The sequence below is a fragment of the Agrobacterium sp. Ap1 genome (genome assembly GCF_017313375.1).
Taxonomy (GTDB): Bacteria; Pseudomonadota; Alphaproteobacteria; order Rhizobiales; family Rhizobiaceae; genus Neorhizobium; species Neorhizobium cellulosilyticum.
Window position 1 is genome coordinate 111,451 of the sequence record NZ_JAFLMY010000006.1, and the last position, 113,472, is coordinate 224,922.

Annotated in this window: 112 protein-coding genes, 1 pseudogene, 2 riboswitches and 1 other annotated feature (1 of these 116 only partly in view); of the genes and pseudogenes, 65 read left to right on the forward strand and 48 right to left on the reverse strand. The window is 59.3% G+C overall.

Translation table 11 applies throughout. The annotated features are described in order from the left end of the window. From JZX87_RS14105 to JZX87_RS14140, 8 genes are all read left to right on the forward strand, one after another. Positions 1-1,755, forward strand: partial view of a DNA cytosine methyltransferase gene (locus JZX87_RS14105; RefSeq protein WP_206826314.1) — the 3' portion only. The gene continues 162 nt to the left of window position 1, outside the view; only the last 1,755 of its 1,917 coding nucleotides appear in the window; its start codon lies beyond the left edge, outside the window; the stop codon is at positions 1,753-1,755. Then, positions 1,752-2,066 carry a hypothetical protein gene (locus tag JZX87_RS14110; protein ID WP_206826316.1) on the forward strand — a complete coding sequence of 105 codons (315 nt, stop codon included), beginning with the start codon at positions 1,752-1,754 and terminating at the stop codon, positions 2,064-2,066. The genes JZX87_RS14105 and JZX87_RS14110 overlap by 4 nt, the downstream gene beginning before the upstream one ends. After that, on the forward strand, positions 2,059-2,289 hold the full coding sequence (locus JZX87_RS14115; RefSeq protein WP_206826318.1) for a hypothetical protein: 231 nt from the start codon (positions 2,059-2,061) through the stop codon (positions 2,287-2,289). Before JZX87_RS14110 ends, JZX87_RS14115 begins: the two co-directional genes overlap by 8 nt. Beyond that, positions 2,286-2,804, forward strand: a complete 519-nt coding sequence (locus JZX87_RS14120) for a hypothetical protein (protein ID WP_206826320.1) — start codon at positions 2,286-2,288, stop codon at positions 2,802-2,804. The genes JZX87_RS14115 and JZX87_RS14120 overlap by 4 nt, the downstream gene beginning before the upstream one ends. Next, the gene (locus tag JZX87_RS14125) at positions 2,801-3,013 is read left to right on the forward strand and encodes a hypothetical protein (RefSeq protein ID WP_206826322.1); all 213 of its coding nucleotides are present in this window, start codon (positions 2,801-2,803) and stop codon (positions 3,011-3,013) included. The genes JZX87_RS14120 and JZX87_RS14125 overlap by 4 nt, the downstream gene beginning before the upstream one ends. Positions 3,014-3,101: 88 nt before the next feature. Continuing rightward, positions 3,102-3,578, forward strand: coding sequence for an ASCH domain-containing protein (locus tag JZX87_RS14130; RefSeq protein ID WP_206826324.1), 477 nt, complete (start codon positions 3,102-3,104; stop codon positions 3,576-3,578). Next, positions 3,565-3,870 (forward strand): helix-turn-helix domain-containing protein, encoded by a 306-nt coding sequence (locus JZX87_RS31790; RefSeq protein ID WP_206826325.1) that lies wholly within the window; start codon positions 3,565-3,567, stop codon positions 3,868-3,870. The genes JZX87_RS14130 and JZX87_RS31790 overlap by 14 nt, the downstream gene beginning before the upstream one ends. Continuing rightward, positions 3,756-4,931 (forward strand): tyrosine-type recombinase/integrase, encoded by a 1,176-nt coding sequence (locus JZX87_RS14140; RefSeq protein WP_206826327.1) that lies wholly within the window; start codon positions 3,756-3,758, stop codon positions 4,929-4,931. Before JZX87_RS31790 ends, JZX87_RS14140 begins: the two co-directional genes overlap by 115 nt. Before the next feature lie 283 nt (positions 4,932-5,214). On the opposite strand, the gene JZX87_RS14145 is transcribed toward JZX87_RS14140, so the two are convergent. The 7 genes from JZX87_RS14145 to JZX87_RS14175 all read right to left on the reverse strand — a co-directional run bounded on the left by JZX87_RS14145 (position 5,215) and on the right by JZX87_RS14175 (position 10,448). Next, positions 5,215-5,697 (reverse strand): BA14K family protein, encoded by a 483-nt coding sequence (locus JZX87_RS14145; RefSeq protein WP_206826329.1) that lies wholly within the window; start codon positions 5,695-5,697, stop codon positions 5,215-5,217. Between the two features lie 116 nt (positions 5,698-5,813). Beyond that, on the reverse strand, positions 5,814-6,350 hold the full coding sequence (locus tag JZX87_RS14150) for a MerR family transcriptional regulator (protein WP_206826331.1): 537 nt from the start codon (positions 6,348-6,350) through the stop codon (positions 5,814-5,816). Between the two features lie 332 nt (positions 6,351-6,682). After that, positions 6,683-7,021, reverse strand: coding sequence for an integration host factor subunit alpha (locus tag JZX87_RS14155; RefSeq protein WP_139673127.1), 339 nt, complete (start codon positions 7,019-7,021; stop codon positions 6,683-6,685). 118 nt (positions 7,022-7,139) lie between these two features. Next, positions 7,140-8,111, reverse strand: a complete 972-nt coding sequence (locus JZX87_RS14160; RefSeq protein ID WP_148145325.1) for a beta-ketoacyl-ACP synthase III — start codon at positions 8,109-8,111, stop codon at positions 7,140-7,142. A 19-nt stretch (positions 8,112-8,130) separates the two neighbouring features. After that, entirely contained in the window at positions 8,131-9,177 is a 1,047-nt protein-coding gene (gene plsX / locus JZX87_RS14165; protein ID WP_206826334.1) for a phosphate acyltransferase PlsX, read from the reverse strand. A 145-nt stretch (positions 9,178-9,322) separates the two neighbouring features. After that, positions 9,323-9,889 (reverse strand): YceD family protein, encoded by a 567-nt coding sequence (locus JZX87_RS14170; protein ID WP_206826335.1) that lies wholly within the window; start codon positions 9,887-9,889, stop codon positions 9,323-9,325. A 19-nt stretch (positions 9,890-9,908) separates the two neighbouring features. After that, positions 9,909-10,448, reverse strand: a complete 540-nt coding sequence (locus JZX87_RS14175; protein ID WP_206826336.1) for a ubiquinol-cytochrome C chaperone family protein — start codon at positions 10,446-10,448, stop codon at positions 9,909-9,911. A gap of 219 nt (positions 10,449-10,667) precedes the next feature. Between JZX87_RS14175 and JZX87_RS14180 the strand changes: the two genes are divergently transcribed. Further along, positions 10,668-11,183, forward strand: coding sequence for an outer membrane protein assembly factor BamE domain-containing protein (locus tag JZX87_RS14180; protein WP_183685073.1), 516 nt, complete (start codon positions 10,668-10,670; stop codon positions 11,181-11,183). A gap of 72 nt (positions 11,184-11,255) precedes the next feature. Here JZX87_RS14180 and JZX87_RS14185 read toward each other — a convergent pair whose 3' ends face one another. From JZX87_RS14185 to ribH, 4 genes are all read right to left on the reverse strand, one after another. Further along, on the reverse strand, positions 11,256-13,397 hold the full coding sequence (locus JZX87_RS14185) for a sodium-translocating pyrophosphatase (protein WP_183827130.1): 2,142 nt from the start codon (positions 13,395-13,397) through the stop codon (positions 11,256-11,258). 188 nt (positions 13,398-13,585) lie between these two features. Further along, positions 13,586-14,809, reverse strand: a complete 1,224-nt coding sequence (locus JZX87_RS14190) for an MFS transporter (RefSeq protein WP_183827133.1) — start codon at positions 14,807-14,809, stop codon at positions 13,586-13,588. A gap of 13 nt (positions 14,810-14,822) precedes the next feature. Continuing rightward, positions 14,823-15,296, reverse strand: a complete 474-nt coding sequence (nusB, locus tag JZX87_RS14195; protein ID WP_206826337.1) for a transcription antitermination factor NusB — start codon at positions 15,294-15,296, stop codon at positions 14,823-14,825. Then, positions 15,296-15,757 (reverse strand): 6,7-dimethyl-8-ribityllumazine synthase, encoded by a 462-nt coding sequence (gene ribH, locus JZX87_RS14200; RefSeq protein ID WP_112457197.1) that lies wholly within the window; start codon positions 15,755-15,757, stop codon positions 15,296-15,298. The genes nusB and ribH overlap by 1 nt, the downstream gene beginning before the upstream one ends. 288 nt (positions 15,758-16,045) lie before the next feature. On the opposite strand from ribH, the gene JZX87_RS14205 reads away from it, so the two are divergent. Continuing rightward, a complete protein-coding gene (locus JZX87_RS14205; protein ID WP_206826338.1) occupies positions 16,046-17,200 on the forward strand; it encodes an HD domain-containing phosphohydrolase in 1,155 nt (384 codons plus the stop codon). Positions 17,201-17,212: 12 nt separating this feature from the next. Here the strand turns inward: JZX87_RS14205 and JZX87_RS14210 are convergent, their stop codons facing one another. The 5 genes from JZX87_RS14210 to JZX87_RS14230 form a co-directional block, all read right to left on the reverse strand. Further along, entirely contained in the window at positions 17,213-17,827 is a 615-nt protein-coding gene (locus JZX87_RS14210) for a riboflavin synthase (protein ID WP_206826339.1), read from the reverse strand. Continuing rightward, complete coding sequence (gene ribD, locus JZX87_RS14215) at positions 17,827-18,915, reverse strand: bifunctional diaminohydroxyphosphoribosylaminopyrimidine deaminase/5-amino-6-(5-phosphoribosylamino)uracil reductase RibD (protein WP_281388849.1); 1,089 nt, start codon at positions 18,913-18,915, stop codon at positions 17,827-17,829. Before ribD ends, JZX87_RS14210 begins: the two co-directional genes overlap by 1 nt. Then, on the reverse strand, positions 18,912-19,403 hold the full coding sequence (nrdR, locus tag JZX87_RS14220) for a transcriptional regulator NrdR (protein WP_148145335.1): 492 nt from the start codon (positions 19,401-19,403) through the stop codon (positions 18,912-18,914). The genes ribD and nrdR overlap by 4 nt, the downstream gene beginning before the upstream one ends. A 9-nt stretch (positions 19,404-19,412) precedes the next feature. Then, positions 19,413-20,702 carry a serine hydroxymethyltransferase gene (glyA, locus tag JZX87_RS14225; protein ID WP_206826340.1) on the reverse strand — a complete coding sequence of 430 codons (1,290 nt, stop codon included), beginning with the start codon at positions 20,700-20,702 and terminating at the stop codon, positions 19,413-19,415. 687 nt (positions 20,703-21,389) lie between these two features. Then, positions 21,390-22,718: a L,D-transpeptidase family protein gene (locus JZX87_RS14230; protein WP_148145337.1), complete on the reverse strand. Its 1,329-nt coding sequence runs from the start codon at positions 22,716-22,718 to the stop codon at positions 21,390-21,392. A gap of 518 nt (positions 22,719-23,236) precedes the next feature. Here JZX87_RS14230 and JZX87_RS14235 point away from each other — a divergent pair. Then, positions 23,237-23,437 carry a hypothetical protein gene (locus tag JZX87_RS14235; protein ID WP_206826342.1) on the forward strand — a complete coding sequence of 67 codons (201 nt, stop codon included), beginning with the start codon at positions 23,237-23,239 and terminating at the stop codon, positions 23,435-23,437. A 147-nt stretch (positions 23,438-23,584) separates the two neighbouring features. Here the strand turns inward: JZX87_RS14235 and ldtR are convergent, their stop codons facing one another. Both ldtR and JZX87_RS14245 read right to left on the reverse strand, forming a co-directional pair. After that, entirely contained in the window at positions 23,585-24,097 is a 513-nt protein-coding gene (gene ldtR, locus JZX87_RS14240) for a transcriptional regulator LdtR (RefSeq protein ID WP_148145573.1), read from the reverse strand. 233 nt (positions 24,098-24,330) lie between these two features. Beyond that, positions 24,331-24,768, reverse strand: a complete 438-nt coding sequence (locus JZX87_RS14245; RefSeq protein ID WP_206826343.1) for a DUF6163 family protein — start codon at positions 24,766-24,768, stop codon at positions 24,331-24,333. A 130-nt stretch (positions 24,769-24,898) separates the two neighbouring features. Here JZX87_RS14245 and hemB point away from each other — a divergent pair, with 130 nt between their 5' ends. The 7 genes from hemB (at position 24,899) to JZX87_RS14280 (ending at position 29,233) form a co-directional block, all read left to right on the forward strand. After that, positions 24,899-25,909 carry a porphobilinogen synthase gene (gene hemB, locus JZX87_RS14250; RefSeq protein WP_183991771.1) on the forward strand — a complete coding sequence of 337 codons (1,011 nt, stop codon included), beginning with the start codon at positions 24,899-24,901 and terminating at the stop codon, positions 25,907-25,909. Between the two features lie 80 nt (positions 25,910-25,989). After that, positions 25,990-26,448, forward strand: a complete 459-nt coding sequence (locus JZX87_RS14255; RefSeq protein WP_148145341.1) for an RDD family protein — start codon at positions 25,990-25,992, stop codon at positions 26,446-26,448. Positions 26,449-26,593: 145 nt separating this feature from the next. After that, entirely contained in the window at positions 26,594-27,364 is a 771-nt protein-coding gene (locus JZX87_RS14260; RefSeq protein WP_206826344.1) for an arginyltransferase, read from the forward strand. A gap of 9 nt (positions 27,365-27,373) precedes the next feature. Beyond that, positions 27,374-28,246 (forward strand): DMT family transporter, encoded by an 873-nt coding sequence (locus tag JZX87_RS14265; protein ID WP_206826345.1) that lies wholly within the window; start codon positions 27,374-27,376, stop codon positions 28,244-28,246. 58 nt (positions 28,247-28,304) lie between these two features. Then, positions 28,305-28,526: an AbrB/MazE/SpoVT family DNA-binding domain-containing protein gene (locus tag JZX87_RS14270; protein WP_206826346.1), complete on the forward strand. Its 222-nt coding sequence runs from the start codon at positions 28,305-28,307 to the stop codon at positions 28,524-28,526. Next, the gene (locus JZX87_RS14275) at positions 28,523-28,915 is read left to right on the forward strand and encodes a type II toxin-antitoxin system death-on-curing family toxin (RefSeq protein ID WP_206826347.1); all 393 of its coding nucleotides are present in this window, start codon (positions 28,523-28,525) and stop codon (positions 28,913-28,915) included. The genes JZX87_RS14270 and JZX87_RS14275 overlap by 4 nt, the downstream gene beginning before the upstream one ends. A gap of 75 nt (positions 28,916-28,990) precedes the next feature. Then, complete coding sequence (locus JZX87_RS14280) at positions 28,991-29,233, forward strand: AbrB/MazE/SpoVT family DNA-binding domain-containing protein (protein WP_206826348.1); 243 nt, start codon at positions 28,991-28,993, stop codon at positions 29,231-29,233. Between the two features lie 52 nt (positions 29,234-29,285). On the opposite strand, the gene parC is transcribed toward JZX87_RS14280, so the two are convergent. After that, complete coding sequence (parC, locus tag JZX87_RS14285) at positions 29,286-31,541, reverse strand: DNA topoisomerase IV subunit A (protein WP_206826350.1); 2,256 nt, start codon at positions 31,539-31,541, stop codon at positions 29,286-29,288. A gap of 193 nt (positions 31,542-31,734) precedes the next feature. On the opposite strand from parC, the gene JZX87_RS14290 reads away from it, so the two are divergent. Beyond that, complete coding sequence (locus JZX87_RS14290; protein WP_206826351.1) at positions 31,735-32,925, forward strand: aq_1923 C-terminal domain; 1,191 nt, start codon at positions 31,735-31,737, stop codon at positions 32,923-32,925. A gap of 54 nt (positions 32,926-32,979) precedes the next feature. On the opposite strand, the gene JZX87_RS14295 is transcribed toward JZX87_RS14290, so the two are convergent. From JZX87_RS14295 to aspS, 4 genes are all read right to left on the reverse strand, one after another. Beyond that, positions 32,980-34,461, reverse strand: a complete 1,482-nt coding sequence (locus JZX87_RS14295) for a SulP family inorganic anion transporter (protein ID WP_210349048.1) — start codon at positions 34,459-34,461, stop codon at positions 32,980-32,982. A 67-nt stretch (positions 34,462-34,528) separates the two neighbouring features. Continuing rightward, positions 34,529-34,586: a sequence feature (sul1 is cis-regulatory element that is thought to sense ions involved in sulfur or methionine metabolism; They are found in Alphaproteobacteria), on the reverse strand. 116 nt (positions 34,587-34,702) lie between these two features. Further along, positions 34,703-35,023: a DUF1236 domain-containing protein gene (locus JZX87_RS14300; RefSeq protein WP_148145350.1), complete on the reverse strand. Its 321-nt coding sequence runs from the start codon at positions 35,021-35,023 to the stop codon at positions 34,703-34,705. 173 nt (positions 35,024-35,196) lie between these two features. Beyond that, positions 35,197-37,302, reverse strand: a complete 2,106-nt coding sequence (locus JZX87_RS14305) for a methyl-accepting chemotaxis protein (protein WP_286194633.1) — start codon at positions 37,300-37,302, stop codon at positions 35,197-35,199. Positions 37,303-37,500: 198 nt separating this feature from the next. Continuing rightward, positions 37,501-39,291 (reverse strand): aspartate--tRNA ligase, encoded by a 1,791-nt coding sequence (gene aspS / locus JZX87_RS14310; protein ID WP_206826355.1) that lies wholly within the window; start codon positions 39,289-39,291, stop codon positions 37,501-37,503. 245 nt (positions 39,292-39,536) lie between these two features. Between aspS and JZX87_RS14315 the strand changes: the two genes are divergently transcribed. The 4 genes from JZX87_RS14315 (at position 39,537) to rnd (ending at position 43,086) form a co-directional block, all read left to right on the forward strand. Continuing rightward, positions 39,537-39,908, forward strand: a complete 372-nt coding sequence (locus JZX87_RS14315) for a hypothetical protein (RefSeq protein ID WP_206826357.1) — start codon at positions 39,537-39,539, stop codon at positions 39,906-39,908. A gap of 45 nt (positions 39,909-39,953) precedes the next feature. Next, the gene (locus JZX87_RS14320; RefSeq protein WP_394353678.1) at positions 39,954-40,409 is read left to right on the forward strand and encodes a DUF411 domain-containing protein; all 456 of its coding nucleotides are present in this window, start codon (positions 39,954-39,956) and stop codon (positions 40,407-40,409) included. A gap of 212 nt (positions 40,410-40,621) precedes the next feature. Then, on the forward strand, positions 40,622-41,860 hold the full coding sequence (locus JZX87_RS14325) for an MFS transporter (RefSeq protein ID WP_206826359.1): 1,239 nt from the start codon (positions 40,622-40,624) through the stop codon (positions 41,858-41,860). An 80-nt stretch (positions 41,861-41,940) separates the two neighbouring features. Beyond that, positions 41,941-43,086 (forward strand): ribonuclease D, encoded by a 1,146-nt coding sequence (gene rnd / locus JZX87_RS14330; protein WP_206826361.1) that lies wholly within the window; start codon positions 41,941-41,943, stop codon positions 43,084-43,086. A gap of 26 nt (positions 43,087-43,112) precedes the next feature. Here the strand turns inward: rnd and JZX87_RS14335 are convergent, their stop codons facing one another. Further along, a complete protein-coding gene (locus JZX87_RS14335; protein ID WP_206826363.1) occupies positions 43,113-43,520 on the reverse strand; it encodes a DUF2000 family protein in 408 nt (135 codons plus the stop codon). A gap of 100 nt (positions 43,521-43,620) precedes the next feature. Between JZX87_RS14335 and JZX87_RS14340 the strand changes: the two genes are divergently transcribed. The 4 genes from JZX87_RS14340 to JZX87_RS14355 all read left to right on the forward strand — a co-directional run bounded on the left by JZX87_RS14340 (position 43,621) and on the right by JZX87_RS14355 (position 47,664). Continuing rightward, positions 43,621-44,412 (forward strand): AraC family transcriptional regulator, encoded by a 792-nt coding sequence (locus JZX87_RS14340; protein ID WP_286194634.1) that lies wholly within the window; start codon positions 43,621-43,623, stop codon positions 44,410-44,412. 131 nt (positions 44,413-44,543) lie between these two features. After that, positions 44,544-45,902, forward strand: coding sequence for an esterase-like activity of phytase family protein (locus JZX87_RS14345; RefSeq protein WP_206826365.1), 1,359 nt, complete (start codon positions 44,544-44,546; stop codon positions 45,900-45,902). A 220-nt stretch (positions 45,903-46,122) separates the two neighbouring features. Beyond that, complete coding sequence (gene tehA, locus JZX87_RS14350; protein WP_206826366.1) at positions 46,123-47,127, forward strand: dicarboxylate transporter/tellurite-resistance protein TehA; 1,005 nt, start codon at positions 46,123-46,125, stop codon at positions 47,125-47,127. Between the two features lie 93 nt (positions 47,128-47,220). Further along, the gene (locus tag JZX87_RS14355; protein ID WP_206826367.1) at positions 47,221-47,664 is read left to right on the forward strand and encodes an SRPBCC family protein; all 444 of its coding nucleotides are present in this window, start codon (positions 47,221-47,223) and stop codon (positions 47,662-47,664) included. A gap of 51 nt (positions 47,665-47,715) precedes the next feature. On the opposite strand, the gene ppx is transcribed toward JZX87_RS14355, so the two are convergent. From ppx to JZX87_RS14375, 4 genes are all read right to left on the reverse strand, one after another. Continuing rightward, positions 47,716-49,236: an exopolyphosphatase gene (gene ppx / locus JZX87_RS14360; RefSeq protein WP_206826368.1), complete on the reverse strand. Its 1,521-nt coding sequence runs from the start codon at positions 49,234-49,236 to the stop codon at positions 47,716-47,718. A 5-nt stretch (positions 49,237-49,241) separates the two neighbouring features. Further along, a complete protein-coding gene (locus JZX87_RS14365) occupies positions 49,242-51,440 on the reverse strand; it encodes an RNA degradosome polyphosphate kinase (RefSeq protein ID WP_206826369.1) in 2,199 nt (732 codons plus the stop codon). A gap of 62 nt (positions 51,441-51,502) precedes the next feature. Next, a complete protein-coding gene (gene hdaA / locus JZX87_RS14370; RefSeq protein WP_206826370.1) occupies positions 51,503-52,210 on the reverse strand; it encodes a DnaA regulatory inactivator HdaA in 708 nt (235 codons plus the stop codon). 6 nt (positions 52,211-52,216) lie between these two features. Then, positions 52,217-53,383: an AI-2E family transporter gene (locus JZX87_RS14375; RefSeq protein WP_206826371.1), complete on the reverse strand. Its 1,167-nt coding sequence runs from the start codon at positions 53,381-53,383 to the stop codon at positions 52,217-52,219. Between the two features lie 197 nt (positions 53,384-53,580). On the opposite strand from JZX87_RS14375, the gene purM reads away from it, so the two are divergent. Then, positions 53,581-54,654: a phosphoribosylformylglycinamidine cyclo-ligase gene (purM, locus tag JZX87_RS14380; protein WP_206826372.1), complete on the forward strand. Its 1,074-nt coding sequence runs from the start codon at positions 53,581-53,583 to the stop codon at positions 54,652-54,654. 26 nt (positions 54,655-54,680) lie between these two features. Next, positions 54,681-55,346, forward strand: a complete 666-nt coding sequence (purN, locus tag JZX87_RS14385; protein WP_206826373.1) for a phosphoribosylglycinamide formyltransferase — start codon at positions 54,681-54,683, stop codon at positions 55,344-55,346. Positions 55,347-55,348: 2 nt separating this feature from the next. On the opposite strand, the gene JZX87_RS14390 is transcribed toward purN, so the two are convergent. The 3 genes from JZX87_RS14390 to JZX87_RS14400 form a co-directional block, all read right to left on the reverse strand. Next, positions 55,349-56,518: an alpha-D-ribose 1-methylphosphonate 5-triphosphate diphosphatase gene (locus JZX87_RS14390; protein ID WP_206826374.1), complete on the reverse strand. Its 1,170-nt coding sequence runs from the start codon at positions 56,516-56,518 to the stop codon at positions 55,349-55,351. 97 nt (positions 56,519-56,615) lie between these two features. After that, complete coding sequence (locus JZX87_RS14395) at positions 56,616-57,227, reverse strand: NUDIX domain-containing protein (protein ID WP_206826375.1); 612 nt, start codon at positions 57,225-57,227, stop codon at positions 56,616-56,618. Between the two features lie 40 nt (positions 57,228-57,267). Beyond that, the gene (locus JZX87_RS14400; protein ID WP_206826376.1) at positions 57,268-59,400 is read right to left on the reverse strand and encodes a molybdopterin-containing oxidoreductase family protein; all 2,133 of its coding nucleotides are present in this window, start codon (positions 59,398-59,400) and stop codon (positions 57,268-57,270) included. A gap of 83 nt (positions 59,401-59,483) precedes the next feature. Between JZX87_RS14400 and JZX87_RS14405 the strand changes: the two genes are divergently transcribed. Then, the gene (locus JZX87_RS14405; protein WP_183827249.1) at positions 59,484-60,353 is read left to right on the forward strand and encodes a 23S rRNA (adenine(2030)-N(6))-methyltransferase RlmJ; all 870 of its coding nucleotides are present in this window, start codon (positions 59,484-59,486) and stop codon (positions 60,351-60,353) included. A 15-nt stretch (positions 60,354-60,368) separates the two neighbouring features. Here the strand turns inward: JZX87_RS14405 and JZX87_RS14410 are convergent, their stop codons facing one another. Beyond that, positions 60,369-61,352, reverse strand: a complete 984-nt coding sequence (locus JZX87_RS14410) for a lysylphosphatidylglycerol synthase domain-containing protein (protein ID WP_148145370.1) — start codon at positions 61,350-61,352, stop codon at positions 60,369-60,371. 137 nt (positions 61,353-61,489) lie between these two features. Between JZX87_RS14410 and JZX87_RS14415 the strand changes: the two genes are divergently transcribed. The 4 genes from JZX87_RS14415 (at position 61,490) to JZX87_RS14425 (ending at position 64,345) form a co-directional block, all read left to right on the forward strand. Further along, a complete protein-coding gene (locus tag JZX87_RS14415; protein ID WP_206826566.1) occupies positions 61,490-62,185 on the forward strand; it encodes a ribonuclease T2 family protein in 696 nt (231 codons plus the stop codon). Between the two features lie 23 nt (positions 62,186-62,208). Next, positions 62,209-62,805, forward strand: coding sequence for a glutathione S-transferase family protein (locus JZX87_RS14420; RefSeq protein WP_148145371.1), 597 nt, complete (start codon positions 62,209-62,211; stop codon positions 62,803-62,805). 159 nt (positions 62,806-62,964) lie between these two features. Next, a complete protein-coding gene (locus JZX87_RS31320) occupies positions 62,965-63,093 on the forward strand; it encodes a hypothetical protein (protein ID WP_281388851.1) in 129 nt (42 codons plus the stop codon). 262 nt (positions 63,094-63,355) lie between these two features. Then, complete coding sequence (locus JZX87_RS14425; protein ID WP_206826378.1) at positions 63,356-64,345, forward strand: Bug family tripartite tricarboxylate transporter substrate binding protein; 990 nt, start codon at positions 63,356-63,358, stop codon at positions 64,343-64,345. Between the two features lie 74 nt (positions 64,346-64,419). Here the strand turns inward: JZX87_RS14425 and JZX87_RS14430 are convergent, their stop codons facing one another. Beyond that, positions 64,420-65,058, reverse strand: coding sequence for an outer membrane protein (locus JZX87_RS14430; protein WP_183827255.1), 639 nt, complete (start codon positions 65,056-65,058; stop codon positions 64,420-64,422). A 582-nt stretch (positions 65,059-65,640) separates the two neighbouring features. On the opposite strand from JZX87_RS14430, the gene uvrC reads away from it, so the two are divergent. The 4 genes from uvrC to JZX87_RS14450 all read left to right on the forward strand — a co-directional run bounded on the left by uvrC (position 65,641) and on the right by JZX87_RS14450 (position 69,174). After that, a complete protein-coding gene (uvrC, locus tag JZX87_RS14435; RefSeq protein WP_206826380.1) occupies positions 65,641-67,707 on the forward strand; it encodes an excinuclease ABC subunit UvrC in 2,067 nt (688 codons plus the stop codon). A gap of 142 nt (positions 67,708-67,849) precedes the next feature. Continuing rightward, positions 67,850-68,437, forward strand: a complete 588-nt coding sequence (pgsA, locus tag JZX87_RS14440; RefSeq protein ID WP_148145375.1) for a CDP-diacylglycerol--glycerol-3-phosphate 3-phosphatidyltransferase — start codon at positions 67,850-67,852, stop codon at positions 68,435-68,437. A gap of 10 nt (positions 68,438-68,447) precedes the next feature. After that, positions 68,448-68,705 carry a molybdopterin converting factor subunit 1 gene (gene moaD, locus JZX87_RS14445; RefSeq protein ID WP_206826382.1) on the forward strand — a complete coding sequence of 86 codons (258 nt, stop codon included), beginning with the start codon at positions 68,448-68,450 and terminating at the stop codon, positions 68,703-68,705. Positions 68,706-68,709: 4 nt separating this feature from the next. After that, positions 68,710-69,174, forward strand: a complete 465-nt coding sequence (locus JZX87_RS14450; RefSeq protein ID WP_206826383.1) for a molybdenum cofactor biosynthesis protein MoaE — start codon at positions 68,710-68,712, stop codon at positions 69,172-69,174. A 13-nt stretch (positions 69,175-69,187) separates the two neighbouring features. Here JZX87_RS14450 and JZX87_RS14455 read toward each other — a convergent pair whose 3' ends face one another. Continuing rightward, positions 69,188-70,084, reverse strand: a complete 897-nt coding sequence (locus tag JZX87_RS14455) for a branched-chain amino acid ABC transporter permease (RefSeq protein ID WP_206826384.1) — start codon at positions 70,082-70,084, stop codon at positions 69,188-69,190. Between the two features lie 65 nt (positions 70,085-70,149). On the opposite strand from JZX87_RS14455, the pseudogene JZX87_RS14460 reads away from it, so the two are divergent. Together JZX87_RS14460 and JZX87_RS14465 are read left to right on the forward strand one after the other, a co-directional pair. Further along, positions 70,150-70,696, forward strand: a pseudogene (locus tag JZX87_RS14460) (CGNR zinc finger domain-containing protein). Then, positions 70,693-71,196, forward strand: a complete 504-nt coding sequence (locus tag JZX87_RS14465) for a hypothetical protein (protein WP_206826385.1) — start codon at positions 70,693-70,695, stop codon at positions 71,194-71,196. Before JZX87_RS14460 ends, JZX87_RS14465 begins: the two are co-directional and overlap by 4 nt. A 55-nt stretch (positions 71,197-71,251) precedes the next feature. On the opposite strand, the gene ndk is transcribed toward JZX87_RS14465, so the two are convergent. Continuing rightward, the gene (gene ndk, locus JZX87_RS14470) at positions 71,252-71,674 is read right to left on the reverse strand and encodes a nucleoside-diphosphate kinase (protein WP_112457152.1); all 423 of its coding nucleotides are present in this window, start codon (positions 71,672-71,674) and stop codon (positions 71,252-71,254) included. A 128-nt stretch (positions 71,675-71,802) separates the two neighbouring features. Beyond that, positions 71,803-72,495, reverse strand: coding sequence for a glutathione S-transferase family protein (locus JZX87_RS14475; RefSeq protein ID WP_206826386.1), 693 nt, complete (start codon positions 72,493-72,495; stop codon positions 71,803-71,805). Between the two features lie 150 nt (positions 72,496-72,645). Between JZX87_RS14475 and JZX87_RS14480 the strand changes: the two genes are divergently transcribed. The 5 genes from JZX87_RS14480 to JZX87_RS14500 all read left to right on the forward strand — a co-directional run bounded on the left by JZX87_RS14480 (position 72,646) and on the right by JZX87_RS14500 (position 79,543). Then, positions 72,646-73,158, forward strand: coding sequence for a DinB family protein (locus tag JZX87_RS14480; RefSeq protein ID WP_206826387.1), 513 nt, complete (start codon positions 72,646-72,648; stop codon positions 73,156-73,158). A gap of 125 nt (positions 73,159-73,283) precedes the next feature. Next, positions 73,284-74,318 carry a GGDEF domain-containing protein gene (locus JZX87_RS14485; RefSeq protein ID WP_206826388.1) on the forward strand — a complete coding sequence of 345 codons (1,035 nt, stop codon included), beginning with the start codon at positions 73,284-73,286 and terminating at the stop codon, positions 74,316-74,318. A gap of 61 nt (positions 74,319-74,379) precedes the next feature. Next, positions 74,380-76,266: an ABC-F family ATP-binding cassette domain-containing protein gene (locus JZX87_RS14490; protein WP_206826389.1), complete on the forward strand. Its 1,887-nt coding sequence runs from the start codon at positions 74,380-74,382 to the stop codon at positions 76,264-76,266. Between the two features lie 184 nt (positions 76,267-76,450). Further along, positions 76,451-78,493, forward strand: coding sequence for a prolyl oligopeptidase family serine peptidase (locus tag JZX87_RS14495; protein ID WP_206826392.1), 2,043 nt, complete (start codon positions 76,451-76,453; stop codon positions 78,491-78,493). 177 nt (positions 78,494-78,670) lie between these two features. Next, complete coding sequence (locus JZX87_RS14500; RefSeq protein ID WP_206826394.1) at positions 78,671-79,543, forward strand: polysaccharide deacetylase family protein; 873 nt, start codon at positions 78,671-78,673, stop codon at positions 79,541-79,543. Positions 79,544-79,567: 24 nt separating this feature from the next. Here JZX87_RS14500 and JZX87_RS14505 read toward each other — a convergent pair whose 3' ends face one another. Continuing rightward, entirely contained in the window at positions 79,568-80,017 is a 450-nt protein-coding gene (locus JZX87_RS14505; RefSeq protein WP_206826395.1) for a DNA polymerase III subunit chi, read from the reverse strand. Further along, positions 80,017-81,501 carry a leucyl aminopeptidase gene (locus tag JZX87_RS14510; protein ID WP_206826396.1) on the reverse strand — a complete coding sequence of 495 codons (1,485 nt, stop codon included), beginning with the start codon at positions 81,499-81,501 and terminating at the stop codon, positions 80,017-80,019. The genes JZX87_RS14505 and JZX87_RS14510 overlap by 1 nt, the downstream gene beginning before the upstream one ends. 248 nt (positions 81,502-81,749) lie before the next feature. On the opposite strand from JZX87_RS14510, the gene lptF reads away from it, so the two are divergent. The 6 genes from lptF to rsmA all read left to right on the forward strand — a co-directional run bounded on the left by lptF (position 81,750) and on the right by rsmA (position 89,327). Beyond that, on the forward strand, positions 81,750-82,928 hold the full coding sequence (gene lptF / locus JZX87_RS14515) for an LPS export ABC transporter permease LptF (protein ID WP_206826397.1): 1,179 nt from the start codon (positions 81,750-81,752) through the stop codon (positions 82,926-82,928). After that, on the forward strand, positions 82,925-84,013 hold the full coding sequence (gene lptG, locus JZX87_RS14520; RefSeq protein WP_206826398.1) for an LPS export ABC transporter permease LptG: 1,089 nt from the start codon (positions 82,925-82,927) through the stop codon (positions 84,011-84,013). Before lptF ends, lptG begins: the two co-directional genes overlap by 4 nt. Next, the gene (locus JZX87_RS14525) at positions 84,013-86,346 is read left to right on the forward strand and encodes an LPS-assembly protein LptD (protein ID WP_206826399.1); all 2,334 of its coding nucleotides are present in this window, start codon (positions 84,013-84,015) and stop codon (positions 86,344-86,346) included. The genes lptG and JZX87_RS14525 overlap by 1 nt, the downstream gene beginning before the upstream one ends. A gap of 170 nt (positions 86,347-86,516) precedes the next feature. Next, positions 86,517-87,419 carry a SurA N-terminal domain-containing protein gene (locus JZX87_RS14530; protein ID WP_286194704.1) on the forward strand — a complete coding sequence of 301 codons (903 nt, stop codon included), beginning with the start codon at positions 86,517-86,519 and terminating at the stop codon, positions 87,417-87,419. Between the two features lie 22 nt (positions 87,420-87,441). Further along, entirely contained in the window at positions 87,442-88,482 is a 1,041-nt protein-coding gene (gene pdxA, locus JZX87_RS14535) for a 4-hydroxythreonine-4-phosphate dehydrogenase PdxA (RefSeq protein ID WP_206826401.1), read from the forward strand. Beyond that, positions 88,482-89,327 (forward strand): 16S rRNA (adenine(1518)-N(6)/adenine(1519)-N(6))-dimethyltransferase RsmA, encoded by an 846-nt coding sequence (rsmA, locus tag JZX87_RS14540; RefSeq protein ID WP_206826403.1) that lies wholly within the window; start codon positions 88,482-88,484, stop codon positions 89,325-89,327. Before pdxA ends, rsmA begins: the two co-directional genes overlap by 1 nt. A 35-nt stretch (positions 89,328-89,362) precedes the next feature. On the opposite strand, the gene JZX87_RS14545 is transcribed toward rsmA, so the two are convergent. Then, positions 89,363-90,568, reverse strand: a complete 1,206-nt coding sequence (locus tag JZX87_RS14545; protein ID WP_206826405.1) for a GTP-binding protein — start codon at positions 90,566-90,568, stop codon at positions 89,363-89,365. 127 nt (positions 90,569-90,695) lie between these two features. Then, a riboswitch (cobalamin riboswitch) is annotated at positions 90,696-90,891 on the forward strand. Positions 90,892-91,037: 146 nt separating this feature from the next. Between JZX87_RS14545 and JZX87_RS14550 the strand changes: the two genes are divergently transcribed. The 5 genes from JZX87_RS14550 to JZX87_RS14570 all read left to right on the forward strand — a co-directional run bounded on the left by JZX87_RS14550 (position 91,038) and on the right by JZX87_RS14570 (position 95,616). After that, entirely contained in the window at positions 91,038-92,057 is a 1,020-nt protein-coding gene (locus JZX87_RS14550; protein ID WP_206826407.1) for an ABC transporter substrate-binding protein, read from the forward strand. A gap of 78 nt (positions 92,058-92,135) precedes the next feature. Next, positions 92,136-93,149, forward strand: a complete 1,014-nt coding sequence (locus JZX87_RS14555; RefSeq protein ID WP_206826567.1) for an ABC transporter substrate-binding protein — start codon at positions 92,136-92,138, stop codon at positions 93,147-93,149. 74 nt (positions 93,150-93,223) lie between these two features. Beyond that, positions 93,224-94,177 (forward strand): FecCD family ABC transporter permease, encoded by a 954-nt coding sequence (locus JZX87_RS14560; protein ID WP_206826568.1) that lies wholly within the window; start codon positions 93,224-93,226, stop codon positions 94,175-94,177. A gap of 8 nt (positions 94,178-94,185) precedes the next feature. Continuing rightward, positions 94,186-94,947, forward strand: a complete 762-nt coding sequence (locus JZX87_RS14565; RefSeq protein WP_206826569.1) for an ABC transporter ATP-binding protein — start codon at positions 94,186-94,188, stop codon at positions 94,945-94,947. 9 nt (positions 94,948-94,956) lie between these two features. After that, on the forward strand, positions 94,957-95,616 hold the full coding sequence (locus tag JZX87_RS14570; RefSeq protein ID WP_353654197.1) for a class I SAM-dependent methyltransferase: 660 nt from the start codon (positions 94,957-94,959) through the stop codon (positions 95,614-95,616). A 119-nt stretch (positions 95,617-95,735) separates the two neighbouring features. On the opposite strand, the gene gmk is transcribed toward JZX87_RS14570, so the two are convergent. From gmk to fabD, 7 genes are all read right to left on the reverse strand, one after another. Next, positions 95,736-96,410, reverse strand: coding sequence for a guanylate kinase (gene gmk, locus JZX87_RS14575; protein ID WP_183827318.1), 675 nt, complete (start codon positions 96,408-96,410; stop codon positions 95,736-95,738). Between the two features lie 3 nt (positions 96,411-96,413). After that, a complete protein-coding gene (locus tag JZX87_RS14580; protein ID WP_206826409.1) occupies positions 96,414-97,301 on the reverse strand; it encodes a YicC/YloC family endoribonuclease in 888 nt (295 codons plus the stop codon). Between the two features lie 52 nt (positions 97,302-97,353). Next, positions 97,354-98,610 (reverse strand): endolytic transglycosylase MltG, encoded by a 1,257-nt coding sequence (mltG, locus tag JZX87_RS14585; RefSeq protein ID WP_206826411.1) that lies wholly within the window; start codon positions 98,608-98,610, stop codon positions 97,354-97,356. A 127-nt stretch (positions 98,611-98,737) separates the two neighbouring features. Further along, complete coding sequence (gene fabF, locus JZX87_RS14590) at positions 98,738-100,000, reverse strand: beta-ketoacyl-ACP synthase II (protein ID WP_183827327.1); 1,263 nt, start codon at positions 99,998-100,000, stop codon at positions 98,738-98,740. Positions 100,001-100,117: 117 nt separating this feature from the next. Then, complete coding sequence (locus JZX87_RS14595) at positions 100,118-100,354, reverse strand: acyl carrier protein (RefSeq protein ID WP_003502080.1); 237 nt, start codon at positions 100,352-100,354, stop codon at positions 100,118-100,120. A 286-nt stretch (positions 100,355-100,640) separates the two neighbouring features. Further along, on the reverse strand, positions 100,641-101,378 hold the full coding sequence (gene fabG / locus JZX87_RS14600) for a 3-oxoacyl-[acyl-carrier-protein] reductase (protein WP_206826412.1): 738 nt from the start codon (positions 101,376-101,378) through the stop codon (positions 100,641-100,643). 16 nt (positions 101,379-101,394) lie between these two features. Next, positions 101,395-102,339 (reverse strand): ACP S-malonyltransferase, encoded by a 945-nt coding sequence (gene fabD, locus JZX87_RS14605; protein WP_206826413.1) that lies wholly within the window; start codon positions 102,337-102,339, stop codon positions 101,395-101,397. Between the two features lie 265 nt (positions 102,340-102,604). Here fabD and JZX87_RS14610 point away from each other — a divergent pair, with 265 nt between their 5' ends. The 8 genes from JZX87_RS14610 (at position 102,605) to JZX87_RS14645 (ending at position 110,403) form a co-directional block, all read left to right on the forward strand. Beyond that, the gene (locus JZX87_RS14610) at positions 102,605-103,648 is read left to right on the forward strand and encodes an aldo/keto reductase (protein WP_206826414.1); all 1,044 of its coding nucleotides are present in this window, start codon (positions 102,605-102,607) and stop codon (positions 103,646-103,648) included. 168 nt (positions 103,649-103,816) lie between these two features. Next, positions 103,817-105,349, forward strand: coding sequence for a hypothetical protein (locus JZX87_RS14615; protein ID WP_206826415.1), 1,533 nt, complete (start codon positions 103,817-103,819; stop codon positions 105,347-105,349). Between the two features lie 11 nt (positions 105,350-105,360). Continuing rightward, positions 105,361-105,858 carry a hypothetical protein gene (locus JZX87_RS14620; RefSeq protein ID WP_206826416.1) on the forward strand — a complete coding sequence of 166 codons (498 nt, stop codon included), beginning with the start codon at positions 105,361-105,363 and terminating at the stop codon, positions 105,856-105,858. 259 nt (positions 105,859-106,117) lie between these two features. Beyond that, positions 106,118-106,582: a 30S ribosomal protein S6 gene (rpsF, locus tag JZX87_RS14625; RefSeq protein WP_206826417.1), complete on the forward strand. Its 465-nt coding sequence runs from the start codon at positions 106,118-106,120 to the stop codon at positions 106,580-106,582. Positions 106,583-106,606: 24 nt separating this feature from the next. Next, positions 106,607-106,855, forward strand: a complete 249-nt coding sequence (gene rpsR, locus JZX87_RS14630; RefSeq protein ID WP_112457119.1) for a 30S ribosomal protein S18 — start codon at positions 106,607-106,609, stop codon at positions 106,853-106,855. 162 nt (positions 106,856-107,017) lie between these two features. After that, positions 107,018-107,995: a DUF2232 domain-containing protein gene (locus JZX87_RS14635; protein ID WP_183827342.1), complete on the forward strand. Its 978-nt coding sequence runs from the start codon at positions 107,018-107,020 to the stop codon at positions 107,993-107,995. Between the two features lie 21 nt (positions 107,996-108,016). Continuing rightward, positions 108,017-108,592, forward strand: a complete 576-nt coding sequence (gene rplI / locus JZX87_RS14640) for a 50S ribosomal protein L9 (RefSeq protein WP_148145411.1) — start codon at positions 108,017-108,019, stop codon at positions 108,590-108,592. A 308-nt stretch (positions 108,593-108,900) separates the two neighbouring features. Beyond that, on the forward strand, positions 108,901-110,403 hold the full coding sequence (locus JZX87_RS14645; RefSeq protein ID WP_183827345.1) for a replicative DNA helicase: 1,503 nt from the start codon (positions 108,901-108,903) through the stop codon (positions 110,401-110,403). A 52-nt stretch (positions 110,404-110,455) separates the two neighbouring features. Here the strand turns inward: JZX87_RS14645 and JZX87_RS14650 are convergent, their stop codons facing one another. Further along, positions 110,456-111,133 carry an energy-coupling factor ABC transporter permease gene (locus tag JZX87_RS14650; RefSeq protein ID WP_206826418.1) on the reverse strand — a complete coding sequence of 226 codons (678 nt, stop codon included), beginning with the start codon at positions 111,131-111,133 and terminating at the stop codon, positions 110,456-110,458. 34 nt (positions 111,134-111,167) lie between these two features. Beyond that, positions 111,168-111,362, reverse strand: a riboswitch (cobalamin riboswitch). An 86-nt stretch (positions 111,363-111,448) separates the two neighbouring features. Further along, positions 111,449-111,973, reverse strand: a complete 525-nt coding sequence (locus JZX87_RS14655; RefSeq protein WP_206826420.1) for a ClbS/DfsB family four-helix bundle protein — start codon at positions 111,971-111,973, stop codon at positions 111,449-111,451. Positions 111,974-112,208: 235 nt separating this feature from the next. On the opposite strand from JZX87_RS14655, the gene alr reads away from it, so the two are divergent. Continuing rightward, the gene (gene alr / locus JZX87_RS14660; protein WP_206826422.1) at positions 112,209-113,381 is read left to right on the forward strand and encodes an alanine racemase; all 1,173 of its coding nucleotides are present in this window, start codon (positions 112,209-112,211) and stop codon (positions 113,379-113,381) included. Positions 113,382-113,472: the final 91 nt, after the last annotated feature.

A 113,472-nucleotide genomic window follows, 5' to 3' on the forward strand; every position in this document is an offset into this window, starting at 1 on the left:
CTGTCGGAGAACATTTTCAAGGTCGATCCGCTCGACCACGTCGCCGGCAAGCATGTCGGCCTCGCCTGGTTCTCTCCAGACTGCAAGCACTTCTCCAAGGCCAAGGGCGGCAAGCCGGTCGAGAGAAACATCCGCGACCTAGCATGGGTAATCGTCCTATGGGCGCAGCGCGCCAAGCCTGACGTGATCATCATGGAGAACGTCGAGGAATGGAAGGAATGGGGTCCGCTCATCGAAACAGAGCGCGGCCTGATGCCTTGCCCCGCCAGTCGCGGCCAGACTTTCCAGAAGTGGTGCAAGGCCATGAAGGCCGCTGGCTACAAGCTCCAGCATCGTGAATTGCGCGCCTGCGACTATGGCGCGCCTACGATCCGCAAGCGCCTCTTCGTTGTCGCCCGCCGAGATGGTCAGCCCATCGTCTGGCCGGAGCCGACACACGGCTCGCCGACGGATCGCGATGTCATCGCCGGTCGCAAGCAGCCTTGGCGGACGGCAGCCGAGATCATTGACTGGTCGCTGCCTTGCCCCTCGATCTTCGATACCGCCAACGAAATCATGCAGAAGCATGGCCTTCGTGCGATCCGTCCGCTGGCTGATGCTACGATGGCGCGTGTGGCACGCGGTACGAAACGCTACGTTCTCGATGCGACGAGGCCGTTCATCGTCAACCTGACGCATGGCGTTCGAACCGAAGATGTTGACCGGCCATTTAATACGATCACGGGCGCGAACCGTGGCGAAAAGGCTGTCATCTCGCCTTCCATCACCCGCTTCAACACCGGTGCGACCGGGTCGGCCATGGATGAGCCCGCACCGACAGTCACGGCCAACAGCTACATCAAGAAGCCTGGGGGTGCGGCACCCCTCGGCATGATCGCTCCTAGTCTGATGAGCATGAAGGGCAGCGACCGACGCGACAGCGCGGCAAACGCTCCACACCCGACCGTATTGGCAGGTGGCGGCCATTCTGCAGTCATCGTCCCGACGCTGGTAGGGTGCGGCGGTCGCGCTGGACAGAGCCGGCCGCGTGGCGCCGACGAACCTATGGCAACGGTTACCGCCAAGGCGGACGTCTGCACTGCCGCCGTCTTCGTCGCGCAGCACAACAACGACAGCCGTCGGGTCGGTGGTGTCAATCCCGGCCGCGCTGCGGACGAACCGATGTCAACAGTGACCGCGACCGGCGCGCAGCAGGGCGTCGTCTCGGCTTTCGTATCCCGGCAGTTCGGCGCGAGCATCGGCCATGGCGTCGACGAGCCGTCGGCAACGGTCACCGCCGGCGTCAATAAGTCGGCTCTCATCGCACCCTTCATGCAGGCATATTATGGCACTGGCGACGGCGGCGAAGAAGACCAGCCTTGCCGGACCATCACCACCAAGGACCGCCACGGCCATGTAGAGGCATCACTAGTTGCGCCGCCTTTCACACCTGACCAACATGACCGCGCCCGAGAGGTTGCCGCGTTCCTCCGCTCCTACGGCTTCTGGGATGATCGCGAGTTCGTCACACTGACCATAGGCGAGGCTGAGTTCGTCATCGTCGATATTGGCATGCGCATGCTGACCCCGCGCGAGCTTTACTCGGCTCAGGGCTTCCCGGCCGACTACAAGATTGATGCGGACGCCAATGGCAGGCCGTTCCCCAAGAACGTCCAGGTGTCGTGCGTCGGCAACTCGGTATCGCCGCCGGTCGCGGCAGCTCTTGTCGCCGCCAATTGCCAGCATCTCATCGAATACAAGGAGGCCGCAGAATGAAACTTACCCATCAGCAGAAACTCGCTGCCCTCGCCTATCGCTTCTACCAGGGAGCCTCGTGGGAACCGAAGGCGGAGGATTATTACACGACGAGCCGTGCGGATCTCGAAGTCTACCAGGTTGTGTCGGTCGAGAACGGTGTCGTGAGGACACGCTTTACCGAAGGCTCGGACACGGTTTCGGAATGGCCTCTGGATGGATTTCTCACCGAAGGGTTCGGCCCGAAGCGCGTCTTCATCCCACCTTTTATTTTTGATGCCTACCCATCGCACCAGACGCAAATGACGGGGGAGGGCCAGGGCAATGGCTGAGCACCCTGACGATATCGCCGTAGACCGCTTTGTTGCCGCCATGAAGGCGAAGCTCGCGAAGAAGCGAGACGAGGGCTATTCCGGCTGGGAAGACCCTGAACAGTGCACCATGCTGCGGCTCCTCCGCCTCCTTGAAAATCACATCCACAAGGGCGACCCGGTCGATGTCAGCAACATCGCCATGATGATCCACCAACGCGCAATGATGGGACTGGTCGAATGAGCAAGCTATACCGCAAAAAGCCTGTCGTTATCGAAGCGGTCCTCTGGACAGGTCAGAATGTGCTGGAGGTCTATTCCTTCATGCGCGGCGCTCCGACGCTCGATAGCTCCGTAGCCCAGGACAAGTGGTTCGATTTCGAGAACATCCACACCGGCAAGGACTGGCACATCAAAACGCTTGAGGATGGTCCGAACGGCGAGGCAAAGCACGTCGCCAGCGTTGGAGACTGGATCATCAAAGGCGTTCAGGGCGAGTTTTATCCCTGCAAGCCCGACATTTTCGATGTCACCTATGAGCCTGCCGAAAACCCATCATCCCAATCGAGGGAGGTGGGATCGACCCTATCCGTCTGGTCAGGTTGGGACCAAAGCAACCTGCCGTGGTCTCAGGTGAAGCACCAGGATGCGGTTTGCCGTGCCGTGTTCGGGCCATCATGGGCGATGGAAGATGCCACTGCCCTGATCGGATTTATCGAACGAACATGGCCGCGAGAACCGACGGGGCCGCAGCCATGAGAATTCTCTCCAAAGAGCGCGGCTATTTTCGTGGCACCCACAAAGGGGCGACGATCGAGATTGAGCGCGACCACGATTACCCACAGCACAAATTCTACATCCGCGTTCGCTGGAAGGATGGCGGGCACCTTTACGACGGCTACTCGCCGGAAGGCGTCAACACCATGGCAGAGGCGAAACGCGAAGCAATCCGAGGAGCCTGCCTATGACGCATCGCCTTCGCAACTCGATAGCAATCTTCGCCGGCTCGATCGCCATGTGGTTCGGGGCGATGCTCTTCTTCTGGAGGATCTGGCTGTGACATTCCGGTCCGACCTCCCGAAACTTGCCCTATCGATTCGGCAGCCTTGGGCGTGGGCCATCCTTCACGCCGGCAAGCCTGTCGAGAACCGCGATTGGAGACCCGCGAACCCCGGCCTCAAATTTCGCGGCCGCGTCTGCATCCATGCCTCGGCCGGGATGACCCGGGACGAATACTCCGATGCTCGGCGGTTCATCTGGAGCCTTGGCGTCAACGAAGTGCCGATGCTCGCGGAACTGCAGCGCGGCGGTATTGTCGGCGTCACGACGATCGTCGATGTTGTCTCCGACCTCGACAGTCCGTGGTTTTTCGGCCCGAAGGGCTTGGTTCTGCAGGACTCTGAAGCCGTCGACTTCATCCCGGCCAAAGGCGCACTCGGCTTTTTCGACTGGAGGCAGAGACTTGTCGATAGCGGAGACCCGATCCCGCGGCCGCCCCTAAATCAGAGGGGTTTGTTCGATGACGGACCATGACCTGCTTACACCCGCCCAGGCGGCCGAGATGCTGACGATCAGCGTCAAGGTCTTGCGCGAACACGTCGATGCAGGCGAGATTGCCTTCATTCCGAAGGGCAGCGGCAAGAAAAGGCCGCGGATGGCCTTCGACCGCAAAGATATTCTCGACTTCATCAATCGCCGCAGGATGCGAAAATGTCCGTCTATAAGCCCAAAAACTCGCCGTATTACCAATTTGACTTCCAACGTGGCGGTAATCGGTTTTCTGGAACGACGGGAAAAACTTCTCGAAGAGAAGCGGAAAAAGTAGAACGCGACGAGAAGGAAAAGGCCAACAAACAGATCGAGGCCGCCAAGAATGCCACCGGCGGCCCACTCACCATAAACGCGGCTGCTGACCGATACTGGCTGGAAAAGGGTCAGCTACACGCGAATGCCGACACCACATCAACCGACCTCGCCAGGCTCGTAACCTATTTCGGCCCCAATACCCTGCTGAACGACATTACGGACTCTCACGTTGCGACACTGGTGCAGTGGCGTAGATCCCAGACCGCATGGGGGCGAGCGGAGACGGCAGACGGGAAGCCGATGAAGTTCGTGTCTGCCGCGACCGTCAATCGATCGACGGTGCTGGTTCTCAAAAAGCTTTTCACAAGGGCAAAAAAAACGTGGAAATACTCGTTTCCGCAAGAACCCGACTGGCGAGAGCACTTCCTTCAGGAACCCGGTGAGCGAATTCGAGAGGTCCACGATCAGGAAGCCCGAGCTATCGATATTCACATGCGACCGGACTACGCGCCGGTCTTCGCTTTCGCCCGGGCAACCGGTCTTCGCCTTGATGAGTGCCTGATCGAATGGCCCATGGTCAACTGGCAGACGGGGTGGATCGTGAGAACAGGGAAAGGCGGGCGCCTCGTAAAGACGGCGATCACCAGCAAGGTCCGGGACATCCTGCGGCCACTGATAGGCCATCACCCGCGAGCCGTATTCACTTACCAGGCGCAGCGCGCTCGGAAATCCGACGCTTCCTACAAGGGCGACGGCGAGGCTCGCGTCCGCGGCGATCGGTACCCTGTCACATATTCCGGCTTGAAGACGCAGTGGAAGCAATTGCGCAAGGATGCCGGCCTCGTCGACCTGCGTTTTCACGACTTCCGACACGACGTGGGCACCAAGCTCTTGCGGGCAACCGGAAACCTGAAAACCGTTCAGAAAGTCCTCAACCACGCGGACCTCAAGACCACGACACGCTACGCCCATGTGTTGGATGAAGAGGTCGCGGCAGCCATGGAAGACTTGCACAAGGCGCAGCCAGCTGGTAGCAAAGTCCCGAAAAAGTCCCGAACACCGAAGCGTGGTGCCGCGTAAACCACTGCTGTGGTTGGGGAATTCGGGATTTGCGTATTTTCCTGGGGGTCAAGGGGTCGTGGGTTCGAATCCCGCCATTCCGACCAATTATCCCCCATTTAGAATCAGTTGGATTTTTCTCTCTTGCGCTTCGCACGATGGCATCGTCGAATGGCGGGTTGTTGCGTTGTCCGCCTACCTCAACAACGGCTCTTCCCGGCAAATCGCAACTCCTTTCAACCCGATAAAAAATGCCGCCCCGTTGGACGGAGCGGCATCGGTAATCGCGGAAAGATCAAGCACCTTAACGATAGGGCGAATAGCACTGCTGGCGGGGACCATTATAGGGCTGGAAGGTGTTGTCATATGTTCGATATGAACGATAGCGAGCATAGCACCAGTTCACGTGGCTGTTGCCGCCGACATAACGGCGCTCCGGCGGAGCGTAGCGAGGCGCGGCCAGTGCGCCGCCAATGATAGCACCGGCAGCAAGCCCGCCAATGATCGCACCTGCATTAGAGCCGCCGTGATGGCGATGATGACGCCAGCGGCGGTCACTGTAATACCGGCGATCATCACGCCAGCGACGGTCGTCACGCCAGCGGCGATCGGAATAACGTGGTCCATAACGTCGCCAGTCATGACGGCCTTCACGCCATTGAACCTTCTCAACCTGCTGTGAGGCTTGAACCGAAGGGGCGCTTACCATCGGAAATGCATTGGCCGGTACAACGCCGGTCAATGCGGTAACCGCGGACACCAGGATAATTGCAAGTTTCTTCTTCATTTCATTCTCCTCGGAATGTCTCCCTGAGGTAAATGATCTGATTTACGTGCTGAACCAGAGGTGAACGATCAAATTCGAGTGATCACATATAGTTGTAGTGACCTGCGCCAGTTGATTCAGCGCACCTGATCGAGCAGCCGCTTGCATTCCAACAGGTCGAACAGCGCTTCTTGCAGCAAGGCGCGATCCTCCTTGCCCACACTCGACTTTCCAATCGACACTTCCGGAGTGCCGTCGTCGCCGGACAAACCGAAGCCAAAAAAGCGACCGCTGGGCTTTACTTTCGGCCGCCCCAGAACCTGATCTTCCTCGGTAGCTCCAACTTTGGGCTCAGCATGTTTTTCGCTATTTGAGGCAATGATCGCGTCCATGGTGGCTACATCGCCCGAAGCGATAGCCGCGACGAACTTGTTGCCATTCGTCTTCAGGAGCTTCTGCACGCCCTTGATCGTATAACCGTGATCGTAGAGGAGATGACGGATGCCTTTTAGCAGCTCGACGTCCTCAGGCCGGTAATAACGACGACCACCGCCACGCTTCATTGGCTTGATCTGCGTGAAACGGGTTTCCCAGAAGCGCAGAACGTGCTGCGGCAGATCGAGATCATCTGCGACTTCGCTGATCGTGCGGAATGCATCCGGGCTCTTGTCCACGCTCAAACCTCCAAACAGCGGCCGTGAAGCCGACCCAAGCCACGCCAACTCGCTTCAGATCTGACGCGAGAACGACCGGGTGACGATTCATAATTCTGGTATCGCATGCCGATTCCGGCTTTCGTGACGATGCGACAGACTACGCTCGGATTCCCACTTATCTCAATGGGTTGAGAGCAAGGATTCAAGCATGTTCACAGGAATGAGATAAAATAGGGGCTCGCGCAGAGCGTTTCCGCTTTTCTTCAAAACGCTAAATCGCTCTATCTCTTTATCTTGACGCAATTCCGGACGGAAGACCCGTGCCTAGTTTGGCTTGAATTGCTTCAAGCTCAGGCGACCGGAGCCGCAGACTTCTGCTTGGCCTTGCGGCTGGTATGGGACTTCAAGATCCGTTGCTTCAGGACATTGGAAGCCTTGAAGGTCATGACCCGACGCGGAGAAATCGGCACTTCCTCGCCGGTCTTCGGGTTGCGTCCGATACGCTCGTTTTTCGAGCGGACCTGGAAGGTCGCGAAGGAGGAAAGCTTCACGACCTCGCCGCGAATGATCGCGTTGCAGATCTCATCTATTACTGTCTCTACGAGCTCCGCCGACTCAGTCCGGGAGAGCCCAACCTTGCGAAATACCGATTCCGCCAAGTCTGCACGCGTCACTGTCTTTCCGGCCATGATCCCCGCCCAGTTTGCAAATTGATCTCGTCAAAGCCACACAAGACTATTTTGCTTGGCGATCAGGGTCAAGCACCTGTCGCCAATCAGTTATTTGTTCCGGAAGGCCGTGGTATTCCTACCAGCGAACGAGAACAGAACCCCAGGTAAATCCACCGCCCATCGCTTCGAGCATCACCAGATCGCCCTTCTTGATCCGGCCGTCCGAAAGCGCCACTGAAAGTGCCAGCGGGATCGATGCGGCGGACGTGTTTCCGTGAAGATCCACAGTCACGACAACTTTTTCCGGCGGAATGCCGAGCTTTTTGGCAGACGCATCAATGATACGGCGGTTGGCCTGATGCGGGACAAGCCAGTCGATATCCTCGGCTGTTGTTCCAGTCGCTTCGAACGCGCCTTCGATAACGTCCGTGATCATGCCGACAGCGTGCTTGAAGACCTCGCGGCCTTCCATGCGCAGGTGGCCAACCGTTCCGGTCGAGGACGGGCCACCATCGACATAGAGTTTTTCCTTGTGGGAGCCATCAGAGCGCAGCTTGGCCGTCAGGATGCCACGATCACTCATGGTCCCCTCGCCTTCCTGGGCCTCGAGCACGAGTGCGCCCGCACCGTCGCCGAACAGAACGCAAGTCGTGCGATCTTTCCAGTCTAGGATACGCGAGAAGGTCTCAGCGCCGATTACCAGCGCGCGGCGTGCCATGCCGCCGCGAATATGCAGATCGGCCGTCGCCATCGCATAGACAAAACCGGTACAGACGGCCTGCATGTCGAAGGCATAACCGTGTTCCATACCGAGACGGCGCTGGATGTCGACAGCCGTTGCCGGGAACGTGTTGTCCGGCGTCGAGGTCGCAACCAGGATGAGATCGATGTCGTCCGTTGTCAGGCCGGCATTGTCGAGCGCTGCGCGTGCAGCCTGCTCTCCGAGCGAGGCCGTGGTTTCGCCTTCGCCAGCGATATAACGCTGCGTGATGCCGGTGCGCTGGACGATCCATTCGTCGGTCGTATCGACGATGTCTTCCAACTCACGATTGGTCACTACCCGTTTCGGGAGCGCTGCCCCATAACCGCGAACTACTGATCGGATCATTCTCAATCACATCCTGTCGTCATGCAGCTTCAGGACCAGCCGGAGGCTGATGCTTGGCATGATAAAGTGTCAAATCCTGCGCGATCTTCGCGTTCAGGTCGTTGCGCGCCATGTCATAAGCGACATCGATCGCCGCGGCAAAACCATCGGCAGTGGTGCCGCCATGGCTTTTGATAACGATGCCGTTAAGGCCAAGGAATACGCCGCCATTGACCTTGTTCGGATCCATCTTCTCACGCAGCCGGTCAAACGCGGGTTTAGCCAAAAGATAGCCGATCTTGGCAAGTAATGTGCGGGACATCGATTCGCGAAGCAGCGTCGCGATCTGCTTGGCAGTGCCTTCAGCTGTCTTCAGCGCGATATTTCCGGTGAAACCTTCAGTGACGACCACGTCGACCGTACCCTTGCCGATATCGTTTCCTTCGACAAATCCGTGGTAGGCGATCGTCGGAAGGTTAGCCTCGCGCAGTAACCGGCCGGCTTCCTTGACTTCTTCCTGTCCCTTCACCTCTTCAACGCCGACATTGAGAAGGCCAACCGTCGGGCGGTCGATCTCGAACAGGGCGCGCGCCATGGCGCCGCCCATCAAAGCGAAATCGAGAAGCTGCTGGCTGTCAGCACCAATCGTCGCCCCAATATCCAAAACAATGCTTTCGCCTTTGAGGGTTGGCCAGATGCCGGCGATTGCCGGGCGCTCGATATTGGCCATCGTCCTCAGACAGAACTTGGCCATGGCCATCAGGGCGCCGGTGTTTCCAGCAGAAACGCAGACATCCGCCTCTCCGAGTTTCACCGCCTCGATGGAGCGCCACATGGATGAAACGTAACGGCCGCGCCGCAGAGCTGCGCTCGGTTTTTCGTCCATGGAGACGGCGACTTCGCACTCGTGAAAAATCGAGCGGTCGCGCAGTTTCGGATACTTGGCCAGCAACGGCTCGCATTCGGCCTTCAACCCATAGATGATGAAGGTCGCCTCGGGGTGCCGTTCGAGAGCCTTTGCAGTACCGGGTATGACAACCTCGGGACCGAAATCACCCCCCATGGCATCCACAGAAATTCTGATCACGCGTATCTGATCCTTATCTTCGACCGAACGGACCGGCCATTAAACCCGTCCAGCGGTCGTCGCCGGCGTTCCGGCCATGCTCATGCTTGGCCCTGTCGGCGAAATCGTGGCCAAAATATAGTTTTCGCCGCCGCTTACAACAGGCCTAGTCTTTTTTCCAGTCCTTGAGCGCCGCGAACGGGTTCGGCCGATCGCTCTTGGCATCAGCCGTGCTCTCGATATGGTCCGAAAACTCGACGCCCTGCTTGCGCGGATAGGGATCGATCGCCAGTGCCGCAAACTCGGTGATCGCCTCGCCGATATCGATCGTGTCTCCGGCGAATTCCTCAGGAAGATCGGGACCGTCCGGATCAAGCACCATCTCGGCCGCGTCCTTGGCGACGACGCGAGAGAGCTTGGATCCCTCGGGAACGAATATCTGCTCGAAATCTTCGTTGATGCGCGATTCGACCGGCTCCAGCGTCAGCACGCAGGCCTGGACGATCTCGGCCTCGACGCGCCCCTTGACGCGCACACCGTCCTTCTTCCAGCGCGACAGATAGACTTCCGCCTGCAGCGACTTCACCTCCAGAACCTGCCATATCTCGGCAAGATCCTTGCGCTCACGGTCATCGGCAGACACCTTGACTGTAACGGCATTGGACGAAATGTTTCCGACTTTGACCGGATAGGAGAATGGCGGCTTTCCCGCCGAATTGTTGTCGTTTTTCATCTTTCCTCACTTTCCCGTTTCAGCCGGCCAAGGGCTGCGGGATAACCGCGTTGCCGCGGGCGATATCGTCTTCCGGCGTTACAGCGAGATGCCGCTCCGCCTCGGCCATCCATGCGGCCAGCCGCGCCATATCAGGCGCAGACTGGTTTTCCGGATATATGTTGCGGGCAAGGCCTTTCGCCAGCTCTCCAAGATCGCCCGCATCGAGCGCCTTGGCATAGGTCCCCAGCCGCCCGTAAAACATGCCGGCGAGTTTTTTCATGCGTTTGGGAACGCCTTGATCACCGATCCCGAGCTCGCGGATCGAATGGTCGAGATCCTGGAAAAACGCATCCACAATTTCCTGCGCCAGTTCCTGCCCGCTGGTCGGAGACTTCGCGGTCCGGCGAAAAAACAGGATCATTGTGATCGACAGCATTTCGTAGCGGCCCATGACCGTGTCGGGCACACCAAGATCGGTGTAGAACACAGGCGCGCGGGCAGCCGAGGTAAGGGCCGCATATTGCCGGTCGACAATGACCCGATTGTGTTTTTTCTTTTTGAACAGCCCGAAGATCATCGATAAGTCCCGCGAATGTCCGGGCCCAATGTTGCATGGAGACGAAAGCTGGTTTACCGAAGCAGGCGCGAATTGCAATGCCGTTCGGCCGGGGCCGCAGACGGGATGCGTTCGATCCGTAAAAGGTTTGGCATTGCAGGGTTCTCTTCCCCGGAATAGCCACAATGGTGATGAACAGCAGAAGTCCGGTCTCAAGCGCCGGTCTCGTTTACCTGGGGGATCCCGTTGAAGAAGCGGACTGTCGAGTACGGTATGAATTTTCTGAATAAAACCGCCATCAGCCTTGTGCTTGTCGCTTCTGTCACCGCCGCTGGCTGCACGTCGATGGATATCGGCGACACCATGTATAACGGCTACGTGATCGACCAGAAGTCGCTTGCCCTGATCCCGGAAGGTTCGAGCCGCGAACAGGTGCTGCTGACGATGGGCACGCCATCGACAACGGCGACCTTCGATTCGGAAGTGCTCTACTACATTTCACAGAAGCGCGAGCGCGCCGCCGCCTTCATGAAGCCGAAGCTGGTCGAGCAGTCGGTTCTCGCCATCTACCTCAACAAGGAAGGCGTTGTCGCGCGCAAGGCGAACTACACGCTCCAGGACGGCAAGGTATTCGACACGATCTCGCGCACCACGCCAACCGGCGGTCGCGACCTGACCTTCCTGCAGCAAATCCTCTCCGGCGGCTCCGGCCCTGGTGCGGGTGCGGCGGCAATGCGCAGCCTGCTCAGCAACTAAACAATCATCGAATGCACAGAAGCCCGCGGATCGCTCCGCGGGCTTCTTTCATTTGTAGAGGTGGCAGGCAGTTCAGCCAGCGAGGATCGCCAGCAGCAGCAAGGCCACGATATTGGTGATCTTGATGGCCGGATTGACCGCGGGGCCTGCCGTATCCTTGTAGGGATCACCGACCGTATCACCGGTGACCGAGGCCTTGTGGGCATCGGAGCCCTTCAGGTGGCGCTGGCCGTCCTTGTCGACGAAACCGTCCTCGAAGCTCTTCTTGGCATTGTCCCACGCACCGCCGCCCGAGGTCATCGAGATGGCGACGAAGAGGCCGTTGACGATCACGCCGAGAAGCGAGGCTCCGAGGGCAGCAAAAGCCGAGGCCTTGTCGCCACCGGAGATCAGCAGAACGCCGAAATAGACGACGATGGGAGCGAGGACCGGAAGCAGCGACGGAATAATCATTTCGCGGATAGCGGCACGCGTCAGAATATCGACCGCACGACCGTAGTCCGGCCGATCGGTACCCTGCATGATACCCGGCTTCTCGCGGAACTGACGGCGAACCTCTTCGACGATCGAGCTTGCTGCCTTGCCCACGGCGGTCATGGCAATACCGCCGAACAGGTAGGGAATAAGACCACCGAAGATCAGACCAGCGACGACGTAAGGATTGGCAAGGCTGAACGAGATCGGCCCCACCCCTTCGAAATAAGGATATTGCTGCGGATTGGCGGCAAAATACTGCAGGTCGTTGGAATAAGCCGCAAACAATACGAGTGCACCAAGACCGGCAGAACCGATGGCGTAACCCTTGGTGACCGCCTTGGTGGTGTTGCCGACGGCATCGAGCGCGTCGGTCGACTTGCGAACTTCCGGCGGCAGATGAGACATTTCGGCGATACCGCCTGCATTGTCGGTGACCGGACCGAAAGCATCGAGCGCGACGATCATGCCAGCAAGGCCGAGCATGGCGGTCACGGCAATACCGGTGCCGAAAAGGCCACCCAGCTGATAGGTAGCGATGATGCCGCCGACGATGACGATTGCCGGAAGCGCCGTCGATTCGAGCGAGACAGCGAGACCCTGGATGACGTTTGTACCGTGACCGGTGACCGACGCCTGGGCAATCGAATTGACCGGGCGTTTGTTGGTGCCGGTATAGTATTCGGTGATAACGACGATCAGAGCCGTGACGACGAGACCGACAAGACCGCAGACAAAAAGGCTGGTGCCGGTGATTTCCTTGCCGGCAACGGTGCCGATCACACCCCAGCCGACCGTCATCGACGTGGCAATGGCGAGGCCAAAAATGGACAAGACTCCGGTTGCGATCAGCCCCTTGTAGAGAGCCCCCATGATCGAGCCGTTGCTGCCGAGCTTGACGAAGAAGGTGCCGATGATCGACGTGACGATGCAGACTCCGCAAATGGCCAGCGGATAGAGCATCGCCGATTCGAGCACCGGAGCGCCGGCAAAGAAGATCGCGGCAAGCACCATGGTCGCAACGACCGACACCGCATAGGTCTCGAACAGGTCGGCCGCCATGCCGGCGCAATCGCCGACATTGTCGCCGACGTTATCGGCAATCGTTGCCGGGTTGCGCGGATCGTCTTCGGGAATGCCGGCCTCGACCTTGCCCACAAGGTCGCCACCGACATCGGCACCCTTGGTGAAGATACCGCCGCCGAGACGAGCGAAGATCGAGATGAGCGAAGCGCCGAAGCCGAGCGCGACAAGCGCGTCAACGACCTCACGAGAGCTGCTTGCGTGGCCGAGGCCTGCGGTCAGCACCCAGTAATAAATGGAGACACCGAGAAGTGCGAGACCGGCAACCAGCATGCCGGTGATCGCCCCCGATTTGAAGGCGATATCTAGCCCCGCGGCAAGGCTGTGCGAAGACGCTTGCGCCGTACGAACATTGGCCCGGACGGAAACATGCATGCCAATAAAACCTGCAGCGCCGGACAGTACCGCGCCGATTATAAAGCCCAAGGCAGCCGTGCCGGACAGAAGCAGCCATGCAAGAATGGCAACGACGACGCCGACTGCGGCAATCGTCATGTACTGGCGCGTCAGATAGGCTTGAGCCCCTTCACGGATATAGCCAGCAATTTCCTGCATGCGTTCATTGCCCTGGTCGGCGGCCATTACGGAACGCGTCGCCCACACGGCATAGATGATCGACAGCAGACCGCAGACGATCACACCCAAAATGACTGTCATACTATTTTCCTCTCCCTGATCGCCGGGACGAAAAATCCCGGCTGCGCACTTCCCTGCGGATGCTCTCCCCTCCCAAGGAAGCGTTTCCGCCATGCGAAGCGAGATTGCGGTGGAGATGAAATGACGTCAAGCCCTGCGGGGACAAGGGCTCAAATGGACGCAGGTTGTAATATGAGTTAACACTCGCCTTACAGCGACTTCGCCGAAGAGCGCCTGAACAGCAGGGCGGCGATCAAAAGAAGGCAGATCACCGCAACCGGCCAGATCACCATATTGATGAAAGACCAGCCCCAGGTGACGAAGACCTTGCCTGAGGAGAATGACGACAATGCCACCGTGCCGAACAGCACGATATCGTGAAACCCCTGAACCTTGTCGGCTTCATGCGGCCTATAGCTGGATGCGACAATCGCGGTCGACCCGATGAAGCCGAAATTCCAGCCGATGCCGAGCAGGACAAGCGCGCCCCAGAAATTCCAGAGCTCGATGCCGAGATGCGCGACGACGGCGCAGCCCATCATCACGAAAATGCCGATTGCAACGACCTTTTCCGCACCGAAGCGGGAGATCAGCGAGCCGGTGATAAAACTCGGGCCGAACATGGCAAGCACATGCCACTGGATGCCAAGAGTCGCCATTTCGGGCGGGAAACCGCAACCGATCACCATGGCAAGCGGCGCCCCAGTCATGACGAAGGTCATCAGCGCATAGATGCAGATGCCGCAGATCATGCCGGTTAGAAAGCGCTGCGTCAGCACGATCTCTTTCAGCGGCCGTGCCGGCTCAGAGCTTTGGGGGGCCGTCTTCGTCTGCGGAAGCTTCAGAAAGGAGAATATGCCGATCCCCGCGAGGCAGAGCGGAATGAGCGCGATGAAGGCTCCCGCAAAGGTCACCGGGGCAAACAAGTCCTTCGCCCAGATGACGATTTGGGGGCCGAGAACCGCCGAGACTATGCCCGCGCCGAGAATCCAGGAAATCGCCTTGGGCTTGTAGGAGGACGGCGAAGCATCTGCGGCGGCAAAGCGGATTTTTTGCGTAAAGCCGGAGGACGTGCCGATGAACAGAAGCGCCAGGGCGAAGAGCCAGAAGCTCTCGCGAAAAAGTGCGATCGCGGCGAAAGCACCGCCGGCAGCCCCGATCAGGCAACCGGCCATGAAGGCTTCACGGCGACCGAGAAAGCGCGACAGAATGGCGATGACGACTGCGCCGCAGGCCGTGCCGACATTGAAGGCGGTGATGGGGGCCGTGGCGAGAGACTTATCGTCGCCGAGCAACTGATATCCGGCAAGCGAGCCGATTGCGATCGAAAGAGGCGCTGCGGATCCAAGGATTGCCTGGCTTACCGCAAGCAATGCGACGTTGCGGCGGGCGGCGCGCATTTGCGTCTGAAGGCCGTCCACCACACCGTCCATGTCTGCCTACCTGTTACTTCTTGTCGCCACGAACCTGTTTGGCAATCCGATCGAGAACCGCATTGACGATGCGCGGCTCGTCTTCCTCGAAGAAGGCGCGTGCGATCTCGACATATTCGGTAACAATGACCGGAACCGGTACGTCCTTGCGCTCGAGGATCTCGAACGTGCCGGCACGCAGAATGGCGCGGAGCGTCGAATCGAGACGCGAGAGCGGCCAGTCTTCCTGCAGCGAGGAGCGCACGATCGGGTCGATCTTGGTCTGGTCGCGCACGACGCCGGAGACGATCGAGCGGAACCAGGACGGGTCGGCCTTGAGATACGTGTCGCCGTCGAGTTCCTGGCCCAGGCGATGGGCCTCATATTCAGCCACGACCTCAAGCACACCCGTACCACCGATATCCATCTGGTAGAGCGCCTGTACGGCAGCGAGGCGGGCTGCACCGCGCTGGTTGACCGGCTTGACCTGCTTTTCTTCGTTAGACATCAGCGTGCACCGTTCAGCTTTTCGCGCACGGCGATCATTGTCAGTGCTGCACGGGCTGCAAAGCCGCCCTTGTCCTTGTCCGAACGGCGCACACGCGCCCAGGCCTGATCATCGTTCTCAACGGTCATGATGCCGTTGCCGATGGCAAGCGATTCCGAGACGGCAAGATCCATCAATGCGCGCGAGGATTCATTGGAAACGATATCGAAGTGATAGGTCTCGCCGCGGATGACCATGCCGAGGGCGACGAAACCGTCATATTCGGTGCCGCCGTTTTCGGAAGCGTCGAGCGCCATGGCGATCGTCGGCGGAATTTCCAGCGCACCGGGAACGGTAATTACATCGTAGGTCGCTCCCGCCTCCTTGAGTGCCGAAGTTGCACCGTCAAGCAGGGCATCGGCCATATCATCATAGAAGCGAGCCTCTACGATCAGGATGTGTGGAGCGGTTTCGAGCGACATGGATCACCTTAAGATACGTGTATTCGGTCCGGCAAGTGGCGGACTTCTAGCATGGGCGCGGTCAAAACACGCCCGGAGGCGCTTGGCAAGCGATTTTGCGGGAACGAGGCCTGCATGCCGGGAATAGGATCGTCTCAAGACGCTCCACAATACTTAATCAATCCCGGTTCGGATCATCTCCATAGCCAGTAATTAATTATCTGTTAAACTAAGCAGACAAAGCGTATCACTCTTGCCACCTTCGTTTTATTAGAGATCTATTATTCGACGCAGAGATGCAGGTGGATAATGGAAAAGCACCGCTTCCAAATGGATGAGATGGACGACCTGCTGCTGAACATATCAATGGCCCGTGGTCTTGAAGAAATCATGACCGTGGTCAGGCAATCCGCGCGCCGCCTGATCGGCGCCGATGGTCTCGCATTCATCCTGCGCGACAAGGACGATTGTTATTATGTCGATGAAGACGCCATCAAGCCGCTGTGGAAAGGACAACGTTTTCCTATGGAGGCCTGCATTTCCGGCTGGGCAATGCAGCATTCCGAAGTGGTCGTCATAGACGACATCACCAAGGACCCTCGTATTCCGCAGGATGCCTATCGCCCGACTTTCGTCAAAAGCCTCGCCATGGTGCCATTGCGGCCAGGCGATCCGTTTGGCGCGATTGGAGCCTACTGGTCAACCGTCGGCACGCCACCGGACGACAGCGTCTACAGCTTGCAGCGTATTGCCAATACGGCGGCGGTGGCGATGGCCAATGTGGCACTGACCAATTCGCTTGCCGAAGCGCGGGATGAGGCGGCACGCGCCCGCGACGCGATGATCCTCGCCATGGCATCACTTGCCGAAACACGCGACCACGAGACGGGCGACCATATCCGTCGCACGCAACATTATGTCCGCGTGCTTGCCGAGGCACTCAACCGGCGCGAACCGGAAACGACGGGACTCGACGAAGAATTTGTCGACCTGCTCTATAAGTCCGCTCCGCTCCACGATATCGGCAAGGTCGGCATTCCTGACCGCATCCTGCAGAAGCCGGGGCGGCTCGACCGGGCGGAATACGACATCATGAAGACCCATGCCGATCTCGGCCGCACGGCAATCGCCACCGCCGAGCGTTATATCGGATCGAGCAATCCGTTTCTCAGCCTCGCCAAGGAAATTGCCCACTGCCACCATGAGAAATGGGATGGCACGGGCTATCCGCGCGGTTTGAAGGGGGAAGACATTCCGCTTGCCGGCCGGATCATGGCCGTCGCAGACGTCTATGATGCGCTGGTATCGGAACGGGTCTACAAACCCGCGATGAGCCATAACGAAGCCGTCGACATCATTACCGGCGAAAGCGGTAAGCATTTCGATCCGGCTGTCGTCGCGGCATTCGACGAGGTGGCTCCGCAGTTTGCGGAAATCCACCGCCAGTTTTCACAGCCGATCTGACGCTGAAAGACCTCAGACCTTGGCAGGAAACTCCGCCAGACGGGCTGCATATCGCGCCATCGTGTCCACTTCGAAATTGATGAAATCGCCCGGCTTGCGGTCACCCCAGGTGGTCACAGCCAGCGTGTGGCGGATCAGCAAGATATCGAAATCGGTACCGTTGACGGCATTGACGGTCAGCGACGTGCCATCAAGCGCAACCGAGCCCTTGGGTGCAACAAAACGAGCGAGGTCTTCAGGCGCACGCAGGGTGATGCGAACCGCCTCACCTTCCGCCTCGACCGCCAGAATTTCAGCCTTGCCATCGACATGACCGGACACGATGTGACCGCCGAGTTCGTCACCGATTTTCAGCGCCCGTTCGAGATTGATCCGCGTACCCTTGGTCCACGATGCGATCGTCGTCAGGCGCAGCGCCTCTTCCCAGGCTTCTACTTCGAACCAGCGCTCGTTGCTGCCGTCTTCGGGAAGCGTGGTGACGGTCAGGCAGACACCGCCATGGGCAATCGAAGCGCCCATATCGATCGTCTTCGGGTCGTAATTGGTGGCGATGCGCAGCTTCACGCCTTCATCCAGAGCAGTCATTTCGGAAACCGTGCCGATATCGGTGACAATACCCGTAAACATCAAAGGCCTCTTTCATATTCGAAGCTGCGGTCTGCGCCGAAACGCTCCTGCCGCACGCACTGAAATCCTGCTGGAATATCGGAAGGCGTTGCCGGTGATTCAATCCCACCTGCACCGACAACCAGCTCGGACTGGGCAAGCACGAGACGATCGACCAATCCGGCCTCAAGGAAGCTGCGGCCGACACGGGCTCCGCCCTCGACCATCAACGAAGAAATTCCGCGCGTGGCGAGATTGGCCAGAAGGTCACGCAAGCTGCCCGCCTGCAGGACTTCGACGCCTGCAGACATCAGGGCGCGCAGGCGTTCTTCGTTGGACGGATGCGTCTCGCAGAAGGGATCCGTGACAGCAACGACCGGGACGGTACTGGTTGACTTCACCAGCTTGGACGTCAGCGGCAGTTCCAGGCGACGATCGAGAACGATCCTCAATGGCGAGCGGCTTTCCAGTCCCGGCAGGCGAACCGTCAGTTCCGGATCGTCTACCAGCGCCGTGCCGATACCAACCAGAATGGCGTCGTTTTCGGCGCGCATCATATGCACCTGGGCGCGTGACTGCGGCCCGGTGATCAGCAGTTCCTCGCCGCGACGGCCAAGCATGCCGTCGGCGGAAACTGCAAGCTTGAGAGTCACATAGGGCAATCCCCTCGTCTGGCGCGAGAGGTAGGCCGAAAGCACGCGACGCCCCTCGTCCTGCAGCAGCCCGGTCTCAACGACGATACCGGCTTCGCGCAGGATGCCGAAGCCGCGACCGGAAACGCGAGGGTCGGGATCGTTGAGGCAAACGACGACACGGGCGACACCTGCGGCAACCAGGGCGTTGGCACAGGGCGGCGTGCGGCCGTAATGGGAACAGGGCTCGAGCGTGACATAGGCCGTTGCGCCCCTCGCCCGCTCGCCGGCAACCGCCAGCGCCTGCGTCTCGGCATGGGGCCTGCCGCCAACTGCGGTAACGGCCTGACCGACGATAGCACCGTCCTTAACAACGATGCAGCCGACGGAAGGGTTGGTTGCCGTCAGACCGGCATGCCATCGCGACAGCCGCAGGGCGGCTGCCATGAAGCGCCGGTCATCGGCTGCGCTCGTCAAGCGCCCTCTCCGGATTCCAGCCCCGGATCACGGGCAAGCTTGGCGTTGATCTCCTCGATCACCTTCTCGAAATCCTCCGCATGGGAGAAATCGCGGTAAACCGAGGCGTAACGAACGAAGGCAACGTCATCGAGGCTTTTCAGGGCTTCAAGCACCTGCAAGCCGATCTGCTCGGACGAGATCTCCGCCTCGCCGGAGCTTTCCAGCCGGCGAACGATGCCGGACACGGCACGTTCGATGCGGTCGGCATCCACCGGCCGCTTGCGAAGCGCAATCTGGAAGGAACGCACGAGCTTGTTGCGGTCGAAAGGCGCCTTGCGGCCGGTCTTCTTCAACACCATCAGCTCGCGCAACTGGACGCGTTCGAATGTGGTGAAACGACCGCCGCAATCCGGGCAGATGCGGCGCCGGCGGATGGAGGTAAAATCCTCCGCCGGGCGACTATCCTTAACCTGGGTGTCTTCAGAGCCGCAGAATGGGCAGCGCATCTGCTCTCCTTAGAGGTAGGGGTACATCGGGAAACGATCGGTCAGGCCGACGACCTTTTCACGAACGGCAGCTTCGACGGCTGCATTGCCCTCGTCGGAATTGGCAGCCTTCAAGCCATCGAGAACTTCGACGATGAAGTTGCCGATCTGCTTGAACTCGGCTTCCTTGAAGCCGCGGGTCGTGCCGGCTGGCGTGCCGAGACGGATGCCCGAGGTGACGAAGGGCTTTTCCGGGTCAAAGGGAATGCCGTTCTTGTTGCAGGTGATGTAACCGCGGCCGAGAGCGGCCTCGGCGCGCTTACCGGTGGCGTTCTTCTTACGCAGGTCGACCAGCATCAGGTGGTTGTCGGTACCGCCCGAAACGATGTCGAGGCCACCGGCAACCAGCGTCTCCGACAGTGCCTTGGCATTCTTGACGATCTGGGCTGCGTATTCCTTGAAATCGGGCTGCAGTGCTTCACCGAAGGCAACGGCCTTGGCGGCGATGATGTGCATCAGCGGGCCGCCCTGCAGGCCGGGGAATACGGCCGAGTTGAACTTCTTTGCCAGATCCTCATCGTTGGTGAGGATTACACCACCGCGCGGGCCGCGCAGCGACTTGTGGGTCGTGGTTGTGGCAACGTGGCAGTGCGGGAACGGCGACGGATGCTGGCCACCGGCAACGAGACCGGCGATATGGGCCATGTCGACCATCAGGTAGGCGCCGACTTCGTCAGCGATCTCGCGGAAACGCTTCCAGTCCCAGATGCGGGAGTAAGCGGTACCGCCAGCGATGATCAGCTTCGGCTTGTGTTCGCGTGCCTTGGCGGCAACATCGTCCATGTCGAGCAGGTTGTCGTCTTCACGCACGCCGTAGGAAACGACATTGAACCACTTGCCGGACATGTTGACCGGCGAACCGTGCGTCAAGTGCCCCCCGGAATTCAGGTCGAGACCCATGAACGTGTCGCCCGGCTGCAAGAGCGCGAGGAAGACGGCCTGGTTCATCTGCGAACCCGAGTTGGGCTGAACGTTGGCGAAGTTGACGCCGAACAGCTTCTTGGCGCGCTCGATGGCAAGCTCTTCGGCGATATCGACGAACTGGCAGCCACCGTAGTAGCGCTTGCCCGGATAGCCTTCGGCATACTTGTTGGTCATGATCGAGCCCTGGGCTTCGAGCACGGCGCGCGAGACGATATTCTCCGATGCAATCAGCTCGATCTCGTGACGCTGACGACCGAGTTCCTTCTCGATCGCGCCAAAGATTTCCGGGTCGGTTTCGGCGAGCGGGCGGGAGAAGAATGCTTCGGTATTCGACATGAGCAAGGCTCCTGGGAGAGGTAAGAAAGCGGTGTGACGCGTCTTAGCGCTCTGCCCGTTGAAGGGCAAGACAAAGAGCGACATTTGCACGCTCCGGCGCGGTGTAGGAGACACTGTATCCCACCTCTTTCCATTCATTCAGGCTTCAAGGCCGAGAAACTGGAAAGCGGGCGTCGGCTTGAAACTCTTTGTAACATTGCTCGAATAGATGTGATCCTGATTTGAGCCGAGATCGGGCCTCAATGACCTTGCCCGTATCGGCCGAAAGATCGATCGCCTTGAGATCGACCCAGAAAGTATTCGACGTCAGAGCGGGGTCGAAGAAATGTCAGGCTCTTCAGCCCGGAGGGAAGGTAAACGTTGCGGATAACGCTGAATACGCTGGCGAGAGAGCGGTTCTGGTCTTCGAAGTTCGACATGGGATCGACGTAAAAGGAGGCACGGGCAAAGCGGGCCGCAACCGAGGGACATTTCAGCAACGAGGCGGCTGGCGCCACGGCAACACCTGCGGCAAGCAACAGGCATCTGTTAATCCGCGGTCTCCGCACCCATCGGAAGCTTCAGATTAGCGCCGCCTCAACTGCAAACAATAGAAAAACGGAGCGGTCGAATTGGTTGCTGCGATCGTGGCAACGTAAAAAGGCCGGGCAATACGACCCGGCCTTTCATCAAGATATTTCCGTCACTTTACTGCGGCAGCATGTCACTTTCGGTGAGCGCCCCTTGCCGCTGTTCAATGCCCGTGGTCGTCTGCAGCGCCAGTTCCTGATTGCCATCCTTCTGGTAGATGTCGTCGCGAAACTGGACAACACGGTCCTTGGCCGACCATGCGGTGATGTAGACGATATAGACAGGCACTTCCTGGGCGAGCTTGATCGGATTGTTCTGCCGGGTCGAGATGACGCGTTCAATCTCCTGACGCGACCAACCTGGCGTATCACGCAGCAGCCAGGTGATCATGTCGCGAACGTTCTGGACGCGCATGCAACCGGAGGATTCGAAACGCATCAGCTTGTTGAACAGGCCCTGCTGCGGCGTATCATGCAGATATTCGTTGTTCGGGTTATGGAAGTTGATCTTGGTCGAAGCCATGGCATTGATCTTGCCTGGATCCTGACGGAACATCAGGTTTGGTGCCTTGGGTGCGTTCCAGTCTACGGTTTCCGGCGCCACTTCCTGGCCACGACCGTCGAACAGTCGAATCTGGTTGCGGGTCAGGTAGGTCGGGTCCTTGCGCATCAACGGGACAATATCTTTCTCGACGATCGAGCGAGGTGCTGTCCAGTACGGATTGAGAATTACTTCATAGATCTTGGAGTTAATCGCATGGGTCGGACGGTCGATACGGCCAACAACGGCATTGGTGCGCAGGGCAACACGGTCGTTTTCTACGGCCTCTATATACATGGCGGGGATATTGACCATGAGATAACGCTGGCCGAGATCACCTGACATGGACTGAAGCCGCACGAGGTTGGTCTGCAACTGCATCAATCGCGTCTGTGCCGGAACGTTGAGCGCCTTCACAGTGAATTCGCCAAGTACACCATCTGCCGGGAGACCGTGCCGAGCCTGGAAACGTTTCACGGCGCCATCGACATAGCTGTCGAAAGCCGTCGACATGCCTGCACCCTCGTCAAGGTCTCCGGAAATGGTGAGGCGCTGGCGAAGCTGCTGAACGCTCGAATCGGCGACGCCGAGCTGCAGGCGGGTCGACGGACGCACTTCCGGCCAGCCACCGTTGGAAACGATCGACTGGTAGGTGTAAATTGCCTGCTGGATATTTGCAGGACCTTCGGTGCCCAGGATCGGGTTGTTCGAGACAACACCAACAGCAGTGCGCGAGCCCCGCGCATCGAACTGATCGTCCCAACTGCCGCGCCGCGGGGCATTGATGAGGGAATCAATCGGGCTCTGTGCAAGCGCCGGTGCGGCCAATGCCGCGGCACCTGCCGAAACAGCAGACCGCAGCAGCGCGCGGCGAGACAAAACTTCAAGTCCGATTTTCTTCGACATCATTCAATCCATCTGATCCCGGTCAACAGAACAGCGCTACAGGGATATGGTTAAAAAGGCGCAAAAGCCAAGCAGGTGCCCTTTTCGGCCCGCTCTGCCTCAATCGGCAAAGCCCCTTTTTTACCGATTGCTTGAACATGCCCGGTCCCATAGCAATATGGCCAATTCGTGTCACCAGGCGAAGGGTCACAAGCCTGTGTTGCGCTGTGACTTTTCTGCCGTATCGCAAACGCAAAAAATCACCCATCGGTTGGGCGCATGTGGCAACTGGCTGGATCTTCGTTTGGCCAGGAAATTCGCCGTAGCCTGGAGGCACCCGACACAGGAGCATCAAGCGTGCGCGCCCATTTTACAGTCTTGCCCTTTTAATCGCTTTCCGCAAAACAGGCGACCATTGAAGAATCACCCTCGGCACGAGCAATCGCTCGAGCGAGCAATTTTCGCAACAAAGCGCCAGTTTCAAGCAAGGCGACAGCAATAAATTCTATGACTTATAAATATAGGGGTGGAGAAATTAAATGCAGTGGAAGCCGGTAAACACTCTCATTCCAAACAAGCTGGTCTTTCTATTGTTCGATCATCTTGAGAGCGCTCAGTGGGTCGGTTACGTCAACGAAGACGGTATTTGCGAATGGCCTGACAAAGTCCGCGGATATCGTCCGACAGGCTGGCAGGAAGTGATTGTGGACCTGACCCACATCAAGGCCATCGGCGGCTGAACTCTCCACCATTTCCGGATATAAAACGAGCAAACCGGAGCGTAGGCCTTACGCTCCGGTTTGCTTTTGTGCGTTACCGCATGACTGGAGGCAATGGGGAACGCCAAGCCCTTAGTGGTTTAAAGGCAGATCGCGGTTCCGGTCCGATTACATCCGGTAAGCGATCGAGTCGTTCCAGAAACGATCCAGGCGCTGCAGCAGGCGGTTCATCTGTGAGAATTCGCCTTCGCCGATGCCGCCGACCTTTTCGATCGAGCCGATGTGGCGCTCGTAAAGCTTCGCGACGGTTTCGGCGATTTCTTGGCCAGCAGGCGTCAGGCTGATGCGAACCGAACGGCGGTCGATGCGCGAACGGGCGTGGTTGATGAAGCCCAGATCGACCAGCTTCTTGACGTTGTAGGAAACGTTGGAGCCGAGATAGTAGCCGCGGGAGCGGAGTTCACCGGCCGTCAGTTCGGAATTGCCGATGTTGAAGAGAAGAAGAGCCTGAACGGCGTTGACGTCGTCGCGACCCTGACGGTCGAACTCGTCCTTGATGACGTCGAGGAGACGGCGGTGGAGACGTTCCACCAGGTGCAGCGATTCCATGTAAAGTCCACGGATCGTGTCTTCGTGCGGATCTGCGACTGCCGGTGCCTGCGGCTTGAGCTTCGTGTTCATCATAACTGCCTCACTGTTTTGTTTGGCGGTGTGTTTGTTTGTTCCCGCCTTGAGACAGACCCTATCGAATGCGCATAAAATTCGACTTAAAACACTTGCTTAACAAAAGCCTACCGGCATTTTCGGATTTTGTCGGCACTGTGGCGAAGACCTTCCCCGCAGTTTTTCTGCCTATACAAATCAATATCTTAGCTCAAAAAAATCACTAAAATTCGAGCTAAATGCCTTTAGGATCAAGGTGAATCAATCCTTACCTTCTCCTCTTTGCGCCTGCCTTCCAGCCATAATGCGAGACGAAATACGACATAAAGGCTGGCCACAAGAACGTTCAGAAGCGGGACAAGATGGTTCTCGCCGAAAATTTCGGGCCAGACGACATACATGAGAATTTGGATGATAGCCGCCATTGTCCACAGGACAGCGCCCCAGGGCACGGCAAGCCACAAACCAAGAGAAGCAACCGGGAAAAGAACAGCAAGAGCCGGAGCGGTAACTCGCCAAGGCAAGTCCAGCAGATCGAAGCGAGCCCTGCCTTCGAGCGAATACCCGACGAGCATCGCCCAATATTGCATGCCGAACCAGAAACAGGTGGCGGCAATCATCCTCATGAAGAAGACGAACAGGAGCTCAGTCAGCGTGCGCCGTGGCGTCGTGGGTGATTCAGGTTCCATGGACATCGATATATAGGCGCATCAGGCCAGCCGCCAGCCACACGCATGGCAGCAATGCTTGATCCTGACCATTCATAAACAACTTGTCGCATGCTAAGGACCGGCCAACAAAAATAATGGAGACACCGTCATGGATAAGACGCACCTCGTCGACGAGATCACCGGCCACCGCAGGATGCGGCGCAATCGCAAGGCGGACTGGGTCCGCCGCATGGTGCAGGAAAACCGGCTGACCGTCGACGATCTGATCTGGCCGATCTTCATCACCCACGGCACCGGCATTTCCGAGCCGCTGGCGGCCATGCCGGGCGTCAACCGGATGAGCGTTGACAAGGCGGTAGAAGCGGTGAAGGAAGCGGCTGATCTCGGCATTCCGGCCATCGCTCCGTTCCCGGACATCGAGATGGAACTGCGCGATCCGACCGGCTCGCATATCCTCGATGCCAACAACCTGATGAACCGGTTCATTCGCGAGACCAAGAAGGCCGTGCCTAATATTGGCCTGATCACTGATGTGGCGCTCGACCCGTTCACCAGCCACGGCCATGACGGCATTCTCCGCGAAGGCATCATCGTCAATGATGAGACCGTCGATCACGTGGTGAAGGCCGCCGTCATGCAGGCGGATGCGGGCGCCGACATCATCGCACCGTCGGAAATGATGGACGGCCGCATCGGCGCCATCCGCCGCGGCCTGGATGCGGCAGGCCATCAGGATGTCGGCATCATGTCCTATGCGACGAAGTTCTCATCGGGCTTCTACGGTCCCTATCGTGAGGCAATCAATACCGGCGGCCTGCTGAAGGGCGACAAGAACAGCTATTACATCTCTCCGGCCAACGGCACCGAGGCGCTGCGCGACGCCGCACTAGACGTCGAGGAAGGTGCCGACATGATGATGATCAAGCCCGGCCTTCCCTATCTCGATATCTGTTGGCGGGTGAAGGAAGCCTTCGGCCTTCCGACCTATGCCTATCAGGTGTCCGGTGAATACGCGCAGATCAAGGCGGCTGCCATGAACGGCTGGATCGATGGCGACCGGGTGATGATGGAAACGCTTCTCTGTTTCAAGCGCGCAGGATGCGATGGTATCCTCACCTACTTCGCCGTCGACGTGGCCAAAAAGCTAGCCAAGGGCTGAGACCGGGCATTTGCGCCGAGACTTGCTAAGGTTGCAACTTCTCCCCATATGATTGGGGAGAAACAGGAGACTGAGTATCAATGAGCCTCGACCCGAACCCGACCTATGCCGCACCGGAAGACTGGCGCGCCTATAGCGGCGTTCTTTCACGCCGGGTGTTCGCCTTCATTCTCGACTATCTGATCGTGCTTCTGCTCTGCATTCCGGCGGCGGTGATCGTCTTCTTTCTCGGCATCATCACGCTCGGCCTCGGCTTCATGCTCTATCCGGCGCTGTTCGTCATCGTGGCGCTTCTTTATTTCGGCATGACGCTGGGCGGCCCGTCGCAAGCCTCGCCCGGCATGCGCGCCATGGGTATCACACTGATGCGGACCGATGGGAGGCGATTGGATTTCATGACGGCAATGGTCCACACGGTGCTGTTCTGGCTGATCAACTCGATCCTGACACCGCTTATCCTGCTTGTCGGCCTGTTCACCGAAAGGTCGCGGCTGGTGCATGACATGCTGCTCGGAACGGTCATCGTCAGGACATCCTGACCACTACTCCAGGTGCGGCCGGTTATCCGATTTTGGTGACTGGCCGCGCTTAAAACCAGGCCCCGAAAAGCGCATGGTTGACGTTTTCCATTTATGCGCCATGGTATGACATTTCTCACTCCATGACGGGATTGGCCATACCTCCATGAATACCCAGACAACGCCTTCCCCGCAGTTTTATCTGACGGCTCCGGCAGTTTGTCCTTATCTTCCGGGTGAAATGGAACGGAAGGTGTTTACCCACCTCGTCGGCCCCCGTGCAGCGGAAATGAATGACCTCCTGACACAGGGTGGCTTCCGCCGATCACAGAACATCGCCTACCGACCAGCCTGCGAGGCCTGCCGCGCCTGTGTGTCGGTGCGCATACTTGCAGGTGAGTTCGAGCCGACGCGTTCGATGAAACGCGTCATGTCGGCAAATCGCGACCTAATCGCCACCGTTCAGCCGGCCCAACCGTCGACCGAGCAGTTCGCGCTGTTCCGACGCTATCTGGACGACCGCCACCAGCATGGCGGCATGTCGGACATGTCCGCCCTCGATTATGCGATCATGGTGGAAGACACGCATGTCAACACGCGGCTGATCGAATACCGGATCCGCGAGCCGGGATCCGGTCTCAGCAAACAGCCGCAGGGAGAATTGATTGCCGTCGCGCTCACCGACATGATGAGCGACGGGCTTTCGATGGTCTATTCCTTCTTCAACCCGAAATACGAAAAACGTTCGCTCGGGACCTTCATGATCCTCGATCACATCAACCGCGCACGTTCGCTCGGTCTGCCGCATGTCTACCTCGGCTACTGGGTCAAGGGATCGCCGAAGATGGATTACAAGACCCGCTATCAGCCGCAGGAACAGCTGATGGCGCGCGGGTGGGAGCGGTCGCTTCCTCCGACGACAGATAGCGACGACTAGCGGTTGTCGATGAGCAACCATCGCCGCGGGCTTGTGCTGACCATTACCGGAGGCATTGCGCTCTCTTCCGACGTGCCGCTGGTGCGGCTGGGCGGCGGAGAGCTCTGGCAGACACTGGCGCTACGCTCGCTTTCGACTTTCGCGCTGGGCGTTCTCATCTGGGCCCTGCTCTACCGGCTTCAACCAAGCAATCCCGTCCTTCGCCCCGGAAAGGCAGGCCTGCTTGCCGGTCTTTTCTACGGGTTTTCGACAATCACCTTCCTTGGCGCCGTCTTCAACACAACAACGGCGAATGTCGTCTTCATCGTCGCCTTCACACCGATGTTCGCCGCGCTGTTCGGCTGGCTGCTGCTCCGCGAAAGCCTTTCACGATCGACATGGATAACCATGATCGCGATGATCGTCGGGGTTGGGATCATCGTCTCCGGCGGCCTGTCCGGCGGCGATTTGCTTGGCAATATGCTCGCCTTGACAACTACGCTTCTGCTTGCAGGCGCGATAAGCATCGGGCGCAAGACGAAGGTCGATCTGGGACTGGTGCCGCTCGCCGCGACCATCATCCCCGCAATCGTCGGCCTGGCGATGATGCCGCCGGACGGATTGACGTCTGTCCCCTCACCCTTCTGGGTTCTGCTCGACGGGCTGGTGATGTTGCCGATCGCCTTCTGGTGCCTCGCGACCGGCCCGAAATATCTGACCGGCGCTGAAGTCGGCATGTGCTACCTGCTTGAAACGGTCCTCGCACCGATCTGGGTCTGGATGATCTTTGCCGAGGAAATGGAGGCAAGGACGATGCTGGGCGGAGCGATCCTGATCCTTTCGCTGATCAGCCACGCACTCTGGCAGATGCGGCGCGGCAACCAGCGCCTGCGTCTCTCCTGAGCAATTTGCCGGGCAACCAGTCTCATGTTATAACAGCGTTAGAACATGAGGATCGGCCATGAACACGACCATTCGAAAGATCGGCAATTCCGAAGGCGTCATCATCCCCAAGGAGATCCTTGATCGGCTGGGCTTGAAGGCGGGCGATAGTGTCGAAATCCGTGAACAAGACGGAGGCATCCAGCTTATGCCGGAACAAGCAGACCTCGCCGAGCAATTGAAGGCTGCTCGTATCGGGATGGAAAAATATCGTATTGCCCTTAGGGAACTGGCGAAATGACAGCCTTCAAATGGCTGTCGCGCCCGGCGATAGAAATCATCCATGATGAACAAATCGCAGAGCATGGCGGACTACCTGGCCTGAGAGATGAGAATGGCTTGGAGGCGGCCCTCGCACGCCCCATCAACAAACACGACTATGGGGAAGACGACATATTCGTGCTCGCCGCGGCCTATCTTTATGGCCTGGCACGCAATCATCCTTTCTCAGACGGCAACAAGCGCATTGCTTATCTTGCAGCGTTCACCTTCCTTCTTATCAATGGTTATTTGATCGAGGCCACACAGGCAGACATCATCTCCTTCGTCCTCTCGCTTGCCGCGGGAGAGATTGACGAAGAAGGCGCAACTCGTTTTCTCCGCGACCACTGCGTTCCCTACCCCGCGTAACTTCGGCCTCAGCCGAGACGATATCGCTTGCCCTGAAAACATGATATCGTCTCACTTCAATCCGTGGAGGGCGGCATGGGCGAGACAGTGACGATCCAGAGGATCGGGGACAGGTGCGGCATCATGTTGCCGCAGGAGCATCTTGATAAGCTAGGCTGGAAGGAAGGGGATCGCGTCGAGATCCGTTCCGATCAGGTTCATATCGAATTCACCGCACCGAATGGCGACGATAGCGAAGCCGCGAGATCCTTTTCGCTGACGCATGGAACCGCGATGAGAAACTATCTCACGGCACTCAAGGAACTGGCCAGACACTAAAAGCGCCGCCCATCAGGAAGGATGAACGGCGCCAGATTTCAGTGACCTCACATCAGCCGGCGAATTTACCGCTGCGTGGAAAACCCTTGGGAACGGTACGTCCGGCCGAAGCGCGATCGCCCATCCATTCCAGAAGTTCTTCCTTGGTGCGATTGAACGCGCGGCCGGCGCTGTCTTCCCAGGAAAGACCGGCGTCCATGGCAAAGCATTTGATGTCGGAAATGCCGCCATCCTTGTAGCGCTGCAGGCGAACGCCCTTGCCACGGGTCATTTCCGGCAATTGCTCCAGCGGGAAGACCACCATCTTGCGGTTTTCGCCGACAATCGCCACGTGGTCACCGGACACAGGCACGACGAGCTTCGTCTCGTCGGGCATGCCGACGTTCATCACCTGCTTGCCCTTTCGGGTATTGGCGACCATCTCGCTTTCGGCAACGACGAAGCCATAGCCCGCCGTCGAGGCGATGATCATCTTGCGGCTTGCATCGTGGACAAAGGCGGTCAGGATGTCCTGATCGTTTTCCATGTCGACAATGATGCGGATCGGTTCGCCGTGACCGCGGCCACCCGGCAGCTTATCGCCACCAAGCGTGTAAGCCTTGCCGCCGGTCGTGACGAGAAGAAGCTTGTCGGTCGTCTGGGCCGTAAAAGCGATCTTCGGTCCGTCACCTTCCTTGAAGGTGAGACCCGACGTATCGGCCACATGGCCCTTGAGCGCGCGGATCCAGCCCTTCTGCGAGATGATGACGGTGATCGGTTCCTTTTCGATCATCGCCTGCTGGATGGCTTCGATGTCGGCTTCCGGCGCTTCGGCGAACTGGGTGCGGCGGCGGCCGAGCTCGGTCGCCTTGGCATAGGTCTTCTTGACGTCCTGGATCTCGACCTCGATCATCCGCCACTGCTTGTCGTCGGATGCGAGCAGTGCCTCGATGTCTGCCTTTTCCTTGGTCAGCTTGTCGTTCTCGGTTCGGATCTCGAATTCCTCGAGCTTGCGCAAATTGCGCAGCCGCATGTTGAGGATCGATTCCACCTGGAGATCGGTCAGAGACCAGCGCTCGACCATGACCGGCTTCGGCTCATCCTCTTCGCGGATGATGCGGATCACTTCGTCGATGTTGAGATAGGCGATCAGCAAGCCGCCCAAGATCTCCAAGCGCCGGTCGATCGCGGCCAGACGATGACGCGAGCGGCGAACGAGCACGTCCTTGCGATGCGCCAGCCATTCGATCAGCACCTCGTTCAGCGCCATGACCTTGGGCACGCGGCCCATCGACAGAACGTTCATGTTGAGCGGAATGCGGCTTTCAAGCTCGGTCAGCTTGAACATCGATTCCATCAGGAGCGTCGCATCGACGGTACGGCTCTTCGGCACGATGACGATGCGCACGTCTTCGGCTGATTCATCGCGGATATCGTCGAGCAGCGGCAGCTTGCGGGCGATCAGCAGTTCGGCGATCTTTTCGATCAGACGCGACTTCTGCACCTGATAGGGAATTTCGGTGACGACGATCTGGTAGCCGCCGCGGCCGAGATCTTCCACTTCCCACTTGGCACGGACGCGGAAACCACCGCGGCCGGTCTTGTAGCTCTCGATGATCGATTCACGGCTGTCGATGATGATGCCGCCGGTCGGCAGGTCCGGGCCGGGCACGAAATCGACCAGCTTCTCGACCGTCGCATCCGGATGCCGGATCAGGTGGAGTGCCGCGTCGCAAAGCTCGTGGGCGTTATGCGGCGGGATGGACGTCGCCATGCCGACCGCGATCCCCGTTGCGCCATTGGCGAGCAGGTTCGGAAAAGCGCCTGGAAGAACCGTCGGCTCCGAATTACTTTCGTCATAGGTGTCGCGGAAATCGACGGCGTCCTGATCGATCCCTTCCAGCATGAGTTCGGCCACCGACGTCATCTTGCTTTCGGTGTAACGCATGGCGGCGGGGCTATCGCCGTCGATATTGCCGAAATTGCCCTGGCCGTTGACCAGCGGATAGCGCAGCGAGAAATCCTGCGCCAGGCGCGCCAGCGCGTCGTAGATCGACTGGTCGCCGTGCGGATGATAGTTACCCATCACTTCGCCGACGATCTTGGCGCATTTGCGGAAGGCGGTGTTCGGCCGGAGGCCCATCTCGCTCATCGCATAGACGATACGGCGATGGACCGGCTTCAGTCCATCACGGACGTCCGGCAGCGCGCGGTGCATGATGGTGGACAGCGCATAGGCGAGATAGCGCTCTTCGAGCGCTGCCTTGAGGTCCACCGGTAAAATATTGTCGCCGCCGTCGTCGCCGGGCGGATTCACGATCTGTCCCATGGGCTTTGACTAGCTCAAAGCCCGGTTTTCAGCAACAAAGCCGGGGATATCAGCCTGTGGAGAAACTAACGCTTTGATAAGGGCGTCACAAAAATGGCTCAAGCCCTTCGTCACAAAGCGATGGACGTTTCATCCGCCAGACCTATAAATGCGATTGATTTCACGGGCAGTTTTTTGCCGCAGGAGGCTTTTCATGCGTTATTCTTCCACAATCAGGCTGCTTGCAGCCGGAACGACCCTCATTGCACTCGGCACACCTGCCCTGGCGCTCGATGGAAACGATCTGGTCAAGAAGCTCAACAGCGCTCTCTACATGCAGCAGGGCGAAGGCATCGTGCCGGGTTCCGTGGAGGTCAACGGTTCCAACGTCACGCTTCGCAACAGCCGTTTCGAAGCCGGCGCCAGCCAGGGCAGCCTGCCGCTCGGCACGATCGAGATGGAGGGCGTGGAAGAGGATGCCGGCGGTTACTCGATCGAGACCGTGACATTCGAGAATGTCGACCTGCGACAGGACAAGACCGAGATCAGCGCCTCCGACATCGTCATGAGCGGCGTTACCGTGCCGGCGAACACGACCGGCAATTCTTTGGACTCGGTACTGCTCTACGACAAGGCGACGACCGGCCCGATGGCGATCAAGGTCGACGGCAAGACCGTCGCATCGATCGGATCCTCAAAGCTGACCACCGACGTCTCGGACGACGACAAGAAAATCAGCTTCGATCTGCAGGTCGCGGACATCAAGGCTGATCTTGCCACGATCGACGATCCGGCGACGAAACAGACGATCTCCGATCTCGGCATCACGTCGCTCGACGGCAAGGTCAGCATGGCCGGAAGCTGGGACCTGGAACCCGGCACGCTGGCAATCGAGGAATATGCGTTCGACTTCGCCAATATCGGCAGGCTCGACATGGCATTCAGCCTCTCCGGCTACACGCTCGATTTCGTTCGTTCCGCCAATGAGACGGCACGTGCGATGGAAGCCAATCCGAACAAGGAGCAGGCAGAACAGGCCGCCAATCTTGCCATGCTCGGCCTGATGCAGCGCCTGACCTTCAACAGCGCGATGATCAGTTTCGCGGACGACGGTATTACCGAAAAGGCACTGGATGTCGTCGGCAAGCAGCAGGGCACGAGCGGCGACCAGCTCGCCCAGATGATCAAGGCGATGACACCGATCGTGCTTGCCCAGTACAACATTCCGGAATTGCAGAACGCGCTCAGCCAGGCGGTCAACACCTACCTGGACAACCCCGGCAGCCTGACGATCACCGCCCAGCCGCCGAGCCCGGTTCCCTTCCCGATGATCCTCGGTGCCGGCATGGGCGCCCCGAACACACTGCCGCAGGTGCTTGGCGTGACGGTGAAGGCGAACGACTGATATCATCGCCTCGGAAATCGAAAAGCCCGGCAGGTGACTGCCGGGCTTTTTCCGTCAGTGCGCCGGAGATGGCGCGAGAGAGGCATGTTCCTTGTCGTGGAGAGCGAAGCGATCGATCATGCTGGCACTGGCCTCATTGGCTCCCCTCACCTCGACCTCGGCACCCCGGCGGCGGAATTTCAGGACGATCTGGTCGAGTGCCTCGACCGCTGAAATATCCCAGAGATGAGCGCGGCTGACGTCGATCGCCACACGCTCGAGTTTCTCTTCAAAATCGAAGGCCTGAAGCAGGGAGTGGGTCGAGGCGAAGAAGATCTGTCCTTCGACTTCATAGATACGCGTGGCGTCCTCCAGCCTGGACGACACCTTGAACATACGCGCCACCTTGCCGGCGAAAAACACGCCCGACAGCAGCACGCCGACGATCACGCCCTTGGACAGATCATGGGTGAAAAGCACGACGGCAACTGTCGCCAGCATGACGATGGACGATGTACCGGGATGGCGCTTCAGATCGACGATCGACTTCCATGAGAAGGTGCCGATCGACACCATGATCATGATCGCCACCAGCGCCGCGACCGGCACGATGCGCAGGACATCATCAAGGACCAGAAGCAGGATCAGCAGGAAGGCACCGGCAACGAAGGTGGAGAGACGTCCGCGGCCGCCCGAAGAGACATTGATTACCGACTGACCGATCATTGCGCAGCCCCCCATGCCGCCGAACAGACCGGAGACGATATTGCCCGTGCCCTGCCCGACGCATTCGCGGCTCTTACTGCTGACCGTATCGGTCATATCGTCGACGATCTGCGCGGTCAGCAATGACTCCAGCAATCCGACCGCAGCAAGCGCCAGCGAATAGGGGAAGATGATCTGCAGCGTCTCGAATGTCAGCGGCACCATGGGAAGCGCAAAGACCGGCAAGGCGGTCGGCATTTCGCCGAGATCGGCAACTGTCCGGACATCGATGCCAAAACTCAACGTCACGATCGTCACGACGACGATAGCGACAAGCGGCGATGGCACGGCCTTGGTCAGATAGGGAAAGAGATAGATGACCGCCAGCGCCAGCGCGATCAGCGGATAGGTGACTGCGGGAACCCCGATCAGCTGCGGCAGCTGCGCTGTGAAGATGAGGACCGCCAGCGAATTGACGAAGCCTGTCATGACCGACTTGGAGACGAAGCGCATCAACCGGCCGAGCTTCAGCATGCCGGCGATGATCTGCAGCACGCCCATCAGGAGCGTTGCGGCAAACAGATATTCGATGCCGTGCTCCTTCACCAGCGGCCCCATAAGGACGGCCGTTGCTGCGGTTGCGGCGGAAATCATCGCAGGGCGACCGCCGGTAATGGCGGTGGTGCAGGCGATCGCTACGGAAGCGAAGAGACCGACCTTCGGGTCGACACCGGCAATCACGGAAAAACCGACAGCTTCCGGGATAAGGGCCAGAGCGACGACGACGCCGGAAAGGACATCGCCACGGATGTTGGAAAACCACTCGCGGCGGTAATTGGTCAAACTTGTCATGGAAAATCGCACACATTCGCGCATCGCCGCAGGAAATATCCGGGGTGTGAAAACGGCTGATGCTTTGCGTTGTCCGGCGGATCGGCGGCCGGAAGAGCCACCCGGGAGTTTCACCCGAGTCCTTGTGGTGTGTGCTGTTTAGACGCGGCTGCGAGAAGCAGCAACAAAAAATGACAAAGCCCGGAAGGCTTCAACCTTCCGGGCTTTGATTTCCGTTCAATCTGAAACGGTATTATCGATTTTACTCGAGAACCTGGATCACCGTGTGGGTCTGGGGATCGACGATCACACGTCGCTCATTGACGATGGTGTAACCGTAATTGTCATAGCCCTGAACCGGGCGAACTTCGACCGTATCGGGCAATACCCGCCCTACCAGTACATCGCCCTCGTAAGGCACGGATTCGATCGGCTGTTCCATTACATAGGTACGGACTTCACCGGGCAGCACGACCGTGGAATTGGTGGTCACCGGATCCTGGGTGATCACGGTGGTTTGGGCGAAAGCCACACCGGAAAAAGCCATCGAGGCCGCGGACACGGCCAGCAGGAACTTACGCATGTTGTTTCTCCCTTGCTTCTGCTGGCAGTAACAACCCGGTCGGGATGAGATGGTTCCGCATTTTTAACTGCCTTAATTGTGGCAGAAACTATGGCAAAACTGCAGCAATACATACGCTCCTGCCCGAACGAGTATTTCGAACAGTCTGAACTTCGCCGGAGACTTGGATACGGTCAGGCGGCGCGGCTGTCGAGACGCCGATCCATTTGCTGCTTGGGCGTCAGGCGGAACATGCCGACGAGTTCGCGCAGCCGCTGTGCCTCGGTCATCAGAAGCGCACTGGCAGCATTGTTTTCCTCGACCATCGCCGCGTTCTGCTGCGTGCCCTGATCGAGCAGATTGACGGCACTGTTGATCTCCCCCAGCCCAACCGACTGTTCCCGAGCGGAAACCGCTATCGCCTCGACCTGAACATTGATCGCCTCGATGCGGCTGCTGATACCGGTCAGTGCTTCGCCGGTATCACGCACGGAACGGACACCATCCTTCACCTCGTCCGCCGAAATCTGAATGAGCTGCTTGATCTCGCGTGCGGCATCGGCCGAGCGGCTGGCGAGTGCCCGCACCTCCTGCGCCACGACTGCGAAGCCGCGACCTGCATCCCCTGCCCTTGCCGCCTCGACACCGGCGTTCAGCGCCAAGAGGTTGGTCTGGAAAGCAATTTCATCGATCACCCCGATGATACCGGAAATCCTTGCGGAGGATCCTTCGATACGCCGCATGGCTTGTAGCGCATCCGAGACGAGGCCCCGCGTATGCTCCGCCGCCTTGTTCGCCTCGCTTGCAAGGCCATGTGCCTCCTGCGAGCGGCGCGACGAATTGCCGACATTGGCGGTGATCTCATCCAGAGCCGCCGCGGTTTCCTCAAGCGAAGCCGCCTGCTGTTCCGTGCGGCGGGAAAGATCATCGGCACTGCCCGCGATTTCGCGGCTTCCGCCTTCTATCGAGCCGCTGGCATGGGCGATCTCCGTCATCACATCTGCAAGGCGTGCCACGGTCTGGTTGAGGTCGCTGCGCAGCGCTTCGAAATCGGGAGCAAAAGGCTCGGAGAGTGTGAATGAAAGATCCCCCTCGGCCAGGCGTTGCAGACCACCAGCCAGACCGCGTGTCGCCTGTTGCAATATCCTGCGCGCCTCGGCTTCAGCTTCCTCGTGCATGCGCTTGCGTTCGTCCTCGGCATTTGCACGCGCCGCCGCGGCCTCCTGCTCAAGCCGCATGTTGGCAATCGCAGCCTCACGGAAGGTATCGAGTGCCTCAGCCATTGCACCGAATTCATTGCGACAGTGGAGTGCCGGGATGGTGATATCCGTCTGGCCATCGGCCAGCCTGCGCATGGCTCTCGTCATGGCGACGACCGGGCCGGTAATGGAACGCCCGATCAGCCAGACGCCCGCGGTCAAAGTGGCGATGGCGCCAAGAAGAAGTGCTGCGACGATGAAGAGATTGCGTTCCGCAACCAGCTCGTTCTCGGCCAGCGTTTCAGCCCGCTGCGTCTCATAAGCTGCTCGGACGGCTGCGACCTGCGGTTCGAGCGCCCGGTAGGCTTCAGACACGTCAGCTTCCGACTTGGCTTCCTTCAAGCTGCCATCGGCATAGAGCTTGAAAGCCGTCCGATAAACTTCCAATGCATCCACGACGCGGCTGCGCTGCGCGCCCGGACGAAAGGCCTGCTTGACCAGAACGGTAAAGGTCTCCGCCTCTGCTGCATGCTTTTGGAGATAGCCAGCATCTCGACGCAGGATGAAATCCTTCTCGTGTCGCCGCATCATCAACATACTGGCGCGAATGGCTACATCCTCGACAGACTGAAGGCGATCCTCGATTGAGTGCACGGCGGAGCGCATGGCGCCCTCAAGGCCGTTATTCTGGTCTAGTCCGAGATCCTGATTGTCTTTTACCAGCGTCGCAAAGGCGGCCTCATAGGCCGAAAGCCCCTCACCCAACCGGTCAAGATTGGCAGTAAGCTCACCGGTCGCAGAAGACTTCAGTCTGTCGAGCCGGGCGTGAACGCCGGCAATCATCGACTGAAACTTCTCCACAGCCACGATGTCCTTGTTCAGCAGGAAATACTGCTCCCAAAGCAGGCTGTCGCTTACGCCCGCGGACATCATCGAAACTTCCGCCTGTCTTACCGTCAGTGCATCCGCTGTCGCCCGATATCCCCTCTCGATCTGCCGTTGACCGAGAAAGATTGCCGAGATCGCGACGATACCGACCAAGGCGAGAATGGCGAGCAGCAGCACACGATGGGAAATGCGCAGATTAGAGAAAAAGGCCAAGTCAAAAAATCCCGTGGCAGATGAATATGCCCGGATAACTGCCTGTCAGGGTTTAAATAAACCTCAATGGGAATGTTAAAATTCACAACCAGTTTTGCAATGCAGCAATGCAACTGCGCATTGCACAGCTATGCAAAACGGCGACCCGAGGGCCGCCGTTGAACTTGCTTGAAAATCGACGGGTCGAAAGACTGAAAATCAGTCTTTCTTCACTGGCGGGATCGGACGGATCGCCAGTTCGCGTAGCTGGGTCGGCGTGGCTTCCGAGGGAGCGCCCATCAGAAGATCCTGTGCCTGCTGGTTCATCGGGAACAGCGTGATTTCGCGCAGGTTCTTGGCACCGGTCAGGAGCATGACGACGCGGTCGACGCCGGCTGCCATACCGCCGTGCGGAGGTGCACCGTACTGGAAGGCGCGGTAGAGGCCGCCGAAGCGGTCTTCCACGTCCTGCTGCGACAGGCCGACCATTTCGAAGGCCTTGACCATGACTTCCGGCAGCTGGTTACGGATCGAGCCCGAGGCGATTTCGAAGCCGTTGCAGACCATGTCGTACTGGTAAGCCTTGATCGTCAGCGGATCCTGGTTTTCCAGTGCTTCGAGACCGCCCTGCGGCATCGAGAACGGGTTATGGGCGAAGTCGATCTTCTTGTCTTCTTCGTTATATTCGAAGAATGGGAAGTCGACGATCCAGCACAGGGCGAACTGGTCCTTGTTGGAGAGGTTCAGTTCGTCGGCGGCGCGGTTACGGGCCTCGCCTGCAAACTTGTAGAACTTTTCCGGTTCGCCGGCGACGAAGAAGCAGGCGTCGCCTGCCTCCAGACCGAGCTGTGCTGCAATCGCTGCGGTGCGTTCTTCGCCGATGTTCTTGGCGAGCGGACCGGAACCGGCAACCTTGCCCTCTTCTTCCTTCCAGAAGATGTAGCCGAGGCCCGGCTGGCCCTGCTGCTGCGCCCAGGCGTTCATGCGGTCGCAGAATGCGCGGCTACCGCCGGTCTTGGCCGGGATCGCCCAGACTTCGACCTTCGGGTTCGACGCGATCATGCCGGCGAATACCTTGAAGCCGGAGCCGGCAAAATGCTCGGTGACAGCTTCCATTTCGATCGGGTTGCGCAGGTCCGGCTTATCGGAACCGTACTTGCGGATCGCGACGTCATACGGGATGCGTGGGAATTCCTTGGTGACCGGCTTGCCTTCGGCAAACTCTTCGAAGATGCCGCGCACGACCGGTTCCATCGTTTCCCAGACTTCTTCCTGGGTGACGAAGCTCATTTCGAGGTCGAGCTGGTAGAATTCGCCTGGCAAGCGGTCGGCGCGCGGGTCTTCGTCGCGGAAGCACGGTGCAATCTGGAAGTAGCGGTCGAAACCGGCAACCATCATCAACTGCTTGTACTGCTGCGGCGCCTGCGGCAGGGCGAAGAACTTGCCGGGGTGGATACGCGACGGCACGAGGAAGTCGCGTGCGCCTTCCGGCGAGGACGCGGTCAAGATCGGCGTCGAATATTCGGTGAAACCACCGATCGTCATTTCGCGGCGCATGGCGGCGATGATCTGGGTGCGCTTGACGATGTTTTTGTGCAGCGTTTCGCGGCGCAGGTCGAGGAAGCGGTACTTGAGGCGCACGTCTTCCGGATATTCTGGCTCACCGAAGACCGGCAGCGGCAATTCCTTGGCAGCCGACAGAACCTCGATTTCCTTGGCGTAGAGCTCGATCTCGCCGGTCGCCATGTTCTTGTTGACGGTGTCTTCCGAACGGGCCTTGACGGTGCCGTCGATGCGGATGACCCATTCGCCGCGCACGACCTCAGCCGTCTTGAAGGCCGGGCTGTCCGGGTCGCAGACGACCTGGGTCATGCCGTAATGGTCGCGAAGGTCGACGAAGAGAACGCCGCCATGATCTCGCACACGATGGACCCAGCCGGAGATGCGGACATTGGAGCCGACATCCGACTTGCGGAGGGCTGCACAGGTGTGGCTGCGGTAACGATGCATGTCTTTTATCCTGGACTGATGCTTGAACGACCTTTTACGGCATGCGAAGCAGCCCGGTCGAAATCATGGAAAATCGGCGCGAAAAGCGCATGGGTAGGCCGATTTGTCAAGGTTGCAATGCTTCGACAGGGCCGCTTAGCACATGATAGTGGGCATCTGCCGGCCTCCTTGCCGCCAAGGGGCTGCGTGCTTATGTCCCTTCGTCACCTCTTCAATATCGAGGCCGGCGATGCGATTATAAATCCATGGTCAAGTTTACCCGCGTCATGCTGATGGTTCTGGCCGCGCTTTTTCTGGCGCGCGGACCTATTGCCTATGGCGCGCAGTCGGCAGCGGGTCATGTCCATCTCAGCTATGCAGAACTGGCCATGCATCGTGGGCATACGCCGATGGACGGCCCTCAAGCCGAGACACAGTGCTCGAAGGCGGGATGCGCCCTTGCAGCCTGCCAGGTGCTGTCGGTTACGGCCGCGATCCTTCCAGATAGCCAGATTGCCGTTCCGGTATTTCTTGCACCTGCCTACCCCCATACTGACGACGCGGCCTTCTCGTCCCTGCGTAACGGACCTCCCCCACCTCCTCCAAAATCTCCGATCGATCACGTGCAGGCGGCCTGACCGCCCGAACCGAAACACTCGTTCGCCGATCCCAAGGAGATTATCGTGAACAGACAGACATTTGCGGCGAGATCGCTCGCCTTCGCACTGATGAGTGCTGCGTCCTTTATTGCCACCGGCGCCATGGCCGCGGAAATGGTGGTTTACAAAAGCCCCTATTGCGGCTGCTGCGAAGCATGGGCCGAAGCGCTTACCTCATCCGGCATCGCGCTTCGCATGGAAAATGTCGAGGATATGGACGCATTAAAGGCCGGGTACAAAGTACCGGAGGACGCCTGGAGCTGCCATACGGCGGTAGCAGGCGGCTATGTGTTCGAAGGCCATGTACCACTCGAAGCAGTCAACCGCGTGCTGGCCGAGCGTCCCGACATTGCCGGCATCGCCGTTCCCGGCATGCCGAGTGGCTCGCTGGGAATGGGCGAGGACCCGTCGGCATCCTATGACGTGATTGCGTTTAACAAGGATGGCGGCCAGTCGGTCTATATGGAAATCAGGCCGTAATTACCGCCTTCGAACCTTGGTCCTCCCGCGGCCACCACCCGCTCCCGCCTGCTTTAAAGAGGCCAAGGGCGGGTGGCATTGTTTCCCAACCACCATTTCCGAGGCGGCGAAGTTTTTCGCATCATGCGCCCTGCTTTAGCCATTTCCGGTCTGTCGTTTACATGCGCGGCACGCTACAGCTTGGCGGACACCCCCGCGCAAAGATTCCCCTCATGTCCCATATACGCCCCCTCGTGCCCCTTCTCGTCACCGCAGGCATCCTGATCGGCGGAAACGGGCTTCAGGGAACCTATATCGCGCTGCGCGGCACAGCCGAGGGTTTCTCACCCACGGTCATCGGCATGATCGGCGCCGGATACAGCGTCGGCTTCGCAGTCGGCTGTATTTATGTTTCGCGACTGCTGCGATCGATCGGGCATATCCGCACCTTCGCCGCAATGGCTGCAATCGGGGCATCCTGCTCTATCGTCATGGCTCAGGTGATCGATCCGGTCGCATGGGCATTGCTGCGCTTCCTGATCGGCATTGCCGTCGCCAGCCTGTTTGCCACTGTCGAAAGCTGGATCAACGCGAAGGTGACCAATGAAAACAGGGCAAGAACGTTGTCGATCTATCGCTTCGTCGATCTCGGCTCGGTTACCTTCGCCCAATATCTCATTCCAACGGTTGGCATCGAAGGACAGGCGCTCTTCGCCATCATCTCGATCGCCATGACATTGTCGCTGGTGCCTATTTCTGTCGCCGACAAATCAAGCCCTGCCCCGCCGGATGCCGTGGCCTTCGATCTCAAGGCGGTCTGGCAGATCTCGCCGCTTGCCGTCGTCGGCGTCGTCGCCGTGGGCCTCTCGATGGCGGCATTCCGCAATATCGGGCCGGTCTATGCGCATGAGATCGGCATGGACATTACCTCCATCGCGACATTCATGAGCGCCGGCATCATCGGCGGCGTCGTGCTGCAATATCCGCTCGGTCTTTACTCCGACAAGCTGGACAGGCGGCGCGTCATCGTCTGGGCAACGATCGGCTCGATCCTGACCGGCGGTTATCTCTCATTCGGTGCAGGCACGAACGAGACGGCCAATATCATTGCCGTATTCCTCTTCGGCGCATTTTCCATGCCGCTCTACTCGCTGTGTTCGGCACATGGAAACGACCACGCCAAGCCGGGGCAATATGCGCTGGTTGCCGCTGGCCTGCTGTTCTTCTGGTCGGTCGGCGCGATCGTCGGCCCGCTGCTCGCCGCCACACTGCTCCAATATCTCGGCCCGCGCGCCTTTTTTGCCTATACGTCCGTCATCTTTGCCGGTTTTCTGATCTTCACCATCATGCGCATGGGGGTAAGGCCGCCCGTGCCGCCATCGGAACGGCATGCCCGCTTCCGCGCCCTTTTGCGCACATCCGCCTATTTCAACCGGCTGGCGGCACCGCCTGAAAAAGATGACAGGGACTAACGCCTTAGCGAGCCTCTCCCGGTCTTGACATGCGCGGCTCAAAGGGAAAGGAAGGTTGAACACCGCACGTGAACGGACCAATGATCGAAACAACCGCAGCTCTTCAAGACGCCTGCGCCAAGCTGGCGCAATCGGATTTCATCACCATCGACACGGAGTTTCTGAGGGAAACGACGTTCTGGCCGGAACTCTGCCTCATCCAGATGGCAAGCCCGGACCTGGAGGTTCTCGTCGATCCGCTGGCAAAAGGGCTTGATCTTGCGCCCTTCTTCGAGCTGATGGCGAACTCCGCGGTGGTGAAGGTTTTCCATGCCGCACGGCAGGATATCGAAATCGTCCATCACCTCGGCAAGCTGGTGCCGAATCCGATCTTCGATACGCAGGTTGCCGCTATGGTCTGCGGTTTCGGCGACAGCGTCTCCTATGACCAGCTCGTCAGCCGCATCAAGAACGTCCATATCGACAAGTCATCCCGCTTCACCGACTGGAGCCGCCGGCCGCTTTCGGAAAAGCAGCTCGATTATGCGCTGGCCGACGTCACCCATCTCAGGGACGTCTATCTGTTCCTGAAAGAGCAGTTGGATCGCGAAGGCCGTGCCTTGTGGCTGACCGAGGAAATGGCGATCCTCGAAAACCCGTCCACCTATGACCTGCACCCGGACGACGCATGGCAGCGGCTTAAAGCCCGCCTGCGCAAGCCGACCGAACTTGCCATCCTGAAATTCGTCGCCGCATGGCGCGAGCGGGAAGCCCGCAGTCGCAATGTGCCGCGTTCACGCGTCTTGAAGGACGATGCGATCTACGAAATCGCCCAGCAGCAGCCGAAGGATAACGAAGCCCTCGGACGCCTGCGCACCATCCCCAAGGGCTGGGAGCGCTCCGCCTCGGGTACAGCCATCGTCGAAGCGGTTAATGCCGCCCTCGCTCTACCGAAGGCCGACATGCCGCATCCGCCCAAGCACACCCACGTGCCCGAAGGCACGGCCGCCGCTGTCGAACTGCTCAAGGTTTTGCTCAAGCTCATCTCCGACAAGCAGGGAGTGGCAGCGAAGGTCATCGCAAATACGGATGATCTCGAAAAGATCGCTTCCGAAGGCGAGAATGCCAACGTGGCTGCTCTCTCAGGCTGGCGGAAAGAGCTTTTCGGCGATACCGCGCTGAAGCTGATCGAAGGCGGCGTGGCGCTGCGCTTCGTCGACAAGAAGGTCGAGGCGGTCGAGCTTTAAGCTCTGACGCCTGGACACTCCCGCCATCAGGGATGCATCTTCGCTCCCTTGGTGATCTTGTCGACCAGCTTCCTTTCCGCTCTCAGCGCGATGCCGACCAGCTTGGCATCGTCAGGGCCAAACCGCGAGAAGACCTCGCGATTGGCAGCATCGTGACCGGGCGCGAACATCTCTTCGATGTAGGCTGATGTGATGACTTCGCGCTCCAGAGAGCGCTTGTGGATTACACGCAGCGTCTCCTGATCGGAGCCAAGCACAACAATCGGCTGGATCGATAGCGGATTATAGACATTATCCACCATGTCCCGGTATGCTTCGCCAATGATCGCCGGTGACTGAGCGATAATGCCGCTTGTCAAAAATGCGGTAACGTTGAGCTTCTGCCAAGTGGCAAGGTCCTCGCGGACAACAATCGCGATCTTGGTATCGAACATGCAGGAAAACTCCATTCGGGGTATCGAAAGAGCAGAACACTTAGCGACTGCCGGTGCAGGCGGTCTTGAACGTTTGTGCAAAGGGCAATTTCGCGACGGGATGCGAGTTGCCACGCCGAGCCGGGGCGTCGAACGTATCGAGGCGCGCTTTCACGGAAACGGCTTTTCACCACACCGCCACGATACCTATGCGCTGGGACTGACGCTTCATGGCGTGCAGACTTTTCGTTATCGTGGCGCGGAACGTTTCAGCAATCCGGGCAATGTCATCGTACTGCATCCCGACGAAGTGCACGACGGTGCGGCCGGTACCGATGACGGGCTGATCTACCGGATGATCTATCTGCCGCCCGAACTGATCGGGGCCGTTGGCGGGCATCGAAGCGCCCTGCCTTTCGTCGGAAATCCCGTCGTCGCGGATGCCGGTCTCTGGCAAGCGCTCGCCGATATTCTTGGCGATCTGGATCATGAACCGGATGACCTCGCGCTCGACGACGCGGTGATGCGGATCGCTACCGGTCTCTCGCAACAGGCAGGCATACCCCGCAAGGGAGTGACTGCTACGGCTAGGATTGCGGTCCTCTCCGCCCGCGATTTCATTGAGGATCGCTGCAGCGAGGCGGTGCGTTCGGAGGATCTGGAGGCAATTACCGGCATCGACCGCTACGAACTGGCTCGGCAGTTCCGCCGGCTGCTCGGCACCAGCCCGCACCGCTATCTCGTCATGCGCCGACTGGCACAGGCCAAAAGGCTGATGTCGATCGGTACCGGGCTTGCCGAAACAGCAGCCGCCGCGGGATTTTCCGATCAGGCGCATTTTACCCGGCACTTCCGCAAGGCCTTCGGCATGACGCCGGGCCGCTGGAACGAATTACGCACCGGATCGCGATAATCGCGTGAAATCTACGGCGATTTGACCCGTCAAGAACTCCAGTCATCAAATCTTCATCACATCATCACCTGCCCGTCACGCGCGCATTCTATCGACGCTCGCATGTTTAATGCGAAACGATCAGGTGTTTCATGACCAAAACCTTTATCACTTCCGTTGCCATGGCCGCTCTGCTTGCCGGCTCCGCCTTCGCGGACGACAAGGAGTTTCCGGCCAAGCTCGCCGGCCAGGCGATCCTGCCCGCCAACACGATGACGACTGCTCCGTCAGATGCACCTGCGTTTCTGAAGACCTCGGGCAAGTTCACGACAGCGGGCAAGCGCGTCGAGAAACTCGGCACGGTTGACGGCAAGGACGGCGCTCGTGTTACCGATGTGAAGCTGCCGCTCGATGGCCAGCCGATCCAGGGCTTTTCCGGTATCAAGGCGATGGCTGACGGCACATTCTGGACGCTGTCAGACAACGGCTTCGGCTCCAAGGCCAACTCTTCCGACGCCATGCTCTTCCTGCATCAGGTAAAGTTCGACTGGGCCGCCAACAAGGTGGACGTCGTCAAGAATATCTTCCTGTCCGACCCGAACAAGATTGCTCCCTTCCCGATCGTCATGGAAGGCTCCGAGAAGCGTTACCTGACGGGCGCCGATTTCGACATCGAGTCGATCCAGCCGGTTGCCGACGGTTTCTGGCTCGGCGAGGAATTCGGCCCCTACCTGATCAAGGTCGATGCGCTCGGCCAGCTGACCGACGTTATCGCCACAGTTGTCGATGGCAAGCCGGTGAAATCTCCTGACAATCCGACGCTTTCCATGCCGGCCAATCCGGCCGCCAAGATGCCGGTCTTCAACCTGAAGCGTTCTGGCGGTTATGAAGGCATGGCAATGTCGAAGGACGGCTCCAAGCTTTACGGCCTGCTGGAAGGCCCGCTCTTCCTCGAAGACGGCAAGGTCGAACAGGTCGATGGCCGCACCGCGCTTCGCGTCATCGAATTCGATATCGCCTCGAAGAACTGGACCGGCCGTTCCTGGCTCTATCCGCTGGCGGAAAAGGGCGTTGCGATCGGCGACTTCAACATGCTCGACGCAACGACTGCTCTCGTCATCGAGCGCGACAACGGCGCTGGCTCGAAGGACAAGGCCTGCGCCGATCCGAAACAGCCGAAGCCGGATTGCTTCGATGCCCCGGCCGAATTGAAGCGCGTCTACAAGATCGAGTTCAGCGACGCCAATGTCGGCAAGGCCGTCCGCAAGATCGGTTATATCGATCTGTTGAATATCCAGGATCCGGACAACAGGAAGAAGGTCGCGGGCGGCAAGACCGGCGTCTACGACATGCCCTTCGTGACGATCGAGAATGTCGATCAGGTCGACGCCACGCATATCGTCATCGGCAATGACAACAACCTGCCCTTCTCTGCCGGCCGTGCAGTCGACAAGGCAGACGACAACGAGTTCAGCCTGCTGGAAGTCGGTGAATTCCTGTCGGCAAAGTAACTCCATTTGGCATCATTATGAGAAGGCGTCCGGACACACCGGGCGCCTTTTTTGTCGTTGCGACCTTGCGCCAGCTAAGCCGCGATAACCAAGCGTGAGGCGCGTTGACTTTCGCGCGCACGACCGTGTAATCGCGGGTGCATTGCAACCAACGTTTCATCCTATCTTTTGCCTGCATTTCCATCGTTTGCTTTTACGCCATTCATTCTAGAGGTCAGCCATGGCAGACACCGTTTCGAAGCTGCAGTCGGCACCGGGGCCTTCCCGAGGTTTAGCCGCGATGGCCGCGAATATGCCAGCAAGCTATTTCGGCATCGTGCTTGGCCTTGCCGGTCTCGGAAACGCCTGGAGGGCCGCGGCCCGCGCATGGGACTTGTCTGCTCTGGTCGGCGATATCATCCATGTCGTGGCGGCACTCGTCTGGGCTGTGTTAATCATCCTCTACGTCATGAAGGCGATTACGGCGCCGGCGAAGCTCGTCGCCGAGGCAGAACATCCGGTGCAATGCTGTTTCATCGGCCTTGCCGGTGTCTCGACCATGCTGGTCGCGGGAGGGCTTGCTCCCCATTGGACGGCCGCCGCCTATGTGCTTTTCGCACTGGGTTTCGCCTTCACGCTGGCTTTCGGCGTCTGGTATACAGGCAGCCTTTGGCAAGGCGAACGGGATATAAGTACAACGACGGCCGTCCTCTACCTCCCGACTGTTGCCGGCAGCTTCGTCTCAGCGACGGTCATTTCCGCGCTCGGTCATCCCGAGGTGGGCCAACTCGCCTTCGGAGCCGGGCTTTTCTCCTGGCTGGCGATGGAATCCGTTATTCTCAACCGGCTGCTCACCGGGCCGACACTTGCCATTCCGATGCGGCCGACGATGGGCGTCCAGCTCGCGCCAGCTCCCGTCGGCGCAGTCGCCTATATCGCTGTCAGCGGAGGCGTACCGGACCTTTTTGTCCATGCCCTGATTGGATATGGCGTTCTCCAATTGCTGATCCTTGCCCGGCTCTGGCGCTGGATCTTTGAGGCAGGCTCGGTGCCTGGACTATGGGCCTTCAGCTTCGGCATCACGGCAATCGCCACGGCACCTACCCTTCTCACAGCCCACGAAGACGGCGGAGCCATCCCTGCCCTTGCCGCACTCCTCTTCGTCTTCGCAAACATCTTCATTGCTGCGCTGATCGCCATGACCCTGTCCCTTATCACCCGAGGCAGAATGTTTCAGCCGGCCTGAGAAAATGTGAGCAGGAACGTCGATTGACTGTCGGCTTACAGGACCCATGCTCGTCCTAAGAGCATCGATCCAGCTGAACAGGAGGAAACGAGCATGCCAAGCACGATCAAATTACACCGCGTCCTGGCAACCAGCCCGGAAAAGGTCTATCGGGCATTCATCGAGGCTGATGCGCTGACCAAGTGGTTCCCGCCGAACGGCTTTACCTGCACCGTCCATCACCTCGATGCAAAAGTCGGCGGCACATTCCGAATGTCCTTCCGCAACTTCACTACCGGCCAGAGCCACTTCTTCGGGGGCGAGTTTCATGAACTCGTTCCCGGCGAGCGCATCCGTTACACGGACAGGTTCGAAGACCCTAACCTGCCGGGCGAGATGCAGTTGACCATCCTGTTGAAAAAGGTCTCGGTCGGAACGGACCTCGATATCATCCAGGCGGGTGTGCCAGACATCATCCCGGCGGAAGCCTGTTACCTCGGCTGGCAGGAATGCCTGCGCAATCTCGCAAGGCTGGTGGAGCCGAATATCGAAGAGTGATCCCGGCGGCAAACGAGGTTGGCGACAGATATCTCGCCGACCTCGCCTTTATCATTCGAACTTGAAAGCCAGCCGCTTGCCGGTCAGCTTCGCCAGTTGCTGGAGGCGTCCGTCCAGACGCTCGCCGGCAAAATTGGCATATTCGTGTGGAACAACAAACTCGAGATCGAGATCCGGCGTTGCCGATTGGCGGAAGGTCAGGTGGTGGACGAGGCCCGGCATGGATGCCGAGAACAGGTAGACCACGCGCAGCAACCCACCCAGCAGCTTGGCAAGGTCCAGCAGGCGCGGCGTCGCAATCGTCGCCAATGCACCCGTATCGCCATTATCGCCGACGCCTTCAAAGCGGTAATAGTTGGCGAGAGCCAGATAGGCGCGGCCCGGATGAGTGATGCCGACGAAGGATGAATGGGCAATGACGTTCATCGCCTGCGCACCGCGATAATCCGGATGAGCGCGCCAGCTGATATCGGCCACGAGGCAGGCGGCCCGCCGATAGCGGCTTTCCTCTTCCGTCTCGCTGACACCGAAAAAGGGAACCATGCGGCCGGTCCAGTCGGCAAGCTCACGTGCGTGTTCCGGCGAACGGGCACGCAGGATCGCGAGCTGGTCGGCAGCAACCAAAAGCGGATCAGCGTCACGTTCACTGTCCGGCAGACGGGAATAAAGATACCCTTCGCGAACGCCCTGCGCGGAAAAGGTAATCTTTGCAGGCTTCATGACGCTCAGCACTTCCTGCATGGCGATCGCGCCATAGGGGAGAAGCGAGCGACGGTTCTTGGAAACCGCCTGCCATGCGCCGTCCTTCGAGTCCTTGGCTGCAATCACCTCGTCGAGGAATTTTTGCATCTCCTCGAGCGACAGTTCGTAGCCCTGCATCATGTGCAGCGGATAATTGGTCATCTCCATGTGGAGCTTGGCGATGTTACGCCATGTGCCGCCAACGGCGTAGAAGGTCCGGCCTTCGCCCTTTTCAAGAAAACGGGCGGTATTGACCTGCTTGCGGGCAAAACTGCGCGCCTTGGCGAGAGAGTTTCCGGAGGATTCCGACAGTCTCAGGCCACCAAGCGGCAGGGTAATTCCACGGCCGAATTCATGGCCCTTGATATCGATGAGCTCAAGCGATCCGCCGCCGAGGTCGCCGGCAATGCCATCCACATCGTGGAAACCGCTGATGACACCAAGCGCAGAATACTTGGCCTCTTCCTCGCCGGAGAGAACCTGGATTTCCTGTCCGAGAATCTCTTCGGCATTGCGGATGAAATCAGGACCGTTACTCGCCTCACGGGCGGCGGCTGTCGCCAGAACATAGATATCCGTGGCGCGCGCCTGGTCGGAAAGCGCCTTGAAGCGCTTTAACGCAACCAGGGCGCGCTCGACGCCCTCGTCGTCCATGCGACCATTCGCGCCAAGGCCTTTGCCCAACCCGCACAGAACCTTCTCGTTGAAAAGGACCGTCGGAGCCCGAGTCAAACCCTCGTAGACAACCAGACGAACGGAGTTGGATCCGATATCTATAACGGAAACGGGGGCGATGCCCGGGAGCCGCCCCTGAGCTTCAGAACTTACCATACTGCCTATTTCTTACGGCCGGACATTACTCCGGCAATCAGTTTCGGTGCGCTTGACTTCAAGGCTTCGCCGCGGCCGGAAAGGCTTGGGTTGGTCATGAAATAGTGCTGGGCGTTGAAAGGCTCCTCACCCTGCCGCACCTCCATGCGCCTTGACGTTCCGTCGGGCAGTATCTCGTAGCTCTGCTGGTTGTCAATCAGATTGCCCAGCATAATCTGTGATAGAACCTGTTCATGCACCGTTGGGTTGAGCAAGGGCACCAGCGTCTCGACGCGGCGGTCGAGGTTGCGCGGCATCATGTCGGCGGAACCGATATAGACAAGCGCCTTATCCGATGGCAGGCCCTGGCCATTGCCAAAGCAGAAGATGCGGCTGTGTTCGAGGAAGCGCCCGACGATGGACTTGACGCGGATTTTGTCAGACAGTCCGGGAACCTGAGGACGAAGGCAGCAGATGCCGCGCACCACCAGTTCGACGTCTACGCCGGCATGGCTTGCGCGGTAAAGCGCGTCGATGATCTCGGGATCGACCAGCGAGTTCATCTTCATCCATATCGCGGCCGGACGACCGGCCTTGGCGTGAGCGATCTCTTCCTCGATATGGCGGAGAATGCGCGGGCGCAGCGTGTAAGGCGACACCGCCAGTTTCATGCTCTCCTTCGGCTCACCGTAACCGGTGATGAAGTTGAAGATATTCGCCATGTCATGGGCGATCTTCGGATTGCAGGTGAAGAAGGACAGGTCGGTATAGATCTTGGCGGTGATCGGGTGGTAGTTGCCGGTGCCGAGGTGGCAATAGGTGCGCAGCTTGCCGTCTTCACGGCGGACGACCATCGACATCTTGGCATGGGTCTTCAGTTCGATGAAGCCGAACACGACCTGCACGCCGGCGCGCTCCAGGTCGCGCGCCCAGCGGATGTTTGCCTCTTCGTCGAAACGCGCCTTCAACTCGACCAGCGCCGTTACCGATTTGCCCATTTCAGCCGCATCGATCAGTGCTCGGACGATCGGGCTGTCGTTGGAGGTTCTGTAGAGGGTCTGCTTGATGGCGAGCACGTCGGGGTCGCGGGCGGCCTGCAGAAGGAACTGCACAACCACGTCAAAGCTTTCATACGGATGGTGGACCACCATGTCTTTTTCGCGGATGGCAGCAAGGCAGTCGCCAGCATGGTCGCGAACCCGCTCCGGAAATCGGGCGTTATAGCTGTCAAAGCGCAGATCTTCGCGCGGCGCCTTGGTGATTTCCGACATAGTGTTCAATGCGAGCAGGCCGGGAAGAACGGCCACGCGATTGTCCGGCACGCCGAGTTCCTGCACGACGAACTGGCGCAGCGACGCCGGCATTTCGCTGTCGGTCTCGATGCGGATGACCTTGCCGCGGCGGCGGCGCTTCAGGGCCGTTTCGAAGAAACGCACCAGGTCTTCCGCTTCTTCTTCGACTTCCAGATCGCTGTCGCGAATGATGCGGAACGTGCCAGCACCCCGGACTTCGTAGCCAGGGAACAGCCGGTCGGTGAACATGCCGACGACATCTTCCAGCGTGATGTAGCGGATCGTCGTGCCGTCATCTGGCAGGCGGACGAAACGATCGAGTGTCGTTGGCAGACGCAGCAGACCGGTCATCGGCTCCTTGCCGTGCAGGCTGTGCAGCTGGAGGCCCATGGAAAAGCCGAGGTTCGGAATGAAGGGGAAAGGATGCGCCGGGTCGATCGCCAGCGGCGTCAGCACCGGGAACAGGTCTTCCTCGAAATCCGTCGCCAGCCATGTGCGGTCTTCGGCGGAGAGCGCATTGGGGCGTACGATGAGGATGTCTTCCTGCGCCAGATATTGCTGCAGCACGGCGAGCGAGGCCTGCTGCTCCATCTGGAGATTATCGATTTCCTGCAGGATCGAGTCGAGCTGCTCGGCCGGCGTCTTGCCATCGGGACTGCGGATGACGATACCCTGACGGACCTGACCTTCGAGGCCGGCAACACGCACCATGAAGAATTCGTCGAGGTTGGCAGCCGAAATGGACAGGAACCGGACACGCTCCAGAAGCGGATGCGCTGTATTCAACGTTTCTTCCAGAACGCGGCGATTAAACTGCAGCCAGGAGAATTCGCGGTTGATGAAGCGGTCGGAGCTTGCAAGCTGTTCCTCGAAGCTCGGGATCGAGTCTACAACAACTTCCTTGGTTTCCGACGTTCCGGCGATCTGGTCCATGAGCTCCATCCTCAGTTTAAGCCTTTCGGCCGTATAATGTTTTGACGACGGAACTGTGACAGTCAATCTCCCGCGTCAGTCTGGCCGAAACTCTCCAGCACTTCCGAAGCCAGCGCCCGGTTGATGCGCGTGCCGCGGGAAAGCGCCAGATGATCCAGCTGCTCAACGACGCGCTGCGCCGTTTCGAGCGAACGCTCCATCCGGTTGACGATATAGCTCACCAGTTTGTCATCAATATTAAGCTGCCGATCGGAAAAAAGCTTTATCATTACCTGGGCGAGAAGCTCCTCGTCAGGCTCGCCGATTTCAACGACGGTGGCTGCCTTCAGCCGCGACTTGAGGTCCGGCAGGTCCACCGCCCAGGAAGTCGGCCAGAGACGCGACGTCATCAGCAATGTCTGTCCGTGCTGACGCACGGCATTGATGACATGGAAAAGCTCGGCATCGTCAAAGCCGCGCCGGTCGGCATCCTCGAACAGGACCGGGCCGCCTGCGGCGATTTGCGATGCGTTGGAACCAACGACGGGATGGATTTCCTGCCCCCCCGACAGCTCGCGCCAGATATGGGCGAGATGGGATTTTCCCGATCCGACCGGGCCTGCCAGCACGACAACCGGTGAAGGCCAGTTGGGCCACTCGTCGACGATAGACACGGCAGCGGCCATACGTTCGGACACCATCAGGTCGTCGCGTCCGCGGGCGGCATCGTGGGAAAATTGCAGGGGCAGCTGTTCGCCCTTGCCTTGCGGGCGGTCCATAGGGTCAGTCATAAAATTTCAGTTATTCTCAGGAGCTTCGATTTCACGCGCGGCGGTCTTGTGGTCGACGGCGTGGGCTGCGCCTTCCTCCCAGGGGAGTTCGGCGGAGCGGCCATAATAGATATCGCTGTCAAGATATCGTGCCAAGGCGAAACGGACAAGCACGCCAACCACCGCAGCCGCGGGCACGGCGATGAGAAGGCCGACGAAGCCGAACAGCGCTCCGAAGGCAAACAGCGCAAACATCAGCCAGACCGGATGCAGGCCGACGCTCTGGCCGACCAGTTTCGGCTGCAGGATATTGCCCTCAAGGAACTGACCGGAGAAGAAGACGGCGGCTACGGCGAGGATCCAGGGGAAATCCGGCCAGAACTGTACGAGTGCCACGCCAATCGCCATCACCAGTCCGATGAGCGAACCGATATAGGGGATGAACGAGATCATGCCGGCGACGAAGCCGATCAGCAGGCCGAAATTCAGCCCGACGAGCGACAGGCCGACTGCGTAGTAAATGCCGAGGATGAGGCAGAGCGAGCCCTGGCCACGGATGAAGCCGGCAACGGATTGATCCATGTCGCGGGCGATCTGGCGGACGATCTGCACCTGATCCCGAGGGATCCAGCTATCGACCTTGCGCACCATGCGATCCCAGTCGAGCAGGATGTAGAAGGCGACGACCGGGGTGACGACCAGCAGCGACATGACGTCGACGATCGCCTTGCCGGAATTCCAGATCTGCGCCAGTAAGGATCCCACAAAACCTGCCCCTTGGCTCAGCACCTGGGAAAAGTTCTCCTTCACCGTTTCGATCTGGGTCGAGACCCAGGGCGGCAGGAAGGATGTCTGCGGGCTGGAGATGATCTGCTGCAGTTCCGTGATGTAGCCCGGAAGCGCCGCCGCAAACTGGGTGAACTGGCTGATAATGATCGGGATGACCAGCATCAGTGCCAGCACGAAGATGGTGACGAAGCAGACGAGGATGACGATTGTCGCCATGGTGCGGCTAAGCCCCCGACGCTCCAGCCAGTCGGCGACCGGATCAAGGAAATAGGCAAGCGCCATGCCGGCCACGAAGGGCAGAAGGATTGACGAGAAAAACCACAGGAAAAGAATGAAGCCGACAAGCACGCCTAGCCAGAACAGGAGGTGGCGCTTCAGGCTTGCGCCACTGACGTGATACGGCATGTCTGCTCCTTGTCGATCGCTATTCGCGTTTCCATGGCATATGAGGGGCTTGCCGGACGAGGTCAAGTTCACATCCCGGTTAGCGAGCATGCCTGTGAAATGCCTTCAAAACATGGCCGAAACGCTTGCATATCCGGGCGCGTCGTGCAATTGGCGGCAGCTTATAGTTCCCTTTGGGTCCGGACTGGAGATGGATTATGAGCGAGGCAGGCAAGAACGGTCTCACCTATAGCGATGCAGGCGTCGATATCGACGCCGGTAACCTGATGGTCGAGAAGATCAAGCCGGCGGTGCGTTCCACCCGGCGCCCTGGTGCTGACGGCGAGATTGGCGGTTTCGGCGGCCTCTTCGACCTGAAGGCAGCAGGCTTCAATGACCCGATCCTGGTTGCCGCCAATGACGGCGTCGGTACCAAGCTGAAGATCGCCATCGACGCGGATTTCCATGACACGGTCGGCATCGACCTCGTTGCCATGTGCGTCAACGACCTCGTCGTTCAGGGTGCGGAACCGCTTCTGTTCCTCGATTATTACGCTACCGGCAAGCTCGATCCCGATCAAGGTGCTGCGATCGTCAAGGGCATTGCAGCGGGCTGCGTCGAATCCGGCTGCGCGCTGATCGGTGGCGAAACGGCTGAAATGCCGGGCATGTATTCCGATGGCGATTACGACCTCGCGGGCTTTGCCGTGGGTGCTGCCGAACGCGGCCAGCTTCTGCCGGCCGGCGATATCGCGCCCGGCGACGTCATCCTCGGGCTGACCTCTTCCGGCGTTCATTCCAACGGTTTCTCGCTGGTGCGCAAGATCGTCTCGCTTTCCGGCCTCGGCTGGGACGCCCCTGCCCCGTTCGCGGCAGACAAGAAGCTCGGCGAAGCGCTGCTGACCCCGACCCGCATCTATGTGAAGCCGCTTCTGAAGGCGATCCGCGAGACGCATGCCTTGAAGGCGCTTGCCCACATCACTGGCGGCGGTTTTCCGGAAAATATTCCGCGCGTCCTGCCGAAGCAGCTTGCTGCCGAGATCGAGCTCGGCAACATCCCAGTTCCGGCTGTATTCTCCTGGCTGGCGAAAACCGGCGGTGTCGAGCCGAAGGAAATGCTGCGCACCTTCAACTGCGGCGTCGGCATGATCATCGTCGTGTCTGAAGAGAACGCCAAGGCGGTGACCGACGTGCTCTCCGCCGAAGGCGAGACGGTCGTACAGCTCGGCCGCATGGTAGAGCGCGCTGAGGGCGGTGCCGGCGTCATCTACAAGGGTACGCTCGGCCTGTAATTTCTCAATGTCTTGAGGATGAGATCATGAACTCGGCCAAAAAGCGCGTCGTCGTCTTCATCTCTGGCGGCGGCTCCAACATGGTATCGCTGGCCGATACCTGTGCTGAACCGGGTTTTCCGGCCGAGATCGTCGCGGTTATCTCCGATAAGCCGACTGCCGGCGGGCTCGCCAAGGCCGAGGCGCGCGGCATCAGGACTTACGTGTTCGAACGCAAGGCCTATGCCGGCAAGGCCGAGCATGAGAACGCAATCCTTGAGGCGCTCAGCGACATCGATCCGGACATCATCTGTCTTGCCGGTTACATGCGGCTGATCTCGGGCGATTTCATCCGCCCCTATGAGGGCCGCATTCTCAACATCCACCCTTCCCTGCTGCCGCTTTTCCCCGGTCTTCACACACATCAGCGTGCCATCGACGCCGGCATGAAGATTGCCGGCTGCACCGTGCATTTCGTCACCGAAGGCATGGACGAAGGCCCGATCGTGGCGCAGGCGGCCGTGCCGGTCATTTCCAATGACACCGCCGACACGCTGGCAGGACGCGTGCTGACAGTCGAACACAAGCTTTATCCGATGGCGCTGAAGCTGCTTGCCGAGGGCAAGGTGAGGATGGAGAGCGGGCGGGCTGTGTCCGCGCAGGCTGCAGCGCCTGCGACCTTCCCGCAGATTATATCGCCGATCGAGGCTTGAACTCAGGCCGCCATCATCTGCAGCGGATGCAGCGTGCCGTCGCTATAGACGAAGCGGCCGTCGCGGAAGGTGGCGCGGATGCGGTGGACGTCGCCGGTCTCGACGGCGACGAGGTCGGCGCGCTGGCCGATCGATATCTCGCCGCGATCGGTGAGGCCTGCCGCACGGGCAGCATTCGACGTTGCCATGGCGACGGCCTTGGGCAGGCCGATCGTCATGATGTCGGCGAGCTTGAAGATTGCAGGAACGAAGGCGGCCGGATGATAGTCCGCTGCGATCGTGGAGAGAAGGCCGGCGCTGGCGGCGTCGAGCGCGCTCAGGTTGCCAGACATGGAGCCGCCACGCAGCGCATTCGGCGCGCCCATCAGCGTGTGAAGGCCACGGCGAATGGCTTCCTCGGCAGCGGCCATCGTCACCGGAAACTCGCTGATCGTGACGCCGAGTTCGAACATCTCGATGACCTTTTCGACGCTGTCGTCATCATGCGAGGCGAGCGACAGGCCGTGCTTCTTCGACAGCGCAACGATTTCCTTGAGCCGCGTCTCGATTTCCGGATTGCTGCGCATCTCGATACGCTTGTTGATCATCTCCTGCGCGGTCTCGATCGAGATCGAGCGGCGCTCGGACATGCTCAGCACATAGGCTTCGATATTGTTGTACTGGCCCTGCCCCGGCGTGTGGTCGGTCAGCGATACCATGTCGATCTCGCCGGCTTCCAGCAACCGCTCCAGCGTTTCTGCTGCACCGACATTGGTAATCTCGTAACGGGCATGGACGCGGTGGTCGATCAGCAGATCGTCTCGCAGCCGGTTGATGCCCTCGATGACGGCAGAGGTCGTCGCGAGCGAGCGCACATTGCCATAGACGCTTTCGGTGGCGAAGGAAACGGCGGCATAGGCAGTCGTCACACCATGAGCGGCAAGCTTCTTGTCCAGTTCATGGATGCCGAAATCGATCGGCATTTCCGCCTTCGGACGCGGGGAAATCTCGCGCTCGATCATGTCACCATGCAGGTCAACGAAACCCGGCATCAGGTAACGCCCGCCGCCGTCGATCACGGCATCTGCAACGGCCTCATCACGAATTTCGGCAATCGCGCCGTCTTCGATCCGAACCGATCCGCCTTCAACGATCTGGTCCGGCAAAACGAGGGTGAAATTGCCGAGCCACATGATCATCTCCTAATGCTTTCGGTCTGTCGGCTGGAGCCGTTAGGCGCATTTCGTGACATTCGTATGAAGCCGCAAAGAATTAACAACGTGGATGCATTCAGGCCGAAGCCAGTTCCGCACGGTGCAGCACTGCCCACTGCAATGCGATGATCGTCTTGGCATCGGTGATTTCGCCCGTGGCTATCATCCTGTAGGCCTCATCGAGGCCCAGGGTTACAACCTCGATATCCTCTGCCTCGCCTTCAATGCCACCGCCGAGACCGGTTTTATTGTCGGCATCGATGCTGGCGACGAAGAGCGACAGCTTTTCCGTCAGAGCGCCGGGGCTCGCGTGAACGTCGCAAATGTAGCGCGCCTTCTCTATGCTGAAGCCGGTCTCTTCCATCGCTTCGCGGACTACGGCTTCGGCCGGAATTTCACCATCGTCAACGAGACCGGCAGGTATCTCCAGCATAAAAGCCGGGTCGCCATTGGCGAAGGCACCGGAGCGGAACTGACGGACGAGAACGACGGTATCATCGGCTGGATTGTGCAGAAGAATGGCGGCAGCGCTGCCGTGATCGTGGACTTCGCGAGAGACAGTGACCACACTCCCATCCCGCATCTGCTGCTCGAAAGTGAGCATCTCCAACGTCACAAATCCCTTCCACAGGGTCTTTCTCGATACGAGGCGCACGCGGTCCGCTTCGGAAGTGTCGATGTCGATCATGTCCGTTCCTGTACTTCTGATTCCCGTCGATGATGCAGGATCAGCTCTTGCGGAGCCAGACCTTGTTGTCGTGGACGGCAGCGCCACCGAATGGCGCAACGGGATCGGCACCGGTCAGAACGTTGATCCCCTCGCCGTCGAGATGCGCGTCGTTGGGCCATAGCCCTTCGGCGATCAGCACACCCGGCTTTGCGCCCGGCACCAGCTTGGCATGAAGGCGGATTTCGCCCCGGCGATTACCAAGACAGACGATATCGCCATCGACAACGCCGAGACGTCCTGCATCGCTCGGTTCGATCATCACCTCCGGCCGGCCTTCCTTCTGTATCGAGCTTTTCGTCTCGGCAAAGCTGGAATTGAGGAAGCTGCGCGACGGAGAGGTTGCCAGCCGGAACGGATGTTCGGCATCGACCGTCTCGATCACCGCGACATGATCCGGGAAGCGCGGCAGTTCCGCATGCGGGCCAAGCGGACCGACGTTATCCGGCGTGCGATCGGGGGACGGGCCGTTTATCCAATCCGGCGAGAAACGGAATTTTCCATCCGGATAACCGAAGCCCTTGATGTAATGGGCCGTGTCGAAATCCGGCTGGGCATCGATCCACTTGTCGGCCTTCAGGTCGTCATAGGAGCCCCAGCCGCTATCGGCCAGAATGCGGTCGATATGGCTGCGCTCGTCCTTACCGAAACCGGCGTAGTGATCGACGCCGAGACGCTTTGCCAGTTCCTCGATGACGAAGAGATTGGTACGAACGGTCGATGGCGGCTCGACCAGCTTGGGGCCGAGCAGGATATGCTGCTGGCCGCCGGCGCGATATAGATCGTCATGTTCGAGGAACATGGTCGCCGGCAGCACGATATCGGCCATTTTGGCCGTATCGGTCATGAACTGTTCGTGCACGGCGGTGAACAGGTCGTCGCGTGCAAAGCCCTGTTTTACCAGACGCTGTTCCGGCGCGATGTTCATCGGATTGGTGTTCTGGATCAGAAGCGCCGTGACCGGGCCCCGATGACGCAGAGCCACCGGATCGCCGGTCAGCACGCGGCCGATCTGCGACTGGTCGAGCATGCGGATCTCGGGGTTCATATAGGCCGTGCCCATCAGCTCGGACTTGTTCAGCCGAAAGATCTCGCCGTTGTTATGGAAGGCGCCGCCGCCTTCGTATTGCCAAGAGCCGAGAACGGTCGCGACGGACAATGCGGCATGCATGGCCGCCGTGCCGTTGCGCTGGCGGGAAAAACCGTAGCCGAGGCGGAAGAAGGTTTTCTTCGTCGTGCCGATCAGACGAGCGAAATCCTCGATCTCCTCGACCGAAAGACCGGTGATTTCCGACGCCCATTGCGGCGTGCGGGATTTCAGGTGCGCTTCGAGGCCAGCCGGGTCATCTGCATATTTCGCCATATACTCGCGGTCGGCATAACCGTCGCGGAAGGCGATATGCATCAGGGCGCAGGCGAGCGCGGCATCCGTGCCGGGACGAAGGACGATCTTTACGTCCGCCTGTTTCATCGTCGGATTGTCGTAGATGTCGACGACGACGATCTTCGCGCCGCGTTCCTTGCGGGCCTTGATCGCATGGGTCATGACATTAATCTGGGTGGCAACCGCATTGGTGCCCCAGATAACGACGCAATCGGATTTCGCCATCTCGCGCGGATCGGGACCCCGTAGAGCGCCCGTGCCCATCACGTAACCGGTCCAGGCCATGTTGGTGCAGATCGTGCCCATGAAGCCCGAATATTTCTTGGCATGCCGCAGCCGCTCGATACTGTCGCGCTGTACCTGCCCCATCGTGCCTGCGTAAAAATACGGCCAGACGGCTTCGGACCCATGTTTCGCTTCAGCCTTGATGAATGCGTCGGCGATCTCGTCGAGCGCAGCCTGCCAGGAAAGCTCCTGCCAGTTGCCATCGCCCTTCGCCCCTTTGCGGCGCTGCGGCACCATGAGACGGCCCGGATGGTAGATGCGCTCGGAATAGCGCGCGACCTTGGCGCAGATGACGCCCGCCGTATAGGTATTGTCCGACGACCCGCGCACGCGGCCGATCCTGCCGTCCTCGGTCAGATCAACATCCAGCGCGCAGGCGCTCGGACAGTCGTGCGGACAGACGGTATGGCCGACTGAATTGTGGCCGGGCTTGCTTTTGGCAGAGATGGGGGTCGCGATGTTCATGGGTTTTCTATATTGCAAGCTGAGGCGCGCCAAAAGCGCGATTTGGCAGCCATCAATTTTATTCAAGCGAGACACAAGCCCAGATGAACTACCGGCATATCTATCACGCGGGCAATTTTGCCGATGTTCTCAAGCACGCCGTTCTGGCGCGGCTGGTTCGTTACCAGCAGAAAAAGGACAAGGCATTTCGCGTGCTCGATACCCATGCCGGCATCGGGCTTTACGATCTGTCGTCGGAAGAAGCACAGAAGACCGGTGAATGGGTGGACGGGATCGGTCGGCTGATGGAGGCAGAGCTTCCTGCAGATGTGGCCGAAATCCTCGAACCCTATTTCACCGCGATCCGGGAATTGAACCCCGCGGGCGGCATCAAGCTTTATCCGGGCTCGCCAAAGCTTGCCCGCATGCTGTTTCGCCCGCAGGATCGGCTTTCGGCGATGGAACTGCATCCGGAAGACTATAACCGTCTGCACAATCTGTTCGAGGGTGACTTCCAGGTTCGCGTGACGGAGCTCGATGGCTGGCTGGCGCTCGGTGCGCATCTACCGCCGAAGGAAAAGCGCGGCATCGTTCTGGTCGATCCGCCTTTCGAGGAGAACGGCGAATACGAGCGGCTGGTGAAGGGGCTTGCTAATGCCTACCGCCGCTTTTCCGGCGGCACCTATTGCCTCTGGTATCCGATCAAGAAGGGCGCGCCGATCAAATCCTTCCATGAGGAGCTTCAGGCGCTGGAAATCCCTAAAATGCTCTGCGCCGAACTTTCGGTGAAAAGCGATCGCGAAACGACCGGGCTTTCCGGCACCGGTCTCATCATCGTCAACCCGCCCTTCACGCTGAAGGACGAGTTGCATGCGCTACTGCCGGTACTCAAAACCGTACTTGGTCAGGATCGTTTTGCCTCGCAACGCGCCTTCTGGCTGCGTGGCGAAGAGGGCGGACGCGGCGAGGAATAATCGCCCAGAAGCTCTCTAAGCCTTTTCCTGATGCTTGGCCCGCTGGATATCCAGCGGCTCATCGCGGCGAAACTGCGAGCGCTCGAAAACGAAGATCACCACCAGCGCCATGACGAAGGGGATGATCAGGTAGAAGAGCCTGAAGACAAGCAGTGCCGCGATGACATCGGCCGGATTCATGTCCGGCAGGCCCATGACGAAAACCAGTTCCAGGACACCGAGACCACCCGGTGCATGGGAAAGAAGGGCCGCGGAAAAGGACACGAGAAAAATTCCCAGTACGACCATGTATCCGGGATTTCCGACCTCCGGCAGGGCAAAATAGATGATCCCGGCAGCCCCGATCAGCTCGATCGGCGCGATCAGAAGCTGCGGCAACACGACCCGTGGTGCGGGATAGACGATATTGACCGTCCCCAGTTTCGACAGCCGGAGTGTCAACGGCTTCAGCTTCATGAAGCTGGCAACGACGTATAGACCGATCAACACCAGCAGCAGATAGCCCAGCGCAGCCGAAGCTTCGACCGGGATCAGGTCACCGAAACGCGCAATCACTTCCGGCTCGATGACAAGAATGATGCCGATCAGCATCAGCGTTCCGAGAATGAAGGTGAAGGAACACATGGCGATAAGGACGCCGATTTCCGCCGGTGTCATGCCCCTCGTCGAATAGGCGCGGTAGCGGACAACGGCACCGGAAACGACGGAGGCGCCAATATTATGCGACAATGCGTAGGTGGTGAACGAACAGACGGTGATGAAAAACCAGTCGATTTTGCGCCCGAGATGCAAGAGGGCTATCCGGTCGTATCCCGCCAAAGCCCAGTAGGCGACAAGGCTTGAAGCCGCGGCCAGGCACCAGTGTGTCTTGGGAATTGCCGCAAGGCTTACCCACAGATCATCGAGCGAAAGCCCCCTCAATTCCTTGTAGAGAAGCCACGCCGAAAGCGCTATCGTAAGGCCGCCAACGGCAGGCCACAGGTATTTCTTGAATGTCATTCAGCTGTTTCGCTCTTTGCTCCCCACCTCGATCACTGCACGCAGCCATCAGCGAATTTGCACTCTATTCGCTTGGACACTGAACATTCAACAATTACAACGCTCTCGTGTTCCAATGGTGAGGATTCGTGATCATGATGAAGAAATCGTCGGCTCTCCGCGAGGTCCTTTTTGCCGCAGCGATCATGCTCGCAACCGCGGTCTCGGCATTGTCCCCGGTCAATGCGCAGGAACGTCGCCAGGATCGGCAGCCGGACCGCGCCGGGAATTTCGATTTCTACGTGCTCTCGCTCTCATGGTCTCCGACCTTCTGCGCCACTGCCAAGGGCGGTCGCAACGACCAGCAATGCGGCATCGACAAACGGTTCCGCTTCGTCGTGCATGGCCTGTGGCCACAATATGAAAAGGGTTATCCGGACTTTTGCCGAACCTCCGAGCCTGAACGCGTACCGCGTACGATTGGCGAAAAGATGTTCGACATCATGCCATCGATGGGACTTGTCGGCCATCAGTGGCGAAAGCACGGCAGCTGCTCCGGGCTGAATCAGGAGACCTATTTCGACAAGGTCCGCCAGGCTTATGAGCGTGTAGCGATTCCTGCCGACCTGACCCGCGGCGACCGGCCGCTCAACCTTTCCGCGGATGAAATCGAACAAAAATTCCTCAGCGCCAATCCTGGCATGAGCCACCGCGGCATCGCCGCGAGCTGCGAGGGACGCCAGTTGGAAGAAATCCGCATCTGCCTCACCAAGGATCTCGCATTCCGCGACTGTGCCGAAGTCGACCGCCGAGGCTGCACGATCAGCCAGGTCACCCTTCCGCCAGCCCGCTGACAAATTTCAAAGAGGAAAGCCTGATGAAAATTCTATATTCTCCAGCATCCCCCTACTCGGCCAAGTGCCGCATGGCGGCACGCCACCTCGGTATCGAACTGACAGAAGTGAAGACCGATACCAATACTGCGCCGGCGGAACTGACGGACAACAATCCGCTGGGCAAAATCCCGGTACTGATCCGCGACGGTGAAGCGCCGATCTATGACAGCGTCGCGATCATGCATTTTCTCGACCGCAAGTCGGGCGGCAAACTTTATCCGAAAAAGGATGAGAAGCGCACCGAAGCGGAAGTGCTCGAGGCGCTCTGCGACGGTGTGATGGACTGCCTTCTTTCAATTGTCTACGAGCGCCGTTTCCGCGGCGAGGAAAATGCCTATCAGCCGTGGATCGACAAGCAGTGGGCAAAGGTGGTCAAGTCGCTCGACCATCTGGAAAAGAACCTGCCGAAGACCGGCAAGAAACTGCATGGCGGCCATTTCGCGCTCGCCGCGATGATCGGTTATCTCGACCTGCGCTTTAACGGCCAATGGGCCGAAGGCCGCCCGGAACTCGCTTCCTGGCCGGATATCTTTGCCAAGAAGTTTTATCATTATGCGGAGATGAAGGCTGCTGCATAGGCTTGGCCCGGACATTGCTTTTCAATGCATCGGAAACGATCAAGGGGGCCTGTTCAGGCCCCTTGAAATTTGACTTCCGGCCCGGCCTGCAGCAACCGAATGTGCTTGCCATCCGAGGCAATCGGATCGACAACATGTCATCCAGAAAAGGAGAAAAAGATGGCCAAGGGTCAGGTGCGAAGCAACAAAGAAGTCCGGAAACCCAAAAAGGAGAAGGGCGCCGAGAAGGTCGCGAAAACGCTCGGTTCTCAGGTGAAGAACTCCGAAAGCTCCATCACCAAAAAATAACACAAGCCACCGGACGGTGGCCCGCGACATTGGCGACGACGGGACTTGGCGGGATGACGTTGAAGCGTCTCCGGCAGAAGATGAATTTTCTTGCTGAAGAGATGCTATCTCTCCCTGCAGGCACGAGCCGACAAGCCGATCGTTCAACTCCCGATATACTTAGACTTTCCTCCTATATGCCCAAGCACCTGAAATGCTTGCCCTCACCCCTCCCTCCGCTACTATGAGACGAACGGCGGGAGGCCGTGATGGAGGAAATCAGATGACATTCACTGCATTGACGCGGCGTGCCGCGCTTGTTCTTGCCGGAACAGCACTTTCAGCGCTCTCGTTCGGCCATCAGGCGAATGCCCAGACCTTTCCCGACCGGACGATCACGCTGGTCGTGCCCTTCGCTGCCGGCGGCTCCACGGATGTGGTCGGCCGCGTGGTGGCGCAGAAGATGGGTGATATCCTCGGCCAGCAGGTGGTGGTCGAAAACGTTGCCGGCGCAGGCGGCAATCTCGGTGCCGACCGCGTGGCCCGCGCAGACCCGGATGGCTACACGATCCTCATGGGCACCGTCGCAACACACGCCCTCAACCCATTGATCCTGAAACAGAAACCGTACGATCCGGAAAAGGACTTCTCACCGGTTTCGCTGCTCGTCATCGTGCCGAATGTGCTGGTCGTCAATCCGAAACTCGAAGTCAATTCCGTCGCGGAATTGATCGAGCTCCTGAAGAAAGACCCGGACAAATATTCCTACGCATCGTCGGGCAACGGTACGCCGCTGCATCTCTCCGGCGAGCTGTTCAACAGCATGGCGGGCGTGAAAATGCAGCATGTGCCCTACAAGGGTGCCGGCCCTGCGCTTAACGACCTTCTCGGCAACCAGATCTCGATCATGTTCGACAACCTCCCCTCGTCCTCCAGTCATATCAAAGGCGGGACGCTGAAAGCGCTCGGCATCACGACGAAGGAACGCGCGCCCTCTTTCCCTGACGTGCCGACCGTGGCCGAGACCGTGCCGGGTTATGAAACCTACACTTGGAACGCCCTGTTCGCGCCCGCCGGCACGCCTCCGGAAGTGGTCGCCAAGCTCAACGAAGCCGCCAATACGGCTTTGAAGGACCCAGCCGTCACCGGTCGGATGAAGGACTTTTCCGCCACGATCGTCGGCTCAACACCGGAAGAACTCGGCAAGCATGTGACCGCCGAGCTCGCCAAATGGAGCCCGGTGGTCAAGGCCGCCAACATCCAGATGGACTGAAGATTTTCACATACAAAAAAGCCCGCGGCATTCACGCCGCGGGCTTCCCCAGCCTGTTTAGGCTATAGGTCTGATTAGAACTTCACGCCGATACCGACCTTGACGCTGTGATCGTCATAGCCCTTCGAGAAGGAGCCGCTATCGAGATTGTAGTCCTTGGAACCGTAGTCGGTGTAACGGTATTCGAGACGGGCCGTGATGTTGCTGGTAACGAAGGCTTCAGCACCTGCACCGACCGTGTAACCAACGGCAGTCTTGCTTTCCGACGAGGTTGCGTCAGACAGCTTGTTGTCCTGGATGGCGACACCGGCCGTACCGTAGATCAGGAAGGGGTTCATGTCGTAACCGACGCGACCGCGCAGCGAGCCGTTCCAGCCAGCCTTGCCTTCGAGATCCGGATAAGTGCCGTCCTTTTCGCCGTTGTAGGCGACATCGCCTTCAACACCGTAGACGATCTGGCCGCTCTGCCAGTTGTAACCGGTATAAAGACCGCCACCAAGCTTGCCATCACGATCGCCAGCGCCGAAACGGCCCCAGTCGTAGGCACCGGTTGCACCGAGGTAGTAACCCTGCCAGTTACCGACAGCCGGAGCCGGCTCGTCAACGGCGACCGGCGCCTGCGGGACCTGGTCTACAGCGTCAGCAGCATTGGCCGCGGAAATTGCGATGAAGCTGGCAGCCGAGGCCATCAGAGTTGCGATGAGAATACGCATACATTTTTCTCCTTTTAATGCTGCCGGGAAGGCGTCACATCAACATTGTTGGCGACAGCTTTGTTCCCTGCTCGCTGAGGAGAAATTTGGAGTGCAATTGAGGAAATGAGAGAGCCGAATTGTGAATTGTTTGCGGCAGACAGAAGGCTAAATCTTGATGTTGCATCACCGCAACATGTATTTCATTAACCCTAATACAATACTAATTCGTTGATTAACTGTTTTACATTTATTTCTTATTTCTTAACAAGCGAAAATATCCAAGTCAATACACACGATATTTGATGACAATCATCAAGCTGCACCCAAGATGTGCCTGTTGTTCGAGTTTAGATCAAACACATCGCATCTCGGCTCCTCCCGTTTATGCTTCGAAATACCTGTCTATGCATACCGCTCCCGACCTCACACCGGCACGACCGTCCGAATGCCGCCGCATTTCGTCAAAGGCCGCGATTGAGGCGCAACAACCGTGCCTGCTTCCAAACAGCTTCACCGGACACTATCTGTGAGAGCAGAAATCGACTTCGATTCGAGATATGGCGAGCCCGGCGCCTACGCGCGACGTGGCGGAGATATGTAATGAACGACAAGAAGCTGCCGGATGGCGGCGTTCTCTATGACGAGATCGATGATGACGAGGATGACGCAGCGGCGCCTGATACGCCTGCCGACGCGATTGCCGCGACAATCGACTGGAACGAGGCGCTGAAGAACGAAAGCGGCCTCAAGGGTGCCGATCTGATTGCCGAATTCGTCAAGCACCTGCCGAATACGCCGGGCGTCTACCGCATGTTCAATGAGGCAGGCGATGTGATGTATGTCGGCAAGGCACGCAGCCTGAAGAAACGCGTCGGCAATTATGCGCAAGGGAGGCTGCATTCCAACCGCCTCACCCGCATGGTGCGCGAGACGACGCATATGGAATTCGTCACGACGCGGACGGAAACCGAGGCGCTGCTTCTCGAAGCCAACCTGATCAAGCGGCTGCGCCCGCGCTTCAACGTGCTTTTGCGCGACGACAAGTCGTTTCCCTATATTCTGATCAGCGGCGATCACCGCGCTCCTGCTCTATTGAAGCATCGCGGCGCGCGGGCACGCAAAGGCCAGTATTTTGGGCCGTTCGCCTCCGCCTCCGCCGTCGGCCGCACGATCAATTCACTGCAGCGCGCGTTCCTGCTGCGCACGTGCACCGACAGCGTGTTCGAGACGCGCACGCGACCCTGTCTTCTCTATCAAATCAAACGCTGTTCCGGCCCCTGCACGCATGAAATCAGCGATGCGGGGTATGCGGATCTGGTCAAGGAAGCATCGGACTTTCTGTCGGGCCGCAGCCAGAATGTGAAGAACACGATCGCTGCCCAGATGCAGGAAGCTTCGGAAGATCTCGATTTCGAGCGTGCTGCAGTCTATCGCGACCGACTGGCGGCACTTTCGCATGTCCAGAGCCATCAGGGCATCAACCCGGCCGGCGTCGAGGAGGCGGATATTTTCGCCATCCATCACGAGGGCGGACTGACCTGCATCCAGGTCTTCTTCTTCCGCACCGGCCAGAACTGGGGTAACCGCGCCTATTTCCCCAAGGCCGATCCGCAGATGACGGCGGCCGAAGTGCTGAACGCCTTCCTTGCGCAGTTCTACGACGACAAGCCGGTCCCGAAACAGATCCTGCTTTCCGAAACGGTCGAGGAACAGGATTTGCTGGCGCTCGCCTTTTCCGAAAAGGCAGGACACAAAGTGGCGATCCTGGTCCCACAGCGGGGCGAAAAGCGCGATCTCGTCGATCACGTTCTCGCCAATGCCCGCGAAGCGCATGGCCGCAAGCAGGCCGAAACATCCTCGCAGGCGCGACTGCTCAAGGGATTGGCGGAGACATTCGCGCTACCCTATCAGCCGCGCCGTATCGAGATTTACGACAACTCGCATATCATGGGCACCAATGCCGTGGGTGGCATGGTCGTGGCGGGGCCGGAAGGTTTCGTGAAGGGCCAGTATCGCAAGTTCAACATCAAATCGACCGACATCACGCCTGGCGACGATTTCGGCATGATGAAGGAAGTGATGACGCGGCGCTTCTCCCGCCTCATCAAGGAAGAGGGGATTCCGGACCGCAGCATTTCGGCTGGCACGAATGCCGGGGCCGCAATGGAAACGACCGGCGACGATATCAATGACGCCGCCTTCCCGGCATGGCCCGACGTGATCCTGATCGACGGCGGCCAAGGGCAGATGACGGCTGTACGCGCCATTCTCGACGAACTCGGCATTCGCGATGTCGTCACTGCCATCGGCGTCGCCAAGGGCGTCGACCGCGATGCCGGCCGCGAGCGATTCTTTGCCGATGGCAAAAGCGACTTCTCGCTGCCGCCGCGCGATCCGGTTCTCTATTTTATCCAGCGCATGCGCGACGAGGCGCATCGGTTTGCGATCGGCTCGCACCGGGCACGACGCAAGAAGGAGATGATCAAGAACCCGCTGGACGAGATTTCCGGCATCGGACCAGGCCGAAAACGCAAGCTCCTGCAGCATTTCGGCACGGCCAAGGCCGTATCACGCGCGGGCCTCAACGATCTCATGGCCGTCGAAGGGATTTCAGAGGCTGTGGCCAAGCAGGTCTATAACCATTTTCACGAAACGAGGGCCAATTGATCCCGCTTCCGAGCCTCGATCTGGCCTTTCGCAACTCTCGGCGGATCGCCTGTCACAATCGTCTGTAAAAAAGCCGCGAAACCGGTTGACGCTTGGCCTTCGACGCATCAACTAGGGAACAACACGCAAGCATAGGTACGATATGGCTTCCCGCGCATACAATATCCCCAATCTTCTCACCTATGCGCGCATCGTTGCCGTGCCGGTGATCGTTCTCTGTTTTTTCGTCGAGGGGAAGCTGGAAAGCTCTGACACTGCCCGCTGGACGGCGCTGTGGCTGTTTGTCATCGCCTCGCTGACCGACTATCTCGACGGCTATCTCGCCCGCATCTGGAACCAGACGTCGAATATCGGCCGCATGCTCGATCCGATCGCCGACAAGCTGCTGGTCGCCTCGGTCCTGCTGCTGATGGCAGCGGATGGAACGATTGCCGGCTGGTCGCTCTGGGCGGCGATCACAATCCTTTGCCGTGAAATCCTCGTCTCGGGCCTGCGTGAATATCTCGCCGCGCTGAAAGTCTCCGTGCCGGTCACACGGGTCGCCAAATGGAAGACGACGATCCAGATGGTATCGATCGCCTTCCTGCTCGCCGGTCCCGCCGGCGACAAGGTCGTGCCCTACATTACCGAAATGGGTATCGCGCTTCTCTGGGTCGCTGCGATCCTGACCTTCTACACCGGCTATGACTACTTCAAGGCCGGCGTGAAGCATCTGGTGGATGCGGATTGAGGACTTTGGAATGAAGGTCAATCTCATCTATTTCGCCTGGGTTCGCGAACGTATCGGCAAGACCGAGGAGGAAATCGAGCTTCCTGAAAGCGTCGTGAGCGTTGGCGATTTGCTGAATCACCTGAAAGGCTTGGGTGAGGTATACGAGGCTGCACTTGAATTTCCCGATGTGATCCGCGTGGCGATCAATCAGGAACATGTCGAGCATGACGAGGCGATCGCCGGTGCCCGCGAGATCGGCATATTTCCACCAATGACCGGCGGGTGAAACGGTGAATGTCCCCTCTCCCACCATCCGCGTGCAGGCGCATGATTTCGATCTTCAGGCGGAAGTCGATGCCCTGAGCGGTGGCCGCACGGATATCGGCGCGATCGTCTCATTCGTCGGGCTCTGCCGCAGCGAACAGGGCAAGCTTTCGGCGCTGGAACTCGAGCACTATCCCGGTATGGCGGAAATGGAGATGAAGCGGATCGCCGATCTTGCGATCGAGCGTTTTTCACTGATGGGGGCAACCGCCATTCATCGTCACGGCCGGATCGAGCCGGGCCAGAATATCGTGCTGGTCATCGCTGCCGCGCCGCACCGGCAGGCCGCCTTTGACGGCGCCAATTTCATCATGGATTACCTCAAGACCTCGGCCCCCTTCTGGAAGAAGGAACATGCGGCCGACGGCACCGCCGGAGCGTGGATCGAGGCCAAGGGCATCGATGACCAGGCGAAGGACAAGTGGGACTGAGTTCCGCCTTCCGTTAGATCGTTATCCGCTCCCGGCGGCTGAGAACAAGAAGCAAAACCAGCCCGGAGATTATCGCCAGATCGCGCCAGAAAATCGAGCCGTAGCCGCCCCATAGCGTTTCGGCTATCCCGACCAAAGCCGCCCCGGCCGCAGATTTGATCGGGCTTGAATGTCCGCCTGCAGCGGCTATCAGCACAACTTTCAGACCGAAAAGCAGGCCGGCACCGAAATCCATCGTGCCGTAATAGGATGTCGCGAGTATGCCGCAAACTGAGGCATAGAGGGCCGCCAGCGCGTAAGCCGAAACGAAGATCCGTGCGGAATTGACGCCGGACAGCTCTGCCGCAAAGGCATCGTCGGAGACCGCCCGCCAGTAACGGCCGAAACGGCCATGCCAGAGCGCGATATGGCCGGCGAAAACCATCACCAAGATCAGCGCCGTGTTGATCACTTGCAGCATTGTCAGCCCAACGGAAAAGTCAGAACCCTGCCAGAAGACGATCCGGCCATTCAGGAAAGGCGGCAGCCAGAGTTCGCGCGTATAGGAAGCAAGCCGCGCGCCTTCCATCAGCACCATCACCAGACCGAGCGAGGCGACGATCATGGCATTCGGCGATACGGCTGAAAGCGGCCGCATGACGAACTGCCCGATCGCAGCACCTGCCCCTACCCCGCCGATCAATCCAACCACCGCACCAAGCGCCAGCGAAGCGGGCAGAATAAGCCACAGCCGATCCCAGCCTATATGGGAGAAGAGAAGATAGATGTGGCCGGAAAAGGCGAAGATCGCACCGTAGGTGATGTCAGCACGGCGGGTGACGGCAAAGGCGATCGCATAGCCGAAAGCCAGCGCCGCATAGAGCGATGCGATTGGCAAAGCATTGGCGATCTGCTGCAGGAAATAGGCCATCCGGCGCTCCGATACATGAGATCGAATATAACTGGTAAAAGCCATTTTGAAAGTTATAATCGCCCATGACCTTTTCATGGACACCACATCGTTTTGCCGGGGGTGCGCTGGCGCTGGACGTCGCCAACAGCGTCATCCTGCGTTTCGACCCTGCCCGTAGCGTGGATCGATTTGCCGAACCGGCGCAACTGAATGCATTTGCGAAAGCGGCAGGCGAATTCTCCGCGGAGCGCGCGCTGTTCGGCACGCCTGCTGTCCTACCCAAGCCGAACGAGGCATCGTTCATTGCCATGCGTGAGGCGATCGACGGTTATTTTCGGGCCTGCGTAAGCGAGGGAGATACACCGCTGCTTCTCGCCTCCCTGCTGGAGGCGGTAGCCGCGATACTGCGGCTGGGAGCCAGGGGATCGCTCGAGACCGAGACGGCCTATTCGGCTCTGAGGCTGTTGTCCGACACCGGAAAAAAAAAGGATCAGGATCTGCGGCAATTGCGGCTGGCTGTTTATCGACCGCAGCAAGAACCGCAGCCGCATCTGGTGCGACATGACCGTTTGCGGCAACCGGGTGAAGGCTGCACGTCACTATCACGGCAGGAAGGATCGGCTGCCATGAAGGGCTCGGCGCTCGCTGCTGGTTTCGCAATCCTTCTTCTGGCTTCCTGCCAGCGGGAAACCGAGGGCAAGCTGGTCGAGCTTTCCGGGCGCCTATTCGTGTTCAACTATCGCGTCGCCACGGCCAACTATCTCGTCACGCTGAAAAAGCTTCGCCCATTGCCGGATGGCAGCGTCGTTACGGCAGAGTTCGAAAATCCGAAGGGCGGCTATGCCCTTAAGGCTCGGGAAAAAATCTTTCCGATCGAGGAGAAGATCGTCATCCAGAGCCCGCATATGCAATGCGTGCGCAAGGATCACCCCTATGCGGTGACCATCCGCATCCTGTCTGCGTCGGGAGATACGCTGCAGGAGATCGAAACGAGCATTACCTCGGATGTCGACCAGAGCGTGCTGCCCGCCAAGCCGCTCGTCGTCGGGCCGGGCTATACGCCCAATCCCGATGTCTTTCACGGGGATGGAAGCGAAGACATGTCGAGTGACGGCAGCTGCCCTAGATAACAAAAAAGCCGGAGCGTCAGCCCCGGCTTTTTTTCAATCATCAATCGTGTGGCGATTAGCCGACGATTTCGGTTTCTGCGAACCAGTAGGCGATTTCCTGAGCGGCGGTTTCCGGAGCATCCGAACCGTGAACCGAGTTTTCGCCGATCGACAGGGCGAACTGCTTGCGGATCGTGCCTTCGTCAGCGTTTGCCGGGTTGGTCGCGCCCATGATTTCGCGGTTCTTCAGGATGGCGCCTTCGCCTTCCAGAACCTGAACGATGGTCGGGCCGGAGGTCATGCCTTCAACCAGTTCGCCGAAGAACGGACGTTCCTTGTGAACTGCGTAAAAACCTTCGGCTTCACGCTTCGACATCCAGACGCGCTTGGACGCGATGATGCGCAGGCCGTTGTCTTCGAATACCTTGGTAATAGCGCCGGTCAGGTTGCGCTTGGTGGCGTCCGGCTTGATCATCGAGAAGGTGCGTTCAATCGCCATCTTGTCTATCCTTTGTTTCCAGGGGCACTTTGCCAGGGGAAAGTTGGCGGTGTTTACCCGCCCCAAGCGCCGGAAACAAGGGGGTCCCGGCCATTGTCTTGGCTATTGTCACCCCGCGAAGCCGAATTTCACGCCGCCGTCACACTGCGCCCGACGCCCTCGTAAAGGTCGAGGCAGCGCTCGAACCACGCTGCAACCGGGTCATCGGCCGCCAGCACATTCCCGCCGGTGGTGATCCGCATCCACTGCAGGGCACCGAACAGGATATAATCGGCAAACAGCGGACCATCGCCGCCGATGAAATCCTGATAACCGAGCATCTGGCGCATCGGCTCCAGTTTTGCTGCAAAGCCTGCAACCGCAGCCTCACGCCCGGCACGCAGATCTTCCAGCGACCGGCCAAGCATCTTCTCGCGTGTCGTCCGGAAATAGGCCCGGTCGGTCTCGTCCAGCATGTCGTGGATATCGGCAACCGCGATGCCGGTGATCGCGGGATGGATGATGCTCTGCGAAAAACGCTCGACGAACCGCGACAGCGCCTTGCCGCCTTCCCCGCCGAACAAGGTCGGCCGGTTGGGATAATGCTCCTCCAGATAAAGCGCGATATCGAAACTGTCGCGGATCAGTTCGTTGCCGTCCCGCAGGATCGGCACTGTCTTGGAAAATCCATTCTCCAGTTCCGGGATCTGGGTGAAGGGTGTCGGCTTCTCGACGAAATCCAGCCCCTTGTGCTTCAGCGCTAGGACCACCTTCCAGCAATGCGGGGAGAAAGGGCGGCTCTCGTCGGCACCGCAGAGGGAATAGAGGATACGAGTGGTCATCAAGGGGCTCCAATTCATCCGTTAGAATTTTGATGATGAGCAGGAATTTGGCTGCAATCCAATCAGAAGATTTCATGCGTTGCATAAGACCCGCGTGATGCGCTTTGCTGTAAATGGAAATTCTCAAAACGGGCCACGCGGGAGAACCATATGCAGCGCCATTTCCAGATGCTTGCCGATTACAACCACTGGGCCAACAACCGTGTCTATGATGGCTGCGCAGCACTGAGCAACGAGGATTACCGTGCCGACCGCGGCGCATTTTTCGGCTCTGCGCATCGCACGCTCAACCATCTCCTTGTCGCCGACCGGATCTGGCTGAGGCGCATCACAGGTAGCGGCACGGCGCCGATGGAGCTGAATGTCATCCTGTTCGAGGATTTTGCCGAGCTTCGCGCAGCGCGGAAAGCAGAAGACGATCGCTTTGTCGCACTGACAAAATCGCTTTCACCGCAAGATTTTGAGCGCGCGGTGACCTATACGCCCGTCAGCAATCCTGTTCCGGTCACCGATCCGCTCGCCGGCATGCTGGCACATGTGTTCAACCACCAGACCCACCATCGCGGGCAGATCCACACGATCCTGACCTCGCTCGGCCAGCCCTCCATCGTGCTCGACATGATTGCGTTTCTGAGGACGGATGGAAAACACTGGATGTCGTGAACTGGGCCTTAACCCTCTTTCGCACGAATCCGAGCCTCAATTGCAATCCATGGCCGTATTTCAGCGGATGTTAACGCGCTGTCGCAATCAATCGTCTTCACGCACGAACGATCAGGAGACGACGGATGCCGACCCAGGCCCGAAAAGCAGCTCAGGACAGGACATTGCAGGCGGTAAGCCAACATATGGCCCGCATCGAGGTGAACGGCCTGCCGCGCAATTACGAGCTCTTTTACGAGGCTCATTGCGGCACCGACGTCGGGCTGTCGCGCGAAGTCATGGCCCTGCCGGTATCACCTAACCAGACGGCGCTGGACGAGATCGGCATCCGCTACCAACTACCGGGCTTTGTTGCCACCGGCCTGCCGAAATCCCGCAATCCGGATATCCTGCTGATCGCCAGCCTGCGCGAGAAGATGGCGAGCGGCGCCGAGCAGAAGCGTGGCTTCAGCCGAGCACTGGAAGCCGTTGCAAAGAGTCTGCGCGAGGATAACGGCGCCGGCCCCGGCGATATCCTTGCCGAAATCGAATATCTCAGCGTCTCGCTTTCCGATGCCGTGGTCGCAGAAACGGAACTCGAAGCCGCCCTGCGTTCCGGCGCCAATCTTCTGACAGTTGCCGAACAGGACGCCTCCAGCGCCCGCGCCGTGATGCTGCGCGACCGGATGACCGGCCTGCCGAACCATGCCGCCTTCACCGAAAAGCTCGAAGCGCTTTATGCGGACGACAACGAGAGCCGCGATACGGCACTCTTCCTCGTCGCCGTCAGCGACATTTCCGACATTGCCGACACCTATGGCGAGGCGGCAGCCACCCGAATCGTCAAGAAAACCGCCGCTATCTTCCGCAAGACGATCAAGAAGGACGATTTCCTCGCGCGCATCGGCAAGGCAGAATTCGCCTTCCTGTTCCGCCATGTCGGCCGCGATGCGATCAAGCCGATAGCAAACCGCCTGACCGCTTCGATCAACGACAATCTCGTCTTCGCGACCTCCGAGGGCACGCCGGCGATCCGGCTTTCCATGGGAGCCTCCATGGCAACTGAGGCGTTTTCACCGCAGCAACTGCGTCAGCAGGCCGTGCTTGCGGCCGAAGCCTCACGGGCCTATCCGCGCACCAATGTGATCATTCACGGGGACACCGGCCGATCGGGCGTCTAATCTGCGATCTGATCCGGGCGATCCCTTGCGTTGACAGCGTGTTTCGGCCAAAACCGCCGCCATGATCACGATTACTGACCTTTCAGCCCGCATTGCAGGCCGCCTGCTTCTCGACAACGCCAGCGTCTCGCTCCCGGCGGGCGCCAAGGTCGGCCTGATCGGCCGCAACGGTGCGGGAAAGTCGACGCTTTTCCGCGTCATCACCGGCGATCTCATTGCCGAGAGCGGATCCGTGACGATCCCGAAGAATGCCCGGATCGGACAGGTTGCACAGGAAGCGCCTGGCACGGAAGAGTCGCTCATCTCCATCGTCATGGCCGCCGACAAGGAGCGCACGGCGCTGATGGCGGAAGCCGAAACGGCAACCGACCCGCACCGCATCGCGGAAATCCAGATGCGGCTCGTCGATATCGACGCTCACTCGGCGGAAGCGCGTGCAGCAAGCATTCTTGCCGGCCTCGGTTTTAATGCAGAAGCCCAGCTTCGTCCCGCCTCGTCATTTTCCGGCGGCTGGCGAATGCGTGTGGCGCTGGCGGCCGTGCTGTTTGCCGAGCCTGATCTGCTTCTGCTCGACGAACCAACGAACTATCTCGATCTCGAAGGCACGATGTGGCTGGAAGACTATGTGCGCCGTTACCCGCACACGGTCATCGTCATTTCGCACGACCGCGATATGCTGAACAACGCGGTCAATTCGATCGTGCATCTCAACCAGCAGAAGCTGACCTTCTATCGCGGCAATTACGACCAGTTCGAGCGCCAGAAGGCCGAAGCCGACGAATTGCAGATGAAGGCGAAGGCAAAAAACGACGCCGCGCGCAAGCATCTGCAGAGTTTCATCGATCGCTTCAAGGCAAAGGCGACCAAGGCCAAGCAGGCCCAGAGCCGGGTGAAGGCGTTGGAGCGCATGGGTACGGTGGCGGCCGTGATCGAGGACCATGTCCAGCCGATCAGTTTTCCGAAGCCGGAAAAGATCCCCGCCTCGCCAATCGTTGCAATCAACAAGGGATCGGTCGGTTATGAACCCGGCAAGTCGATCCTGAAGAACATCAGCCTGCGCATCGACAATGACGACCGCATCGCGCTGCTCGGCTCCAACGGCAATGGCAAATCGACCTTCGCCAAGCTGATTTCTGGCCGCCTGCAGACAGATGGCGGCGAGATGAAACTGCCGCCGTCACTCTCTATCGGTTTCTTCGCTCAGCACCAGCTGGATGACCTGATTCCCAACGAAACGCCGGTCGATCACGTGCGCCGGCTGATGCCGCAGGCGGCGGAAGCGCAGGTACGTGCCCGCGTCGCGCAGATGGGGCTAGCAACCGAAAAGATGAATACCGCCGCCAAGGATCTGTCGGGTGGCGAAAAGGCACGCCTGCTGATGGGGCTTGCCGCTTTCCATGCGCCGAACCTTCTGATCCTCGATGAACCGACCAACCATCTCGACATCGACAGCCGCCGGGCGCTGATCGAGGCGCTGAACGATTATGACGGCGCCGTCATCCTGATTTCCCATGATCGCCACCTGATCGAGGCGACCGTCGACCGGCTGTGGCTGGTCAATGACGGCACGGTCAAGCCGTTCGAGGGCGACCTCGAAGAGTATCGTGAGCTGATCATCGCTTCAGGCCGCAAGAAGGACGACAAATCGCAGGCTGCAGCAGACGAACAGGTCAACAAGGCCGACCAGCGCAAGGCAAATGCCGAAAAGCGAGCCTCGCTTGCGCCGCTGAAGAAAAAGATCAACGAAATCGAATCCTTGACCGCCAAGCTTGAGAAGCTGATTCAGGCGCTTGATAAAGAACTTGCAGACCCTGCCCTTTATGAAAAGGCGCCTGCTAAGGCAGCTCAAAAGGCCAAGGAGCGAGGCGAGGCCGCCGCAAAGCTTTCGACCGCCGAAGAGGAATGGCTGATGCTGTCCTCGGAATATGAAGAGGCGATGGCGGGGTGACTTTCATTGCAACGTCTTTCTCGGGCCTGTCCCGAGAATCTACTCACGTTGCAGCCAGCCGAAATGACAGCAGATCCCTGGGACTAGCCCAAGGATGACGGACAGCACAAATGCCGTCAGGCCGGTTGCCACCGCCCTTCGTGATGCATAGGTAGAGGCTTCCCGAGCACACGAGGAGGCCATGATGAACCTGTTTCTCGAAACAGACGACGACCAGAACACGATCGCTTTCGTTACCGAGCAGAACAGCAAGTCGGACCGCCAGTTCAGGACACCGGAATTCGAAAACGATCGCGACGCGCTGAAAGCGATGATCGAGCGCGAGGACCGGCTGATCGTGCCGGTGCGGCGCGGCAAATGGCTGTTCGATTTCCATCGCTCGAACGATAATCCGCTCGGCATCTGGCGTCGGTTGCCGGGGAACCTTGAGCCGCGTCACGACGCGACTTGGGAAACGGTCTTCGATTTCGACGCCTTCTGTCTGAAAGAGGGCAAGCGATGGATCTATTCCGGCGCGATCACCTCTCCTTACGAACCGACGCGAGTCCTGCTGATCCTGTCGGATGGCGGTTCGGATCAGTTGCGGCTTCTGGAATTCGACACCGAAACCAGGATGATCGTCGAAGGTGGCTTCGACACACCGACGGCGCGGGCGCATGCAACTTGGCTGAGCCCGGACGAGATCGCCTATTTCGGGTCGATCGACGAGTTTTCCGCCACCCGCTCCGGCTGGCCGCGGGTCGGCCGTATTCTCAAGCGCGGCGCTGATCCCAAGGCTGCTCCGATCCTGTTCGAGGCGGGAAAGGACGATGTCTATGGCGCGGCCAGCGTCATCGATCCGCTGTTCTGGGGCGGCAAGCCGGACGAGCGGAAGATCGAGTTCTTCACCGTTGGTCACGAAATCGGCAAGGCGAGCGTGCATATCCGCAACGCGAGTGGAGAGATAGAGCGCCTCGATCTGCCTGTCGAAAGCGACAGCGACCTCAATCACACCCATGCGATCTGGCGGGCGAAGACCAACGAGCGGTATCCGACCGGCACGCTCATCCTTCAGGATTTTCATCCTTTCGGCTCAGTGCCGCTGACGAACCCACGCGTTCTGTTCTCGCCGAAGGACGGCCAGTCGGTTTCCCAGTTCACGCTGCTCAAGACCTGGGCCGTGTTCATCGTCGTCGATCGCATGGTGCCGAAATTCTATCTGGTCGACCTGACCAAGCCCGATCCCAAACCCGAAGAACTGCCTCTGCCGGAAGAGTTGCAGACGGTCGGCTTCCGGATGTTCGATGCCGACCTAACGCTCGGCGAGGAAATCCTCACCGTCATCGGCCAGGGCTTTCTTCTACCTTCCAGCAGCTTCCGTCTCGACCTGACGGATCACAATGCCAAACGCGAACTCATCCCGACGGGAACCTCGCCCGCCTATTTCGATGCGGAGGGAATGACCTCGGAACTGCTTGAGGCAATCTCTGAAGACGGCACCAGAGTGCCCTATCACATCACCCTGCCCCGCAACTGGACCAAAGGCGAACTGCCGGTACTGATGTATGGCTATGGCGGTTTCGGCGTATCGCTTTCGCCCGTCTATTCCGGCGCCTACGGCATGCTGCTAGAACAGGGCGGCGCCTTCGTGCAGGCCTATATCCGCGGCGGAGGTGAGCTTGGCCCTGACTGGCATACGGTCGCCAAGGGCAAGGGTCGCCACAAGGCGTTCGAGGATTTTGTCGCCGTCGCCCGCGATCTGGTCAGGCGTGGTTATACCAAGCCATCCCGCATCGCGTGCAATGGTGGCAGCAATGGCGGACTTCTGACCGCCGTGATGGCGACGCGTTACCCGGATGACTTCGGCGCGGTGTGGACCTCGGTGCCGGTGATCGACATGTCGCGCTTCCACATATTCCCCGCCGGGCGCGCCTGGATGGACGAATACGGTAATCCGGACGTGGCCGACGAGCTCAACGCGATGCTCCCCTATTCGCCGCTGCACCAGGTGAAGCCGAAGAGCGAGATAACCTATCCGCCGATCTACATCGAAAGCTCGACCAATGACGATCGGGTGCATCCTTCCCATGCGCGGCGTTTCGCCAAGCGGCTGATCGATGCGGGTCACGAGCCTTTCTTCCGGGAATACGGATCGGGCGGTCACGGCGGTGCCGGCGACACGACCGAGATGGCCGAGCGCCGCGCGATGGGCTACAGCTTCCTGCGCCAGACGATCATGAGAGACTGACCTGATAAAGAGAACCGGAGGCGCACGCTTCCGGTTTCCACTTTTGCAGCATTCGGATACTACCGCTGAAGAGCTAAGCGCGGACGGGCAAACATTCAGCAATAACGACCCATTAACCATGTTCGACGAAAGATCACGCGAACCGATTCACGCGTCATTTTTTATCGAGAACCTTTTATGCCGGTCCGTGCTGCCTGTGCCGCTGCTGTTGTCATCAGCCTTCTTTCCTCATGCGCAGGCAAGCCGCCTTCTGAAGGCGGGTCTCTCAGCTCGGCCTTTGCCGCCGGTGAAGCCGCCGGGTCGCTGAAACCCAAGGACGATGCAAAGTCGCCGGTTGCGCTTACGCCCGCGGCCTGGGGCCGACTCAACAAGATGGGCGGACTTGCCGGACGTGAACTGACGGTCAGCTCGATCTCAGAGATCAAGCTGCGCGACAAGGAAGTCGTACTTACCTTCGACGACGGACCAATGCCGAAAAAGACCGAGCGCATCCTTGCCACGCTTGATCAGTTCGGCGTGAAGGCTTCGTTCATGATGGTCGGCCAGATGGCCAAGGCGCATCCGGACCTTGCCCGGGAAGTCGTGGCCGAGGGCCATACGATCGGCAGCCATACCTATCGCCACCCGGATCTCGCCCATTTGTCATTCGACGAAGCCGTTGCCGAGGTCGAGAGGGGCCGTAAGGCCGTGGAGGCAGCAACCGGTGTCGAGGCCGATTTCTTCCGTTTCCCCTACCTCGCAGATTCGAAGAAGCTGAGGCAATGGATGGGAAACCACAAGATGGTTGTCATGGATGTCCAGGTCGATTCGAAGGACTACTTCAAGGACACGCCGGCCGCAGTCGCGACACGGACGATGGAGGCGTTGCGCTCACATCGCAAGGGCATCATCCTGATGCATGACATTCATCCGCGCACCGCCGCGATGCTGCCGGCGCTACTGATCCAGCTCAGGGCCGAGGGTTACAAGGTGGTTCAGCTGAAATACGGCAAGCCCTCTTCGGACATGCTCGTCGCCTCGATCACCAAGCCGCTGTTTGCCACCAACTGAGTGAGCGGTTAGCAAGAAGGCCGGTCAGGCCTTCTTCACCCAACGACCTTCGGGCGATTGCTGCCAGTAGGTCAGCGCATGCCCCTCCCCCTTCAGACGCTTCCATTCGGCGCGTGCGCCCTCGAGCTGGCTCTGGTCGTAACCATCGAACATGAAGACGACGCGTTCGTAAGGATCGAGCGGCGGTGGGGCGGCACCGTCCACCATGAAGCGGACAGTCGCCTGGTTGGCGTTTTCACTCGCTGTAGTCAGAAGCACCGGCTGGGCTTCAGCCATAGGCGCGGCATCCGTTCCATGCGGCAGAAAACTCTCATCACGAAAGGTCCACAGATGCGCGTCGAGCATGTCCCGACGCGTCTCGTCATTCGTCTGCACAACCACCTTCCAGCCGCGCTCGACGCTCTTTTCGAGGAGCGCCGGCAGCGCATCCTCGAGCTTCGATTCGGTCAGGTGGTAGAAGAGAACTTCGGTCATCAGCCCTCGTAATTCGCCCGGACGAGTTCGTCCAGCATGCGCACGCCATAACCCGATGCCCAGGACGTGTTGATTTCGGTCTGCGGCGAATTCATCGCTGTGGCGGCGATGTCGAGATGCGCCCAGGGCGTGTCGCCGACGAAACGCTTGAGGAACTGCGCTGCCGTGATCGAACCCGCGGGACGACCGCCGCTGTTCTTCATGTCGGCAAAGCGGCTATCGATGATCTTGTCGTATTCCTTGGCAAGCGGCATGCGCCACAGCTTTTCGGAGGTCGTCTCTCCTGCTGCCGTCAACTGGCCGGCAAGCGTGTCATCGTTGGAAAACAGGCCGGCGTGGACATTGCCGAGAGCCACGACGATCGCGCCAGTCAGGGTTGCTAGATTGACCATGAAACGCGGCTTGAAACGTTCCTTGGTGTAGAAAAGCGCGTCAGCCAGAACGAGACGGCCTTCGGCATCGGTATTGATGATCTCGATCGTCTGGCCGGACATGGAGGTGACGATGTCACCCGGACGCTGAGCGTTGCCGTCCGGCATGTTTTCCACAAGGCCGAGAATGCCGACGGCGTTGACCTTTGCCTTGCGGGCGGCAAGCGTATGCATCAGACCGATGACGGCAGCGGCGCCGCCCATATCGCCCTTCATGTCTTCCATGCCGGCGCCCGGCTTGATGGAGATGCCGCCCGTATCGAAGACGACCCCCTTGCCAACAAAGGCAACCGGCTTGTCCTTTGCCTTGCCGCCGTTCCAGTGCATGACCGCCAGACGCGGCGGGCGGACCGAACCCTGTGCCACGCCGAGGAGCGCGCCCATGCCGAGCTTCTTCATCTCAACTTCGGTCAAAACCTCGACCTCCACACCCAGCGCCTTCAGTTCCTTGGCCTTGTCGGCGAATTCAACAGGGCCAAGCACGTTCGGCGGCAGGTTGACAAGATCACGGGCAAGCACAACGCCGCTAGCGATTGCTTCCGTTGTGGCAAATGCCTTCTTTGCAGCGGCATGCCCAGCCATGACGATCTTCACGTCGACCGTTGTCGGCTTATCGTCGTCCTTCTTAGCCGTCTTGTAGCTATCGAACGCGTAGGAACGCAGCAGCATGCCGAGAGCGAAATCGGCAGCCTCGGCTGCAGTCACGTCGAGGCCCGGCACATCGAGAAACACGACGGCCTTTTTGGCGGTCTTGAGATTTGCGGCAGCGACACCACCGGCCCGCAGCCAGTCATAAGCAGTCAGGGTATCCGGCTTTCCAAGCCCGATAACCGTCAGGCGATCCGCGTCTGAGCCATGCGGTGCGATCACATCGAGTACAGTCATCGCCTTTGCGGAAAATTTGGCGATCCCGGCTGCCCGCGCTCCAACACCCTGTGGATCGACCTCGGATAGACCAGAAGCGGGCAGATCGCCGGAAAGCTTGAGCTGAATGGCCAGAGAAGCAGCCACGGAAGAAGATTTGGCAAAGGAGATATTCAGTTGGACGGACATCGGCACTCCACGTCTTTTTATACGCACATGGCCCGATCTTCACCCTTTCGGCCACGAAGGCAACCCCGGCAAGGCAAGGCTTGGCTGTCTGCGGGCGAATGTCACCCGTTTTGAAATGTCACAACAAAAAATAAAAGTCGGCTAGCCAACATTTTTGTGACGTGGCATCTGTCGCAAAGACCTCATCGATCACATAGATAGGCTCAGCGTCATCATGGGATGGCGGAGCAGCAAAATGTCGGACGGGAATGAAGCTTCTCGAAACTTACATATTGCGCCGGATATGCCAGATGTTCCTGGTGGCACTCATTCCAGTGCTTACGATCATCTGGACCATTCAGGTGCTGGGGCGTATCAATCTGGTCACGGACACGGGCCAGTCGATGGGCTCGTTCATGCTGCTTGCCAGCTATATCCTGCCGACGATCCTGCCGGTCGTGATGCCGTTTGCCTTCGTCATCGGCATCACCCAGACGCTGACAGCGATGAACAACGACTCGGAGCTGCCGGTTATCGACGCGGCAGGCGCCAGCCGCAGCATCATTTATCGGCCGATCATCGGGCTGGCCGTCGTGCTCGGCATCGTTTCCTTTTCGGTTACAAACTTCCTTGAACCCGTCTCGCGGCTGGGCGCGCGCCAGATGGTCGCCGCTGCCTATGCCGACCTTCTGTCATCGGTCATCGAAGAAAAGACCTTCCGCAGCATCGAGGACGGATTGTACGTGCAGATCTCGGAAAGACATTCCGGACGCCTGCTCAAGGGCCTTTTCGTCGTCGACTACCGCGATCCGAATTCCGATCTCATCTATTATGCGAAGGAAGGCTCGGTCGATCCGGGCGGCACGTCTCTGACCATGCGCGACGGAGAGGTTCACCGTAAAACCCCGGATGGCCGCATTTCGATCATTCGATTCGATTCCTATGCTTTCGACCTCTCGGCCATGACGAAGTCCGAGGGCGGGCTTCCCCTTTATGCCGCCGACCGGCCACTTAGTTACCTGCTCGATCCCGACCCCGAAGATGCGGCCTTCAAGAGATCTCCGGAAAGCTTCCGCTCTGAACTGCACCGCAGGCTTTCGGACTGGGCTTATGTCGTGACCTTCGGCCTGATTTCACTGGTCGTTGCAGGCAGCAGTCGTTCCCACCGCCAGGCGCGGGTCCACCCGATGATCTACGCACTGGTTGTTGCGTTCGGCCTACGCTGGCTCGGCTTCTCGTTCACCAACCTTACGGAACGCAGTGCCTCCTACATCCCTGCCGTCTATGCGGTTCCGCTTGTTGCATCGGCCATCGCCATCTACATGCTTGCAACAAACAGGCAGTTCCATATGCCAAGCATATTCAACACAAGCGTTACGCGCCTGACGCGCGTGCTTCAACAGCGCTTCACGCGTTCGACAGGCACCGGCGGCGGAGGCGCCGCATGATCTTTTCCACGCTTGGGCGGTACTTTTTCCGCCGTTATGTGATTACCGCGTTCTGGTTCATGCTCGGCGTCAGCGCCATTATCTTCCTCGCTGATTTCAGTGAAACGACACGCAGGCTTTCCGGTCTGACCGACTACAGCATTTTCGGCGCGCTCGGCATGACTGCTCTGCGTCTGCCCTCGATCCTGCAACAGACCATCCCGACGCTCAGCCTTTTCATCGGCATGACCGTGCTCATTTCGCTGAACCGTCGTTATGAGTTGGTCGTTACTCGCGCGGCAGGGATTTCCGTCTGGCAATTCATATTCCCGTTCATTGTCGGCTCTTTCCTGATCGGCATCCTGACGCTCACGGTCATCAACCCGCTCGGCGCGTGGGGTCAGCGCGAATCGGCATCGATGGAGACGTCCTGGCGCCAATCGAGCAATCGGGCCAAAGCCAGCAAGTTCGTTCCCTGGATTCGCCAGATCAGCGGCGACGAGGATGTGATAATCGGCGGCAAGAGCTACCGAGACAGTGGCACCGAGCTGATCGACGTAGTGGTTTTCCACTTCGACAAGAGCGGCTCGGTCACCATGCGACAGGATGCGCGCACAGCAAAACTCGAAAATGGTTACTGGCTTCTTAACGACGTTTTGGAGAATCGGCCCGGTGAAATTCCTGTTCGCAAGCCAACGGAACGGGTGCGTACCAATCTGAAACAGGAATACATTCAGGAGAGCTTGTCGCAGCCGGAAACCGTTGCGTTCTTTGAGCTTTCGCGAAAGATCGAGGTCAGCCGCTCGTTCGGCATCTCTACCAAGGCGCTGGAAACGCAGTTTCACTCGCTTCTATCGTTGCCTATACTGCTTGTAGCCATGACTCTCATTGCTGCAACAGTCTCGTTAAAATTCAGTCGCTTCGCCCAGTCCCGCTCTATGATTCTGGGTGGAATAGTTTCCGGCTTCGTGCTTTATGTCGTCAGCGTGCTTGTAAAAGCGTTCGGAAGCAGCGGAGCGATTCCTCCGTCAGTGGCGGTCTGGATACCAGTCATCGTCGCAACGGCATTGGGGGCTACGATCTTGCTTCATCAGGAGGACGGCTAGTGGCGGTCAGTAACCGCAGAAATATAAGACGGCTTGCCGCCGCTCTGCTGACAGGTGTGTCTGCGTTCGTATGTGGCTTCACGACGAATGTCGTGCATGCGCAAGGTCTCGTGCCTGTCCAATCGGACGACGCGAAGATGCTTCTGCGTGCCAACGAGCTCACCTATAATCAGGATGCTCAGCGCGTCACCGCCCGCGGCGGTGTGCAGATTTATTACAATCGTTACCGCATGGTCGCCCAGCGGGTCGAATATGACCAGAAGAGCGGACGCGTCATGGCGTCCGGCAATATCGAGCTCATCGAGCCGGGCGGAACGCGCGTCTATGCCGAAGAGCTGGACGTTACCGACGATTTCGGTCAGGGTTTCCTGAATTCCCTGCGTGTCGAGACGACCGATAATACGCGCCTTGCAGCGGAAAGCGCCGAGCGGCAAAGCGGCGACGTGATGGTACTCAACAATACCGTCTATACCGCATGCCTTCCTTGCGCCCAGACGCCAGGCAAAGCCCCGTTGTGGCAGGTCAAAGCGCAGCGTGTGATTCGCAACGGCCAAACCCACACGATCCGGCTGGAAAACGCTCAGTTCGAGTTGTTCGGAATGTCGCTCGGTCGGCTGCCGTTCCCGATCACCGTTCCCGACGAAACCGTCGAGCGTAAGTCTGGCCTTCTGTTCCCACGGTTCAGCGCCGACGATAATCTCGGCTTCGGGATAAGCGTCCCATATTACCATGTCTTCTCGCCAAGCATGGATGCCACGCTGACACCTACGTATTACAGCAATCAGGGCCTGCTCGTCGAAGGTGAGATCCGCAACAAGTTCGAAACCGGCGAGCACACGTTCCGATTCGCCGGCATCAACCAGCAGAACTCCGGTTCGTTTGCAGCCGGAACTGCGGATCGGGAATCCGACAACCGCATCATGGGCGCCTCCAGGGGCGAATTCCATATAAACCCGCGCTGGACATTCGGCTGGGATGTGATGGTGCAGAGCGACAACAACTTCTCGCGCACCTACAACATCGACGGGTTCGACAAGGAAACGTTCACCAACGACGTCTACCTAACCGGGCTCGGCACGCGGAACTATTTCGATCTGCACAGCTATTATTTCGATGAGCAGGACAATGCGGAAACCAGCTTGCTGGAACGTCAGCAAGCCATCGTATACCCAGTTCTCGACTACAGCTGGTTTGCGCCTGAACCTATCTTCGGCGGCCAGCTGTCGATCAATGCCAACCTGACAAACCTTTCGCGACGCGCAGAGGACACCTACCTCGAGGGCGTCGACAGTTATCGGTTCCCGGGGCTTGAAGGCAGCTACACCCGTTTCACCACAGAAGCGGAATGGAAGCGCACGATCACGACGGATCAGGGACTGCAGCTGACACCGTTGCTGGCATTGCGCGGCGATGGCCTGCGCAGCACCTCATCCGGCGCCGGCGGTCCTTATTCCGGTTCGCTGGAAGACGATCCGAGCGGGCGTTACATGGCGACCGCAGGTCTTGAAGCTCGCTACCCGTTCCTGATCACGGCCGGCAGCAGCAGCCATATCATCGAGCCGATAGCGCAGATTTATGCCCGTCCCGACGAGCAGATGGCGGGCGGCCTGCCGAACGAAGATGCACAGAGCTTCGTCTTTGACGCGACAAGCCTGTTCGAACGCGACAAATTTTCCGGTTATGACCGGATCGAAGGCGGCACACGTGCCAATGTCGGTATCCGATATACAGGCTCGTTCGATAACGGTGTGGGCCTCCGCGGCATTTTCGGCCAGTCCTATCAGCTCGCCGGCGAGAACTCTTTCGCCAGCGCCGATCTCGTCAATGCAGGCGCCAATTCGGGTCTTGAAAACGACGTGTCGGACTTTGTCGCAATGGCGGCGATCGACCTGCCGCAGGGTTTCAGCCTGTCCACGAACACCCGGTTCGACAAGGATACGTTTGATATCCGCCGTACCGATGTCGGCTTCGACTACAAGACGCCTCGCGTCACCGGAAAGCTCGTCTACACCAAGGTCGAGGCTCAGCCTGACTATGGCTCCACCAGCTCGACCAATATCCTTGAAAAGTCGATGAGCTTCCGTATCAACGAGAACTGGTCGATTTCCGGCAAGGCGACGTGGGATCTGGACGACAACGAAGTCACGCGCCGTGGGCTGGGCTTCAGCTATGCGGACGAGTGCACGATCTTCACGATCGCCTATACCGAGAAGACAGACTCGAGCAAGGCGAACGACTGGAGCATCGGCGCACGCCTGAGCTTCAGAACGCTCGGCGACGTGAATATCGGATCGACAAGCGATTACGACAAACAACAGACTTTCCGTTATTGATCGCGCAGAATTGACGGCGCTCTGATGGCGCCGTCATGGTTTTGCCGCAACGATTGCGCATTCGGGCACGCTTATAGTAAAAGGCGACCCGCAAGTCGCATGACAAGTCCGAGCGCAAGAGGAGTGGACTGATGTTTGGAGTGATCGGAACGCGCAGACTGGCGATAGCCATGGCTGCACTGGCGGCTTCGCTCGTCGTCGATCCCATCGTGGCGGCAGCCCAGACCAGCGGTGTTGCCGCAGTGGTCAACCGCACGCCGATCACCACTGCCGACGTTGCACGTCGGGTGGCTTTCCTTCGTTTGCAGCGCCAGAAGGCCGACAGCAATACTGCGCGTGAACAGCTGATCGACGAGACGCTGAAGCGTCAGGAGATCGCTCGCGTCAAGATGTCCGTCAGCACCGACGATGTCGATGCGTCCTTCGCGCGGTTTGCTGCCAGCAACAAGATGACACCTGACCAGATGGGCAAGATCCTCGATCAGGCTGGCGTGACATCACAGCATTTCAAGAATTTCATCGCCGTGCAGATGAGCTGGCCGCGGCTGCTCAACGCTCGTTATGGCGGCGGCGGCAGCCGCATGTCCAGCCAGGAGCTGGTCACCCGGATGATGGAGAGCAAGGAAAAGCCGGTCACCACCGAATACTTCCTGAAGCAGATCATCTTCGTTGTTCCGCCGGCAAAGCGCAATGCGATCATCAACAAGCGCAAATCGGAAGCGGAAGCATCCCGGTCGAAATTCCCGGGCTGCGATCAGGCAAAGGATTTTGCGGCGACTATGATGGACGTATCCGTTCGCGACCTCGGCCGCGTCATGACACCCAACCTGCCGGATGACTGGAAACCACTGATCGAAAAGGCGTCCCCAAATGGGACGACTGCTACCAAGATCACTGAACGTGGCGTCGAGTTTCTTGCGATCTGCAACCAGCGTCAGGTTTCCGACGACGTTGCCGCGGAAGCCGTGTTCCGTGCCGAAGACCTTGGCAAATCCGAGAAGAGCGGCACCAATCCGAACGACAAGAAATATCTCGACGAGTTGCGCTCCAAGGCGCAGATCGATCGTCGCTGACCCAAGGCATTCCGGAGTTATCATGGCGCCCGACCGCCCGCTTGCATTGACCCAGGGCGATCCTGCAGGGATCGGCCCGGATATTACCTTGGCTGCATGGGCGGCGCGGCGGGAAACCGGCCTGCCGCCTTTCCTTTTCATCGGCGATCCTGAGGTTCTGAAGTCTCGCGCTGCTTTGCTCGATCTCGATGTATCGATCCGCGAGGCTACTGCGGAAACGGCGGTATCGGTCTTTGATCATGCCATCCCCGTATTGCCCATTTCATCGGGCGTCGAAGTCGCCGCCGGCGAGCCGCATGTGGCGACCGCCCGCGGCACAATTTCGTCGATCGAGATCGCAGTCGATCTTTGCTTTTCCGGCAGAGCCTCGGCAGTCGTCACCAACCCGATCGCGAAATCGATTCTCTATCAATCCGGTTTCAAATTTCCGGGTCACACGGAATTTCTCGCCGACCTCGCGCAAAAGGTAACGAGTCGATCCTATCTGCCGGTGATGATGCTTGCCGGGCCGAAGCTGCGTGCCATCCCCGTGACGATCCATATCCCGCTCAAGGATGTACCCACTGCGCTGACGGAAGACCTTATCGTCGACACCTGCCGTGTCACCAATGAGGATTTGAAGAACCGTTTCGGCATCGCGAAGCCGCGTATTGCCGTTGCAGGCATCAATCCGCATGCGGGCGAAGATGGCGCGATTGGTGTTGAGGATCAGGAGATCATTCATCCTGCCATCGTCAGATTGCGTGACGAGGGTCTGCATGTGTTTGGGCCGCTGCCGGCGGATACGATGTTTCATGACGAAGCACGCTCACGTTATGACGTCGCGGTCTGCATGTATCACGATCAGGCACTGATCCCGGCGAAGGCGCTGGGCTTCGACACGTCGGTCAATGTGACGCTTGGCCTTCCCTTCATCCGTACGTCCCCCGACCACGGCACGGCATTCGGCATTGCCGGTCAAGGCGTGGCGCGCGAGACGAGCCTCGTTGCAGCACTGAAGCTCGCAGCCGAACTGGCGACGAATACACAGGCAAAAACTCCCACATTTGGCGTAACCGTCTGATGGCAACACTTGACGGACTCCCGCCGCTTCGCGACGTCATCCAGCGCCATGGGCTGGATGCGAAAAAATCGCTTGGCCAGAATTTTCTCTTCGACCTCAACCTCACCCAGAAGATCGCGCGCTCGGCGGGTTCGCTCGAAGGTGTGACGGTATTCGAGGTCGGCCCCGGGCCGGGCGGACTCACTCGCTCCATTCTTGCGCTTGGCGCGAAGAAGGTGATCGCAGTGGAACGCGATGCACGGGCGCTGCCGGTGCTTGCGGAAGTCTCCAATTTTTACCCGGGTCGTCTAGAAGTCATCGAAGGCGATGCGCTGAAGACCGATTTCGCGGGTCTTGCGGCAGAAAAGGCCGATGGCGGACCGGTCAGGATCATTGCCAACCTGCCCTATAATGTCGGCACGCAACTGCTCATCAACTGGCTGCTTCCGGAAGACGGCAAATGGCCTCCCTTCTGGGAAAGCCTGACGCTGATGTTCCAGAAGGAAGTCGGCCTGCGCATCGTCGCGGACGAGGAAGACGATCATTACGGCCGGCTCGGCGTGATCTGCGGCTGGCGCACGGATGCGCATATGGTGTTCGACGTGCCGCCCCAGGCTTTCTCACCACCGCCGAAAGTGACGTCGACCGTCGTACACCTGATCCCGAAGGCCAATCCCCTGCCCTGCGACGTCAACAAGCTGGAACGCATCACCCACGCTGCCTTCGGCCAGCGCCGCAAGATGCTGCGCCAGAGCCTGAAGCCGGTCGGCGGCGAAACGCTGCTCAACAAGGTCGGTATCGATCCTCAGCGCCGCGCAGAGACGCTTTCCGTCGAGGAATTCGTTGCATTGGCCAACGCGCTTTAAGGCGCGTCGGCCACGGCGATCAACACAGCCTCAGTTCACGACGCCTTGCGTTCCCAGCTTGCGAAGGGATCGGGTAAATTCGTCCAGAGTTCCGGGGTGAATGCCGGGGCGTCGACCAGACAGCTATCCAGCTCGGCCCGGATATTCTGCTCATCCATCGGATCAGCGCCGATGAAGACGATCTCCTGCCGCCGGTCACCCCAGACGGGATCCAGATAGGGCTTCATCATCTCGGCGAATTCCGGCGTCTGCGGCCAGCGTTCCTTCGGCACCGCCGACCACCAGAGTCCCGTTCTACCAGTGCGAACCAGTGCACCCGCCTGGCTGATCTCGCCGACGAAGTGCGGGCGTGTCGCCAGCCAGCAGAAGCCCTTGGCGCGGACGACACCCGGCCACGGCCTGTCGATGAAGCGCTGGAACCTGGCCGGGTCGAAAGGCCTTCTGGCGCGGTAGACGAAGGAGCGGATGCCGTATTCTTCCGTCTCCGGCACGTGGTCCTTGAAACCGTGTAGTTCCTTGAACCAGAGCGGGTGCTGTTCCGCCTTGTCGATATCGAAACGGCCTGTGCCCAGAACATCCCTGAGATCCACCTTGCCAAAATCCGTCTCGATCAATTTGGCATCCGGATTGAGCGCCACGATGATTTTTCGCGCAGCGTCGCGTTCGTCCGGCGTCGCGGTGCCGATCTTGTTCAGCACCACGACATCGGCGAACTCGATCTGCTCGACCAGAAGATCGACAATGGTGCGGTTATCGCCCTCGCCTGCCGTCTCGCCGCGATCGGCAAGGAAGTCACCGGAACCATAATCCCTCAGCAGGTTGGCGGCATCGACCACCGTCACCATCGTGTCCAGTCTCGATATGTCCGAAAGGCTCTGGCCGTTCTCATCGCGAAAATCGAACGTGGCGGCGACCGGTAGAGGTTCGGCGATACCGGTCGATTCGATCAGCAGGTAATCGAACCGCTCCTGCTCGGCGAGCGCACGCACCTCCTTCAGGAGATCGTCGCGCAGCGTGCAGCAGATGCAGCCATTGGTCATCTCCACCAGTTGTTCCTCAGTGCGCGACAGATTGGCACCACCATCACGCAGAAGGGCGGCGTCGATATTCACCTCGCTCATGTCGTTGACGATCAGTGCCACGCGCATACCCTCCCGGTTGGCGAGAATGTGGTTGAGCATCGTCGTCTTGCCGGAGCCAAGGAAACCGGAGAGCACGGTAACGGGGAGCCTATTTTTCATCGCAGATGTCCATTGCAGCTTTTGTTACGTTATACTATTACGTCATCATGTGATCGGGACGCTGTCAAGCCATCGGGTTGGAAGCGGCTCATCACGCAAGCTCACTGGACAAGCTCCGGTGTGTCTCCTATCAAGGGCACGCTACGGTTCTGCATTCGCAGATGAAAAGGGAACGCGGTGAGGTCTTTTTGACCGAGCCCGCGACTGCCCTCGCAACTGTAAGCGGCGAGCCTTTCGTCACATCCACTGGTTTTTGACCGGGAAGGAGACGGCAAGGCGCTCGAGCCGCGAGTCAGGAGACCTGCCGTCAGCTTTGGGCCTAACCAATACCGGACGAGGTGTTCCGGCAGGGAGAATGATATGACGCAAGCGACCCCGTCGCCCGCCATTTTGATGTGGACCGCAGAAGCGGCCTCGCATCGTCCTGCCTTTCATCCCGGCAAAGCCATTTCCTTCGAAAGGACAGGACATGAAACTCGGCTTGATCGCCGCACTGCTTGCGGTCTCCACCGCAGCGCTTCCCGCAACCGCATTCGCAGCCTCGACCAGCTATCCGCTGACGGTTGAGAATTGCGGACAGAAGGTGACCTTCGACAAGGCACCCAAGCAGATCGTTTCCATCGGTCAGGGCATGACCGAGATCCTCTATTCGCTCGGTCTTGCAGACAAGGTCGCCGGCACGGCCGTCTGGGTCGGCCCTGTGCTGCCGCAATATGCCGAGGCGAATGCGAAGATCAAACGGCTTGCCGACAACGATCCGAGCTTCGAATCCATCGTCGGGCTTGAGCCTGATCTCGTCGCTGCCGAATTCGAATGGTATGTCGGGCCGATGGGCTCGGTTGCCCAGCGCGAACAGTTCTCCGATATCGGCGTCAAAACCTATATCTCGCCGGCAGATTGCGTCGCCAAGACCAATCTTGAAGGCGGCGACGGCGTGCGCAAGGAACTGTTCACGATGGACCTGATCTATCGGGAAATCGCCGAACTGGCCGAAATCTTCGACATCCAGGATCGTGGCGACACGCTGATCGCCGACCTCAAGGCGCGTGAAGCGGCAGCCGTCGCCTCGATCAAGGGCGCGGAAGCGAAGAACCTGCCGATCGTCTTCTGGTTCTCCAGCAAGGAAACCAAGGGCGACGCCTTCATCGCCGGCAAGAACAGCGCCCCGGCCTATATCCTGAAGACACTCGGCGCCAAGAATGTCGTGACGACGGAAGAAGAATGGCCGCTGGTCGGCTGGGAGACGATCGCCCAGGCGGATCCGGCCGTGATCGTCATCGCCACGATGGACCGCCGTCGCTACGCTGCCGATGATCCGGCGGTAAAAGTCTCCTTCCTCGAAAACGACCCGGTCGTCAGCCAACTCGATGCGGTGAAGAACAAGCATCTCGTGATGATGGACGCGCAGTCGATGAACCCGACGATCCGCACGATCGACGGCATCGAAACGCTTGCAAAAGGCATCCAGTCCTTCGGACTTGCGAACTAGGCCATGCCGCCTGCACCGCCCGCCATCCGGCCGGGCGGTGTTTTCCGGCACCTCATCCGTCATCCGAAAGGACAGGACATGAAATACGGCCTGATCGCCGCTCTTGTTGCGCTTCTCCTCACCACCCTCACCTCAACGGCATTCGCCGCCCCGACCAGCTACCCGCTGACGATCGAGAATTGCGGTTCGAACGTCGTCATAGAAAAGGCTCCGCAACGCGCCGTGGGCCTCGGCCAGAACAGTACCGAGATCCTGCTGATGCTCGGCCTTGCCGACCGCATGGCGGGAAGCGCCATCTGGGTCTCGCCGGTTCTGCCGGAACTTGCTGCAGATAATGAAAAGGTCCACCGCATCGCCGCCAACACGCCGAATTTCGAGGCCGTGGTCGCGCGCGAACCGGATTTCATCGCTGCACAGTTTCTCACCTCCGTCGGGCCACAGGGCCGTGTCGGCACACGCCAGCAGTTTTCCGATCTTGGCGTGCCGAGCTACGTGTCCCCCACCGATTGCGCGGTGACGGATAACGCGGCTTCGGATGGCGCCCGCAAGAAGATGTTCTCGATGGATCTCCTCTACCAAGAGATAGACGAACTCTCTCGCATCTTCGATGTGGCCGATCGCGGCGAAAAGCTGATCGCGGAGATCAAGGCTCGAGAAGCTGCCGTGCGCGCCCGCGTTGCCGAAAAGGCGAAGGATGTCAGCCTCGTCTACTGGTTCTCGTCTCCGGAAGTTACAGGCGATGCCTGGGTCGCCGGCAAGAACGGCGCTTCGGGTTACATCACCGAAGCTCTCGGTGCGACGAATATCGTTGCATCGGAGCAGGAATGGCCGCTGGTCGGCTGGGAAACGATTGCCGCAGAAAACCCGACGGTGATCGTCATCGGCACGATGGACCGCCGCAACCAGCCTGCCGATGATCCAGTGGCAAAGAGACAGTTCCTCACCACTGATCCGGTCGTCAGCAAGCTCAACGCCGTCGAGAAAGGCCATATCGTCGAGATGGATGCACAAGCGATGAACCCGACCATCCGCACGATCTCCGGCCTTGAGACCGTCGCTGCTTCCCTCGAACGCTTTGGACTTTTGCAGTGACGCCATCCCGCATCAGGCTCTGGACCGCCGGCGCTGCCGGCGTCCTCCTCGTCGTCGCCGCCCTTCTCCTCGCCATGACGGCGGGGGTTGCGATCGGCGAGATGACCATTCCAATGAAAACCACGGTCGCGGCAGTCACAAACCGTCTCGGCCTCACGGATATCGCCGTGCCGCGTATCCAGGAAGCGGTGATCTGGGATTATCGCCTGTCGCGCTCGCTGGTTGCCGCCTTCTGCGGCGCTGGCCTGGCGCTTTCCGGCGCGATCCTGCAGTCGCTCTTACGCAATCCGCTGGCTGAACCCTATGTGCTCGGCATATCCGCCGGCGCCTCGACGGGTGCCGTGTCCGTCATGCTGCTCGGCTTCGGCGCAGGCGCGATCTCGCTGTCGGCGGGGGCTTTTGCCGGTGCACTGCTCGCCTTCGCCTTTGTCGTGATGCTCGCCAGCGGACGGCAGACGGCGGACAGGACGATCCTGGCCGGTGTGGCGGCCTCGCAGCTCTTCAATGCGCTGACCTCCTACATCGTCTCGACATCGGCGAATGCCGAGCAGGCCCGCAGCGTAATGTTCTGGCTGCTCGGCAGCTTTGCCGGGGTGCGCTGGCCGGATGTGGCGCTGGCCGCGTCGGTCGTGAGCATTGGGCTTGTCGTCTGCATCTGGCATTCCCGCGCGCTCGACGCCTTCACCTTCGGGGAGGATGCAGCCCGCTCGCTCGGCATCGCCGTCCAGCGGGTGCGCATCGTGTTGCTGCTCGTCACCGCGCTGATGACCGCCACCATGGTCAGCATGGTCGGCGCGATCGGTTTCGTCGGGCTGGTCATCCCGCATGCCGCCCGCTTCATCGTCGGGCCGGGACATATGCGGCTCCTGCCCGCCTGCGCCCTTGTCGGCGCGCTGTTCATGGTGGTGGCCGATATCGTCTCGCGCATCATCATCGCGCCGCAGGTGCTTCCCATCGGCGTCGTCACGGCGCTGGTCGGCGTGCCGTTCTTCTCGGTCATCCTCTACCGGGCAAGGAGGGTCGCATGAGCGCTCACTTGATGCTCGCCGCCAATGCGGTGCGCTGGCTCGCCGGCCGCAAGGTCATCGTCGATGGCGTTTCTGTCTCGGTAGAACCGGGCCAGACCCTCGGGCTGATCGGCCCGAACGGCTCGGGAAAATCCTCGCTCATTCGTCTATTGGCGGGTCTCAGGGCCCCGGCTGAGGGCGATGTCCTGCTCGACAACCGCAAGATCGCCGGCTTCGGCCGACGCGAGCTTGCCCGCCGTGTCGCCGTCGTCGAACAGCATTCGATGACCGAGGCAAATGTAACGGTGCTGGATGTGGTGAAGCTCGGGCGCACGCCGCATCGTTCGGCGCTTTCCCCTTGGACAAGCGCCGACGACGAGATCGTCGAGAATACCCTTCGCCGTGTCGGCCTTACCGACCGGCGTGACCAGTTCTGGCATACGCTTTCGGGCGGCGAGCGGCAGCGGGTTCAGCTTGCCCGGGCGCTGGCGCAGTCACCTTCGGTCCTTATCCTCGACGAGCCGACCAATCATCTCGACATCCAGCACCAGATCGACATCCTGCGGCTGGTCGAGGATCTTTCGGTGACGACGGTGGTGGCCATCCACGACCTCAACCTTGCCGCCCGTTTCTGCGACCGGATCGCTGTGCTGTCGGAGGGTAAACTCGTCACCTGCGGACCACCCGCGGAGATCCTCACCGAGAAGATGATCGCCGACGTCTTCGGGGTCGAGGCACATGTCTCCACCTCCGCCCATCACGGCCGTCTCCATATTCAATTTCTGATGTAGGCAAGGTACATGCAGAACTGGTCGATCAAGGACGAAATCCGCGACTACTGGAGCCTTCGCGCCGAAACCTACGACAGCAGCCCCGGCCATGGCATCGCCAAACATGCTGAGATCGAAGCCTGGAGCCGGCTGATCCGGCGCCATCTCGGCGACGGAGGCGGTAGAGCAGCGCTCGATCTCGCCTGCGGCACGGGCGTGATGACGATGCTGATGCACGGCCTCGGCTTCAAGGTGACGGGACTGGACTTCACCGAGCCGATGATGGCGCGTGCAAGGCGCAAGTCTGACGAGGCGAATGCCGCGATCCGGTTCCTGACCCGCGATGCGGAGGAGACGATGGAGCCGGATAATACTTACGACGTCATCATTGCCCGACATCTCGTCTGGACGCTCACTAATCCCGACCAGGCGTTTTCCGACTGGCTGCGCATCCTGAAACCCGGCGGCCGCCTGCTGATCATCGACGGCGATTTCGTCCGCCAGCACTGGCTGGAAAGGCTTCTACCCGTGCTCGACCGCGTTTTCGGCAAACAGCAGGATGGCCACAGCCTGTTGACGCCGGAACAATGGGCGCATCACGAACGGATCGTCGGCCAGGTGCATTCAAGGACGGGATCAGGGCGGACGATACGCTGCAGCTTTTCAGGACTGCAGGTTTTGGCGAGCTGAAGATCGAGACGGATCTCGCCGACATTCGCCGCAGCCGCGGCATCAAGCTTCTGTCGCGTAAAGGCCTTGCCTCGACGCTGCAGCACCGTTTTGCGATATCCGGCCGAAAGCCGCTCTGACTAGAGCTTCGGCTCTTCGGTCAGCAGCGTCGCGACGAAGTCGAAAAGGCCGTGCCGGCGGTCGCGGCGGACGCGCTCGGCGTTGACGATGCAGTTGACGTGGCCAAAAGCTTCATCGAGATCATCGTTGACGATGACATAGTCATATTCGCGCCAGTGCTCGATCTCGGCACGGGAGTTCAGCAGGCGCGTGCGGATCACCTCTTCACTGTCTTCGGCACGGCGGTGCAGGCGCGACTGAAGTTCGGTCATGGTCGGCGGCAGGACGAAGATCGAGACGATATCGGCCTTCATCTTTTCCTGAAGCTGCAGCGCACCCTGCCAGTCGATATCGAACAGCATGTCACGGCCCTCGGCCATCGCCTGTTCGACCGGCTCGCGCGGAGTGCCATAGAAATTACCGTGCACCTCGGCCCATTCCAGCAGTTCGCCATTGTCGCGCATGCGCTCGAACTGCGGGATGGTGATGAAGTGATAGTGCTTTCCGGCAATTTCGCTCGGACGCTTCGCACGAGTCGTGACGCTGATCGAGATTTCCAGGCTATGATCGTCTCTGAGCAGGTTGCCAGCGATCGTCGATTTTCCGGCACCGGAGGGAGACGACAGTACGAGCATAAGCCCGCGTCGGGCAATTTTCGTATCTGCCTTGTCTGACGATGTCGGGGCCGGGCTCATCTCTTACTCCAGATTCTGGACCTGTTCGCGGAACTGGTCGATGACGACTTTCAGTTCGATGCCTGCAGCCGTTACAGCAGCAGAATTGGATTTGGAACAGATGGTATTCGATTCCCGGTTAAATTCCTGTGCAAGGAAGTCGAGCTTGCGGCCGATCGGCCCGCCTTTTTCCAGAAGCTCGCCGACTGCCGCCACATGGCCCTTCAGCCGGTCGATCTCTTCGCGCAGGTCCGCCTTGGTCGCCAGCAGGGCCACTTCGGCATAAAGCCGGTCGCGATCGAGCGCCGCCTTGTCCTGCATGATCTGGTCGAGCTGGAGGTTCAGGCGGCGGGCGATCTCTTCGGGCGAGCGCGACGCATCGGTCTCGACGATATGGGTCAGTTCAGCGATACGGGCCACATGGGCTGCAAGGACAGCGCGCAATGCCGCCCCTTCGGTCTCGCGCATGCGCTTGAGGTTCGCAAGCGCAGTGGTCAAGCCGGACAGGATCGCCGCGTCGCGGGCGAGAAGCGCATCCTCGCCATCCTCCTGCTCGCGGATATCGACGAGGCCACGGATCGAGATCAGTGTATCGAGGCGCAGCGGCGACGGATCGATGACGTCCTTCAGTTCTTCACGCAGCGCAAGTACGGCTGCCAGTGCATCGCGATTGACGACCGCTTCCATACGCGTCTCGTCCACCGAGATCGTAAGCGACGCCTGGATATTGCCGCGCGAAAACGCCTCACCGACCATGCGGCGGGTGTCCGGCTCCAGCCGCTCGAGCCCAGGCGGCAGGCGCAGACGTGCATCCAGTCCCTTGCCGTTGACCGATCGCAGCTCCCAGACAAAGCGGCTACGCCCGCTGACACCTTCGCTGCGGGCAAAACCGGTCATCGACTGCAATGTCATTCAATCTACTCCATAAGCGTGCCACCGCTTGGCGCGGTGGCAGAAATTCTGGTCAGTTGCCTGTCGGCCTTTCGGCGTCCGCGCCGTCCGGCTGGCCGTCAACAACCTCTTCCGCCGCGTTTGCTGCAGCAGCGGTGCCTGCCTTGCGCTCGGCCTCAATCCTGCGCCAGCGCTTGACGTTGGCATTATGCTCTTCGAGCGTCGGCGCAAAGACGTGACCGCCGGTGCCGTCGGCAACGAAATAGAGATCCTTGGTGCGCCACGGGTTGGCGACGGCTTCGAGTGCTGCACGGCCCGGATTGGAAATCGGAGTCGGCGGCAGGCCCTTGATCTTGTAAGTGTTGTACGGCGTCTCTTTCTGCAGGTCGGACCGATAAATCGGGCGATCGGATGGTTTTCCATCACCGCCGAAGATGCCGTAGATGATCGTCGGGTCGGACTGAAGGCGCATGCCTTTCTGCAGCCGGTTGAAGAAGACCGAGGCAACGTGGGCGCGCTCGTCATCCTTGCCGGTCTCGCGCTCGACGATCGAGGCCAGAACGACGAACTCTTCCTTCGTCTTGATCGGCAGGTCCGGGTCGCGGCGCTCCCAGATCTGGTCGATCAGCTTCTGCTGGGCAGCATGCATCTGCGACAGGATTTCGGAACGGTTCGTCCCGCGGGAGAATTTGTAGGTATCCGGGCGAAGCGTGCCTTCCGCCGGCAGGTCGGCAGGAAGATTGCCTTCCAGAATTGTGTCCTCTCTCAGTCTGAGCGCCATCTGGCGGACGGTCAGGCCTTCCGGCATCGAGATCGAATAGAGGATTGACTTGCCGGATTCCAGAAGATCGGCGATCTCCTGCATCGTGGCATGAGCCTTGATCTCATATTCGCCGGCTTTGAGGCTACGGCGATTTTCGGCAGAACCGGCGTAACCGAGATTGACCGAGGTAACGTAACGGAAGACCCGTGCATCCTCGATGATCTCGTTGCGCTCCAGGCTTGTGGCGATCTCGGCAATACCTGCGCCTTCGCGCACGACGAAATTGGTATTGGCTGCAAGAGGGCCAGGGCTGTGATAGCTGGACAGCGCGTAATAGAAAATCGCGGCACCGGCGAGGCACACAAGCACGATCATCGTCATCACGAAGTTGAAGAAGATGATGACCTGGCTGCGGGCTTTCTTTGAACGTCGCGGCGGATCCGGCACGCGTTCCGGCTTCAGGGCTTCGTTCGGTGATTTGGGAATGATCGGGCCGCGGCTGCTGCCGTTGCTGGCTGCATTGCCACCGCTGGACGGAAGCTCGCCACCATTATCGGAATTGCTCAACCGCACCCCCCTTTGCACTAATCGGAATCATTGCCCGCTGTTTGGCCAAGCAATACGGCAAAAAGCAGGTTCAGAATATGATGTCGGCCAGACAGTAACGTCCAGCCGACGATGGAGGCGATCACAATTACGCGTCGTAACGCTTCAGAACGAGCGACGCATTGGTGCCGCCGAAGCCGAAGGAGTTCGACAACGCGACGTTGACGTCACGCTTGCGGGCCTGATGCGGCACGAGATCAATTGCGGTCTCGACATCCGGATTGTCGAGATTGAGTGTCGGCGGCACGATGTTGTCGCGGATCGCAAGTGTCGCGAAGATCGCTTCAACGGCACCGGCGGCACCAAGAAGGTGGCCGATCGCCGACTTGGTCGACGACATAGAAACCTTCGAAGCCGCATTGCCGACCAGACGCTCGACAGCGCCGAGTTCGATCGTGTCGGCCATGGTCGATGTGCCGTGGGCGTTGATGTAGTCGATATCGGAGGCAGACAGGCCGGCGCGCTTCAGCGCCATGGTCATGCAGCGGAACGCGCCATCGCCATCTTCCGACGGCGCGGTGATGTGATAGGCGTCGCCCGACAGACCGTAGCCGACAACCTCGGCATAGATCTTGGCGCCGCGGGCCTTGGCATGTTCAAGCTCTTCGAGAACCACGACGCCGGCGCCCTCGCCCATGACGAAACCGTCGCGGTCGCGGTCATAGGGGCGCGATGCTTTTTCCGGATTGTCGTTGTGCTGGGTCGACAGCGCCTTGCAGGCGGCAAAACCTGCGAGACCGATACGGCTGACCGGAGATTCCGCGCCACCGGCGACCATCACGTCGGCGTCGCCGAAAATGATCAGCCTTGCGGCATCGCCAATCGCGTGGGCACCGGTGGAACAAGCGGTGACGACGGCATGGTTGGGGCCGCGAAGCTTGTGCTTGATCGACACTTGTCCGGAGACGAGGTTGATCAGGCGGCCGGGAATGAAGAAAGGAGAGATACGGCGCGGTCCTTTGTCGCGGAGCGTATAACCCGCCTCGACAATACCTTCGAGACCGCCAATGCCCGAGCCGATCATCACGCCGGTCATGATCTGGTCTTCATCCGTCTGAGGATGCCAGCCGGCATCTTCCAGCGCCATATCGGCGGCGGCCATGCCGTAAAGAATATAGGGATCGACCTTGCGCTGTTCTTTCGGTTCCATCCATTGATCGGCATTGAATGTGCCGTTGGAACCGTCGCCGACCGGAATGCGGCAGGCAATCTTTGCCGGCAGATCGTCAACTTCGAATTCGGTGACCAGTCTCGCACCGCTCTGGCTGGCGAGAATGCGCTGCCAGGTAACTTCCGTTCCGCATCCAAGCGGTGATACCATGCCGGTACCGGTGATAACGACACGCCTCATCGCCAACAACCCACCCCGTATTTCATGATCAAATTGCTGAAACGGCCCGAACTAGCGGGCCGTCATGTGAGATCGATGCCCGCAAAACGCGGGCAATCGTCCCAGATATGTCGTCGATTAGGCCTGTGCCTTCTCGATGAACTTGACCGCGTCACCGACGGTCAGGATCGAGTCAGCAGCGTCGTCCGGGATTTCAACGCCGAACTCTTCTTCGAACGCCATGACCAGTTCGACGGTGTCGAGCGAATCCGCACCCAGATCGTCGATGAAGCTTGCGCCTTCAACAACCTTGTCGGCATCAACGCCGAGATGATCAATAACAATTTTCTTAACGCGTTCTGCGATATCGCTCATGTCGGTTTCCTCGACCTTTATCTTTCACCGGATACCCATTGAGGCATCCTCGTCCTGTTAAACCTTCAACTGCACCTTATCGGGTGCCGATGCCGGCAAACCCCGCCACCCCTTTTCCGGTTCCGTGCATCATTGCTCACGCAATATGACGACCTGAATTTCAGGGTGACTTTTCACAGTCATGGCCCGATTAACACGGTTTGACTGTTCCGAAAAGCCAGAATTTGTTCCCTCCCACAGCGCAGAACCCTTGTTCTCCACTGGTTTTACGAACAAAGCCCGGCAATCAGATCATTGCCATGCCACCATTGACGTGAAGCGTCTGGCCGGTGACGTAGCCTGCCTCGTCCGAAGCGAGATAGAGAACCGCCGCTGCGATGTCCGATCCGGCGCCCATGCGCTTCATCGGGATCGCGCCCATGATGGCTTCCTTCTGCTTTTCGTTCAGCTTGCCGGTCATGGCGCTTTCAATGAATCCCGGAGCCACGCAGTTGACCGTCACGTTACGGGTGGCGATTTCCTGGGCGAGCGACTTGGAGAAGCCGATCATGCCGGCCTTAGACGCACAGTAGTTGGTCTGGCCAGGATTGCCGGTAACGCCGACGATCGAGGTGATGTTGATGATGCGGCCGTGGCGGCGACGCATCATCGGATGGGTCAGCTCGCGCGTCAGGCGGAAAACCGAGGTGAGGTTGACTTCCAGAACCGCATCCCAGTCCTCGTCCGACATGCGCACGAACAGGCCATCCTTGGTGATGCCGGCATTGTTGACGAGAATATCGACGCCGCCGAGAACTTCCTCAGCCTTCTCGCCGAGCGCCTTGACCTCGGCACGATCGGACAGGTTGGCCGGGAAGATATGGACGCGATCGCCGAGTTCTGCGGCCAGTGCCTCAAGCTTTTCGACGCGGGTACCGTGCAGGCCGACGACAGCGCCCTGTTTATGGAGAAGGCGGGCGATCTCTTCGCCGAGGCCACCGGTAGCGCCGGTGACGAGTGCCTTGCGGCCGGTCAGATCAAACATATCGAAATCCTTTTCTTCAGCCGAGAATGGCAGCGATTGCCGCGTCGATATCGGCCGGGGTGTTGACGGCTACGCCAGAGATATTCTTGTCGATGCGGCGGGCAAGACCCGTCAGCACCTTGCCGGAGCCGATTTCATAAAGCGTGGTCACGCCGTTCTGACCGAACCACTCGACAGTTTCGCGCCAGCGGACCTGGCCGGTAACCTGGGTAACCAGCAGCTGCGCGATTTCTTCAGCATCGGAAACCGGGGCGGCGCGCACATTGGCAACGACCGGCACGACCGGGCTCTTCTTTTCGACCTTGGCGAGCGCGTGACGCATGGCGTCGGCGGCCGGCGCCATCAGGTCGGAATGGAAGGGAGCGGAGACGGGAAGCATGATGGCGCGCTTGGCGCCCTTTTCGGTCGCAAGGGCCGCTGCCTTTTCGACAGCTGCCTTGGAGCCGGAGATGACAAGCTGTCCGCCGCCATTGTCGTTGGCGATCTGGCAGACGCCTTCTGCCTTTGCCTCAGCGCAAATGGCGTCGACATCAGAGTGTTCGAGGCCGATGATCGCAGCCATAGCCCCCTGCCCGACCGGAACGGCCGACTGCATAGCATCACCGCGGATGCGCAGAAGCTTCGCCGTATCCGACAGCGAAAAGGTGCCGGCGGCACAGAGCGCCGAATATTCACCGAGCGAATGACCGGCGACATAAGCGACCTTGTCGGCCAGCACGAGACCACGCGCTTCGAGCACCCGCATCGTGGCGATCGAAACAGCCATCAGCGCCGGCTGGGCGTTTGCCGTCAGTGTCAGCGTGTCTTCCGGGCCATTCCACATGATGTCGGAGAGTTTCTGGCCGAGCGCCTCATCGACTTCCTCGAAAACCGCGCGGGCTTCCGGATAGGCTTCCGCGAGGTCCTTGCCCATGCCGACCGCCTGGCTACCCTGACCCGGAAACGTGAATGCAATGCTCATTGGGATAATCCTTCCCTTATGTTTTGCCTCTCCATTCACATTTGAACCTTGAGAGTCAAGGGTAACACCCTGCGGCGGCCCTGCCATTCCAAAGCAAATCGGCCCGGAGCGGTGGTTTGTCGAAGCGGTTTGAGGCGAAATAGAGACCGGGGCGCGAAGTTGATCGCGTGATGCCCTTGCGATTCATCAACCGGGCGCTAAAGTCCCCCGCCTTGTCTTTCCTCCCGGCCCCTCCCTCCCGGCCTCCTCATCCAGGACTGCATTGATGAAGTACAACAAACTCGGCCGCACAGACTTTTCCGTGTCCGAAATCTGCCTCGGCACCATGACCTGGGGCACCCAGAACACCGAAGCCGAAGCGCATGCCCAGATGGATTATGCCGTCGAACACGGTGTCAACTTTTTCGATACGGCTGAACTTTACCCGACAACGCCTGTCAGCGCCGAAACCTATGGCCGCACCGAACAGTATATCGGCACATGGCTGAAGAAACGGGCCAAGCGCGGGGATATCGTGCTTGCCACCAAGATCGCCGGCGCCGGTCGTCCGCATATCCGTGAGGGCCGCCCGATCGAGGCTGCGACCATTCGCGAGGCGGTCGATGCCAGCCTCAAGCGGCTGCAGACCGACTATATCGATCTTTACCAGATCCACTGGCCAAACCGCAGCCACTATCATTTCCGCAATTCCTGGACCTTCGACGCCTCGACCCAGGACCGAGAAAAGTCCATCGCCGACATTATCGAAAAGCTGCAGACGCTGGATGATCTGGTAAAGGCCGGAAAAATCCGCGCGCTCGGCCTTTCTAACGAGACCGCCTGGGGTACGATGCAATATCTACGCCTGGCGGAAGAAAAAGCGTTGCCGCGTGTCGCGTCGATCCAGAACGAATACAATCTGCTTTACCGTACTTTCGATCTCGACCTCGCCGAAGTCGCCCATCATGGCGATGTGGGCCTGCTCGCCTACTCACCGCTCGCAGCCGGCCTGCTCACCGGTAAATATCTCAACGGAGCCCGCCCCGCCGGCACGCGCGCGACCGTCAATACCGATCTGGGCGGGCGGCTGCAGCCGAAACAGGAACCAGCGGTCAAGGCCTATGTCGATGTGGCAGCGAAACATGGGCTTGACGCCGCGCAGATGGCGCTGGCTTTCTGCCTCGCTCGCCCCTTTATGACTGCAGCCATCATCGGCGCCACCTCCATGGACCAGTTGAAGATGGATATCGGCGCGGCAGATGTTTCGCTTTCCGATGAAGTGATGAAAGACATCGCCGACATCCACCGGCAGTACCCGATGCCGATCTGATCCACCCCATGCCAACCTCCACGACAAGGTCGCCGGTCGTGTCGTGGAAGTGCCCGAGGACTACTCAACCCGCTACAATTGGCGACCCCTCCTTATACAATCTACGATTGATTGCGCAAGCTATATGCAACCATTATCTATGGTTGCATATAACGGGAGGATCACGCCATGGTAGACGTAAACGTCGAAATCAAAGCAGAAGATTCGCCGATTTCGAACGCGGTGGATCTGTATTACAGCCAACTATACGAGATCTTGAACCCGCAAACGGAACAAAAGATCGCGCTCAACAGCAGCCTCGTCACCTTCGACATCATTCCCCAGGCGCCGATGTTTACGGAATATGTTTTCCGCGCCTTTGCCGACAGGACGGTGACAATTTCACCCACCGAATATGGTCCCGTCGCCCTGGGTGTAGCCAACACGAACGACAGGTATTCATTCTTCTTCACGGAAGTTCTGAAACAGGCCGTATTCAAGCTGGACACCGCGCTACGGCAAGACATCGTCGACAAGATCGACCTTATAGACAGGGAAGTCCGCCAAAGCCGGCAGGAACTTCAGCTCTTCTACCAGACAATGTTCACCGCCTGGAACTCCTATGCCACGCAGAATGGCGTCGCCGCAGATGACGCCTATTACCTCGACAAACAAACGGCTTTTTTCAACACGAACAACTTCGCCGAACAGATCAGCTATTACAAGAACATCATCTCTGACGGCCTTGTCCGCATGCACATCCTGCGCGACGCGCAATATCCGGATGTGGAGGCAAGACACATATCCTCGCTGCTCAAATACGCGACGCTCGACCAGTATCTGATGCCGCGACCAAAAGATCCGATACTCGAAGAGATCAACAAATACGACCCGATCCGATTGGGGCAGGCATACATCTACAACAACCTGAACTATTTCGAGCCATCCGTCGAAATCCGTCCGTCCGGATATCTACCGAAATTCCTGACAAATATCGGCAAGCGCTCCGTGTCGATCGAAAAGACCGCGGCTGCGACCCACCAGCATGATGTCAGCTGGAGCGCCTCCGGAACGGCCCGGAAGTGGTTCTTTTTCAAGGCAAGTGCCAGTGTCTCGAGCGAGAGCCACCTCAAGGAAACCGTTGCGGCGACCAACAGGGTCGGAATGGCTTTCGAGAACATGGCGGAATACTGGGTCAATCGCGGCCCGTGGTTCTCGTCGGGCGTTTTTGCATACAAGAGGATCCGCGAGGTTCTTGCCGCAAATCCGATTTATGCCGGTCTCCTTGGACACGCCATCTCGTCCGTAATCCTTGGCCGCGGCCTGGAACTCACCCTGTATTTCGACAAGGTGTCGACATTCTCCGAATGGTCGAAATTCACGGCGTCGGCCAGCGGCTCATTTTCCGTTTTCGGCATGAATATTCCGGCTACGTCCGGTTCGATGTCGGATTACAAATTGAACACCCGCGAGTCCGAAGACAAGAAGAGCGTCACCTTTCTCGACGATCCAGCACATACCCGGCTGCTCGGATTTAGGGTCGACAAGCTCTTCGATGGGGCTGAGGAGTTTGCTCTTGCCGCATCCCCTTACATCGACGAGGTCGGCCCCGACGACAAGGCTATTTCATCCCTGGGAACGTGGAGTTCTGCAGTAGATACATCTGCCGAAAAAAGAAAAAACAAGCTGCTCAAGATCGCGACAGAAAAGCTCCTCGACTGAGGTTCGCAAAGATGCGTTTGCTGGCGAAAGTCGTTGTCTTGATATTGTCGGCCACCTCTGCGACCGAGGCGGCCGACATGCCCGAAGCGGGCAAAGGCACCCGTTGCTCCTGCGGCGAAAACACCGCGGCCCAGGCACCCGTTGTCACACGCTCCTATCCAATCTGCTATTTCAACAAGAAGCCCGGTGACGAGGAACTGGCCCGGCTGGAGCAGAAGCTGATCGAATTCATGAAGCCCTATATGCCAAGTGGCGTTCTGCAGACGGGAATGTCGCCAAACAATCGCTGGATCAGCGTCAAGGGAATGCAGTCGGGACACATCGCCTTGAAAAAGGTATGGCCCCAGATAGGCTGTTACGGCAACTATGTGACCCAATCCGAATATGTACAGCACAAACGTTGCACTGGTTACCTTGAGCAGCTTCTAAAACAGAACTCCTATACGTTTTCAGGCGAAACAAGCGATGGAGACGGCATTACCGGGCAGTTGTTTTGTGACGGAAAATGATCGCCCCTTGCCTTTCGCCTAAAAATCCGTATAAGCCGCCGTGTTCGAAACACCCGGTCTTCTGGCTGGTGGCTGTACGGAGGGCAGGTTCGCTCAGGCGAGCCTCAGGGACGAAAGCGTTCCGGCCTCCCGTGTCTCCGCTCTCGACCGTCTCGAAACAACAACTTTTCTTGCCGGCCTTTTGGCCATCAGGAGCAGTCGTTGAGGCTTAGCCGCCGAACCCGGGTGCAAAACAACCGCAAGAAAAGGCAAAGCTTACATGGCTCTTTACGAACACGTATTCCTTGCCCGGCAGGATATGTCCGCTCAGCAGGTTGATGCCCTCGTCGAACAGTACAAGGGTGTCATCGAAGCTAACGGCGGCAAGGTCGGGCGCGTCGAAAACTGGGGCCTCAAGTCCCTGACGTACCGCATGAAGAAGAACCGCAAGGCTCACTACGCCCTGATGGACATCGATGCTCCGGCTGCTGCCGTGCACGAAATGGAACGTCAGATGCGCATCAACGAAGACGTTCTTCGCTACATGACGCTCGCCGTCGAGAAGCACGAAGAAGGCCCGTCTGCCATGATGCAGAAGCGCGACCGTGATGACCGTCCGCGTGACGATCGTGGCCCGCGCCGTGACTTCGGCGATCGTGGCCCGCGCCGCGAATTCGGCGATCGTCCTCCGCGTGAAGGCGGCTTCGAGCGCGCACCGCGCCCGTCCGCTCCGCGCGAATCCTAATCTGGGCCTCAAGGAGAAAACACAATGGCTGACGTATCCTCGTCCCCGGCACGCCGTCCTTTCCATCGTCGTCGCAAGACCTGCCCCTTCTCGGGCGCAAATGCACCGAAGATCGACTACAAGGACGTTCGTCTCCTGCAGCGCTACATTTCCGAGCGCGGCAAGATCGTACCTTCGCGTATCACCGCAGTTTCCCAGAAGAAGCAGCGCGAACTGGCCCAGGCCATCAAGCGCGCCCGTTTCCTCGGCCTGCTGCCGTACGTCGTATCGTAATTGATACCGGACCCGCTGATCAAAAATCAGCGGGTCTACTCCCTTCCGTGTTGGGCGCGGATCGGAAACGAACTACAAACCCCATGTTGGGGATGAAGTGCCTATCAAAGTGATTCAGGCCCGTCCCCTAACTGCTTTATCCGGCAGGACAGCGAGAGCGTAATGAACAAGACACAGACAGTGCTGCCCACCGGCATTCTGGCCGGCGTCGTTGCCACCCTCCTCGTGATGGGTGCCGGCACGCAATCGTCTTTTGCCGCCGTTCTTTATGCCGCCTCTGCTCTTCCGATCTTCATCGCCGGCCTTGGCTGGGGTAACCGCGCAGCCATTACCGGCATCGTCACGTCGGGCATTCTCGGCGCAGTTCTCATCTCGCCGATCTTCGCCGTCACCATGGCGATCTTTACGCTGATCCCGGCCGGCTGGCTGTCGCATCTCGCCAATCTGGCGCGTCCGGCCTCCGAACTCGGTGGCCCCGACAATCTGCTCGCCTGGTATCCGATCTCCGACATCCTGCTGCATCTGTGCGGCCTCGTGACGATCGCCGTCATCGCGCTTGGCGTCGCCATCGGTTACGGACCGGAACTTGTAGGGCAAATCGTCGACGTGCTCGGCTCCGCGCTGCAGACGCAGGAACCCGGCCTGTCGCTTACCGCTGCCGATATCGGGCAATTGAAAAGCACGATGCTGCTCACGTTGCCGATGGTTCAGGGCGGCATATGGGTCATCCTGCTGTTTGCAGCCTTCTATTTCGCCATGCGCATCGTCTCGCGCTCGGGCCGCGCGCTTCGCCCGCGTGAAGACATGCCGTCGGCGCTGCGCATGAACCGCCATGCGATCTACATTTTCCTCGCCGGCATCGTCATGACCTTTTTGGGCGGCGTACCGGCAATGATCGGCGCCACAATCTGCGGTACATTCGGCGCAGGTTTCCTGATGTCGGGTTTCGCCGCCATCCATTTCCGCAGTCAGGGCAAGGACTGGCGCCTGCCGGTCCTCGTGCTCGCATACCTCTCCTCCATGCTCGTCATTCCTGCCTTCGCGATCCTCGCTCTCGGTCTCACGGACACCCGCCGGACCATCGCGCTGACGCCGGCAAAGGGCAGCACGGATCAGAACACAACCAATCCAGACAATTGAGAACTAGAAAGGAACTCCAACATGCAAGTCATCCTGCTTGAACGCGTACCGAAGCTCGGCCAGATGGGCGAAACCGTAAAGGTTCGCGACGGTTACGCTCGTAACTTCCTGCTGCCGCAGGGCAAGGCACTTCGCTCCAACGAAGCCAACAAGAAGCGCTTCGAAAACGAGCGCGCAACGCTCGAAGCTCGTAACCTCGAGCGCAAGGGCGAAGCCCAGACGGTTGCCGACGCACTCGCCGGCAAGACCTTCGTCATCGTTCGTTCGGCTGGCGAAACCGGCCAGCTCTACGGTTCTGTTGCTGCTCGCGACGTGATGGACGCACTGGCTGCAGAAGGCTTCAACGTCGGCCGCAACCAGGTAGACCTGAACCACCCGATCAAGGCAATCGGCCTGCACGAAGTAACACTCCACCTGCATTCGGAAGTCGAGATCCAGATCTCGGTCAACGTTGCCCGTTCGGCCGAAGAAGCAGAACGTCAGGCACAGGGCGAAAGCCTCACCTCCGCTGACGCCATCTACGGCGTTGACGAAGACGCACTGCGCCCGGAAGACTTCTTCGATCCGGAAGCTGACCGCGACGGCGACGAAGAATAATAGATCTCTCGCAGATTCGTCTGTGACAGCGCCCGGCCTCACGAAGGCCGGGCGTTTTTTTGTCTCTTTTTGCGGGTAAGATGGCGTTTGCTCCGGTGAGTCGCGGCCTGTTCGCACCACTCCTGCGACGTCGGCCCGAATGAGGCACAGTCAACCGGATTTGTCGCTTCATTACGTTTTTTGTTTCGCGTAAATGACGCCCGCTGTGGATATCTGTGGGTAACATCCGAAGGCAAAATGCACGGTTTCGGGTCGGTCCAGTTATCACTAGAACCGAGGCCTTGAACGGACAGGACGGGTAGAAGATCATGAACGAAGTTCCGCGCAACATGGGGTCGCTCAGCAACAAGGATGCAGCGCCGCATTATCGCGAGGCGCCGAACAATATCGAGGCGGAACAGGCGCTGCTCGGCGCGATCCTGGTCAACAACGACGCCTATTACCGCGTCTCGGACTTCTTGAAGCCGCCGCATCTCTACGAACCGCTGCATCGCAAGATCTACGAGGTTGCCGGTGACATTATCCGCATGGGCAAGACCGCCAACCCGATCACGCTGAAGACCTTTCTTCCGGCCGATGACAAGGTGGGCGACCTGACTGTCGCGCAGTATCTCGCACGTCTTGCCGCCGATGCGGTGTCGATCATCAATGCGGAAGACTACGGCCGGGCGATCTACGACCTGGCGCTTCGCCGGGCGCTGATCACCATTGGCGAGGATGTCGTCAACATCGCCTATGATGCGCCGCTCGACATGCCGCCGCAGAGCCAGATCGAGGATACCGAACGCCGCCTGTTCGAACTGGCGGAAACCGGCCGTTACGACGGCGGCTTCCAGTCTTTCAACGACGCCGTTGCGATCGCCATCGACATGGCGGGGCAGGCATTCGAGCGCGACGGCCAGCTTTCCGGCATTTCCACCGGCATCATGTCGCTCGACGGCAAGATGGGCGGTCTGCAGCGCTCCGACTTGATCGTGCTCGCAGGACGCCCCGGCATGGGCAAGACCTCGCTTGCCACCAATATCGCCTATAACATCGCAGCGGCTTACGAACAGGAAATCGCGCCCGATGGCTCGTTCAAGGCCAAGAACGGCGGCGTCGTCGGCTTCTACTCGCTCGAAATGTCGTCCGAACAGCTGGCCACCCGTATCATTTCCGAGCAGACGGAAGTGTCATCGTCAAAGATCCGCCGCGGTGACATTACCGAAGCCGATTTCGAGAAGCTGGTCGCCTGCAGCCAAATGATGCAGAAGGTGCCGCTGTTTATCGACCAGACCGGTGGTATCTCGATCGCCCAGCTATCGGCGCGCGCCCGCCGCCTGAAGCGCCAGCGCGGCCTTGATTGCCTGGTGGTCGACTATATCCAGCTGATGACCGGTTCGGGCAAGTCGGGTGAAAACCGCGTGCAGGAAATCACCCAGATCACCACGGGCCTGAAGGCGCTCGGCAAGGAACTCAACGTGCCGATCATCGCGCTGTCACAGCTGTCGCGCGGTGTCGAAAGCCGCGAAGACAAACGCCCGCAGCTCTCCGACCTTCGTGAATCCGGCTCGATCGAGCAGGACGCCGACGTCGTGCTCTTCGTGTTCCGTGAGGAATATTATGTAAAGAACATGGAGCCCCGCGACCTGGCCGATCCGAAATACCCGGAATGGGAAGCACATATGGAGCGCGTCAAAGGTACGGCCGACGTCATCATCGCCAAACAGCGCCACGGACCGACCGGCACGGTCAAGCTCGCCTTCCAGTCCGAATTCACGCGCTTTGCGGACCTCGCCGAGCCGAGCTTCACGCAATACGAAGAACCCTGATCGAAAAGCCTCGCCGGCATTACACCGGCGAGGCTGAGGGTCGCGGGCTAACTCAGGCCGCGTTGTAAAGCCGTCGCGTAACGAAGCCTGAACCGTTCAGAGCATTCAGGGTCTTGGCGATGGCAAGTACGGCCAGGTCCGCCAGCGGCTCGATCAGCACGACCGACATATAGGCAATACCGAACGTGCCGATCGCCATAAGATTTTCGCTTGCGAAACCGGCGCCATAAAAGGCCCAGAAAGCCACCCAGGCGACGACACCGGCCTGATAGGCGGTCGATAGCTGGAGCGCCTGCCTATAGGTGAGATCGACATAGGCCGTGCCTGGCGAAATGATACGATCCGCCAGCGATTTCACCGCAAACAATGGCACCAGCAGCGTCGTGACGTTCATTCCAAACTGCGGCAGGTCTTCCGGCGCGAAGAACATTCCCTGGATCATCAGACCGAGCGCTAGCCCGATTGCCGCCGGCGCTGCGCCGAACAGCAGGAACAGCGTCGAGCCGAGAATGAAATGGACCTCGGATACGCCGACTGCGTAATGCGGCAGAAGCTCGAAGAAAGAGAAGACAGCCGCTGCAGTAACTGCAGTGCGCGAGACCAAGGAGACAAGCCCCTGTTGCCGGATCGTGTCTCGCGCCAGCTTCAACGTGAAAAGTCCCGCCCCTGCAGCAGTGGCGTAGCTCAGAATGATTTTGGCCCCGTCTACGAGGCCCGGTTCGATATGCATGTGTGCTCCTGTCCGTCACACCCGACGGTCGTTGATTGATAAGATGCACACGGTCGGTCTCCTGACTCGCGGGTCGATGCCTTGTCGAACCTTCCCATGGCGCGAGGCCACAGTGGTGTTTCGCAAAGCTCGCCGCTCACAGTCGCGGGGGCGGTCGGGTTCAACAGATGCTGCCCTTGTTCCCATGCGGTCAACGGATGTCGGCCGCACCATGTGCGGGAATGGGGTAGCAATTTCCCGCAGAGGCAGCAAACAACAGCAGCCGAAATCGCACCGATCTATCGCTGTCATAGGGTCGCATGCAGCAAGACGGGATCATAGGTGTTGCTGCGTGCACTCCTGGGCCTTCAGCCATTTGCGAATGCGCGCTCTTGCATTGGCATAGGGCGATGCGGTGTTGAACTGGATCATGCGCCCCTTGGTCCATTTGCCGTACCAGCCTTTGCCGTAAAGCTCGTCATTTGACCGGTTGCTGATTGTCGAGACCAGCTGCTCCTTCACCGTCCTCAGTCGTTCCAACCGCTCGGGCCAGTCCAGTGCGTCATGGTCTGCGTAGAACTTTTGAGCAAGCGGCCCCAGTTCGTTCCACTTGAACCCGGTCTCCGGAAAATCGATCGCCTCACCCCGGTCATCCCGATCGAGCCATTTCAGCACCAGTTCGTTCCAGCCGATGAGGTATGCGACGAGATCGGCCGGGCTCATCATCGAGCCTGCCATGTGGCCCTGCATGGATGCCTCCCTCGCCCGGGCCTTCGGAACGCGGGCAAGATCGTCCCAAAGCCTGTTGAAGGTCGTGGAGACCGCCGCAAGAAGTTCCTGCCTGGAACCGGGTACAGCCATGGAGTGCCTTCAGATACTGGTCGAATACAGCATCTAAGCTACGCCTCTCTCCACGGGATATGAAGCCTTCCGGCTGTCGCAGCCGGGCACCGACCCTAGGATTGCTGCACTATTATTGTGGTGTCAAAAGCCTGTACGGAGAACCTTATTCTTTACCCGCGGCCTTTTTCCAGCCGGCAAAAAGGTTAGGATCGGCCACTCCGATTTTTCAAAAGCATATTCAGTTGAGACCGCCATGACAGAACAGACCGATTTTGACAGCGACGAAACCTATCTGGATGATTTCGATATCGCGCCCGTGAGATTGACGGTCGATCTCGGCGCACTCGTCGACAACTGGAAGGAAATGGCACGCCGCTCTGGAAGGGCTTCAACCGCCGCAGTCGTCAAGGCGGATGCCTATGGTCTGGGGCTAGAGGACTGCGGTACGGCGCTCTATGAAGCCGGCGCACGGGATTTCTTCGTTGCCGCGGTGCAGGAAGGCGTAACCTTGCGCACCTATGCACCGGATGCCCGCATCTACGTGCTTTCCGGCATATGGCCGGGCCAGGAACGGATGTTTTACGAAAACGATCTGGTTCCGGTGATCATCTCCGAAGAACAGCTGGCCTTCTGGATGTCGGTCACGGCCGAACATGGCGACCATCCTTGTGCGCTGCATATCGATACCGGCTTCAACCGGCTTGGCCTTCCCGCGGAAGAAGCGATCGCCTTTGCCGAGGATGTCTCGCGGCCGGCAAGTTTCTCACCCGTTCTCGTCATGTCGCATCTTCACAGCGGCGATTCGCCAGCCTCGCCGCTCAACCGATCACAGCTTGAGTCTTTCCAACGGGTTGCGGCGGCTTTCGAAGGCGTTCCGACAAGTCTTTCGGCCTCCGCCGGCATCTTTCTCGGCCCCGAATACCATTTCGATCTCACCCGGCCCGGCATTGCCGCCTATGGCGGTGAAGCGGTCAACGGTATGCAGGCGCTGAAACCCGTGGCAAAGGCGGAAGCACGCATCATCCAGATCCGCGATGCGCCGTCCGGTTCGACCGTCAGCTACGGTGCCACCCATCAACTCTCGCGCAACAGCAGGCTTGCCGTTGTGTCGGCCGGTTATGCCGACGGCTACCTGCGTTCGCTGTCCGGTTCCGGCGTACCGCTTCGGGCTGGCGGCGCACCCGGCGCTTTCGGTTTCATCGCCAACAGGCGCGTGCCCGTGATCGGCCGGGTTACGATGGATCTGACGATCTTCGACGTGACCGACGTACCCGAAAACGAAATCCGCACCGGTGACTATATCGAACTGTTCGGCCCGAACATCGCACTCGACGACACCGCACGCGCCGGCGGCACGATCGGTTACGAACTTCTGACCGCGCTCGGGCTGCGTTATGAACGGCGCTACATTTATCCGGACGATTGATATCACCGCCGTCTTGTCATCACCCGCCAGTTTCGCTTAAAAGGCCATTGGTTCCGCTTTTGTTCTTGCGGGTATCCGAGATATTCAAGGC

Excerpts from the sequence above, each read along its gene's own strand:
- JZX87_RS14110 (WP_206826316.1), top strand. The coding sequence starts at position 1,752 with ATGAAACTTACCCATCAGCAGAAACTCGCTGCCCTCGCCTATCGCTTC.
- JZX87_RS14115 (WP_206826318.1), top strand. The coding sequence starts at position 2,059 with ATGGCTGAGCACCCTGACGATATCGCCGTAGACCGCTTTGTTGCCGCC.
- JZX87_RS14120 (WP_206826320.1), top strand. The coding sequence starts at position 2,286 with ATGAGCAAGCTATACCGCAAAAAGCCTGTCGTTATCGAAGCGGTCCTC.
- JZX87_RS14125 (WP_206826322.1), top strand. The coding sequence starts at position 2,801 with ATGAGAATTCTCTCCAAAGAGCGCGGCTATTTTCGTGGCACCCACAAA.
- JZX87_RS31790 (WP_206826325.1), top strand. The coding sequence starts at position 3,565 with ATGACGGACCATGACCTGCTTACACCCGCCCAGGCGGCCGAGATGCTG.
- JZX87_RS14140 (WP_206826327.1), top strand. The coding sequence starts at position 3,756 with ATGTCCGTCTATAAGCCCAAAAACTCGCCGTATTACCAATTTGACTTC.
- JZX87_RS14145 (WP_206826329.1), bottom strand. The coding sequence starts at position 5,697 with ATGAAGAAGAAACTTGCAATTATCCTGGTGTCCGCGGTTACCGCATTG.
- JZX87_RS14155 (WP_139673127.1), bottom strand. The coding sequence starts at position 7,021 with ATGGCCGGAAAGACAGTGACGCGTGCAGACTTGGCGGAATCGGTATTT.
- JZX87_RS14160 (WP_148145325.1), bottom strand. The coding sequence starts at position 8,111 with ATGATCCGATCAGTAGTTCGCGGTTATGGGGCAGCGCTCCCGAAACGG.
- JZX87_RS14170 (WP_206826335.1), bottom strand. The coding sequence starts at position 9,889 with ATGAAAAACGACAACAATTCGGCGGGAAAGCCGCCATTCTCCTATCCG.
- JZX87_RS14175 (WP_206826336.1), bottom strand. The coding sequence starts at position 10,448 with ATGATCTTCGGGCTGTTCAAAAAGAAAAAACACAATCGGGTCATTGTC.
- JZX87_RS14185 (WP_183827130.1), bottom strand. The coding sequence starts at position 13,397 with ATGACAGTCATTTTGGGTGTGATCGTCTGCGGTCTGCTGTCGATCATC.
- JZX87_RS14190 (WP_183827133.1), bottom strand. The coding sequence starts at position 14,809 with ATGGACGGTGTGGTGGACGGCCTTCAGACGCAAATGCGCGCCGCCCGC.
- nusB (WP_206826337.1), bottom strand. The coding sequence starts at position 15,296 with ATGTCTAACGAAGAAAAGCAGGTCAAGCCGGTCAACCAGCGCGGTGCA.
- ribH (WP_112457197.1), bottom strand. The coding sequence starts at position 15,757 with ATGTCGCTCGAAACCGCTCCACACATCCTGATCGTAGAGGCTCGCTTC.
- JZX87_RS14205 (WP_206826338.1), top strand. The coding sequence starts at position 16,046 with ATGGAAAAGCACCGCTTCCAAATGGATGAGATGGACGACCTGCTGCTG.
- JZX87_RS14210 (WP_206826339.1), bottom strand. The coding sequence starts at position 17,827 with ATGTTTACGGGTATTGTCACCGATATCGGCACGGTTTCCGAAATGACT.
- nrdR (WP_148145335.1), bottom strand. The coding sequence starts at position 19,403 with ATGCGCTGCCCATTCTGCGGCTCTGAAGACACCCAGGTTAAGGATAGT.
- glyA (WP_206826340.1), bottom strand. The coding sequence starts at position 20,702 with ATGTCGAATACCGAAGCATTCTTCTCCCGCCCGCTCGCCGAAACCGAC.
- JZX87_RS14230 (WP_148145337.1), bottom strand. The coding sequence starts at position 22,718 with ATGTCGAAGAAAATCGGACTTGAAGTTTTGTCTCGCCGCGCGCTGCTG.
- JZX87_RS14235 (WP_206826342.1), top strand. The coding sequence starts at position 23,237 with ATGCAGTGGAAGCCGGTAAACACTCTCATTCCAAACAAGCTGGTCTTT.
- ldtR (WP_148145573.1), bottom strand. The coding sequence starts at position 24,097 with ATGAACACGAAGCTCAAGCCGCAGGCACCGGCAGTCGCAGATCCGCAC.
- JZX87_RS14245 (WP_206826343.1), bottom strand. The coding sequence starts at position 24,768 with ATGGAACCTGAATCACCCACGACGCCACGGCGCACGCTGACTGAGCTC.
- hemB (WP_183991771.1), top strand. The coding sequence starts at position 24,899 with ATGGATAAGACGCACCTCGTCGACGAGATCACCGGCCACCGCAGGATG.
- JZX87_RS14255 (WP_148145341.1), top strand. The coding sequence starts at position 25,990 with ATGAGCCTCGACCCGAACCCGACCTATGCCGCACCGGAAGACTGGCGC.
- JZX87_RS14260 (WP_206826344.1), top strand. The coding sequence starts at position 26,594 with ATGAATACCCAGACAACGCCTTCCCCGCAGTTTTATCTGACGGCTCCG.
- JZX87_RS14265 (WP_206826345.1), top strand. The coding sequence starts at position 27,374 with ATGAGCAACCATCGCCGCGGGCTTGTGCTGACCATTACCGGAGGCATT.
- JZX87_RS14270 (WP_206826346.1), top strand. The coding sequence starts at position 28,305 with ATGAACACGACCATTCGAAAGATCGGCAATTCCGAAGGCGTCATCATC.
- JZX87_RS14275 (WP_206826347.1), top strand. The coding sequence starts at position 28,523 with ATGACAGCCTTCAAATGGCTGTCGCGCCCGGCGATAGAAATCATCCAT.
- JZX87_RS14280 (WP_206826348.1), top strand. The coding sequence starts at position 28,991 with ATGGGCGAGACAGTGACGATCCAGAGGATCGGGGACAGGTGCGGCATC.
- parC (WP_206826350.1), bottom strand. The coding sequence starts at position 31,541 with ATGGGACAGATCGTGAATCCGCCCGGCGACGACGGCGGCGACAATATT.
- JZX87_RS14290 (WP_206826351.1), top strand. The coding sequence starts at position 31,735 with ATGCGTTATTCTTCCACAATCAGGCTGCTTGCAGCCGGAACGACCCTC.
- JZX87_RS14295 (WP_210349048.1), bottom strand. The coding sequence starts at position 34,461 with ATGACAAGTTTGACCAATTACCGCCGCGAGTGGTTTTCCAACATCCGT.
- JZX87_RS14300 (WP_148145350.1), bottom strand. The coding sequence starts at position 35,023 with ATGCGTAAGTTCCTGCTGGCCGTGTCCGCGGCCTCGATGGCTTTTTCC.
- aspS (WP_206826355.1), bottom strand. The coding sequence starts at position 39,291 with ATGCATCGTTACCGCAGCCACACCTGTGCAGCCCTCCGCAAGTCGGAT.
- JZX87_RS14315 (WP_206826357.1), top strand. The coding sequence starts at position 39,537 with ATGGTCAAGTTTACCCGCGTCATGCTGATGGTTCTGGCCGCGCTTTTT.
- JZX87_RS14325 (WP_206826359.1), top strand. The coding sequence starts at position 40,622 with ATGTCCCATATACGCCCCCTCGTGCCCCTTCTCGTCACCGCAGGCATC.
- rnd (WP_206826361.1), top strand. The coding sequence starts at position 41,941 with ATGATCGAAACAACCGCAGCTCTTCAAGACGCCTGCGCCAAGCTGGCG.
- JZX87_RS14335 (WP_206826363.1), bottom strand. The coding sequence starts at position 43,520 with ATGTTCGATACCAAGATCGCGATTGTTGTCCGCGAGGACCTTGCCACT.
- JZX87_RS14340 (WP_286194634.1), top strand. The coding sequence starts at position 43,621 with ATGCGAGTTGCCACGCCGAGCCGGGGCGTCGAACGTATCGAGGCGCGC.
- JZX87_RS14345 (WP_206826365.1), top strand. The coding sequence starts at position 44,544 with ATGACCAAAACCTTTATCACTTCCGTTGCCATGGCCGCTCTGCTTGCC.
- tehA (WP_206826366.1), top strand. The coding sequence starts at position 46,123 with ATGGCAGACACCGTTTCGAAGCTGCAGTCGGCACCGGGGCCTTCCCGA.
- JZX87_RS14355 (WP_206826367.1), top strand. The coding sequence starts at position 47,221 with ATGCCAAGCACGATCAAATTACACCGCGTCCTGGCAACCAGCCCGGAA.
- ppx (WP_206826368.1), bottom strand. The coding sequence starts at position 49,236 with ATGGTAAGTTCTGAAGCTCAGGGGCGGCTCCCGGGCATCGCCCCCGTT.
- JZX87_RS14365 (WP_206826369.1), bottom strand. The coding sequence starts at position 51,440 with ATGGACCAGATCGCCGGAACGTCGGAAACCAAGGAAGTTGTTGTAGAC.
- hdaA (WP_206826370.1), bottom strand. The coding sequence starts at position 52,210 with ATGACTGACCCTATGGACCGCCCGCAAGGCAAGGGCGAACAGCTGCCC.
- JZX87_RS14375 (WP_206826371.1), bottom strand. The coding sequence starts at position 53,383 with ATGCCGTATCACGTCAGTGGCGCAAGCCTGAAGCGCCACCTCCTGTTC.
- purM (WP_206826372.1), top strand. The coding sequence starts at position 53,581 with ATGAGCGAGGCAGGCAAGAACGGTCTCACCTATAGCGATGCAGGCGTC.
- purN (WP_206826373.1), top strand. The coding sequence starts at position 54,681 with ATGAACTCGGCCAAAAAGCGCGTCGTCGTCTTCATCTCTGGCGGCGGC.
- JZX87_RS14390 (WP_206826374.1), bottom strand. The coding sequence starts at position 56,518 with ATGTGGCTCGGCAATTTCACCCTCGTTTTGCCGGACCAGATCGTTGAA.
- JZX87_RS14395 (WP_206826375.1), bottom strand. The coding sequence starts at position 57,227 with ATGATCGACATCGACACTTCCGAAGCGGACCGCGTGCGCCTCGTATCG.
- JZX87_RS14400 (WP_206826376.1), bottom strand. The coding sequence starts at position 59,400 with ATGAACATCGCGACCCCCATCTCTGCCAAAAGCAAGCCCGGCCACAAT.
- JZX87_RS14405 (WP_183827249.1), top strand. The coding sequence starts at position 59,484 with ATGAACTACCGGCATATCTATCACGCGGGCAATTTTGCCGATGTTCTC.
- JZX87_RS14410 (WP_148145370.1), bottom strand. The coding sequence starts at position 61,352 with ATGACATTCAAGAAATACCTGTGGCCTGCCGTTGGCGGCCTTACGATA.
- JZX87_RS14415 (WP_206826566.1), top strand. The coding sequence starts at position 61,490 with ATGAAGAAATCGTCGGCTCTCCGCGAGGTCCTTTTTGCCGCAGCGATC.
- JZX87_RS14420 (WP_148145371.1), top strand. The coding sequence starts at position 62,209 with ATGAAAATTCTATATTCTCCAGCATCCCCCTACTCGGCCAAGTGCCGC.
- JZX87_RS31320 (WP_281388851.1), top strand. The coding sequence starts at position 62,965 with ATGGCCAAGGGTCAGGTGCGAAGCAACAAAGAAGTCCGGAAACCCAAA.
- JZX87_RS14425 (WP_206826378.1), top strand. The coding sequence starts at position 63,356 with ATGACATTCACTGCATTGACGCGGCGTGCCGCGCTTGTTCTTGCCGGA.
- JZX87_RS14430 (WP_183827255.1), bottom strand. The coding sequence starts at position 65,058 with ATGCGTATTCTCATCGCAACTCTGATGGCCTCGGCTGCCAGCTTCATC.
- uvrC (WP_206826380.1), top strand. The coding sequence starts at position 65,641 with ATGAACGACAAGAAGCTGCCGGATGGCGGCGTTCTCTATGACGAGATC.
- pgsA (WP_148145375.1), top strand. The coding sequence starts at position 67,850 with ATGGCTTCCCGCGCATACAATATCCCCAATCTTCTCACCTATGCGCGC.
- moaD (WP_206826382.1), top strand. The coding sequence starts at position 68,448 with ATGAAGGTCAATCTCATCTATTTCGCCTGGGTTCGCGAACGTATCGGC.
- JZX87_RS14455 (WP_206826384.1), bottom strand. The coding sequence starts at position 70,084 with ATGGCCTATTTCCTGCAGCAGATCGCCAATGCTTTGCCAATCGCATCG.
- JZX87_RS14465 (WP_206826385.1), top strand. The coding sequence starts at position 70,693 with ATGAAGGGCTCGGCGCTCGCTGCTGGTTTCGCAATCCTTCTTCTGGCT.
- ndk (WP_112457152.1), bottom strand. The coding sequence starts at position 71,674 with ATGGCGATTGAACGCACCTTCTCGATGATCAAGCCGGACGCCACCAAG.
- JZX87_RS14475 (WP_206826386.1), bottom strand. The coding sequence starts at position 72,495 with ATGACCACTCGTATCCTCTATTCCCTCTGCGGTGCCGACGAGAGCCGC.
- JZX87_RS14480 (WP_206826387.1), top strand. The coding sequence starts at position 72,646 with ATGCAGCGCCATTTCCAGATGCTTGCCGATTACAACCACTGGGCCAAC.
- JZX87_RS14485 (WP_206826388.1), top strand. The coding sequence starts at position 73,284 with ATGCCGACCCAGGCCCGAAAAGCAGCTCAGGACAGGACATTGCAGGCG.
- JZX87_RS14490 (WP_206826389.1), top strand. The coding sequence starts at position 74,380 with ATGATCACGATTACTGACCTTTCAGCCCGCATTGCAGGCCGCCTGCTT.
- JZX87_RS14495 (WP_206826392.1), top strand. The coding sequence starts at position 76,451 with ATGAACCTGTTTCTCGAAACAGACGACGACCAGAACACGATCGCTTTC.
- JZX87_RS14500 (WP_206826394.1), top strand. The coding sequence starts at position 78,671 with ATGCCGGTCCGTGCTGCCTGTGCCGCTGCTGTTGTCATCAGCCTTCTT.
- JZX87_RS14505 (WP_206826395.1), bottom strand. The coding sequence starts at position 80,017 with ATGACCGAAGTTCTCTTCTACCACCTGACCGAATCGAAGCTCGAGGAT.
- JZX87_RS14510 (WP_206826396.1), bottom strand. The coding sequence starts at position 81,501 with ATGTCCGTCCAACTGAATATCTCCTTTGCCAAATCTTCTTCCGTGGCT.
- lptF (WP_206826397.1), top strand. The coding sequence starts at position 81,750 with ATGAAGCTTCTCGAAACTTACATATTGCGCCGGATATGCCAGATGTTC.
- lptG (WP_206826398.1), top strand. The coding sequence starts at position 82,925 with ATGATCTTTTCCACGCTTGGGCGGTACTTTTTCCGCCGTTATGTGATT.
- JZX87_RS14530 (WP_286194704.1), top strand. The coding sequence starts at position 86,517 with ATGGCTGCACTGGCGGCTTCGCTCGTCGTCGATCCCATCGTGGCGGCA.
- pdxA (WP_206826401.1), top strand. The coding sequence starts at position 87,442 with ATGGCGCCCGACCGCCCGCTTGCATTGACCCAGGGCGATCCTGCAGGG.
- rsmA (WP_206826403.1), top strand. The coding sequence starts at position 88,482 with ATGGCAACACTTGACGGACTCCCGCCGCTTCGCGACGTCATCCAGCGC.
- JZX87_RS14545 (WP_206826405.1), bottom strand. The coding sequence starts at position 90,568 with ATGAAAAATAGGCTCCCCGTTACCGTGCTCTCCGGTTTCCTTGGCTCC.
- JZX87_RS14550 (WP_206826407.1), top strand. The coding sequence starts at position 91,038 with ATGAAACTCGGCTTGATCGCCGCACTGCTTGCGGTCTCCACCGCAGCG.
- JZX87_RS14555 (WP_206826567.1), top strand. The coding sequence starts at position 92,136 with ATGAAATACGGCCTGATCGCCGCTCTTGTTGCGCTTCTCCTCACCACC.
- JZX87_RS14560 (WP_206826568.1), top strand. The coding sequence starts at position 93,224 with ATGACGGCGGGGGTTGCGATCGGCGAGATGACCATTCCAATGAAAACC.
- JZX87_RS14570 (WP_353654197.1), top strand. The coding sequence starts at position 94,957 with ATGCAGAACTGGTCGATCAAGGACGAAATCCGCGACTACTGGAGCCTT.
- gmk (WP_183827318.1), bottom strand. The coding sequence starts at position 96,410 with ATGAGCCCGGCCCCGACATCGTCAGACAAGGCAGATACGAAAATTGCC.
- JZX87_RS14580 (WP_206826409.1), bottom strand. The coding sequence starts at position 97,301 with ATGACATTGCAGTCGATGACCGGTTTTGCCCGCAGCGAAGGTGTCAGC.
- fabF (WP_183827327.1), bottom strand. The coding sequence starts at position 100,000 with ATGAGGCGTGTCGTTATCACCGGTACCGGCATGGTATCACCGCTTGGA.
- JZX87_RS14595 (WP_003502080.1), bottom strand. The coding sequence starts at position 100,354 with ATGAGCGATATCGCAGAACGCGTTAAGAAAATTGTTATTGATCATCTC.
- fabG (WP_206826412.1), bottom strand. The coding sequence starts at position 101,378 with ATGTTTGATCTGACCGGCCGCAAGGCACTCGTCACCGGCGCTACCGGT.
- fabD (WP_206826413.1), bottom strand. The coding sequence starts at position 102,339 with ATGAGCATTGCATTCACGTTTCCGGGTCAGGGTAGCCAGGCGGTCGGC.
- JZX87_RS14610 (WP_206826414.1), top strand. The coding sequence starts at position 102,605 with ATGAAGTACAACAAACTCGGCCGCACAGACTTTTCCGTGTCCGAAATC.
- JZX87_RS14615 (WP_206826415.1), top strand. The coding sequence starts at position 103,817 with ATGGTAGACGTAAACGTCGAAATCAAAGCAGAAGATTCGCCGATTTCG.
- JZX87_RS14620 (WP_206826416.1), top strand. The coding sequence starts at position 105,361 with ATGCGTTTGCTGGCGAAAGTCGTTGTCTTGATATTGTCGGCCACCTCT.
- rpsF (WP_206826417.1), top strand. The coding sequence starts at position 106,118 with ATGGCTCTTTACGAACACGTATTCCTTGCCCGGCAGGATATGTCCGCT.
- rpsR (WP_112457119.1), top strand. The coding sequence starts at position 106,607 with ATGGCTGACGTATCCTCGTCCCCGGCACGCCGTCCTTTCCATCGTCGT.
- JZX87_RS14635 (WP_183827342.1), top strand. The coding sequence starts at position 107,018 with ATGAACAAGACACAGACAGTGCTGCCCACCGGCATTCTGGCCGGCGTC.
- rplI (WP_148145411.1), top strand. The coding sequence starts at position 108,017 with ATGCAAGTCATCCTGCTTGAACGCGTACCGAAGCTCGGCCAGATGGGC.
- JZX87_RS14645 (WP_183827345.1), top strand. The coding sequence starts at position 108,901 with ATGAACGAAGTTCCGCGCAACATGGGGTCGCTCAGCAACAAGGATGCA.
- JZX87_RS14650 (WP_206826418.1), bottom strand. The coding sequence starts at position 111,133 with ATGCATATCGAACCGGGCCTCGTAGACGGGGCCAAAATCATTCTGAGC.
- JZX87_RS14655 (WP_206826420.1), bottom strand. The coding sequence starts at position 111,973 with ATGGCTGTACCCGGTTCCAGGCAGGAACTTCTTGCGGCGGTCTCCACG.
- alr (WP_206826422.1), top strand. The coding sequence starts at position 112,209 with ATGACAGAACAGACCGATTTTGACAGCGACGAAACCTATCTGGATGAT.